Below are 115,343 nucleotides of genomic sequence, written 5' to 3' on the forward strand. Positions count from 1 at the left end.
TACTGAATCAATCTTAAATTGTTTGTCAAATTTTCTTCTTGATTTCATTGACTCCTCCGTTAAGCTTATTATCGTTTCTTTTGCTTAACTTCATGTCCTCTTTTTCGGGCAAGGCCATAATTCCCATCTTAATCTTGAACAAAAGGGATAATCATATTGCTATCTCCTTTATTAGTTATAGAATTCCCCAAGCTTGTTTCGGTGTTGGCTTTAATCGTTCGTGTAAATGAAAAATAGGATAAGCGATATATAGATTCATGCGAAATAAGATTGACACCTCAAGGGATATTTACACATTATAAAGAACCAAATACAACAGGTTTAGGTGAAATGATGTTTTTTGAGTTGAAGGATAGAAATCCGGTTGAATATGCTAAGGATATTATCAAACGAGATCCCATTATTCTTGATACAGAGACAACTGGTTTAAAGAGCGATGACGAAATTGTTGAAATAGCTGCAGTTGACATTGATGGAGATGTCCAAATAAATACCCTTATTAAACCAGTTGATGTGATTCCAGCTAGGGCTATTTTAATTCATGGTATAAATAATAGGATTGTGAATAACGCTCCAACATTCGATATTGTATGGAAGAATAAATTGAAAAGCCTGTTGAGCAATAGACCGATATGCCTATATAATTATGATTTTGATATAAGATTAATCCGACAATCCTTATCAAAATATGGAATTGAATTAGGGAAGATAGGGGAAGTAATATGTGTCATGAGGTTGTATGCTAAGTATAAGGGAACATGGGATGACCACTATGGGCATTTCAAATGGTATAAACTTAGAGATGCGGCTAGACAAAGCAGATTATCTTTACCTAAAGCCATTCATCGAGCATTAGCGGATGCTGAATTAACTCGAAAATTGCTAATGCATATTGCATCACAAGAATGATTCATGAAATATCATTAGAGAACCTACCAAGTATCTATTATTATTTTTTTTTAATGGATTTGTTATTTAAGTAGATGAGGACTACAATATGAGTTATTCATCGGGTCATTTCAAAGCATAAACTTTTGCCTAGTCATAACTGTAAGCTTAAGATGTTAGGATTTCTTAATTTGTTTATAGGGAGAGAGGATGGGTCTAAACTGTGGAATAATAGGCCTGCCGAATGCAGGTAAAACGACTATATTTAATGCCTTATCTGGAGGCAATGCACAGATTGCAAATTATCCCTTTTGTACAATAGAGCCGAATAGGGGAGTAGTCCCCGTGCCAGATGAGAGATTAACGAGGATTGGGGAATTGCTTAATAAGGAGAATTCTATCCCAAATAGAATCGAATTCGTGGATGTGGCAGGTTTAGTCAAGGGGGCGTCAAAGGGAGAGGGCTTAGGAAATAGGTTCCTGGGCCACGTTAGGGATGTAGATGCAATTATTCATGTCATCAGATGCTTTAAGAGTCAGGATGTTGTTCATGTAGGTGGACAGATCGATCCCATTAGGGATGTTGAACTTATCAATACTGAGCTTATCCTTTCCGATATTGAAATTTTGGAAAGAGCTAAAGAGAAGCTCCTTAAGACTGCTAGATCCGGAGACAAGAGGTCAAAGGCTGATGTCGAGACTCTGCAGGGATTTTTAGATCATCTCGATAATGGCAAACTGCTAAATACCCTACATATAAATAGTGATGAGATTGATTTGATCAATAATTACGGATTGATCACTTCAAAGCCTATCCTGTATCTGGCTAATGTGGATGAGGTTAGTACAGAGGATGATGAATTAAAAAAGGTGCGGGAATATGCGGAGAGGAATGGATCGGAATCCCTTTCAATAATGGGAAAACTTGAGGAAGAGATATCTCAACTGCCTGAATGTGAGAAAGAGGACTATCTCAAAGCTCTTGGATTAGAAGAGTCAGGCCTTGATAGGTTGATCAAGTCATCCTTAAGATTACTTCGTCTAATTACATTTTATACAGCAGAGACGGACCTTCAGGCATGGACAATTTTGGATGGAACGGATGCCATAAGGGCGGCGGGCAAAATCCATACCGACTTTATAAAGGGTTTTATCCGAGCTGAGGTTTTCAGCTTTAATGATCTCGTTAATGCCGGCACGTTGCAGAGAATAAAGGATATGGGTCTACTTCGTTCAGAAGGGAGGGATTATCCTGTGAAGGATGGTGATATAATCCGTTTTTTATTTAACCTTTAGAATATTTACTTTTTCATATAATCGAGTGTTTTTCCATTTAACACTCGATGGCTGCAATACTACTCTCATTGCGCTACACTCAGAATCATGCGCTATATATCATAAATAAATCCTATAAAGGTAATCTGGCCTTTTAGCTTAGTTAAAGGACGTGAAAAACTTTCTTGAAGATTATCACAATTTCCTATAGGATTCATTATTATATTCCAATCATTTGTCAATATTCATCATGGAAGAGCTTAATGCCAGGTACCATTTTCATCGCTTTATAGAAAATTTATAGGCTGGGCTTCTTGCTCAAATGAGAATATGACAGCTATTAGACGAGGTTTTATAGAAGTAGAACAATAGTAAAGGTGTTTATCTATGATTAATGAAGTGAAGACAATAACTGATAGAAAGATATTTGAAAAAATGCTTAATAGGTTTTATATTGATAATACGGTTTTTATTAAACTGGAAAATCGTAACATTGAAGTTAAGCTGATTAGTTGTTTAGGAGGATTGGTAGTAATCAAGCTTCCCATTGTAACAGATGTGCCGGATAACTCTTTCATCTTTACAAGGTGTGGTGATAATATCATATACTCTTATTTAAGGTTATGCGAGAGGAGATCAAGGGATATATTTGTGTTTAATCCTGTGATGTTTCAAATAGTGATCGCTGCTAGAAAAGAAGTGAGGAGTATGATGAATATCAGTGGGGAGAAAAAGTGGTTGATATTTGCCACTAACATCGTATCTGATTTTGTTTTAAAGAGATCCCTTATCCTTGAGAGCAAAAAGATAGACCGCATAAGAGAGATAATAGAGTATAATAAGGGCAAAGAGTATAAATATATGAAGATTCATTTTTGTAGTGAAGGGAAAAATAATGATGCTAGGATGAACTATTTTTATAATGAGAGGACTCCGATCTTCATTTCAGATTTGAATAATGAACAGATGATTTCACAGCATAACTTTTATATGAGAAATATATATGCTAAGGACAGTTGCTTAATGGGTAGAAGGGAGCTTATATCAGAGGTATCAGTTCCTATCCTCTATAATGCGAATATTCCTTATGGATACATCCAAGTGAATGACACAGCGCCATTTAATAGATCGAGTCTTCATTCAGTAAAGAGAATAGTGAATTTAATCGAAGAGTTAAGTGTGGAATTCAACATATTTCATGTATCTGAGGAGAGATTACTCGTATCTGATGTGTCGAAAGGGGGATTAGGGATAGTTTTTCGAGATAAGAAACTAATTCCCCAATATAAGGAAGATAGCTATGTCTCTTTAGATATGTTGTTGCCTAAGAGTAAAAAGGCTTCTATTTTGGCTGGCGTCAGACATATCGATATGCTGGCTAATAAGATCATTAAGATAGGTTTTGAGATCAAATCAATGGACGACATAAGCACAAGTAATTATGCTAAATTTTTAAGCCTTATTGATAAGAGCGCAACTCCTTCTTTAGAAAGGAGAGGGGAGAGGAGTGTCTGACCAACTATATAGTTGATGAAAAGTATTCTATATATTTTGATTTTTTATGCCGTGGTAATCAGGTTCCAGACAGGGAGGGAAAACCTCCACTTTGGACTATTATATTTCTATTAGCTCATAGTTGGTGTTTCCTAAATCATAGGCTTGCGCCAAGCTAATGTATTCAATATCAACAGGATCTTTATTTAACAATTTCTTTTCTCCCAGTTCCTTTAATAATTTAAATCCATATGAATCAAGGGCTACGGGATCTTTTCCCGCAAACATAATACCTAATTTTGCTATGTAACCCCCATGTCTGATCTCATTGGCATTTAAGAGCACCTCTATGCCGTCTACTATAAAGAGATCAGTTCTTACAGTGTAATTGATATTCGCAATGCATCTGTTGATAAGCCTGTGCTTTATATGATATTTTAATCTATGAAAATTAGATAAATAGCCGAATTGATTTTTCAAGGCACATGTAATGCCTATATTCTTTAATTTATGCGCTTTCAATATTGGTAGAGAAATAATATAATCACAGGTTAAGGGTATTGTTGATATCTTTAATTTTAATTGTCCATCTGAGTTGGTGTTAAAAACCTTTTTGGGATATTTATGAAGATTCAGCAGTTTAACATTATGCTTAGCGCAAATATCCTTTATGATATGATATTTTATTACACTTTGTGGCCTCGCATCTAAAGCTGGGCCGTCTCCTACAACCAATTCTCTATCAGATTTTGTTAAAAGGGATAAAACAGCATCCAGCGTTTCAATGTGTGTTGTGGTAGGATATTCCTCTCTGGAAACAATATTTGGCTTTACTAAAATTCGTTTCTTCCACCTTATCTCCTCTTCAAATATATGTAGTATTTCCTCTACAAAGGATTTTCTTTCTATTGTTTTTCTATAATATATTTTCATGATCTACATTATCGTAGTATATAAGGATAGTTGGTAATGACATGGATAAAAAAGGTAATTATTGAAAGAGTCAACAATAATTTAATTGTTAAAAACTGAAGCCCTAGGATATGTTGAAAGTATCTATAGACCTGGAGCTCTTGTCCCATTTCATTGAAGCGATACACTCTCAGTTATTATTAATACATTACATTTCGGGAGCAGGGATAGAAAATCGATAGAATTTTTTTCTATCCTCCTATTTATTAAACATTACACTCATATATTCATAAAGACGACATTTATTACATTCTGCTTCAATACAAATCGATTTCTTTAATCGCAAAGTGAAGGATTGTATGGAATACTGCTTTACGAATTTTCTTAATAATGATCTATATGTTGACAATTCATCAATATCAATAAACATATATTACTGACCAGGAAGCTAAGAAGAATTTGTGCTCATCCATCCTATCTTAAATATTTGATAATAGAGGAAGAGGTCAAATAATTAAACAATACTGCTTAGAATGTCAATGGAGTAATTGATGTGGGATAAAAGAAAAACAATCAGTGACATAAAAAAAATAAACAGAGGAATATATGCAACAGAGGGCACAGAGCAACTTCGCTATTATTCAATGAAATCGTGCATAAGTGTCTATTGGAAATCAACACAAAGAATCCGCAGAAAGAGTGGCAGATGGTTTATTATACTCTTGATAACTGGGACTGTTGTTATGAGTTGCAATTACTTTCGATATAAATATGAGTATACTGGCAATATCGATCTAACGAAATACCCTCAATTGCATGGAAAAAAAATTTTTTTAGATCCTGGGCACGGAGGGAAGGGGGAAACCGATCCTTTTAGAATAGGACCGGATGGCATTAGGGAGGAGGAGACAAATTTAAAGACAGCGTTGATATTAGAGAATATGCTGAAGAGGGCTGGGGCTGTTATCTCAATGAGTCGAAAAAGCGATAAGGATATTCCACTCAGAGAGAGGGTTGATATGGTAAAGGCTATAGGGCCTGATTTACTCATAAGTCTTCATCATAACGGTACTGTGAGGAGAATGGATGAGGTCAATTATCCATCAGTGTTAATATGGGGGAACAAGGAGGTTCGTCCTCTCAGTTATAGCTTCGCCAAATTGCTAATTGATGAGTTTCATAAAATCATGGATGAGAGAGGGAAGATAATTTCAGACTTTACGATATATACTGAGACTGGCACCATGATCCTGAGGGAAACTAGAAATGTCTGCCCTGGTGTAATTGGCGAACCCGGATTCTTCTCAGATGAAAAGCACTCAATGAGATTGAATGATATTCAATTTAATCAGCTTGAGGCGGAGGCCTACTTTTTTGCGATAGCAGAATTTTTTAATAGAGGTATCCCAAAAGCTGAGGTATATATCTCATGCCCCATAGAGGATAGGGATTACCTAAGGAATCTGATTGATGATAAAAAGCCTGTAATCGCAATAAAATTAGACAGCGGTATTGAAGGAGTGGGTATTGATTTTAAATCGTTAAAAGTAACCTATGATGGTATTACTGTAAAATGTAAGCGCCTTTCGGATGACCTTTATAGGGTTGACTATGGAAAAGAAATATATCCCGGGGGGCATAGTATTAGATTTTCATTTCTCAATATGAGGAGTCAGAGCAGCATGATTTACAGGGCTGGATTTATCCGAGGAGTAAGGAAAGGCGATTACGATATGCTGGTCACAAGCGGAACCAAATCAGTTAAGCGGTGGAGGTCAGCAAAAGAGGGGTTGAGGATGCTTCTCTCTGCTCTTTCATTAGGTGTTACGGATCCTGATGCGGACAGGATAATATGGAACATCGCTAGGGGCTTTAAGATGATCGGTGACAAAACAACCGCTGATTACTATTATGCAAAGCTATACCACTTCTATCCTCAGAGCAGATATTCAAAAAGATTAAGTATACGAGTAAAGGGATATCGATTTCCGGTTGAATATCTTGGGAAAATAATTAGAATAAAACATGATCCTTCGCTATCTGGTTCATGTGGCAAATGAAGTGCTGGTCACCATATCTCTATGATGCAATATTGAAATTGTTTAGTATTAAAACTCGAGGTGAATGATATAGAAACCCTATCTCATATAAATTATTTCAGCATCCCTCGGTATATCTATTATCATCATCGTATCTATATCAACTGGAATGTTGAATTTTAGGTCTTTAAATCTCAGCGTTACCCTACACCCCGATCCCAGATGGACAAACCCTATTCTTTTATAGAAGTGAGTGTTCTTCACGTTAATTCGGTCATAGAGATAAAACTCGATCTTTTCATTTGTTTTTCTGTCTACCCTGAGTATTTTATCTGGAACTTCGTTCTTAAAGGATATTGTCTCATAGTATTGTTCATTTTCTATTATTAAGAAATTGGTGTCCTCTTCACCCACATTTGTATTTTTTGTTAATATTACCCTTTTTATTGAATAGTTTTCGATGAGCGGTATCGCCCCCATGGCTAGCTGTGAGAGTAGTATTAAATCTATATTTGTATCAATCTTAAGATAATCTCTAAGATCGATTTTTTGTATATTGTCTATGTACAATTTTTTATCCAATGGGTAGTATATCCTTAGTATATCCTCCTCCTGTAAGATATTAGTTAAGGTGCTCTGAAAAATTGCGTCTAATAGGGTGATCATCATCCTTTTGGGATTTTTACTATATAGAATTCTTCCTGTGGATTTAAATTTTTTATCATTGATTGTGCCATTAATAATAAAATTGGCAGAAAGGGTGTCTGGTGAGTGATTATTTATCTCTGCGATTTTGTTAATGAAGAATCGAGCCTTTTCATCATTTGGGGTTTTATTATAATCACGATTATTTTCTATATTCCTTGAGCAGGTTGATATCACTGAAAAAAATGTAAAAATGAAGATTCCTAGCGATGATGTAATTAGTCTTCTTTGCATATATTGAATAGGCTGCTATTTGTCTATCCTATTGCCTATATCCTTTAATTTTTTCTTTAATCTTTGGATTATTTTCAATATCAAAAGATTTGTTCCAGTATTCAAAGGCCTTTTTCATGTCCCCAATCTTTTGATATGTATCCCCAATATGATCATAGACAACAGGATCAGGCGTTCCATTATTTATTAACTGTTGCTCCGCTTCTAATAGCTTCTCAAGTGCCAGCTGATAATCCCCCTTTCTATAATAGGCCCATCCAAGCGAGTCAAGATAGGCTCCATTCAGGGGTTCAATCTTTAGTGCTGTTTGAATAAGATCAATGGATTCATCTAAGTTTTTATTCTGATCAGCGTAGAGGTAACCAAGGTAATTGCATGCTCTTGCATTTTGTGGATTGTATTTTATTGCTGTTTTAAGAGAGTCAATTGATTCATCAAGCCTATGCAGTTTTTCAAGAACAGTCGCTAGGTAGAAATGATACATGTCATTCTCAGACTGTAATTCAATTGCCTTTTTAAAGAGTAACTCAGCCTGATTATAATTATTATTTCTGGAATATGCTAATCCCTTATAGAAATAGGTCTTTGAATTTTTTGGTTCAAGGTTTATGGCTACATCAAAATATCTGACAGATTCCTTGAAATTGTTCGTTAAATTGTATAGATAACCAATATGAATCATCATTTCAACGCTTTGTCTTAATTCATTTGCCCTTTTATAATAGATTATTGCAAGATTTAGTTTATCGATTTCTTCATATGTTTTGCCAATATAATAGTATATCTCAGGGATTTTGTCATTTATGGACAATATTTTTAGGAGAACATTTCTTGCTGAATATAATAATTTGACTTTATACATCAGTATCGCAGCAGTGAAGTATTCGCTTATGGCATTTTTTTGGTCTTTATTTCGCAGGCTGATTCTTGCCAATGCGATATGTGGGGAAATGATCAAGGGAGATTTATTAATTATGCTCTTCAGATATTCCTTGGCTTCTATATCTTTATGTAATTTCTCTAGGTAGAGGGATTTTGCGATAAATCCATGAATGGTCTTCATTGACATCCCTTTTCTGAGATACTCGATTGATTTGGGATTGTTTTCTAAATAATATATCCTACCCAATAGTGAGTTTAATCTAAGATTGTCTTTATCCATTTTGAGATAATAATATGCATATTTTTTCGCCTCTTCAAGAGAATAGGTATCCATCATAATATTTGCTAAGATGTAGGCAGTGGGATAATTATCAGGATTTATTTCCAAAACTAGCTTAAAGTGTTTAATCGCGTTTTTTTCGTCACCTCGATCGTGATATATGCATCCGATATAATAATTTGAATATTCCAGGAAATAGTCATCAACAGGCATATTAAGTTCTAATATTTTTTGAAAAAAGGCAAGTGCCTTATCATGATTTTGTATTCGTTCATAGTAGAGGATTGCAAGGGAGTAGTAGGTTTTTACATAATTCGGCTTTAACTCAATTAGTTTTTCATAGATAGAGGCAGCCTCTTGATAATCCTTAAGGCTTAAATAAATGCCATGTAAGAGTATATAGGGTTCTGTGTAATACATATCTGACTCAATTGACATCTTTGAATACTTTATAGCTGATTTATAATCGAATGTATAGTAATAACATTTAGCTAGATGATAATAGATCCTCTCCAAAGCAACTCCATGATTGGAAGCATCAATATAATATTTTATGGCTTTATTGTAATCCTTCATCGATTCGTAGAATAGACCTTTGCTATATAAAGCCCAATCGCTGTTAATTTCCCTATTATTGACCTTGTAGGTATCGCTCAACCTCTTTCCTGGTTTGTCAAAGGAGCTGCATTGACAAAAGATCGATACAAGCAGGTATAATAGAATAAACTGTAAATGCATATTTCGGTTGGGTGTTTTAGTAAACTGCATATAATTGTATCCTAAAGATTAGCGCCTGTGTTGCAGATGTGATGAAATCGAAGACGCATTGGTGTACTATATATGTAATTTTTCTAGGGATTATCCTTGTTAAAAGGGATATGCCTATTTAACTGTCATTTGTTCCAGAATAATTGAGATTGAAGTTATTGTCAAATGTAATTAACAATCTTTATATACTTCGTTAATGATGAATATACTAGTGTTAATAATCTTTTTCTAAAGCTAAACGGATAGAATCATATCAATAATCTACTTAAGTATTGGCATTGCATTATTAATAGCAAATATTATTATGTAACACTTTGTAAGGTTTTATCCCTAAATCATTGATTGAATAAATATGAATAGTGCTTGAAGAATTTTCATTAGTAATTTATATTGTAATTCAACTTATCATTAGTTATAAAGTTAATTATAAGATATCGATATATCCCTTTAATCAAAAGTCAGATAAGTAAACGCATAAAATATGCATAACATAAATTGTAAGAATTATTATCAGGAGGTATGAAGATGTTATTTGGAATTGATCCATTATACTGGATGATGATGCTGCCAGTATTAGTTTTATCTGTATTTGCTTCCATTAGGGTAAAAACTACCTTTAAAAAATATTCAAGAATCCCAACTCATACTGGATTAAGAGGTGTTGATATTGCAGAGAAAATTCTCAAAACAAACGGTCTATCTCATATCCCTGTTGTAGAAACCGGGGGGTTTTTATCGGATCACTATGATCCAATCCGAAAGGTTGTGAGATTGTCTTCCGATGTTTATCAGATTAATTCTCTGGCAGCAATTGGAGTAGCTGCCCACGAAACAGGACATGCTATTCAGCATGCAAAGTCCTATGCTCCACTAATGCTAAGGAATGCAATGGCTCCAACAGCCTCCATTGGATCTAACTTAGCCTGGATTATTATATTGGTTGGGTTTATAATCGGTACACTTGGATTAGTAAAGTTGGGCATATTATTATTCACCATTACCGTAATATTCCAGTTGATTACTCTGCCAGTTGAGTTCAATGCCACTTCAAGAGCTAAGGCGATATTGCTATCACAGGGATTTATAGGCTCAAATGAGATGGTCGGTGTAGAAAAGGTACTCTCAGCAGCAGCAATGACCTATGTCGCTGCAGCCGCGTCGTCTATTGTGACACTTTTATACTTTATCATAAGGACTGGCCTTTTGGGTGCGGAAGATTAGAGTCGAATTATTTGTATAAAGGGATTGACTGCTCTTTATATAGTGACATAATATTATTCCATGTGATAGCTATACAATTTTAACAATGTTAAATTTTTTATTGAGGCTATTCCTTATATTGAGAATGACATGATCAAGATGAGAGGATGAGAGTAAGGCATTTCAGGGAGAAGATCGTGGTCATCGAGGAGATCGATTCTGTCTGTAGAGAGATCAGAGAGAGTAATCTTACAATTGTCTCTTCCAATGGATGTTTCGATATATTACACCTTGGCCATATAGAGTATCTTCAATCCGCTTCAGGGTTTGGCGATATATTAATCATTGGCATCAATAGTGACGATTCTGTCAGAAGGCTTAAGGGGGTGGGAAGACCCATAAATAGTGAGAGGAATAGGGCTTCAGTTATTGCCTCACTCGGTTTTGTGGATTATTGTGTAATTTTCAGAGATGATAGTCCCACTAAATTATTGGGAAGAATAAGACCTGATATTCACGTTAAGGGTGGAGATTATCTCAAGCACAACCTACCAGAAAAAAAAGTGGTTGAAGAGAATGGCGGAATTGTCAAGATATTGCCTCAGGTAAAAGGTTTTTCTACTACAGATATAATAAAAAAATCATAACACAATAATGCATGAGATATTTGGAGAGGATGGGCATTTAAGAGGCCTATATAGTAATTTTGAGTTCAGGCAAGAACAGCTTGAAATGTCGGAGTTTATTCTTGAGACCCTCACCTCAGGCGAGAATGGATTGGTAGAAGCAGGTACAGGCGTAGGCAAGACACTGGCATATCTTGTACCAGCACTAGTGTATTCCCTTGAAAACAATAAAATCCTAGCAATAAGCACTGAAACAAAGACTCTTCAGAAGCAGTTAATAGATAAGGATGTACCGCTTGTTCAATTGATTATAAACAGATACCTTGAGAGAGATTTCTCCTATTCTCTCTGTCTTGGTAGTCAGAACTATCCTTGCAGGAAAAGATATGAACTCCTTCTATCAAATGGAAGGTTTCCCAAGGAGGAGATCAATGCCGTACAAGAGGTAAAAGGACGTTTTAGTGATAGTGAGATCTTTACACGTTTTGATATAGATTTGTCAAACATTCTATGGAATGAAATTTCGAGGGAGACTGAGGTATGCAATCCCTACAACTGCCCATTCTCTTCAATGTGTGTCTTCCAAAGGGCTAAAAGGAAATGGTCAAAAACAAATCTACTAATAATGAATCACTACCTTTTTTTCTCAAATATAGCCTTAGGAAAGTGTTATCTTCCAAATATTGATATAGTTATATTTGACGAGGCTCAGTCAATCGAGGAAATAGCATCCGATCAACTTGGCTTTAAGGTTAGTTACAACCAGATTGTTGATACTGTTAACCGATTATACAGGGAGAATAGGAAGAATAGCATTCTCTTAAGGATATCAGATGAGAGTAAGAGGAAAAAAGCCATTAAGTCGATGAGAGTGATAATATCAGAGTTGAGTTCATTTTTTGAGAATTTAAGAGAATTATTTAACACTAGTAATACTGTACGTATTAGAGAGGGACTCCCCTTTGGCGATACCCTTGCTAAAGCCTTAAGGGAGTTTATGCTTCTTATTACCGGGATAGAGGACGATCTAGAGGATGATTCATCGAGAATGGAGTTTGATATTATCAGAGGTCGGTTGTTCGTCTTTCAACAGAACCTGGAATCCCTTTTATATCAACTGAACTCCAATTTCGTTTATTGGATTGAAAGAAGAGGGGATGAGATGCTTGGGGATATACATATAAAGGGGGAGCCAGTTAGCGTTGCTGAGATTATCTATGATGAGGTTAATTCCTTTTATGATAGTAGTCTATTTGTTTCAGCCACCCTTGCTAATAGGGATGATTTTTCCTTTATTGCTGACAGGTTGGGGATTTATGAGTATAGGTCCCTCCTCTTAAGTTCCCCCTTTGATTATAAAAGACAGGTTGTATTATATTTAGGTGAGGAAACAGCGCCCCCTAATGATCCGTCATTCATTGATCAGGCGTCCATAATCTCCGCTGAAATAATAAATCATCTGGAGGGCAATTGTCTGATTCTATTCACCTCATATAGGATGCTTGGAGAGGTAAGGGAGAGACTTACTGAATTGGTAGATTTCCCTATTTATGCTCAAGGGGATTTCCCAGCCACAGAGGCGATAGTGCAATATATTGAAGATGATGGATCGATATTGATGGGAACTCATTCATTCTGGCAGGGAATAGATCTCCCTGGAGATCTATTAAGGGGTGTAATCCTTATGAGGTTGCCCTTTAACGTTCCGGACAGGCCAATGATTCAGGCAAGAATTGAGAAGATTGAGGAACAAGGTTTGAATTCTTTCTACAACTATCAGGTGCCTAACGCAATAATAAGATTCAAGCAGGGTTTTGGAAGGTTGATAAGGAGTAGAAATGATAAGGGTCTTATTGCGGTTCTCGATTCTAGAATTCTTACAAAGAGTTATGGTAACCTCTTCCTTTCCTCTTTGCCTGAATGTAACATAGTACAGACCATGAAAGATTTAAAATCATCGTTACAGGGAATTGGGGTTGTAATCAATGGAATTGCTAAATAAATTGAATGAGAATCAGAAAAAGTCTGTTTTACATACAGATGGTCCGCTCCTAATCCTTGCAGGGGCTGGTTCAGGAAAAACCCGGGTTATTACTTATAGAATTGCCTATCTGATACATGAGAAGAAGATTTCTCCATATAATATAATGGCAGTAACCTTTACCAATAAAGCTGCTGAGGAGATGAGGAAGAGGATTGTTGAGATAATCGGGATGGTCGGAGAGAGCGTGTTTATTAAGACATTCCATTCCTCTGCTGCATATATACTTAGAAGATATGGCGAACTGAATGGAATTCCTCGTTCGTTTTCCATTTATGATTCCAGAGATCAGGAAGTGCTGATCAAGGAAATCTTGCTTGAGATGAGACTTGATCCGAAAAAGATAAAACCATCTATGATTGCTTCAAAGATATCAGAAATAAAGGATAAGGCTCACTCCTTTGATGAGTCTCACCTTGTATCATCAATTCCAAATCATTCCCTATTCAACTTTCAGGAGGTATTTAAAAGATACCAGGAAAGACTTCAATATAATGGTGCGCTTGATTTTAATGATCTTCTTATAAAAACAGTTGAAATTTTACAGAATAATCAAGATGTACTGAGGGAATTGCAATCTCGATGGAAATACTACATGATTGATGAATATCAGGATACAAATCATGCCCAGTATCTAATTTGTAAGACTCTTTCATCTTCAAGTCGAAATATATGCGTTGTCGGTGATGATGATCAATCAATCTATTCATGGAGGGGGGCTGATATCGAGAATATTCTGAACTTTGAGAGAGATTATATCGATACTAAAGTAATAGTGTTGGAAGAGAACTATCGATCAACATCGCCTATATTGGAGGCCGCATCTCTAGTTATTCAGAATAATCAGAATAGAAAAGAAAAAACCCTTAGGGCCTGGAAGGGTGATGGAGAACCAGTTACATGGTGTCAGGCAAATAATGAGTATGGTGAAGCGGAATATGTAATCAATAATATAATATCTCTAAAAGGAATGGAGGGTTGGAAAAACAGTGATTTCGCAATATTTTATAGAACTAATGCTCAATCTAGGGTATTTGAAGAGTATTTGAGACGAGAAAATATTTCCTATAAGATAGTGGGAGGATTAAAATTTTACGATAGAAAGGAGATAAAGGATATCCTATCATATCTTAAGATCATCTCAAATCCCAATGATTCAATTTCCCTTCTTCGAATTATAAACACTCCATCAAGGGGGATCGGTAGTGTCACAATTGCTGGATTGAGGGATATTGCCAAATCCGATGGAATTTCTGAATGGGATGTAATCAAAAGGGGGTATATAAGCAAGGGACGAACTCATAAAGGGATAGATGAATTTTGTCAACTAGTCCAAAAGGGAATTCAATTTGTGAAGGAGATCCCTGAAAATTTAAGGCTTTCTGAATTTATTGATATGATTATTGATGAGTCGGGATACAGAAGGAGTCTGCAGGAGGATGATTCTATTGATGGGAGGGTTAGGTTAGAGAATGTCGATGAATTTATGAATAGTGTTAATGATTATGAGATGAGGAATGGTAATGCAAGTCTTGATGAGTTTCTGCAGGACATATCTCTACTTACCTCTGAAGAGAATCCCTTGGATGAATCCCAGGTAGAATCAGATTATGTCACCCTTATGACAGTTCACAACGCCAAGGGATTGGAGTTCTCAGTTGTTTTCCTCACAGGAATGGAGGAGGATATATTCCCTCATATAAATTCAATCAATTCCAGCAATAATTATGAGGGTATAGAGGAAGAGAGAAGACTCTGTTATGTGGGGATAACTAGAGCAATGAATAGGATATTTCTTACAAATGCACAGATAAGAAGGAGATTTAATGGAACGGTTTGTAACAATCCTTCAAGATTTATTTTTGAAATACCTGAAAGATTGATAAACAAAACTGAACACTACGATAGCAGTCATGTCTCACCAGGTTTTACAGGCAGATGGCATCATCATAAATCTGAATATGGGAATGATTTCAGCTTGCCTGACGAACTGGATTCCAGGCAGGGTTGTAGCTTTAACATTCGTGATATGGTTATGCATCCAAAGTATGGTGTAGGTCGAATAACCGAGATAAAGGGTAAGGGCGATAATGTGAAATTTACAATAAAGTTTGGAAGTGGTGATAGAAGGGTATTCCTTGAAAAATATACTCCACTTGAGAAGATAGTTTAATCATTAATATTTACTTAAACTTATTTATTACAATAGGAGGATATATGGCAGGTGTTTTAGAGGTAAATGATTTTAGTTTTGATAATGAGGTTTTAGGGCACAAGGGGAAGGTGTTGGTTGATTTTTGGGCGCCATGGTGTGGGCCATGCAGAATGCAAGCCCCAATATTAGAGAGGATAGCTCAATCAGGCGAAGTTGATGCTAAAATTACTAAGGTTAACACAGACGAGAGTCGGGATATTGCTGCAAGGTACAATATTCAATCGATCCCCACACTTATTATCTTTGATAATGGAAAGGAGATTGAGAGACTTGTGGGGACACGGCCTGAAGATGAATTAAAAGAAAAGTTGAAGTAATCTATCTATCATATATTTTAATATTGGTAGTGATTTTGCTTAATTGGATTCAGGGCTTCAATTGAAGTATTCTTTCGAATACAATTTTTAGCGGTAGATATGATAGCTGTAGTTCAAAGGGTTCTTAGTGCCTCGATTGAGGTAGATGGTCAGGTTGTTTCTTCAATTGGCGAAGGAATTCTTGCGCTGGTTGGATTTCATAAGGATGATGGCTTACAGGATATTGAATATATTGTTAATAAGATTATTCATTTACGAATATTTGATGATTATGATAAATCGATGAATCTTTCTCTGCTCGATATTAGTGGTGAGTTGTTGATTGCTTCCCAATTTACTCTATTAGGGGATGCGAGAAAGGGGAGAAGGCCATCCTATTCAAATGCAATGTCTCCAGAAAAGGCTGCGATATTATATAATGATTTTTTGGAGTTTTGTAAGTCGATCTATAATAAAGTAAAATCTGGTATTTTCCAGGCGAATATGAAGATCAGCTTAGTAAACACTGGACCAGTTACAATCCTTTTAGACAGCAACAAATTGATATAAATACATATTCATATATTGTATGGATAATAATTAGAATAGCTTAGAAAATTATTAGTAAATTTTGCATAGATATCTTCAATTGTATAAACTTATTTATTTTGAAAGTAGTATACTTATAGCTGCTTTTATTACTCCCTAATTTTCATTGATTGAGGATTCACCCTAACCTGCTGTACTGTCTCATCAATCATTCTTACAAATTACATGCTCTCTGAATATATCTTAACATCTTATTATATGGATAAAGAGGATAATGCTATTATAATAACAAAAGGAATATAATAGACTAATCATACTAAATTTATTTTTGTAACTGATTGTGAGAATCCATGTTTCTATATTAAACTATGAGATAATAAATATGCTGAATATTTTTTTGCATTTTATAAAATGGAGAAACAGAAATATTATAATCCGATATATAAAGAATGCATCTGGAATATTGTTAATATGTTATATAATTTTTTATATTGTATGGCATCTGCTCGATTATCAGAGTCAATTAGTTGAATGGTGTGCAATATCCATGCCTCAACAGATTATTATTGGTCAAGATATCGATTTAATAATTAATTACAACGGAGTAAATGAAAATACCTTTTTGTGTGTAGATATGCATTGGGCAAATAGAGATGGCGATCATGTCGGTTTGATGTCATCAGGTCGTCCTTATCCCAAAATAAAAGGGAGTGGGGAACATGCGTTCCGCATGAGAGTCAAGAATAAGAAGGGAATACACTTCATTGTAGTGATAATTTATTTGAGTAAATCTGGTCATTGGGAAGAGAGGGCTAGAGTAGCAATAACAGATCTGATACCAGTTCTTTCTGATAATAGCAGTATAAGAAAACCTGAATTAAAAGTTATAGTACCGCATGTGTTTAGCCCTGACATCTCTAATGAGTTATCAACAGATCGCTTTACTTATAATCTTGAATCGTCCAATAAGAAGGATAGTATTGAAACTGTTATTTATATAATGTATATATTAGCGGTGATCTTGTGTGGATGGTGTGCTCTTCATGCTGGACACATCAATTCATCACACTTATGTAATCGTTACTGTATATTGTGGCTCAGTTTGTCCCTAATTCTCCTCTTACTTGGAATTTCTGAGCAATTACGAATGAATTTTATGTTGACCGAAATATGCAGACAACTATTCAGATTACTGGGATGGTATTATGAGCGCGAGGCAGTACAGCGAATGATCGCAACTCTTGTTGCAACTGTTGGTTTTTGTCTGATAATCTTTTCAGTTTCGGCTGTTAAATGGATAGGCTGGCAGATTATCATTGCCTATGATAGTCTTATTGTTTTAATCAGCCTGTTTATTATCAATTCATTATCATTCCATTACTTTGATGATCTGGTCGGTTTGTATTTAGCTGAATTCGGTATGCTTTCGGTTCTGGAATTGGTTAGTGTTTTATGTATCTGCATAACTGCAGCTTATTATCTTATTAATGAACATAACTAACCACCTATAATGGACTTTATTTACAATTCCCATAATTGACTATATCTGTTTATCGCTAATATAATTGCTATTATGTATAGGTGTGTATGCTGATTACGAGTCAATGCAATCAATAGCGGCGTATTCTTTTTACACCTAATAGGGTAGTAGTTTAATTTAGTAAGTAATTTTCTAATCTATGTTCTTCCTACAAAGGCGGGAATCTCCCTTTATCCTAAAATAATGAAGATCTTTCTTTAAATATAGGGGTATTCCACTTCGTTTCAACCGGAATGACATGTACAAAATAGTGTAACCTACCCATTTAATTTACTACCCCTAATAGTAAGGAATAAAAATATATTTTGGTTTATGCTTCTTCTGCCTCTGTAACAAATTGAACAACTTTTTCTAAGGCATTGTGAAATTTAATTAGATGCTCTTCAAATACCATCACTCGATTACGCTCAAATGATCCCTCTTCATCTTTTCTAGATTCACTAATTAGCAGGTATTTCGATCCGTTTGCAGATTTTTTTACATCAAAAAAATAGGTTCTGCTACCGGCAGTTATTTTTTCAGAAAACAACTCTCTTCTGTCCCTATCCATTACATTACTCCATTCTGTTTACAAATCCGATCCTTAATACATGTATGGTTCGGAAATCTGTTAATATCTAATATTAAAATGCATTAAATAATATAATAAAGATAGCCCTTTTGTGGGTTATCTGTAATAAATATATAGGATTTATCATAAATAACTTCAATGTTATCTAAGGAGATTCAGATGTACTGAAAATCACACAGCTAAAAACCAGATTAGTGGTGATTCTCTCCATCAAGTGGTGTAATCTCCAGGATTTTTACAAAGTTGATGTTAACCATGCTAAATGGCAAGTACTTTTTAGACATTCTCATATGAGCATCCCTAATCTATTATTACAAACCTGGAAGAACGTTGAATTTTTAATAAAACACATATGAAAAGGGTTGATTATACAACCAAAAAACACTTTACAATACTATATAGAGGATTAGAATAAAAAACAAGATAATCAATATAATAAGTTAATACTCATATTGATTCATGATAAAGAATAAAAAGAATCAATGCTACATATAAATAATCATAAATAACTTAAGGGTGCTTGAAAATATGAAAGGCATAATATATTACTTTTTTTACAACCTATTACTAAACAACTATTGTAATGAGAATTAAACGAGGATTAAATTACTATTATGCAATTATAAATGTATGCAATAGCTGTTATAAGTATATAAAAATGTTAATGATTATTAACTTATATCATAGTATCTATTTTTATGTATAAGATTATTTTTTTTCTATTCCTTTGTATTACATCCTTTCTATTATCATTTAGTACAATTGTTTTTGGATTTGATATAATTCTTATGAGTCAAGTAGATGAGATCTATGATGATAATATAACCTATGCTGATAAAAATAAAATAAATGACTTCATCACAGAATTAATAATGGGATTAGGTGTAAAACATACTGATCAGACAATGTCTTTGAAATTGATTGGCCATATAAATCAACAAATCTACATTGATAACTGTGATTTCAATAACAACTTTCAAGATATTAACATAAATTTTAATAATGAATTAACAGCTCGTGATCAATTTACGCTTAAGAATTTATTTATTCGTGATAAGGTAGATCAGAGTAGCTTTGAAGATGAATTTGGAAATACAGATGGCAGATACACTTACAATCGAAATAGATTAAACCTAACCTATTCCAGATTTTTTTCTGAGCAACTTGCTCTTTCAGCACATTATTCTAATAAACTTGATCAAAGATCAAGAAGTGATTTAAGCGATTCATATTTTAACAGCCCAGGATTAGAATTTAAATACTCACTGATTTATGGAACAACCTTATCACTTTTATATGAATATGAGCATATTAGGTTCAAACCTGGAGATGACGCCTCTGCACAAAGAGCAACGGCTAAATTTACACAATACTTTACTGATCAAATTCATTTCCAATGCAAGACAGGATTGGATTTCATTGTATCCTATAATAATAAACACTACACTAAACCTTTTATTTCTGCTTCAATTGTAGATGATATTGATGATAAATCTAGTATACGAATTCTATTCATAAAACAATATTATTTTACTACTTATAGTCAGGATGTAACCAACAATTGGCGGTTTTCAGGTTCTATAAAAAGACAATTGCGTGAGAGGTTATCTTGTAACTGTTCATGCTTTTATGGTTTTGCAGAATTTGTTTTTTCAGAAAGGACATATAATCTAGTAGGAGTAGACATATCCTTTAACTATGATATTCGTGAAACAATTGAAAGTCTTATACAGTATACTTACTCACAGAGAAATTCTGACACTGGCGTCAGTGAATATGTTAAGAATAGGGTGCTCTTTGGTATAAAGATTGATTTATAATTATAGTTTTGTATATATCGAAATTCCAATAATTTATTATTGCTTAATAGTTATACTTTATCGTGTTAGAAGGAGGATAAAATAGTGAATTATCATATTAGTTTTTTATTGATTATATTATATCCCTTAACAATTTTTTCTATTATAGGTAGTGCTGAGACGAATAAGGGCGCAGTCCCATATACCGTTGGAATTGGAGATATTATTGAAATAAAAATATCAGAGCCTGAAGAGTCTACAGATAGAGTTATTGTCTCACCTGATGGTTTGATTACTGTTCCCTATATTGGAAGTGTTCGTGTTGAAGGTTGGACTATTAAACAGATTAAAGAGTATATATTGAAAAAATTATCCGATGGTTATTTGAATTATCCGATTATTTCAGTTTACCTAATTGAATCACGAAGCAGAAAATTCACAATTTCTGGTCAGATAAACAAACCAGGTACCTATACTCTAGGTGAAAAAACCACTGTTCTAAAGGCAATTTCTATTGCGGGAGGATTTACAAAATTTGGTTCATCAAGTCGTGTCAAAGTACTCAGACCCAGAAAGGGAAGGCCAGGGTATAATACAATTAAAATAGATCTCAAATCAGTGATGAATGGAAACTCAGATGCAGACATTATGGTGCAGCCCGGGGATATAATCGTAGTATCGTCGTCACTCTTTTAATAAATAGTAGCGTAATATTTATACAATATAGTATATAGAGGATTGACATCTCCTTAAATGAAGAGTTCGAAAGGGATATAGATTAGCATTAAATATCTTGATAATATCTATACTTATTCCATTAAAAGGATTAAGGTGCAATAATTGGTAATTTGTTTTAGAGACATTCACTTAATATATGAGGTTATGGTAATAATTTCATATTGGAAATAATTCTAAAAATAACCAAGTGGTGACATTTCGATCCAACTTAGACTGATTTATTGACATCCCTCCATACAGTATTACAATCATTAGGAAGGCAAAATAATATAGTACAACTCACGGCTTTACATGAGTAAACCCACGAATCAAGGAGCTATAAATGGGAAATAATACCAATGCAAACGAGTTTACGCTTAGAGATTTGCTGAGTATAATTTTCAGACAAAAGGTAATCATTTTTATCACAATCTTCGTAGTAATGTTAACGTCCATAATTGGATTACAATTACAAACACCAATGTATGAGTCATATGTTAAGATGCTAATTTCTGGCGAGAAGCAGGTTGTATCGCCATACTATAGGGATTTGACCGGGTCAAGTAGAAGTCTAATAGCGCGAACACAAAGTGAGATTGTCAAGTCCAGACCAGTGCTAGAACGGGCAGTTAGAGCGCTTAAGCTTCATGAACGTCCAGTTGATTATGAGAAAAGATTTTGTTCAGATCTAAAGAAGTATCTGATAGATTACAGGCTAAAGAAATTAAATGAAAAACTTGTAGAACTTAATCCTGTGGAGAGAAGAGAGGTTGCTTTCCGGAGAGCAGAACAGTATTTAAAGAGAAACATTGAAGTAGAATCAATAAGGGATACGAATTTATTTATTATTAAGGTTAAGGATTTTAGCGCCCAACGGGCTGCTGAGATAGCTAATGTCGTTAGTCGTTCCTATTGCATATTTGATTTAGAGCAACAGCTTGCAGAACTCAGAATAAAATTCGGGAAAAGGCACCCCAAAGTAATTCGTTTGCAGAACAATATCTACCACATGAACGAAACCCTTTCAGGCGCAAGGATTGATACCCTAAGTGCAATTGGCAAAGCAAGTGTTAAGACGGTTGAACAGGCAAATATTCCATTTTCACCTACAGGTCAGTCAAAACGAATTATAATTACTCTTGCTCTCATTATGAGTATATTTATAGGTATAATGCTTGCATTTGTATTTGATTATATCAATCATACCTTTAAATCGCCTCAGGATATTGAATCATTTCTTAACCTGCCATACTTTGGATCAATTTTAAACAAAAGACTAAATGAGGAGGTAATAATTAAGGATGCAAAGAAAGAAAGTGCTTATACTCAATCTTACAGAATCCTCTCAGACAAATTATATTCTACAATGAAACAAGATAAATTAAAGACAATTCTAATTATTTCTGCTCAGGCACATGAGGGGACTACTTCCATTGTTGTGAACCTTGGCTTCTGTTTATCTCAAAAATTAGGTCAAAAAGTACTTATAGTTGACGCCAATTTCAGATATCCTTCAATACACGATTTTTTTGGATTTAACAATGAATCCGGCTTTGTTAATATTTTTGATGAGGAAAAGAATGATATGATTCATAATGCTGATCCTAACCTATCTGTTTTATCCGCAGGCAAAACTACAAATGATCCTGTTGCAGCGTTAGGCGGAGGTGGGTTGAAAAAATCAATTCGTTCACTGAAAGAGAAATATGGCGTAGTAATCTTCGATTGCATTAATCTGAATAACTCAATTGATGCGATCTTGCTCTCAACACATGTAGATGGAGTTATTCTTGTAGTGCATGAAGGGAAAACCCGCCGTCAAGTTGTAAAGAACGCTATTGAACCGCTTGTACAGAATAAGGCAAATATTATTGGTGTAATATTAAACAGAAGGAAACATGTAATTCCAAAATTTATTTATAATCGATTATAAAAGTTTTCAAGCCAAACTGAATTACAGTTTTCACCATCAATAATTGCATCGAACAGAAGCGATCAACCACAGGCAAACCGTCCTTTGAGGGGAGTCTACTGTTATAGCTGAAGTTAGTAGCTTGTAACAGTAATGCATAGAGTGATACTGATTTTTTAGTTTTAGTGCCCTTGTGTATATTATACAAGCTATCAATATTGATATTAAATACATGGCACTAACATTTTTGTTAGTAAAGTAGTTTCTGATGTTGGACGAAGTAGTTTATTTGTTATTACATAAATTAGCTTTGCATTATATAGAACACGAATATTCAGACTTCTGAAATTCTTATTGAGGTTTCATGTTGCATAAAGGCTCTCACAATTTTAGCCTCGTCATAACTTACAGTATTGTTGAAATATTCAATAATAGGACGAAGTTCCCAACTCAGCTGTGATGAAAATAATTCCTCTACTGCCTTACGCTTGTCAGTATCAATAAGACGGTCAATTTCAATATCACGCCCAGCTCTAATCAGTTTTTCTAAATGTCCAATTATTGTAGGAATTACAAGATCGCGTTTTTTCGCAATTTCTTCAACATTTAGTCCTTGCTTGAAAAGTTGATATGTCTTTTCAATAGTTTCGCCTTTTACTCTTTCCTTTACAATATTAGTAGATAAAGGGGGTGGTCCCATATAATTGTTTTTTGGATTTTCATCAAGATATGTCTTCATCTCATTAACGAAATCTAGGCCATACCTCTTTAGCTTTATCTCTCCAATACCGCTTATCTTTCTCATGTCAATTATCGTTGTGGGGTAGTATCTGCACATATCGTGTAGGGTTTTATCTGAAAAAATTATATAAGGAGGGACATCATGCTTATCAGCAATTTTTTTTCGCAGAAGACGGAGACGTTCAAAAAGCACTTCGTCATAGGATCTGATACAAATATCTGCAGTGTTCTCCGATTCCTCAATTTTCTCTTCCTTTTTCAGCGCAGTAACTTCATCAAATCCATATAGAACATTGTATCCCTTTTTTGTTATCTTAAGCACTGGATACTCATTTCCGTCCTGATAAATAATCTCTTGAGCCAGAAGCTCATCCACTAAGAATCGCCAATATCGTTTATCCTTATCCTTATCCTTGCCTGCGCCATAGGTTTTTATCTTATCATGTCCAAATTCACGTATTCGCTTTGTATTCGCTCCAGTAACAATATCAATTAAATATGTAATACCGAAACGCAAACCAGTTCTCATCATTGCTGACATCAAAATTTGAGCATCAATAGTAATGTCAATCTTTTCAATTATACCAACGCATATATCACAGGCTTTACAATTTTGTGCGGGATAATCCTCTCCAAAATATTCAAGAAGTTTTTTTCTTCTGCATACATTATGCAATGCATATCTGATTGTATGATTCAATTTCTCTATTGCAATAGATCGCTCCTTGTCATCGGTTATCTGATCTATAAAATATCTAATCTTGGGTATGTCACCCCTACCATAATATAGAATGCAATTTGCCAGTTCGCCATCGCGTCCTGCACGCCCGGTCTCTTGGTAATAGCTTTCAATATTCTTAGGTAAATCAGCATGAATTACATATCGAACGTTTGACTTGTCTATGCCCATACCAAAGGCAATTGTTGCTACAATAACAGTCGCCTCATCATTGTTAAATGCATCCTGGTTATTTTTTCGATCGATCATAGTCATCCCAGCATGATAAGGGAGTGCCTTGATTCCATGACATACCAAGAAATCAGCTAACTTGATTACTGAATCACGTGTAGTGCGGTATATTATGCCTGGATCATTAGGATGTTCTAAGATGAATTTTATAATTTCTGCTTCAATATCTATCTTCTCTCTAACATGATAAAAGAGATTCTGACGATTAAAAGAGGCACGAACAATATAGGGAGAACGGAGATTAAGTTTATCGATAATATCATCCTGAACAATGGAAGTGGCCGTTGCTGTAAATGATGCTATCGGTACATGAGGGAAAAGTGATGTAATATTGGTAAGACTCATATAATCTGGACGGAAATCATGCCCCCATTCAGAGATACAATGAGCCTCATCTATAGCAAAAAGCGATAAGGGTATGGTTCTTAGTGTCTCAATAAAGTTCTGCATCGCATAGCGTTCAGGTGCAATGTAAAGCAGTTTTAAGATATTGCTTCTCAGCTTTCGGTATGTGTCACACATCTCCTCATGTGTTGATGAACTATTCAGATAAGCGGCTGATATTCCATTTTCAAGAGCTGCGTCAACTTGATCCTTCATCAATGAGATAAGTGGACTTATTACTATCGTGGTTCCATTCATCATCATTGTAGGTAATTGGTAGCAAAGTGATTTACCACCTCCAGTAGGCATCACCGCAAAGACATCCCTTTTGTTGATTATGTTTGATATTATTGTTTCTTGGTTAGGACGAAAGGCCTGAAAACCAAAAACATTTTTTAAAATATTCAACATGGCTAAATATTTTTCATTGTTCATCCTTTGTTAAATGTCAATATTCACTCCAATTATGAATTTTGGTAAATAAGGCTGGGAATTTGTAATATCCAGTCTTGAATGTTTCAACTTTATTTGAAAGCCGCTTCTGTTCATAAGATACTTATTAACAATATTAGCGCATACTCATTTACACAGTAGTGAAAAGGGAATTCCAGTCTTTGCCAGGAAAAACATCACGATTTATGGAGTACATATACTTATATAAATGCTTATTCAATCAGCGTCGAAGCACTTATATCTTGAACATTCATTCGTTGCAATTAAAATATTCTGGAAGCCTAAAAAAGTTTTCTCTTGCGCCATCCAAAAAAACAAGTGACTGAATAACCTTTAATTTGTATTTCTTAAATAGCGCGATAATGACCTTTCGTCATAAGCAATCGTTCTTTAAGAATTATTTTTGTCAGTTTTTCATATCGGATAATTGAAAAACATCGACGAAAAAATGATGCTTTTTCCGTTATTTGACATGTATGTTTAATTTATTCAAAACACAATGGATAGGACATAACGATATCTCTATTTTTTCTTTACATTTATTCTAAGCTGAGTTAACATTAAGCAATTGGAGAATTATACGATTTATAGGGAAGATGATGGGTAAGCCGAAAATACTCATAGTGGAAGATACACAGACTGCAGTAACTTTTATTAGACAAGCTATTGAGAAAAGGGGATGGGAAATTGTAGGCATTTTGGACCCAAGCGAGACGGCAGTCAAAATTGTTGAGAATGAAAGACCAGATATAATATTAGTTGACATCAAATTCAACGATAACATAGATGGAATTCCCCTCCCTGATATTATATATTCCAGCTTTGATATTCCAATCATTTTCATAACATCCAATGCTGATATAGAAATTCAAAATCGAGCAATAGAAACCGGTTCATATGAATATTTAACAAAACCTTTCAAGGAATGTGAGTTATATTCGGTTATTGAGGTTGCTCTTTATAAGCATGAACTTGAAATGAGACTAATAAATAGTGAAAATGAATATAGAAGATTGATAGAACAATTGCCCTATGGATTAGCGATATTTCAGGGCGCTTCACCATGCATCACTTTTGTTAATACAGCCTTTGCTAATGTTTTGGGATATGCTATTCATGAATTGCTATCTCCTGAACATTCAAGCGTTGAGGCTCTCATAAGCCCTGAGGATATCACGGCCTTTTTGCAACACTATCAGAATATTATATCTGAGCAAATGCAGTCTCAGAAGCACTTTGAGTCTCGTTTTATTATGAAGGATAAGACTGTGAGAATAGTAGGGATGAATGCTAACCGTATTGAGTACCATGGAGAGCCAGCTGTTAATGCTGTTTTTATCGACACTACTATTCACAATCAATCAGATAATATCTCACAGGAAATGGAAAATGCATATAGTACCTTTTTCAAAGCAAGCACGGATGGGATACTCATTGCAGACATTAAAACAAAGAAATTTCAATATGCTAATTCATCAATATGTAAGATGTTAGGTTATAGTGATGAAGAGATATTAGGAATGGTTGTAATTGATATTCATCCAGGAGAAAGTAGGGAATATGTCATTTCTGAATTTGAGGCTCAAGCAAGAGGAGATAAAACATTAGCAGAGAATATTCCTTTATTAACAAAGGATAATAAGGTAATTTATGCAGATATTAATGCAACTACAGATAATTTTTATGGAAGGGAATGCATTATTGGTTTTTTCAGAGAGGTAACCATTCGTAAAGGGGTGGAGGAATATTTAAGAAGGTATGCTATTGTGCTTGAAACGATGATCGATGGCATCACAATTACTGACATGCAAGGGAAGATTATCTACATCAATAGCGCTGCGGCAGAGCAAACGGGATACTCTAGAGAGGAAGTAATTGGAAAAACCCCTGCGGATATTTTTATTTCAGAACAGCACAAGGATAAGTTTTACAAAGAAATAAGTAATCTATTATCTGGGAAGCCAATAGAGACCAGCGAATACATATTAAAACATAAAGAAGGAAGGGAATTCCCAACAAGCATTAATATCACTGTTATTGGGGATATTAATGGAAATCCCAAGGAAATTGTAGCGGTTCATAGGGATATTACAAATAGTAAGAAGCTAGAGAACTCTTTACTAGCTGAGAAAAAATTTACAGAAAATGCACTAAATACTCTCACAGATATTTTTTATGTCTTCGATTTTAATGGAAAGCCTGTAAGGTGGAATAAGAGATTTAACGAGGCTACCGGCTTCAGTGATGAGGAGATTACCGTAAGAGTTCCAACTGATTTTTTCAAACAAGAGGATGCTCAACGTGTAGCTGAAGCTATAAAATTATTACAGATGGGTGAGTCTGTAGTAATAAGAGCAGATTTGGTAACTAAGGATATGCAGCGTATAGCATATGAATTATCTGGGGGGTATCATAAAAATTCTGATGGAGAAATAATAGGTATATGCGGGATTGGTAGAGATATAACTGAACGCAAAAAAGCAGAGGAGAAGATAGAGGAACTTTTGCATGATTATGGCGAACGCATAAAGGAATTAAATTGTCTCTATAGCCTTTCAAAACTTGAAGATCATCCAAATATTACAATAGAGGAAATATTATATAATATTGTAAATCTCTTGTCTCAATCTTGGCAATACTCAGGAATAACCTGTGCAAGAATTATATATAAAGATAAAGAGTATAAGACAGATAATTATAATAAAACTGAATGGATTCTATCGGCCGATATTATAATGCATCGAAAGATTATGGGAGTTGTAGAAGTATGTTACCTTGAAGAGAAACCTGACATTTATGAGGGACCATTCACAAAGGAGGAGAGAAACTTAATAGATGAAATTGCAGAACGGTTGAGCAGAATAATTGATCGTAAGTGGTCATCCAATGTTCTACAGGATAGCCTTGAAAGGTTCTATCAGTCCCAAATTGAGGTCAATGGCCTACTTCAAGCCTCTAAATATATCATGCATGGAGAGTCGTTTGAATATACAATAGAGTGTATATTCGATACCTGCAAAGGCCTAATCGGGGCTGCTGTCGGATATGTTGTCTTAAAAAATGAATCAATAGATGTGAATGAGATATTATTTATGGACTCAGGGGAAGGTCCTTATTCAATGGATGATGATCTGCAGATGCCATTGATAGGATTACAGGATATAGCATTTCACACTAAAAAGACTTTTATTGATAATAACCTATATAGCTGCAGATTGAGTACAGATATGCCAGAAGGGTACATGGAATTGAATAACATTCTTTTTGCTCCGATATCAGATCAAGAAAGGGTGCTGGGTCTAATTGCCTTGGCGAATAAGGCTGGGGGGTTTTCGGAAGGAGATATTCAAATGGCAACAGCCTTTGGAGAGCTTGCTTCAATATCATTGATTAATAGCAGATATCTAAAAAAACTTGAAGAGAGTGAACAGCGCTTTCGTACGGTTGCACAGACAGCAAGTGATGCTATTATAACTGCTGATAGCAATGGAATGATTGTTTTTCTGAATAATACCGCAATTACAATGTTCGGTTATTCTTTTGATGAAATAATTAGTAAATCAATTGCTATGTTATTGCCAGCATCTTTTAACGATGCAAATGGGAACGACATACATAGAATATTATCAATTTTGAAATCAAATTCAGATAAGACAATTGAGTTGAGTGGATTGAGAAAGGGGGGTATTGAGTTTCCTCTCGAGCTTTCGTTAGCCTCCTGGGAGACGGATGAGAAAAGCTTTGTCACTGCTATAATGCGTGATATCACTGAGAGAAAACAGGCAGAGGAAAAACTGAGAAAATATCAGGATAATTTAGAGGAGCTTGTTGATGAACGCACCGATGAGCTGATAAGGGCTAAGGAGATGGCGGAGTCTGCCAATCGAGCCAAGAGCGCGTTTTTGGCAAACATGAGTCACGAACTTAGAACGCCTCTAAATTCAATTCTCGGATTCTCAAAGCTTATGAGATTGGGGTATGAACCAGAGGACTATGATATACATCTAGATAACATTGTCGCATCCGGCGAATACCTTCTCTCATTAATAAACGACATCTTGAATTTGGCCAAGATTGAGAGTGGTAAAATAGAATTTAATATGAAGCCAAATTTAATACACGATATAATCAAATCATGCATTCAGTTGATACAACCTCAGGCTGAGAAGAAGGGAATAGAACTTCATTATAGCACTGAGTCAGAGGGGGCAAAGGTTTATGGAGATGAGAAATGGCTGAAGCAGATATTTCTTAACCTTTTTAACAATGCTGTGAAGTTTACAGATCAGGGTGGAAGCGTGAAGATCATAACGATTGAACGCATGGGCACCCTTATGGCGAAGATCATAGACACTGGAATAGGAATTAAGTTGAAGGATCAGAAACATATTTTTGAAAAATTCAGCCAGGTTAATTCTGAATCAATGCTTCGTGGATTGGAAGGGACTGGATTAGGTCTATCCATCACCAAAGAGTTGATAGAGGCGCATAGTGGTGAAATACTAGTAGATAGTGAATTTGGGAAGGGAAGCACCTTCACAGTATTACTCCCTTGTGTGAGATCTTTGTCTGTAGTTAAAGCATCTGCACCAGATGAATCAAAGGAGAAGAGAGCCCTGACACAAAAGAGGGAAGAATATATTCTAATTGTGGACGATCAAAAGGAAAACAGGGATCTTCTTAGCGCATACTTTAAAAGATGTGGACAGAAATGCCTGACTGCAGAGAGCGGTGAAGAAAGCGTTAAAATAATGAAGGAATATAAAGACATTGCCCTAATCCTAATGGATATTAAGATGAGGGGAATGAGCGGCACAGAGGCTATGAAGTCAATTAAGTCCAGTCATAACGTTCCTATCATGGCAATAACCGCACATGCGATGGAAGGCGATCAGGAGAAACTAATTGATGAGGGTTTTGATGAGTACATTGCGAAACCAGTCAACATCGACACACTCGGCTATAAAATTGATAAATTGTTAAACTGTTGCTGATTATAGAACAATATCTATTTAAGTGGAAAACTTGATGGGAATTTTAAATTTTTCAGAAATGAAAAATTTTTATTGACCTGAAACCATTAATTTTTATTATGGTATTCGTAAGGATTTTAATATTTCTTCGAAGAAATAATTTTCTAATATATTGAGAGAATCTTACAATTATTAAACACATGCGTAGGTTCTCCCTTTGGGAGATAATAGGGAAACCCGTTAAAAACGGGTGCGGACCCGCCGCTGTAACCGGGGACGAAAGCTGCAGCTAAGCCACTGTAGATACCTTAAGGAAAAGCAGATAATATCTATGGGAAGGCGTAGCGATTAGGTAGATCCGGGAGCCAGAAGACCTGCCAGCGCATATCTGCCATCTCTTCGTCGGTAGGGAGGGGCAGTGGTTTGGTTTGGATAAAAAGGGTAATCCCCAGACCATTATGGTCTGGGGATTTTTTATTAATGTCTATAGGTAATAGTATAACAATAAGGGGATTATGACATAAATGATCAATGAGAGATATTTAATAATGAGATACTATTATTATAGTGCCATTTGATAATAGAATTTGCAATCTGGGTTTTCAAAACAAGATTTACCCCAATTATAAATGGAATTAATATACAAATATTAAGAAACAGAGGAGGCAGTAATGAGTCTAATAAGAATCGGATTTAATTGTATTAGAAGAGAGTTCAGGTTAGGTCTCACTATTTTTAAAGTTTTTATGATCTTTTGTATCGTATTTTTTGCTCTTGGTTGCAATAAGCTTGAGGATGATGAAGGGAGCGATGCGCCGGCTTTTTATGCGTACAACAGTGGAGCTGTTGTCGTAACTCAAGCGAGTGATTGGTCTAGCGCTGCGCATTCAATCATAACCATGGATAAACCACGCCAGGCCACTAACGATCTATCGCCATCTGGCAACTCAGATGTTATTGTTGATGCTTATGGCGATTTTTTCTATCTCATAGAGAGAACAGATGCAAATAGTATAACCAGATATAGAATAGATAATCCTGACACAGTAATTACTCAGTTTGCAGTTGAGAATGTAGGAGATATAACACCCGCGAATGTACATGACATGGTTTTTATCAATGAGACAAAGGCCTATCTGATCTGCTATGATTACAGTAAGATATGGATAGTTAATCCATTAGCTGATAGTGCCGCAGATTTCAAGATTGGTGAAATAGATATCTCCGCTTATGGCGATTCAGACAACATCCCTGAGGCTGACAGGGGGATTATTATTAACGGCAAACTCTTCATTACAATGCAACGTCTTAACAGAGATAATTGGTTCTCTGCGGATAATCCCTCATATGTTGCTGTGTTTGATGTAGCTACTGATGAAGAGATTGATACAGGACAGGGAAGCGATGGACGTAAGGGGATAGAGTTGTCAGTCAGAAATCCCTATAGTAACCTTGAATACTCGAATGGATTTATCTATCTTGCCGCTGTGGGTGATTGGGCTGGTAATTATTCAGGGATTCAAAGGATAAATGCCTCTAATTATGAGGTCGATGCCAGTGTTATCCATGAAGACCATATAACAACCGATGTCGCTATTGTGTCTTCAACAATAGGGTATTTTATTGATTATGTTAACTGGGGGAATATGAGATTACGGTCGTTCAATCCTTCATCAAAAGAGATCGATACAGATAATGTTGGCAAAATCGGCGATAGCCTTGACTGGAATCTTGAAGATATTGCAGTTGACTCAAGTGGAAATCTCTGGGTTTCGGATAGATCAATAAATCATGCTGGCATTTATGTGATTGATCCCTCAACTAATGAAATAGAAGAGGGCCCAATCTCGACAAATCTTTATCCTGGGATGATCGTCTTCTGTACCTCAACAATCGTTTATTAGTTATATCAATAAACTACAGAATAAAATTGTGCGATTTATGCTTGAATTAGGGCAATTATTATCATCCCCTGCCATTGGCAGGGGATGCTTTTTTACCTCAAGGGGAATAATTTTCTAAGGGACATCCATGTTCGTAATGTTTAAAAAGAGGGTCACTTTAATGAGGAACATTAGGGATGATATGGTTCATTGGATAATGGATTATTTTAAGAGATGTTATTGTATGATTTTCGTATTTATGATTATACACTCAATGACAAGCCATCTAATTGCCATAGATGAGGAGAACCGGTTATTGCTTCGAAGGATAGTAGTATTTGCTGAATCTGAAGATGATACAGCGCAGACGGGAGATGTTTCAATAAAGGAGACCTCTGCCTTCCTCTCTGTGATAGACAGGGAGAGTTTTGAGGGGAAGATGGCGGACATCTCTGAGATTGTTGAGAAGGAGGCTGCTCTGAAGGTTCGTCAATCAGGGGGATTGGGCAGCTTCTCCACTGCTTCATTACGAGGTTCCTCCAGCGATCAGGTGCTGGTATATATGGATGGCATACTGCTCAATGAATCATCAGGGGGAGGTGTCGATTTAAGCCGTATTTCTCTGTCAGATGTCGAGTCAATCGAAATATATCGAGGCCTCACTCCTATAAATTTCGGCAGGGCTTCAATTGGTGGGGTTATTAATATTAAGACAAAACGCTCTTCAAAGGGGCTTAAGGGAAGCGCTAGTGCTGGATATGGTTCTTTTAATACACTCAAATTCGTCACAGTAATAAATCATAAGCCAGGTAATTTTGATTATTTAATCTGTGGTGATTATATTAGCAGCGATAACGATTTTAAAATATTGAATGACAACGGCACACAATACAATAAAACTGATGATAGGTGGGAAACGCGAAGGAATAATCAATTTGATCAGCAGAACCTTTTAGTAAAGCTTGGATATGACTTCACGAGCAATATCCGGATTGACCTTGCTAATCAGTATTTTACAAAAGATCAGAATCTGCCCTGCTGGAATAATCTTGATATATTCGATACATCCTTACTTACAGATAGAATAATCAGCACACTGAAAATGACAGTTGATGAACTTACCGAATATCATTTTAACACATACCTTCAGCTTAATTATTCCTATAAAGAGGAAGAGTATGACGATAGGTATGGGGCTGTTGGGCTTGGTAGACAGCATTCTCTATATATGACAACGGCATATGGTTCCAGTTTTTTCTTTGAATGGCCTACGAAATATATCATAACAACATTTGTGTTTAATGCTAATAGAGAAGAATATAAGACGGATAACTATTATAATATACATAATTATATATTTAATCCCAGTTCAAGGGATACTATTTCTGCTGGAATAGAGAACAGCCTTTTTTTATTTGAGCGAAGCCTAATCATAAGACCCGCTATTAGGTGGCATTACATCAGAGATAAATTGGAAAGCGGCACGGATTTCAGCGGCAAGCCTGAGCCAGGGCGACGAGAGACCAATTATTACTTCAGCCCCCAGATCGGATGTAAATATCTGCTATATACGTGGCTATGTTTTAAAAGCAACTTCGCTAAATATGTTCGTGAGCCATCATTTCTTGAATTGTTTGGGGATCGGGGTTTTTTTGAGGGTAATCATAAACTTGAAGCTGAGAAGGGTGTAAATTTTGACGTTGGATTTGAAATTAACTCGTCTATTGATAATAGCTTATTGAGCAGAATTTCATTTTCCGCAGCATATTTCAGAAGTGATGTAGAAGATATTATCGCTCATGCATTCAGCGCTAGGGGCACTGGCAAGGCAGAGAATATCTCAGAGGCAGAAATAAATGGAATTGAATGCGGCTTTGCCATTGATATAATGAAATATCTAGGCCTTTCTGGAAGCTACACATGGCAGGATACAGTAAACAAGGGAGAGATTGAAGCTTCAGATGGAATGAGATTGCCAGGGAGGTTTGAGGAATCCCTTTTTGGGAAGATTGAGATTAAATGCGGATGGATCAAGCTTTATTGTGAATATATGTATGATGCTGATATGTTTTACGATTCAGCAAATCTATTGCCCGCTAAAGATAGGGAGGAATACAATGCGGGTGTTTCCATCATGAGGTGGTCTTTTATCTTAAACCTTGAAGCTAAAAATCTTGGAGACAATCACTATGAAGATTTTCATGGTTATCCATTGCCTGGAATATCATATTATGCAAATCTTAAATATACATTTTAGCCCTTAATCTGGATTAAGGTTTGAGCAAGGATTATAATCGATCCGAGGTATTGCTATTGAGAAATCGAAATGAAATATAGAGGCATAAGCATTATAGCTTTTAATGAATAATTGCATCAAAATAAAGAAGACTTGACTATCCAGACAAAAAAGATATTATCGACTACAAAGGAATATTATTTTATTTTAACAAGAAGGCAGGAGTATGCTAAACATAGAGAGGCTCACGAGTATAAGCTGTAAGGCTACAGGCATAGGTAGTGTGCCCCATACAGATGTTGATGTAATATGCGACATGATTTTAGATAAGTGCGGGGATCTCCCTTATTGGCCTCAGTTGGCCAATATAGATTTACGGGAGGAGATGATGATTCAGTATAGTGAAAACCTCCCCTGCATAAGGTTTTCCTTAGGTGATAAGGATGTTCATCTCGACTCCTCATCAGATAGGGAAGAGGGGTTAGTTGAGTTTTATGAACATTATATTAATAGTGATTATGATTATTTTAAGATTAGTCGAGACTATGCCAGAGGATTTTATACTCTGCTTGAAAAATCAGAAAAGAGGGATAACCCCTTTATCAAGGGGCAGATTGTAGGTCCAGTTACATATCTTTATTCAATTCTGGGAGAAGATGGAAAACCCCTCATTCATGATGACTCGATGTCAGATGCCATTATTCGGGGTTTGGCCATGAAGGCAGTGTGGCAGGCTAAGGAGATCAGAAAGATCAACAAGGAACCAGTCATTTTTTTTGATGAGCCATCCTTAGCTGGTTTTGGCTCTGCATTCATGTCCCTTGAAAGGGATAAGGTTATGGCTATATTTGAAAAACTTATTGATACAATAAGGGAGCATGAGGAAATATTGATCGGCACTCACTGTTGTGGCAACTCGGATTGGGATATGATACTAGGGACAGGTATTGATATCATAAGTTTCGATTCCTATGCCTTTTCAAAGTACTTTGTGCTCTATCCAGATATTATCGGTAAATATTTGGAACGGGGTGGCATCGTTGCCTGGGGCGCAGTTCCTACAGTAGAATACAATGATGATGTTACTATAGATGACCTAATCAAGAGGTTAGATGATGCGCTCGATATATTAGTAAGCAAAGGGATTGAGAGGGAGTTGCTATTCCGCAATTCATTAATCACCCCTGCCTGTGGAATTGGATTATTAACTGAAAAGGCTGCAAATGAGGTTATTGGTTTGACCTCAGCTATTGCAGAACATATGCGCCAGCATTAATGCAGGATTCTCTTTTTAAATGCATTTGGGAATAATATAGAGAATACCCCTTATCTGCTTCTTTTAGAGATGGTAATAGAAAAAAGAATCTTTTTCATAATATCCCATAATCACTATTGTATATAGCCATATTCATCCCTATTACCATAAGGCAATCCCCGAGAAAAGGAGATTCTGAGAATTAAACTGAATTCAAGTATCATCCGGTCATTTTATCTTGACTTTTATGGTTTTATTTTTTACTTTGTTTCCAACTATGTAATATAGGTGTATCTGGCATTGGTACATTATTGTTTATCGAAATAAGTGTCAGTGAAATTATATTGTAACATTATTGTTGGTTTCAAGGATATAGTTAAGAGTAAAGGGTAGAAAGTAGTTGTTAATTAGCGCCCGTGATTCGTATATAGTAATTAGGGATAGGTATCATGACAATAAAGGACATGTTTAAGAAAAAGAAGGATGAATTTGACCCGATAAAGGATTTAATCCTATCCAAACTCTGCGTGGGGTATTTAGTTGATTATGATTTGAAGACCTGGAGGGTGACAGAATATAATCATTACGACTTTGGGGAGGGATATGAGGCTGACGAGTGGGAGTTGATTTCAGGACGTGAGAGATGGTATCTTGAGCGGTCTGAAGATGATAATGTGGAGTGGACATTCTCGCAAAAGATTCCTATTGGAGCTGTTGAGGGTAATATTAGACACTATATAATGCAAAATGATGATCCTCCAGAAAGAGTAATATGCCAGGAGAGACATTATACTATGGATGAATCAGGCACAGGCTTAATGTATGAGAATAACGAGCCCCCGCCAAAGGAGTTTATCTATTGGGATTATATTGATGAGAAGGATGAACACTTCTTGACTATTGAGCAGTGGGGAGAGACAGAATTTGAGGCTGCAATAGGTTATTATGTCGAAGAGTATCAATTTACCAATATCCTGCCCGGGGATCCTGAAGAAGAATAAATCAGTTTATTTTGGAGATTTTATCGTGAAAAAAATGGTAATATTTATTATCTTTATTCTAACTGCTCTCTCCTGTTCAACATCCTCCCCGATTGATCGCATGAAGCATGATTTGAATAGATACTCAGAATATACAATTATGTTGCAGGATATGAAGAAGGACGGCAATTTCTTCCCAAGTTATTACCATCGATACAAAATTGTATATGCTGATGATACTGGGACAGAAGAGGACCCTGTATACCAGAGTGAGATTACAGATTGGCATAAGGTCGATAAGAGGACCTTTTATGATTATTCCAATTTCTTAGGCATGGTTGTAGCCTCAAAAACCCGGGACGGGGGCATTTCAGATTCTCAACATCCGCCAGGTTATCAATATGTGGGGAATCCGAGGTATGGACAATGGAGAAACGATTCACGCGGTGGCTCATTCTGGGAATTTTACGGAAAGTATGCCATGTTGAGCACTGTCTTGGGGATGTTTCGTCGCCCAATATATCGGGGTGATTGGGATAATTACCGCAGATACAGTTCATCGGGGAGACCCTACTATGGCCAGAACAGAGAGTATGGCACCAACGGTTCATATACTAAACAGACCAATAGGTCATTTTTCCAACGTCGAAGAGAGAGAGACCTTGCAAGAAGAACCCGTTTTTCTGATCGGGTTGGGAGTCGAGTGCGGCGCAGCAATATGAGCGGGTTTAGAAGACGCAGCTTTGGATTCGGTAAGTAAAACCAGTAGTAGTTGATCAATCTTCAGTCCACAGATGTGCATATCAATTTGTATTAGCGTAGCTTATTATCTAGAATAAAATGTTTTAAGGAGCAATCATGCTATTTGATCAAATTATAACCGCGCTTATATATCTCGTTGCTGTTTTAGCAATATTATTTCTTGGCAAATGGGTGTATGATAAACTAAATCCAAGATTTAATCTTAAGGTAGAGCTTGTAAAAAATGACAATTTTGCTCTTGCCCTTGCCGTTGTTGGATATTTTCTGGGACTAGTCTTATCCATAGGTGGGATATTGGATGGACCATCATCAGGTTGGGCTGAGGATGTAATTGATATATTCTTTTATGGCATAATCTCAATAGTTCTTCTGAATATCTCCATTATTATAAATGATAAAATAATACTATATCAATTCGACAATATAAAGGAAATTATTCAAGATAAGAACGCAGGCACAGGTATTGTGGAAGCGGCCAATCATATTGCAATGGGGCTTGTTATGTATGGTGCTGTCTCTGGTGAGGGGGGAGACCTGATTACACTGACAGTCTTCTGGATTGCTGGGCAAATTGTTCTTATTTTAGCAGGGCTTATTTATAACTGGATCATCCCTTATGATATGCATGAACAGATAGAGAAGGACAACGCTGCTGTGGGGGTTGCCTTTGCCGGTTTAATTATAGCAATCGGGAATATTATTCGTATAGGTCTTAGCGGAGACTTTATCTCCTGGCAGGAGAACTTTTACACATTTGGGAGTTTCGTTATTTTTGGATTAATTTTGCTCCCCATCATCAGGTTTGTAGCAGATAAAATACTTCTTCCAGGGGAACATCTAACAGATGAACTTATTAATCAGGAGAATCCAAATATCGGTGCAGCCGCAATTGAGGCATTCTCATATATAGGAGCATCATTTCTGATCGGATGGGTTTTATAATTAGCGAAAAAGGTGAAGAGTGAGAGTCAACTCCTCTGTTAGGACTTCAAAATTGAATAATGAAGCAGACTCACAGGGTGAAAAAATTCGTGTTGGCCTCAGTTTCGTGTTAAAGGCTTGCATCTTCACAACAGGTTTGGCCGGTATTGTTGCCGAATATGTTATGGCAACCATGGCCAGTTATCTCTTGGGGAATGCTGTTTTACAATGGGCGCTTACTATTTCGTTAATGCTCTTTGCTATGGGTATTGGTAGTTGGCTTAGCAGATATATTCAACCTCCCCTTCTAGATTCCTTTATTGCAGTAGAGTTTATACTCTCCTTATTATGCTCAATTAGCGCTGTTTTTGTATATTTCTTCTCTGTTCATATCCAGAATATTGCTTCAATTATTTACTTGATAGCAATTGGGATCGGCATATTGATTGGTTTAGAAATCCCCCTCGTCACTCGCCTTAATAATTATTTTGAAGAATTACGCATTAACATCAGTTCAGTGATGGAGAAGGATTATTATGGCGCCTTATTTGGCGGGCTCTTGTTTATTTTTCTTGCCTTGCCTTATTTGGGTTTGACTTACACACCACTGGTGTTAGGATCAGCCAACTTCTTAGTCGCTTTTACATTATTTATTGTAAATCATAAAGCGCTACAATTCAAAAGAGGATTAACTGCCCTATCCATAGCCATACCATCAGTTATAATACTCCTCTTTTTCTTCGCAGAGCCGATTATCCTCTATGGCGAACAGAGCAAATATGTTGATCGCATTATATATGCTGAGCAGACTCGGTATCAGAGGATTGTTCTTACTCAGTGGAAGGATTATAATTGGTTGTATCTGGATGGGAATGAACAGTTCAGCAGTTATGATGAGGAGAGATATCATGAGCCACTTGTACACCCTGCTATGAATCTATGCGTTTCTCGCAGGAATGTTCTTATATTGGGCGGCGGTGATGGCTTGGCTGCACGAGAGGTTTTGAAATATCCGGATGTGAAGAAGCTGGTTCTAGTGGACATAGATCCTGCCATGACGAGGCTTGCCATGGAAAATCCGATATTACTGCGGCTAAACAGGAATTCCCTCAAAGATAAAAGGGTCAGTATATTAAACGAAGATGCCTACATCTTTTTAAAGAGAATTGATTCCCTTTTTGGAGTGATTATTATCGATTTTCCTGATCCTAAGAGCGTAACAACCGCGAGGCTTTATTCACGGCAATTCTATCACCTTGCATCTCGACATCTAATAAGGGGGGGAGTGATGGTGACGCAGGCCACAAGTCCGTTTTTTGCCAAACGTGTATTCCTTTCAATTTTAAAGACCATGCGATCGGCTGGTATTTCTGCAATAGCCTATCATAATCATATACCAACATTAGGCGAATGGGGTTGGGTGTTAGGATTTAATGTTACAGGAATATCTTCTAGCCAGTTAAAAAAGATGCTCGGAGGTATAGAATTCCCTGAAATCGATACAAATTTTTTGAATAGGGAAGCGATGTTGAGTATGCTGAATTTCGGAAAGGGTATGCTGGATGAGCTTGACGAAGTAGAAATCAATGACGAGATGGATCTCTCCATTTATCACTATTATCAAAAGGGTTCCTGGGATATATATTAGTATTCAATAGAAAATGAATTGGCTTCGACAAATATTACTATTCATGCGAAGGGAGAAGCTGCATAGGTTAGCTGTGTATATTATCCTAATTATTACAGCTAGTACCCTAATTTTACCCCTATTTGAATCTGATGTTTCCTTGACAAATGCGCTCTGGTGGAGCATCGTTACGTTGACTACTGTTGGTTACGGGGATATCGCGCCTGCGACACTGGGTGGAAGAATTATTGGAATATTTATTATGTTCTTCGGTATTGGCATACTTGGAATGTTTACTGCTACCGTTGCCAGTATTTTTATTGAGAGAAAACAGAAAGAAGAGAGGGGTATGAATTCGTATAAATTCGAAAATCATATTATTATTTGTGAATGGAATCATAGGGCGAGTGATATTTTATTAGAACTGCGTAAGGCCTACCGGATTGGGAATGCGCCTATAGTATTGATTGATGATATACAGATGAAACCCGTTGATGATGAGAACCTTTTCTTTATTCAGGGGGATGTGAGTGATAATAACTTAAGAAGAGCAAATCTTGAAAAAGCAAGCACAGTTATTATTTTGGGGGATGATAAGCTGGACGCAAGCGCAAGGGATGCCAGGGTAGTGCTTACGACCCTCACGGTTGAGAGTATAAATCCAAATGCATACACTATTGTTGAGCTTGTGGATATTATAAATGTGCCGCACTGTGAGCGCGCAAATGCCAATGAAATAATTGTAGGGAGCGATTTTAGCAGCAAGCTCATATCCCGAGCCGCTGTGGATCATGGAATTTCAAAGGTATTATCTGAGTTGTTAACTTCTCGAATGGGCAATGATCTCTTTAAAATACCTGTCCCAAAATCTCTGGAGGGACTTACTTTTATTGATGTCTTTACTGAGATGAAGCGCGTTAATAATAGCATTGTTTTAGGAATACAGAAGGGAAGCGATGGCATTGTTAAATCGAATCCGCCTGTGGACTTTCTAGTTGAAAGTGGGGATTCCTTGATATTGATCAAGGAGGGTAAACCCTCTTCTCAATTATAAAAATGAGGAAAATTATTGGCTTCCAGTGCCAGTTCCCACGTGGGTAGTTATCAATTTTACTCCCTTTGAAAAATCAATCTGAGATATTATGAAGAAGTTGACAAAAGAGATTAACTATGCTTACCTTCCTGAACAGAGACTATAAGATTAGGAAATAAGCATGAGGAGGAATAAATTATGTCCGAGAATCTTAATAAGGTTAAGAATTATCTTCTCGATTTGGAATTAAAAATAATCGATGAGAATGAACCTGAAGAATTGGTGGTAGTTGAGGATGAAGAGAATGGAATAAAAAATCTGGTTATTGACTGTGAATCACCAATTGTTATACTTGAGCAATTGATCATGGAGGTTCCAAAGAATACGGAGGAATTTTTCAAGCGGTTATTGCAGCTAAATCGAACCCTGGTTCATGGGGCCTTTGTCCTTGATCAAGAATGTAGATATGTATTCTTCAGGGATACGCTTCAACTGGAAAATCTGGATCTTAATGAGCTTGAGGGATCTATAGGGGCTTTAACTCTTGCATTGGCAGAGAATGGAGCTGAATTATTAGAATATTCAAAAAGGTAATATATTTAAGGAGGCAAGAATGGCAGGTATATTTCGAAGAATGTTTAAGGTGGGAGAAGCGGAAGCGCATGCTGTTATTGATAAATTGGAGGATCCGATAAAGATGACTGAGCAAGGAATTCGTGATCTTAAGAAGGATTTGCAGTCAGCAATGAAAAGCCTGGCTGAGGTTAAAGCTACTGCAATTCGACTGAAAAAGGATGGCGAGGATCAGAAGAAGCTGGCTTCAGATTATGAAAGGAAGGCAATGTTACTTCTTCAAAAAATGCAGAATGGAGAATTGGATCAGAATGAGGCTGAAAGATTGGCCACAGAAGCCCTTTCCAAGAAGGATGAGGCATTGACAAATTCCGAAAGACTTCTAACAGAACATAAGCAAATACAGCAGACAGCGGACCAATTACAGGTGAAGGTTGGAAAATTAAAGCAATCCATAACCGGATACGAGAATAATCTGGTTACTCTAAAGGCACGAGCGCGTACTGCGTCCTCAATGCGTAAGATAAATCAACAGATGTCTAAGGTGGATTCATCTGGCACGATTGTTATGTTGGAAAAGATGAAGAATAAAGTAGAGGAAGAGGAATCGCTAGCCGAGGCCTATAAGGATATTGCTGATGCAAGTCTTGGTATTGACGAGGAGATCAATAAGGCGATAGAAACATCTTCTTCTGCAAAGGCTACCCATTCTCTGTCAGAATTAAAAAAGAAAATGGGAATAGAAGGGTAGTTGATTTTTCTGTAGCACAATCACCCATCAGTATATCTGATGGGTGAAATTACATCTATCTTCTCGAATTTGTTTATCCCTACCCTTTCAAATTATACTTATAGATAAATTTTAATACAATTATTTCTTATGAATGATGTATTCCCCTATGCATTTTGCACGGAAGAATGCAAAACTATAAACTCTGAAGAATCATTCTCTCATTGATTTTTACTATTATAATATTCCTCCACCCATCCCCTTCTTGAGCAAGCCTCAAATGTATCGGTATATGACATGAGATATCAGAAGGTATGACTGAACATCTATGACTCTTCTATAGAATACTCATTTAATCCAATAAAATATAATAATCTTGTATATTATCCGCACGATCCAGATGGATCGAATTTATCTTAATATTGACTCTCTTCCTACCGAGAATGATAGTATAGAAAAAATATAGGTTCAGTTCTCTAACAACAGCTCAGGATTGTAATGGATAATAAAATAGTAGATTTGCTTACTTATAAGATAGAAAAATCTCTTAAAAAAAATGGTTATACAGTCAAGAAGGATAAGAAAAAAAATGTAAAACTTCTTATTAAAATAAGCAAGAAGTAAACATTTTAGTCTTCAGAAAATTGTAGAATTATATTCTACATTATTATACCCTATTATACCATTTCCAATTTACATAGAATTATTGATTTATTTACATAAATATCATTTTGATATCCATATTGCAGAATAATTGATAAAAATTATTATCATTTATGCTTATTCATCCCTGCCCTAGCCTACTATGCAGTTGTAAGATACAAAACTTGGATTTTTACTTAGCAATGAGTGGGATATCTTAATAGTAAATTAAGCTGCTAAAACCTGAATGGTACTATTTAAAAGTAAAAGAATATAAAAAATCGGTTGCCTTCTTTATTATAAATTATCTAATATCTATATGTAATAGAAATATCTGTATATTATTTTACATGCAGAAAGATGTTATTTGATTTAAGGATTCTATCAATTTATAAGATTATTGAGGTAGTATGGCAAAAATTAGTGAGTTCAAGGGATTAAGACCTAGAAAAGATTCAGCGCATTTAATAGCTGAGCTTCCATATGATGTTGTTGATTCAAAGGAGGCCAGAGCCATTGCTCAAAAGAATGAGTTCAGTTTCTATCATGTTTTGAAACCTGAGGTCGGTTTAAATGAAGATATTAATATTTATGACGACATTGTATATGAGACGGGCAGAAAGAGATTAAGGAGGTTTATTGATGAGGGTATATTTAGATCAGATGATACTCCAAGGCTATACCTCTATTCCATGATAGATGAAGGGAGGATTCAAACCGGTCTTGTAGCCTGTGTCCATATAAGTGATTATATAAATAATGTGATAAAGAAGCATGAATTAACAATAGAAGAGAAAGAAAGGGACAGGATGAGGCATATTGATAACCTAAATGCTAATACCGGGCTGGTTTTCCTTTTCTATAGGGAGGATGATAAACTAAAGGGATTATTTGAGAGAGCCATTCAGGCATCTCCTGAGTATGATTTCACAACGAATGATGGGATAAGACACATTTTTCGAATAATATCCGATGAAAAATTGATATCTGCCTTTAAAGAATGCTTTAAAGATAAAGCTCTATTTATAGCTGATGGCCATCATCGAGCGGCATCAGCTGTAGGTGTGGGATTGAAGAGGAAGGAAGAGAACCCTAATCATATAGGAGATGAAGGATATAATTGGTTCCTATCTGTCATTTTCCCTCATGACCAGTTAAAAATAATGGCATATAATAGGGTTGTGAGAGATTTAAATGGCTATTCAATAACAGCTTTTCTGAATATATTAAGGGAGAGATTTGATGTAACCAAATTAGATGAACATATTCTTGAGTGTAGGCATAGGTTTTGCATGTACCTCGATGGGGACTGGTATAAACTAATTTCTGATAATAAAGACTTTGAGAATAGTATCGAAAGTACTGATACAAAAATTTTACATGATACAATCCTTGACCCAATTTTAGGGATAAAAAAGCCAAGGGAAGATAAGAGATTAGATTTTGTTGGTGGTATAAAAGGAGTTAATGAACTTCAAAGACTTGTTGATTGTGGTGAATATCAAGTGGCCTTCTCTCTATATCCAATCTCGATAGAAGAGATAATAAGGATTTCTGAAATGGGCGGGGTATTGCCCCCTAAATCTACATGGTTTGAGCCAAAGCTTAGAAGCGGTTTGGTAATTCATCTATTATAGATGTAGAGATGATGTATGTTAATGATGTGGATAATTTAATATACATTAAGTTTATATCTTCTGTTATCCTCTTAAGAAGCATATTCATCACTAATATTAGATCTGTCAGGAAGATACTACCTCAATCAAATATGGTTCTTTGATACCTATGCTATTACTTGGAGACGAGGGGAGTCGAACCCCCGACCTCTTGAATGCCATTCAAGTGCTCTCCCAACTGAGCTACATCCCCACTTATCTTTGTAGATAATTCATAAATATTTAACTAAGTATGTCAATTCAATTTTTATATAGATGAAAAAAGCTCAATAAAGTAAGAAAATTATTTGCACTTACTTAGCACAAGGGATATATATATTATAAGTAACCTTAAATTGAATGAAGGATGAGTAATTTGTTTAAGAAAGTATAGATAAATGGATTCAAGTGCTTAGGAATTTTGAAAATTACATGGAGCGTGTTTTCGAGATTAACCTTAATCTATCGTTATAATCGTGTCTTATTGAAATGAGGGTAACCAAGGGATGGTTTTTATGAAATTTAAGAAGGGGTTAGATCGATGATTGATGAAATGAATGAAAAAATAAGAAAATTAGAAATGGAAAACAAGGCATTGAGAGAAGAATTGGAACACTATAGAAAGATGGTTAGTGGATATGAGAATGTACTTAAACTGAATGAGAGAGAACTCAAGAATGCAGAAGATATAATCAAGATGTTTGAAAATGTAATCGAATTTGCTGGAAAGGAACGGAAATCAACAATGGAAATATCCGAGGCTCGTGAGAATGTTTCACAACTTAGTAGGATGGAATTGATGAGTGCTCTTGAAAAGATCAAGGAGCTAGAGGTTAGGAGTAGAAATAATAACCAAGAATCCAATCATTGATTATTTAGTTGAAATAAATGTGAGCAAAAGGGGATATTGATGATAACTACATATGGGATAATATTTGTTTTTGCTGTTTTATTAATTATATTCGGACTATATATTTTAAATGTTTATGTTATCCCCCGTAAAATCGACGAGATTGCGCAAATGATTGAGTCAGGGCAAACAAAGCTTGCCATAAAAAAATTGAATGAGATGTTAGAAAAGGATGAAAGAAATTCTTATGCGCATTATCTATTGGCTGAGGCCTATATGAAGGATAAAAATATTCAATATGCAATCCCTGAATACAGGCAGGTTTTAAAGCTTGGCAAGTATGATGATAAGTTAAAGGAAGTTAATGTCAGATCCAAATTAGCAAAAATATATAAAGATCGAAATGCTTTTGATGAGGCAAAAAAAGAATTTTTAATTCTTACCAAGCTCGATCCCGATAATTATGAGAATTATTTTGAACTGGGATTGATTTTTCATAATGAAGGGAAGATCGATAAATCAATATCCTTCTTTAGGAAAAGCATTTCGCTGAATAAAGAACACGCTCAATCATATTTTTATTTAGGTCAGTGTCACTACAGAAAAGAGGGTTATCAAGATGCTAAGCAGATGTTTGTTCAGGCTATTAAGTTAGATCATGCTATTTATAAGGCTCATTATTTTTTGGGGCTCGTGCTGCGAGCCTTGGGTGATTATGAGTGGGCTATAAAAGAATTTGAAATTGCAGAAAAGGATAATGATATAAAAGTAAGGTGTTTTCTGGCAAAGGGGATGTGTTATCTGGATAGAGATCAATTCCCTAAAGCAATAATGGAGTTTGGAAGGGGATTAAAATATTCAAGAAGGGGTAGTGATACAGAATTGAATCTACTGTATTTTATGGGTAATGCTCATGAGAAGATGAGGGATCTTCATTCTGCAATCGCCTGCTGGGAAAGGATTGTGGAGGTGAAAAAGAACTTTAGAGATGTTCAGGATAAATTACAAAAATATGCAGAATTTAGACAGGATGATCGAATAAAGGATTTTATGATAGCTGGTTTATCACAATTTGAACACAGTTGCAGGAAGATCGTTGAGTCTATGGGATATATACCCCTGGATATCAATATCGAGGATTTAGAGATTGAGGTTCTTGCTACTGAGATGGATGGGAAGTGGAGGAATATACGAAAAACAAATAAGATAATCAAGATATTACGCAACACCGATATTGTAAGTGACAGATTCCTCAGAAAGCTATATGAGTCTATGAAGCCCAAGAATGCGACAAGGGTAATAGTAATCTCTGCGGGTGATTTTTCTCAAACGGCATTAGATTTTGCAAACACAAGGCCAATTGATCTTTTTGGGAAGAAGGAACTCGTCGATCTTCTTAAGAAGATTTATCAATAATGAATATTCTTCATCAAATCCTACAAGATTTTCCTCTTTTCCGTCATTGTAAAGATAGAGAAATTGAACATTTATGCAACATTGGAAAAATTGAAATCCTTAAGAAGGGTCAAAGGCTTGATTTAAAAGGAGTGAATTCCCTTTGCTTTGTTATTGATGGCTTGCTTGAAATTGAGAAATCTGCCAAAAGGGATGTGTTTTTTTTAATTCCTGGATCCTTTTTTGGTGATATCCCCTTTTCTACGAGTAAGTACAAGGGATATGTAAAAGCTCTCAATGATTCAACACTTGCCCTATTAAATACTGAGGAGATATATAAATTTTTCCTTGTGAATTATAGGGGATTTAGAGGCTACATTAAGGCTATTGAACGAATGGGATTTCAGATAACTGAAGCTGGAATGAGCAATATTGGATGCAACAACAGGATTGTAACCGTTTATAGTCCATTTCGTGATTGTGGCAAATCCATCATTTCGTCTTTTTTGGGTCTGTCTTTATCTAAATATGGAAAGACCATAATATTAGATAGCTCCTTCAGTGGAGTATCAATCTTTTCTATCTTTGAGAAAGCGGTTACCCTGCCATTTTCTCAAAAACTTACTCAACAGGCTTCCAGAGAACAATCTATTATTGATGAAATATTAGAAATAAGTGAGAATTTGGCCCTATTTAATATTTCCTTTGATTCAAAAGTTAAAGTGAATACAGATATCATTTCTCCAATATTATTATTACTCTCTAAGAAATATAAATATATTATTATCGATCTTTCTGATGATGATCATGACCTTCGAGACAGAATATTCGATATCACAGATATAATATTTGCCATTATAAAACGGATAAAGGACAGGGAGGAACTGTATGATTTGGTTGATTCAAAATTATTGGAGGGACAGAGAGTATATTATACCCTGAATAGATACTATGCCAAAGATGTTGGGAGTTTTGAAGGAGGCTATATATTTGAGGATATAGGGTGTAAGAAAGGAGATAATACAGTTTCTAATATAGGCAGATTAGTCTTGGACGATGTTCATCATGAGCTAATTCAACTTATTATCTCTAAGAGGAGAGGTCTGGTTCTTGAGACTAATCTGGTTGATTCTGTTTTGTTCACTGGCCTTTTCAGCGCTTTATATAAACATGAATCTAACATCGATCTTCTATATTCCTCATCGTGGGGATTTTTTGTTATCTCTCTATTCTTGCTTGGTTCAGATATCTCTCAGTTTAAGAAAAATGTTTTGAAATTTTTTTCCGAAGAGAGGATTAACAGTTTTTTGGATATATCTTTCCCTGATGAATATATATTTAAAAATAATAAGATAATCAGGTTCGTTAATGAAATTGCTGGGAATAATCGCCTTGAGGTTTTCAGGACTCTTCCAGTTGTAATGTTGACTGAAGAGGGAAATTATAACAAAAGGGTATTCAGCACAGGTCTGTTTAGGGAATTGTTATCAGCTTCATTTTTATTATATCCAATTTTTGAGCCCTTGAAAATTGCTGGCAGATATTACAATTCAGGATACCCTATTAAGTATGTTAAGGTTGAGGATTTATTCAGGATGGATGTTGATGAAATAATTTATGCCTCTGCCAACATATCAGATAGTCTTAAGTTTGGGGAAACCAGGATATTACCATTTTATAAGAAGTATATTGATCATATTTATAATAGAAGGAATTCATGTAAAATTAGCCATGTGGCTGATAAAAAAATCTGTCTTGAAATGGATGAGAAGGACTATAACCTAAAAGAGATAATCGCCAAATCTGAAGAGATCGCTTATGGATTGCTTGAGTAGGAGTTCATGCCTTTTGTCTCTAGTTATGATCAACTTATTAAATTGTATCCTTTTACATTTATTATAATATGCTTGAATCCTTTTTAAAGACAACATTTGTCAGTCAATGCAGAATATGAAACATCATTAGATGTTTCATATTGGCAGCGTTATATGATATAGCATTCCCCACTCATGCCTATTACAGATAGAATTTTTATGGACAAAGCTTTAAAGGTGTGTTATTATTCAATGTGTTGAAGTGATTTGATTTAAATTACTGAAACCTGGTATTCTTGTCTACTTATCAATCCTACAATATTTATTCAATTTTTTCAGAATTTTTAAGTAATCTTTTTTTAATATGAGATTATGATTATTATTTCAATAATAGTGTTGAATCATTGATCTTCAGGAAATCAGGAAAATATCTAATAATAGTAAATACAATAGGTACAAAACAGTTTATGGAAAATGAGATAAAAACCATACACCATTCTCCTGGAACAGTTATAATGGTAGAAAATTCTATAAACGAGGGATATTTCTATATTCTAAAGTCTGGAAGTGTTGATGTTCAATATGATATACCTTTTAATGATAAAATCCTAAATAAATTGAATACCGGGGATACTTTTGGATTGGTTTCAGGATTAACTAATAACCCAGTACATTATACACTAATAGCTGAAGCTGATTGTGAAGTTATCCGCATTCCAATCGAATTACTCGGGGATTATTTACAGAATAACAAGGAAATCTGTCTAAAAATAGTATCCTTATACTCGAATCAACTGAGAGCCCTAAATAATTATCTTATTACAAAGCATCCAAGTCATCAGGAAATAGAAAAACCTCATTTATTGCTAAATACTGCAGAGGGTTATAAAAAATTAAATCAATACGACATCGCTGCTCATTGTCTTCTTAAGTATATTCAATGGGCAAAGAGAAATCAACCTCAACTAAATAGCATTGCACATGCAGAAAAATTATTGGCGGAAATTGCGCCAGATTTCAAGATGCCTGAATACAAATCAAATACTTTATTATTGCAGAAAGGGGTTGTCGTTTTTGTTGAAAATGAACCGGCTGATTATTTTTATTTCATCCAAAAGGGCGCGATTAAGATTTCTAAATTAGTCAATAATCAGGAATTTATATTATCCATTCTTCGGGAGGGTGAGATTTTTGGGGAGATGGCAGTATTAAATAAAAAAGTCAGAAATGCTTCTGCTATAGTATTTGAGAATGTTAAAATTATGCGTCTCCCTGTGGAAACCTTCATGGATGAAGTCGGAGATAAGATACTAACGAAGATGTTTGAGACCTTTGCCAGAAGAATCTGGTATGCTCATCAGCGAGTAACCTTGCTAGAAATGAGTAATCCTAACGCTATGCTCTATGGATATATACAAATTTTAATTTCTGATATTAATGCCAAGAATAAGCATCATGCAAGAACACAGAATGAATATATCTTTAATTTTTCTTTAATGGATTTAAAGAGAATGATAGGGATGGAAGAGGCAAGAGATGATAGCATACATGAGTTTTTATCCGATGAGAACATTGACATCTCAAATCATTCTATTCGTATTTATGACAAAAGGAAAATAGATGATAAGGTAGCCATTTATAAAAGTAGAGAGAGGAAAAAGAAAATTATTGATATTCACATTTAATTGAATTATTATATCATTAACTCACCCTTCAAAAAAGATGAAAGGATTTATCAAAATTAATTGTATCTAACCATTATCGATGCAAGAGGTCTAGCAGATATTGCTTTACACCCAGTTTATCGATAAATTTGAAAAAATCGGCATCATTAAATAATATTATTGACTTTTGTTTGTGTATATATAGGATAACCTGATTTTCAATGGTATATATTTTTTTGATTGTTATAGTAATATAACTGTAAATAAATAACAAATTATTGAATATTTTTGTTATTCAACAAGGAGGATCGATTTATGTTTAAAAAAGTTCTATATCCAACGGATTTTTCGGCAAATTCTGAAAAGGTAATGCCCTATGTTAAGGAGTTGAAGAATTCTGGAACTGATGAGATAATTCTCTTACATATAATTGATACTAGAAATGAGGACTTTATTAAAAAGGGGAGTTGGGCAAGTCAGACAATCCAAAATGAACTTATGAAGGATTATCATAATAACATGATAAAGGAGGCTGAAAAGAAGATCGAACCTATTAAAAAGGAACTCGACGCTAGTTTTAAAGTAAAGACCATTATTACAAGCGGAATACCATTTCAGAAGATAATAGATACTGCAGAAGAAGAGAATGTATCAGTTATCGCCATGGGTTCACATGGAATCAGCAATATTGCAGAGATGGTATTGGGATCTGTGACTGAGTTAGTTTTTCGTAAAACCTGTAAACCTATACTTGTAATAAAGAGATAATTATTGCTGCAGCAAAGACAACAACAGAATGATGGAGGGGGGGCAATAAAAAAGAATTCTGAAGGATAATTTACAATAAGGCTACATAATCAATTGATAGAAAGGGATTTTATGAATGTTATGTTATCTATTTTTGTTTTTTATAGTATAGTGCTTACTACGTGGGATTCTTTCTATTTTCAGGTCTGAAAGCATATGCTTTAACTTCTCAGGTGATACATGAGCGTTCCCCCTTCCCCATTTAACATGAATCCATTGAAATGGCGTATTGAGAAGTCTTTTATCACCCATATACCAACCTTTTAATAGATCACTTTCCCTTATTGAATTTTTCGACCAATTATTAGTGGGAATTTCACTTTCTGATTTTTTTTGAGGGAAATAACCGTCCCTCCCCCAGAGATTGGTTCGCTGATAAAATTTGTAAACTCTATCCCCACAGATGACATAAGTGAAAACATCAGGTAGTTCCCAACCATTGATAATCAAATGGCCATGCCTTGTTTCTGATCTTGAACCCTTGCGCGTATATGTAATAGTATGTTCTATAGCGACATTAGGTCCCTGCTCTTTGCAGCAGGCATCCCTATTCTGCGATGATGTGCATGAAAGAAATGATAACGCTAAGATGATAGCTATTATTCTCATATGTAATTCTCTGTTTATTAAATTATGTAGAGGTTGTGTATATTTTATTCCTTAAATATATTTAATGTATAATGATGGCTTAATTGAAGGATTTATGGAGTATACCCATTCAATCCTCCACCCCCACCCTCATCAAACCAGTCATCAAGCATCTCAAACCAATTATCTATTGTGCTGTCACTGGAGGTTGCTCCATCTATACACCATGACAATTTTCCATATAAGCTGTCATCATCACTAAATGCAGCATCAGTATCTATAGAATTATACCACCACTGGTATGCCCAGCTTCGTTCTCCAAGATAATTGATGCTATCTCCATCTGAGAAAAAGATATGCAGGCCATGTTTACCATTGGTAAATCTTGATGGATAATCATTCCCAGCATAGGAGTAGACAACCATTTCATCAACGGCAGTCATTACATCTGATGCCTTTGTCTGTATTGCTGAGCTAAAATCAGAACTTGTGCTTGTCCGTTCACATAGATCATAAAGATCAAAAAAAGGATAGCGTACCCATTCTACAACTTCAGCTGCATCGAAATAGTGTATTGTTCCTTCTGACAAAGATAATGGATAACCACCCCTTATATTTTCGAAGTAGAATTGCTCATTCTCAACATCAACACTCAGATTAACCGCCAGGGCATCAACAGCATCCTTTACCTCCGCCACCTTTGCAAGGTTATAGCAACTTAAGGACTGGCTTGGCCCATATGTGGAATTAGCGCTGGTAGAATCATACTGTTCCTCAACAATAATTCCTCCAAATTCAGCTGCTGTCATAGTAGATGGGTCATAATAGAGTTCACTCCCCCCTATTATTGTATCCACTTCTCCATTATTACCGCCTCCACCTCTGATCCTCTCAAATATTTTATCATATTGCCATCCAGCCCCCCATAATGATGGAGATGAAGCAACCATGTAATCAGCGCTAAATTTGTCATCTCCTGTTCGATATTGGTATGCTGTTTCAACTGAACCCAACAGGCAGACATCGAAACCAATTAAGTCTACGGATTCACTTGCGGTCAATACATCAGTTACCTCTGCTACATAAAGCATATCACCATCATTCGTATCATCTTCACAAAATGCTCTAGGAAAGTCTCTATTCAGATTATCACTCAACCCCCTGCCTCTTGTACCCCCTCCATGATTCGAAAGAATTAGAGCATAGTTATCAGCCTCATATTCAGCCTTACAAAACTGAATGAATTTCTTCATTGTATTTGCATCACCCATGTTGGCCTCATAACTTGAGATGGTAGTAATTTCAGGAAATTGTGTACCACCTCCGATTCGAGTTGCAGCTCCTTGCGTAATTCTATAGATCCTTGTATCTGAAAAATCCTCCCCAAATACAGTAGCGTCATTTGTATAATACCCATAAGATTCAGGATGCCGATCAATAAGAAGAATTAGATTAAGACCCTGATCATTTACATAACCGCTTTTCATCTCCTGTACATCCGATAGAAGCGCGGTTTCAAGATCGCAATCTGCATCGCAATAATACATAACCGTCCAATTCGTCCCCTTGGTATAATTATCCACCAAGGGTTGGGGATTATCATTATCATCATTACAGGCAACTGAAATAATAAGCACAAAACATAGGACAAAATTGAAATATTTAAAATACCTAAGAATATACTCAATCCTTCTAATAAACATATATTTCCAATCCTTAATGCTATGCATCGATATTCCTCCGTGAATCTTATCCTCTTTAATAAATATTAAAATGTTATATTCAATTCATCATTCCTTTGTTATTTGAGTATATTTCAAATATTATTGAATGTAAAGGAAAAATCGTTATACATCAGTAATAGGATTACGAATTATATAAACAAAATGAATATAATCCATGAATATACTGTATTATCTCAATTATAAAACACTAAAATTAATAAAGAAAAATATATTATACAATAAATTCCTTGATATTTTTTATTATATCCTTCATTCTTGATTTAAAGGAATGTAAAATAAATATACAGGGAGTGTGCATGATGTCACTATCAAGAGTAGAAGTACTTAATATTGTAATCGATCAAGAAAATAATATACCGGTTGTTATATTACAGGATATTGAAACAAAGGATACATTACCAATCCTCATAGCGCCTCTTGAAGCTAGTATGATAGCTATAGAATTAGAAGGCAAAAAACCGATAAGACCCTTAACGCACGATCTTCTGATAAATATAGTAAAAGCTACTTCTTATGAAGTAGAGTCAATTGAAATAAATGATCTGAAAGACAACATTTATTATGCTAAAATCAAGCTGGTTTCTGGCAATAAGACCTTAGAGATTGATAGTCGACCAAGTGATGCAATAGCTATAGCGCTAAGAACAAAAGCACCAATTTATGTAAAGAAGAAGGTTTTTATACTCTCAATGGGCATTCAAAAAGCGACTAAACATGTGGACAAGGAGACATTGAAAGAAGTTTTAGAGGATATTGAGATTGAGGATGTTGGTGGAAAAATAATGTAGCCTCTACCTAAGCATTTTGTGATTCAATATCTTTAAATGAATATTTAATTTATTCTTGCCTATAGACATTCTTTGTTTCAAATATCATTGCTGATTATAGCATATTTTAGACAAAATAAGCATTTATGAACGATAGATGTGTATATAGAGCTTTATTAGTGGAGACATCTTTCCCACACAAGGATTCATTACCCTACTCCGATGATCTTCACATCCAAAAACAAACCTGCCAGAGATTCCTATCTTTTGTAAAATAATCCTATCGATAAGGAGAAAATTGATATGTCTAATAATATTACTAATATTGAGATACATGATTTTATCAAGGAGCTTACGGATATTGAGATAGAACTCGAATCCGATATTGAGACGACGTTATGGATTAGTGATCCTCATGGCGCTGGTGAGAGATTTGTCGCAATATTGAAGGGTAGATTTGGAATTGTATGGAGAACCTGCTATGAGGCACTTCCAAAATCATTTTCACATAATAAGATTGAATATTTAGCAAGAATAATAAGAAAGGAAAAATACATAAATGGTGAGGATAATTCAATAGAGAGACAGGATGTGATCTCAGCTCTGGTTAAGGTTATTAGATATAGGATGCAAAACGTAAAGGATTTTGATCAAATACGTCCTAGTATTAATAAGGATCTCAAGCAGGTTTTGGAGAATCTGATACTCAATTTCCCAGTACCAAATCTTATATATGAGAATGATCTGATTGCAGACAAGGTTATTAGCGCTCTCTGTAAGATTATAAAACAAGTAATTATTGGCCAGTTGGTTGTGCTGGGGGATGTCTTTGATAGAGGTGATGAACCGGATAAAATATTGAGGATTCTCAATAAGAGTGATATTAAACCCTATGTAAAGTATATTTGGGGAAATCATGATATTCTCTGGATGGGAGCAGCAGCAGGCAACAGATCTCTCATTGCTGAAGCCCTTAGGATTAGCACACGATATGATAACCTAAAATTTTTAAAAAGACTTGGAATTGATATCAGCAAATTACAGGAATTTGCAAATAAATTGTATCCTGGTGAGATTGCAGGGAAATTTAAGGCGAAACTGAATATTTCAAAGAAAATGGAAAAAACCCTCTCAATAATTCAATTTAAACTGGAGGAAAAAACTATAAGAGATAATCCTAATTTCAGGATGGAATCACGATTGATGCTTGAGAATCTTGCACAAATGCTTAAAAGTAATAATGTTGATGGTTTGACGGATACGGATTTCCCAACATTAGACTTAGATAATCCTACAGAATTATCTGAAGAAGAGAAGTATGTAATAGATGATTTGACATATCAGTTTACGAACAGCGATAGGGTAAAATCTCTCATGAGGTTTCTATTTGAACATGGAAAGATGTATCATATCAATAACTACATCCTGAATATTCATGCGCTTATACCCAGTACAGCGGAAGAGGAATTTGATGATCTTTTCGGACGAAAAGGCAAAGCCCTATTCGATCATCTTGAGGCAATAGTAAAAAATGTGGGAAAAAAATATCTGGCAGGGGAAGAGCAGGGTCCTGAGGAATTAGCACTTATGTTTTATCTTTGGTGTGGCCCTAAATCGCCATTCTTTGGGAAAAATGCGATGAAGACCTTTGAGAGGTATTACTTCAAAGATAAGGATACTCATAAGGAGATACTCCTCTATTGGGAGGAGAACCTAAAAAAGGATTCATTTATGGATATGATTTTAAATGATTTTGGGGCTAAAAGAATTGTTTATGGGCATACACCTATAGACATCTTAAAGGGTGGAAAGATAGCCTCTTCTGATGGCAGGGCAATCAATATCGACGGCGGTTTCTCTAAGGCATATCTCAATAGAGGTCATTCCCTTGTGCATACACCGTACTCATTATACGCCATAATATTACCTACTCCAGATGAAATTAGCGAGGCTAGAAAGATGAAAGAACCAGCTAAGATTCAGATAGAAAACATTGACAGCTTTGAAAATCCTGTAAAGGTGAAAAATACATATAGAGGGAAGATATTAAAGGAGAGAAGAGATCAGTTATTTGCAATGTTAAATGAACTTGAATACCATAATGTAGAGACTCTCTCTGAGAGTGATTTCACCATATAAATTATGGTTGACATTTGCTTCATTTACAATTACATATATGTATTGAGAATCGAGCTATAAATAGCTTGTGACAATCCTTTATAATTGTATTCGCAAAGGACATGTGATTGATATTAGCAGATAGTAGTAACTCATGCAATTAAATATTATGTATATGTTTAATATAATATTTTCAAATTTATGGGAGGTTGAATGAAGCAGATGAGAAATGCAATAGCAGCTATTTTAACTATATCTTTTATGTTGTTTGTGCCAATTTCAGGGTCTGCCTTCATAGATATTGGACTATATATGGGGCGTTCTGTTAATGGTAATATGGAATTAGGGGAGCTTAAAACTGAACTGGGCAAGGACTCTACTGACGTAGATGGGTGGGAATACGGCATATCGGCACATCTCAATACAGGGGTGCCACTACTCTTCACCGCTGGCATCGGTTTATTCTATCAAATAACATCATTAACCTATGATTATAGATATGATGGCATCAATAGTAAAGAATTAGATACAACTAAGAACACCTATGGTTTTGATGGTTATTTCCAGATTGACTTGCCCTTTCTGCCAATATATCCCTATGTAAGGGCTGGCACAGCTATTAAAGATGAGACAAAGATTGATACAGTGGAATATATCGGCACAACCCAGGAAACCATAAATGAAAAGATAAAGGAAAAGTATTTTCAGTCCTATTATTATGGCTTTGGTCTTTCATATACTCTATATGACGCTGTGGTTATGGATCTTCAACTCTTTGCTGAATATCTCATCACAAAATCAAAACAGGAGAGCGATATTGAGATAGAAGGGCAATCTGTTCGTGCTGGAGTCAAACTCGCTTTATGACTTGATTATCATTATACACCCCTATCTATCCCAGTAAAGTAATATCTGTCAATTAAGCAATTAAGGTTGAACATTGAAAGGGGATTGTTATCCCTTTTCTAAGTGGCAGTAGCAGCATACTTTTCCTTTAACAATCTCTTTACCAACTTTCCGTCAGGATTTCTTGGCAGATCATCAACGAATTCAATAGACTTGGGCCTTTTGTACCCAGCTAAATGCTCACTACAGTAGTCGATTATTTCCTTCTCAGTCAGGTTCATGCCTTTCCTGGTGACGATAAAAGCTTTGATAGCCTCTCCCCATTCCTTATCCGGTATTCCAATAACTGCCACATCCATTACGCTTGGGTGCAGGTGAATTACTTCCTCTATCTCAGCAGGATAAATATTGACCCCTCCGCTTATAATCATATCCTTTTTCCGATCAACGATGTAACAGAAATTTTCTTCATCAAGATAAGCGACTTCACCCTCAATGAAGTACTGTTCGCCATCAATCTCCATAAAAGAGCTTTTAGTCTTATCTGGATCCTTGTAATATTCAAGATACTTTACCATAGGATTTGACACATAAAGATCACCAGTTGCTCTTGTTGGGGCGACATTCCCATTTTCATCTACTATTTTTAACTTATTACCGCCTGCGACTATACCAACGCTGGCATATTTTTCTGGATTCTTAAGATAGTGTTTTGGTTTTAGTATTGTATTTATACCTGCATCAGTTGATCCATAAAATTCGTAAAATACCGGGCCAAAAAAATCAACAACCTCCTTCTTAAGCTCTGCAGGACAGGGCGCAGCAGCGCATACTATTGACTTCATTGAATTCACATCATACTTATCCTTGTTTGATATAGATAGCAAGCGCTTCAATAAAATTGGAACAATGAATGTTGTTGATAATTTTTCTTTTTCAATGAATTTCAATGCTTCCTCTGCATCGAATTTTCTCATTATTGCTACAGTACCGCCATGGGCAAATGTCATACCGGCAAATCCCAAAGGCGCGGCATGATAGAGGGGGCCAACTACTAGATGCCTGTTCGTTGTCTTATGATAATCAAAACCATTTAACATGTTGTCCAACATCACAACGAATGAAGCAATATCATCTGGTTCTAAAATAGAGGGGTCCTTAAGCGCTCGGCTGTGTGTACCCTTTGGGCGTCCAGTTGTGCCGGAAGTATATAACATAAAGCCACCGCCAGTAACAGTAGACTCAAGATCAGCGCTGGATGACTCACTGAGGAATTTTTCATAATCTATCATATCATCTGGAATATTTTCGCCAACCATGATGAAATGCTTCACACCCTTTAATTTTGATTTAATTGGCTTCAGCTTATCAATAAATTGCTCTTCTATAAAAAAGGCCTTGGCGTCTGAATTGTTGACTATATACTCTATCTCCTCACCCTTTAAATGCCAGTTTATTGGTGTTGATATGATGCCAGCAAGGGAAGGACCATAAACCACTTCTAAGAATGAATTTGAATTGCCGAGGAAAGCTGCAATATGATCTCCCTCTTTTATGCCTAGAGATAGTAATCCATTATTCAACCTGTTCATTCTTTCTCTGAATTCTCTATAGGTGAATTTTTTATCGCCGTAAATGATAGCCTCTTTCTCCGGATTGTCATCCAAGGCTGATAAAAATATGTTGCCACTTCTCATTTTCGTCATTAACTTTCGCGTTCTGCTTCTCATCAACAATCCAATTATCCTTCTATTCAGTAACATTTTCAGCATATTCCTTTTATCATCTGCCATTTTAATAGCCTCCATTTTAGTATTATTTACTTACTTGATATTACACCATCCTAATTAATAGTGAAATAAAAATAGCAACAATATAGGTTATGGGTGTTATCCTCATTATCGTCTATTTACAATCCCTGTCCTCTCAATTGAAATCATCTAAACTATGCTAATCAAAAGGACACACCAATAATTCTGTACTGATCAATCATTGCATAATATTAAGCTTGAGTAAATGTAAATATTAGTAATTTGGATATAATTTCTAAGTTCATAGACATTTACATGGTTTCATAAAAACAACCAATAACATCAATTCATTATCTAATTGCAGAAATCGCCAAGGTAAGATAGGTACTATAATAGTTGACTTTATTGAGATATATTTCCCAAATTGTGGGAGGATAAATGAGAGCCTCACTATCCTCCCATGTCGTATACATCTTTATACAAGCTTACAAAGCTATTCTATATAAAGCAAGTTACTAACTTATTATTAACTGAAGAAGCTCTGCATGCTATCATTGACATCCTTTTTTGCTGATGCCCCTTCCATGTTTGTGATTTCATTCAATTTATCACGAACATCTTCGACTGTAATACCCTTTTTAGCGTCAAGGGTTACACCTTTAGATTCTACTATTTGAGCCCTTGCATAATGACCTGCAGCTGCTACCATAATGTTGCCGCTCTCTGTGTACTCCTCAGAACAGAGAAGAGCTACCATTGGCGAGACTAATTCTGGTTTCATTAAATCGAGCACTTCCTTTGGCATAAGCGATTCGGTCATTCTTGAGGCAGCCCCTGGAGCTATCGTATTGATTAAGATATTATATTTTGCTCCCTCAAGTTTTAACGTGTTCATCAAGCCGACAACACCTAATTTAGCAGCGCCATAGTTGCCCTGTCCAAAATTACCAAAGAGCCCTGTGCCAGATGTGGTAAAGACAATGCGTCCATATTTGTTTTCTCTCATTATTGGCCAAACTGCCTTAGTTGGATAATACGTGCCATATAGATGAACCTTTAGTACGCTATCCCATTGTTCATCTCCCATCTTTTGAAAGGTGATATCTCTAAGTATGCCTGCATTATTCACAAGAATATCAACCTTTCCAAAGGCCTTTGTCGCAGTCTCAATGATTCCCTTACCGCCTTCAGATGTATGAACGCCATTATAATCAGCAACCGCTTCCCCGCCAGCGGCTTTTATTTCGTCAACTACCAGATCAGCAGGCGATTTTTCTTGACCTGTACCGTCAACCGAACCTCCCATGTCATTAACCACTACCTTCGCTCCTCTGGAGCCTAAAAGAAGTGCATGGCACCTTCCTAAACCTCTTCCAGCACCAGTGACTACGGCCACTCTTCCATCATAACGTACTTCTGCCATTATTACCCCCTATGCTATTAAATTATAAATACTCAATGAAAATTATTCGCATTATTAAATATTTATTAATAATTAATGTTGCATGGATACCTGAGATATATTAATGTATCATTTAATATTCCTCTTTGTCATATCGACAAAGTGTTTAAGAATTTATTATAATTAGGTTGATATCGAAAGATAACATCCTAAGTATTCGGCAGTTATATTCTGATGTGATGATATTGTAGGATTAAACATTTATAATTTTAATATAATTATCTATGTAATGATATGCTTTTGTAGTCTACTTAGAAATGAACAATCTTCATAATCAAATCATACATGTATGTTTATGAGTTCACTCTAATAGATTTTTTTATTCAGCTAAAATCGAAAATTGAAGAGTTTTTTTTCCTGAAAATTGATCCACACAAACCTCTTGTATAGTGACAAGATAAAATGTAAATATTTCTTGTCAAGAAAAAACTAAATCTGCACCCTTGGAGTATATGATTACAGCGACAAGATAGTGTAAGGGGGTCCGTCATGCCAGGTGTTGTTTAGATCAATTATGTGAATTTGTAGCGTACTTCAGGTCGCTGTTAGCATCATCATAATAACTTATGTGAGCATGATTATCTGAATCTACTACTATTGAAGTAAACTCGCCTACATCACCAATGCTGTCCCATGCCTCTATTGTCCAGAAACCTGTGACCTTAAAAGCATATTTTAAACAGGTGTTCGTATTATCGCGGTAACTGATGTGAATTTGATCCTCAGAATCAACTGCAATTGAAGTATGAAAACCTACTGATCCACTGCTATCCAGTGTTATGACTTCCCAAAGGCCAGTGGCGTTAGTGATGTATTTCAAGTCGCTTTCTGTGTTATCACGATAGCAAATATGCACATAATTCGCAGAATCAATGGCAATTGATGTATAGCTGCCAACAGATCCATCGCTGTCCAAGGTCTCTGCCTCCCAGGCGCCTGTAGCGTTTGTTATGTATCGAAGGTTATTATTATCTTTATCCCGATAGCTTATGTGAACATGATCCCCTGAGTCTATAGCAATTGAGGAATAATCTCCAGCAGACACAGCGGTATCCAATGATGTCATATCCCATATTGCTGATGTATTGGTCGTATATTTCAGGTTATCATTAGTATAATCATAATAGCTTATATGAACCTGATCCCCAGAGTCAATTGCTATTGATGAATAAGCCCCAACTGTCCCCTCGCTATCCAGAGTCTCTGTGCTCCATTGACCGGATGCATTAGTAACGTATTTTAAAGCGCTGTTCGAATTATCCCGATAACTTATGTGGATCTTATCCCCTGAGTCGATAGCTAATGATGTATATCTTCCCACATCTCCACTACTATCTAGTGTCTCTGAAATCCATAAGCCTGATAAATTTGTTATGTATCTCAGGTCTCCATTAGTATCATCATAATAGCTTATGTGCAGATTCCCCCCAGAGTCAATAGCTATTGACGTAGATTCACCTACATCTCCATTACTATCTAAGGTCTTGGAGATATAGTTTGTCTCATCCACAACCCTAAATGTTAATCCATTTGAGCTTATAATATCGTCATTCCTAACAATAAGATCAAGCCTGTATCGACCCTTTCCCAGCAAACTTCCTACTGTTATAGTATCGCTGTCTTCTCCTGATATGGGATCTCCCATAATATACCATTGATAACCCTCAACTGGTTCTGAGGTCACTGCTGTAACTGTCATATCTGAATTCTCTAAAACCGGTTCTTGTTGTCCGTTGAAAGTAATGCTTATCGGATTCTGCATATCCACATCAATTGATATATCTAAACCACCATAAACTAAATCATCATAGGTTATAGAATAGCCGCCATCGGTAGTTTCATCAGCAACTATTCGAACTGCATCTACTCGTCCCCATACAACATGGTCTCCGTCCATAAGTTTAATATTCAGTATATAATACCCTGATTCAATATCAGAGTTTGAGTAGGATGCTGAAAGCGAATCAGAGGCCATGACAAAATTAAGTGTCATAATAGAATCATCATTATCAGTCAATGTTGAATCAATTATGGGATTCTCAATAGTATTTTCAGGCCATGATAGGGAGAGCAGTAAAATTCCTCTCCCCTTTGATGGTGTAACTATTATGCTTGTATTTGTAATCTCGCCTGCATTAATTACTACAGTTGTGTCACCGCTAGCAACAATCATTCCCTCGGAATTCTTAGCTACCACGCTAATTGACCATGATCCAGGAATAAGGTTATATATGCCTACAATATCTGTTGTAACCCCCTCCATGAAGAAAGATTCATCCTCGGGACCAATGCCTGAAATATCATAGGAAGCAATAGAGACATTTATGTCTGGTGCAATTGTCTCTGATTTTTCGATTTCATCAGTTGAAGATAAGCGTAGAATTATTGAACCCGTGGGTTTGTTCACAGGATATTGTAGAGAATCTTTTTCACTTCCACAACCCATGTAAACCAACAATACTAAAAATACAAAATAAATCCTCATCTTCTTCTCCATGAAAACCTCCCAAAATATTTATGTTTTCTTAATGTAACTCTTGCCCCTTCTCACTTAGGTTAAAGAAGAGCATTCAAACTCAGTTACATTGAGTCATTCATGTTAAGAATATGGTTATGGATTTTACAATAGGTTTTGATAAATTTGTATTTATTTCCTCTAAGGTTTGATGGTAAGATATCCTTCTAATTAATGATTAGAATTGATCAACTATAATCTCATATCAGAAAATGTTGATTAAACATTTCTAAATGAAAAATCAAAACTGTCAATTATAATATATAAATATTTAGTTTTCTCTTGTAGTACTTTGATGAAATAGAATTTTTCCCTTTAAGTTAAACAAATCTACTTTAATATTATGAATCAACCTTTTTAGGATTTCCCTTAAGGTTGTTTATATTTTTCTTCAAATTCATCATTGTGAAAGGTTATAAGTTTTTCGATATAATATTTCTTTTTACCAACTGGCAATGTTACATCAACTTCTTCGCCAACGGTGCGACCTTGGAGAGCTGCTCCAATTGGAGAGGATAATGATATTTTGCCCTGAGATGGATTTATATCATTTGATGAAACGAGTTCAAACTCTATCCTATTGTTTGTTTCCTGGTCTATAATCCTTACCTTTGATCCATATGCAATTTTATCTTTTGAGATATCTGAGACATTCAAACTGTTTAAATTGCTAAGCTGTTTTGAAAGTTGAGCTATTCTACCTTGAACGAAAGATTGCCTCTCTCTAGCAGCATGATATTCCGCATTCTCTTTTAAATCCCCATAAGCTCTTGCCTCAGCAATTTTTTTAGGCAACTCTATCTTAAATTCATGCTTAAGTTTTGTAATTTCATCTTTTATCTCTCTTTTCTGTAAATCAAGATCCTTACTCATTTCTATTTTCCTCTATAAATATAACACTATCTTGTTATTGATAGTTTGTTAGCGTACTAATTATGACAAATTGTGTCAAGCATGATATAAGTGGTTATGAGAGATATGATGATGTAGCAAATTAAGTTTTAGAGTCATGCCGTTAAAGCATGAGTCTTGCCAAGCTCCCTAAGATAGTCATTTGAATTCATAGAATTCCAGAGATTATGCTAACGGTCTTCGAAATGTTTACATTGCAGCCATGCTATTGCGTTCGTATGCTGTAGAGTCCAGCGCATACCCATCAGTTTTAACCGGCTTGTAACGATATATTTATTAGCACTCTCTATAGCGCCGTTGCCTATATAATAACCTTTCTCGCGGTATACAGCATAGCGCGTTGAATTTTTATTTCTATAAAAATAAGTTCTAAGCTACATTATCGGGATTTGATTTATTTTTCTATTCTGCGCCTCTTTTACCAAAAGCTTTATAATATCATCGACTTTCCCATCCCATAATTTTTCCTTGTAGGGATTCACCCACACCTCACAACGCAATTTATTTTGATCCCCGAAAAGAAGATAAGCCGTCTTCCATAAATTATCAACTTCATGATACCAATCTAAAATGTGAATTGGCTTTTGGCAATAGCTCCTCCTTTTTCTTGCTGATCCATACAACCTCATCCCTTTATAAAACAGCAGTCTTAGCTCTTTGATACCCCTTGCTAAGAGCACTAGCGTAAAACATCTTCTTGAAATTTTCCACACCCTCGCCTATAGGGCATGTGAAACGTTTATTATTTATTTCTATTCTCTCTTTACCTTTTTCGATGTTTTCTGAACAATATCGTCTCCCGTGTGCACTAACCCAGGCTTCATCTCCTTAAATTCGCGCTTATATCCAATGATATCATATCCAATAGAAAATCTCTGACGTGTTCAAACAGCATAAATACCGTTAACTATGTAATTACCTTCGTCATCCTTTTGCTTACAAGGCTCTGGCTTAATCCCAATTCTTTATCTACAGGAATCCAGACTTCCTTACACCTTATATAGAAATAATATGTACATCTAATTCTTATCCGACCTGAAAATTTTGAACGAATCTTTCACATATGTTCCTGTTTATCAATTTTGCTCTGCAACGAGAGCAGTTTTTATTGCTCAACTTCTTTCCGTTGTTCTTCAAGTGACTTCTCAATTATTCGCCTTTGAAATTCCTTTGCCAATTCATCAAATACTTCATCCATTTTTTTTGATATGTTGCCTTCATCCTCTTTTGAATGTCAACAAATTAGCATGAGAAGTTATAATATCATGAATTCATTTTAGCTTGATGCGATGGGATACAGAAATAAAGAGAAGAAGAATATTGTTTCTACAAGATGGTATAAAAATTTTAGATTTATAACAATTCGGTTTCGTGTAATATATTAAGCTGGTATAGTTAATAGACCGAATGGAAATATACTTTAATCCTATCAAATAACAAGGCAATAGAAAAATAATAACAAATTCTAAGAATGAGTTAGGTAAGGAGTCTAATTTAGAGGGGAATTTCAATGGATGGGCTTTCTATATTGTAATAACACTATTCAACCGTAACACTCTTTGCAAGATTTCTGGGTTGATCTACATTCTCTCCTCTCATTACAGCAATATGATATGCTAAAAGCTGAAGTGGGATTACAGTTAGAAGGGGAGAAACCATTTTATTAACTTCAGGCACATATATGACATGATCTGAACATTTTAAAATTTCAGTATCCCCTTTAGTAGCTATCGCTATGGTCCTGCCATTCCTGGCCTTAACTTCCTCCATATTTCCCAAGACCTTTCGATAGACCTCATCCCTTAGTGCAATGAAAACAACTGGCATAAATCTATCAATTAAGGCAATCGGTCCATGCTTCATCTCAGCAGCTGGATATCCCTCAGCATGTATATATGATATCTCCTTTAATTTTAGCGCTCCTTCAAGAGCAATTGGGAATTGAATGCCTCTGCCTAGGTAAAGGAAATTTTTAATATCCTTATATATTCTTGATATTTCTATTATCTCATCATTATTATCTAAAATACGACTGACATATTCCGGAATTTTACAGAGACACTCGAGGTGCATCCTTCCCTCTTCAGCAGTCATGCCCCTCTGTCTTGCCAAATATATTGTTAACAGTATTATAATAGTAATTTGTGAGGTAAAGGCTTTTGTTGAGGCAACGCCAATCTCAGGCCCAGCATGAATATAGATACCTCCATCACACTCTCTGGCAATTGTGCTCCCCACAACATTAGTAATTCCCAGAACCTTTGCTCCTCTCGCCTTGGCTTCCCTTAAGGCAGCCAGGGTATCAGCTGTCTCTCCTGACTGACTTATGACAATAACCAAATCTCCATCCCTTAATATTGGTCTCCTGTATCTAAACTCAGAGGCATATTCAACTTCTACTGGAATTTGTGCATATTCCTCTATTAGATATTCTCCAATAAGCCCTGCATGCCAGGACGTGCCGCAGGCTATAAATATAATCCTCTCAATCCCACTCAATTCTTTTTTTGAAAGCCGGAGCCCATCCAGTCTAACATCCCCTGAATCGTGAAGAATTCGTCCCCTATATGCATTCATTATTGTTTCTTTTTGTTCAAAGATTTCCTTTAACATAAAATGTTCAAAACCTTGTTTCTCTATTGCTTGTATATCCCAATCTATAGCATTAATCTTTTTGCTAACTCTGTTATTGTTGATGTCATAGGTTTTAAAACCATCTTTCTTGATCTCAATCAATTCGCCATCATCAATGTATATTACCTTTCTGGTATGCTCTATAATAGCGCTTGCATCAGAGGCAACCAGCATTTCATCGTTCCCCACACCTAAAATTAAGGGACTTCCCTTCCTTGCGGCAATAACCTTGTCAGGCTCTTTTTTAGAGACAACAGCTATTCCATATGTCCCCTCCAGCTTAGAAAGGGCTCTTTTAACAGAATCAATAAGTGATTTCTCCTTATAATAATAATATTCTATTAAATGCGCTATTATTTCTGTATCAGTATCACTAACGATTTTATGACCATATTTGATAAGCATCTCCTTTAATATCGAATAGTTTTCAATAATACCATTATGAACAATCGCAATTTCTGAATTACAGTCAGTATGTGGATGAGAATTTATATCGGATGGGGCTCCATGTGTAGCCCACCTGGTATGCCCAATGCCAGTATGGAATTGTTCAAGCTCTTTATGGTTGAGAACAGCCTCTAGATCAGATATCTTACCCTCTTTCCTGCCAATAAAAATCACTCCATTGACAAGCGCAATACCTGCTGAGTCATAACCCCTATACTCCAATCTCTTCAATCCATTTAATATAATATCAATTCCGCTTCTCTCCCCAATATATCCGATTATTCCACACACAGCGACCTCCCATAATAATATAGCTTTATTCTCATTTTACTATTATATTGTTATTGATATAATGCTTTCCAAATCGTTAGTTGAGGGAAATAAGGTAAAATATGTTCATTTTTATATTTATATAGAGGTTTGTCACATGTAGTACTACTTTTCTCAATTTATTGTTTCTGTATCCTAATTGGTATAGATCCTCTTAAACCTGCTTCAGGTAATCCAATTGGCGGATACAGGATACAGTATGTTATGCAGAAATAGAATATTAATTATTTTATCAAGATTATGATAAGAATTTTAAAAATTTTATATATATTTTAGCAGTTAGTTATTGTAAAATTTTTAAACCGTGTTGGTTGAATATACATATAATGAATTATTATATTTAAAATTTAAACAAAAATTATATATTTCTATAATTGTATCTATATAATTGATGTGTAATTATATAATGAAAAATATTATTTTTAGGTTAGATTATCTAATATAGAAAAAAAATAATCAATCTTTTTTTTGTCTTTTTTCCCAGGACTCACTTCTATACTACTGGATAAATCTATTGCATAGGGCTTCACCTTTTTTATAGCTTCAATAACATTTAGGCTATTTATCCCTCCAGAGAGGAATAACCTATCCTTATATTGAAAGGCTTCTAATAGATCCCAATCAAATGTATGACCCGTTCCTCCAAGGGATTCCTTTGAATAGGAATCAAGCAGAAAATAATCAATGTTTTTATATTCATAACAGTATGAAATATCTGATTTATCCTTAATCCTGAATGCCTTTATCACCTTCTTTGAAAATTTCTGAATGAAAGATGGGGATTCATTTCCATGAAATTGTAAATATTCAATTCCTGTGACCTCAATAATCCTATTTACTAAGTCCTTCTCAGGGTTAACAAAAACTCCAACAGTACAAAAAACGTAATCTCTCTTAAGACCTTCCACTATATTCTTTACTATCTGGGGAAGAACATAACGGGGGCTCTTTGGATAAAAGATAAAACCGAGTATATCAGCGCCTGCATTTAAACAGGAAATGGCATCATCAATATTTGTAATACCGCAAATTTTAACTAATGGTCTTCTCATATTTATTCATCCAAGAGGCAAGTAATGGCCGCCTCAATATTATCACTCTTCATAAATCTTTCACCTATCAAGAAACCATCCACTCCACTCTGCCATAATTGTTTAATATCATCTCTTGCATCTATTCCACTCTCTGATATGATCATTTTTCCTTCTGGCTTACCCACTTTTTCCAATATATTAATTGTATTATTTATATCTGTTGAAAAATTCTTTAAATCACGGTTATTTATTCCTATTATATCAATTTCGTAATCTAGTGCTCCTCTATACTCATCAGCAGTATGGGTCTCAAAAAGGATATTCATATTTAATTCTTTTGCTACCCTTACGAATTCCTGTATTTGATCATCTTCAATTATTGAAGAAATAAGCAGAATGGCTGAGGCACCCAATAAATATCCTCTATAAATCTGATATGTATCAAGGATAAAATCCTTCATTAAAATTGGTTTATTAGTTATATCGCTTACAATTTCAACATATTCATAACTTCCCCAAAAAAAATCGGGTTCTGTTAAGATAGATATAGCATCTACAAAAGGAGATTTATCATAAATTTTAGCTATATGATCAATATTAAAATTCCTTCTAATTATTCCCTTTGAAGGCGAAGCGCGTTTAATCTCAGCAATCAAGAAGGGCTTTTTATCATTCGCTCCGGATAAAAAGGGTAATGGAGAATTACCAGCTTCAAGGAGATAATCTACTTGAGTTCTCAATTCATTATAGGGAATTCTTTTTTTCTCAATATCTAATAATTTTCGCCTATTGCCCACTATTTTTTCTAATGTTGTCATCTTTTAATCTTATGTTATCTAAGTATAGGGTTATTGTATAGCCACGACTATCCCTGTCCAATCTGAAATCTCTAATTGTCCCATTTACAGCAATTAGTTTTCGTGTCCTCCACCATTTTTTTAATATATCAGTATCATGTTCGGCAATTTTACTTATATTATCTGCGTCAATATCACCAATAATCTTCAACCAGCGTCCATGGAATAACCTGCATTGAAGTTCCTTTTCCAGAACACCCTCAGGAGATGAAATAATGTAGTTATAATCAGTTAATATTTCTTCCCCAACAATATTAATCAGGTAATCAATAAGCAATCTTCTATAATACTTCCTGCTTCCGAAAAGGCCTTCACTCCAATGTATATACAGCTTTTCAAGTTCTAAATAATTTGTTGCTGCTTTATTTGTATTTAGAGCATACAGGTTATTATCGAATTTCAGGAATGCAAGAGGAGATAATTGATGTGAATTGAATAGTTTTTCATCTATGCTCTGGGAATTGATCTCAGATATGAGGACATTCATTACAAATATGCACAACAATCCGATGAATTTCCTATTCAATTGTAGCATTATCATAGGTTATTCCATTTGTTTATAATAGGGCAACCTTAGTGTTTAGGGAGGTTAATCCTATTACATATATTCTCCTGCTCTTATTGCAGGTTTCTTCTAATTTTTTCAGGCACATTTGATACTTTTATTTCACCAAAATTATCCTCATATTTCCTTATGTTATCAGTAATTGCGAGTAATATTCTCTTAGCATGACCTGGTGTAAGTATTAGTCTTGAGACAAGTTTCCCAAAACCTGGTGGGGTGGGATTTACAAAGAGAAAATCTATTACAAATTCATCAGGGGAATGAGAAATATTGGCAAAATTTGAAAATATACCTGTTGCAACTGATTCATCTACTTTAATATCTATCTTAACATCCTTTTTATCCTTCTCCATTATATCCTCCTATTATTTCTATGCTTTACATGTTTCGATTATTCAATTTATTTAAGATTATGATGGGAGAGCACACTATTATGTATAGTATGAATCTTTCGAACCATTGAGGATTGTTATGCCTCTATCCTCAACCTCTATGTAGAAGAATGCTATTACATAGTTCATCTCTCATTATTTGATTCTCTAATGTATATAATATCGGAATAAGGCTTAATGAAGATGAAAAAAATGTCAAATCATTGATTTGGATTATGAATATATTCATCTATCCCTAACTACTTGAGCGAATTACTTGAAATGTTTATAGCTATTCTATTAATAAAAAAGGGGGCTACCATCAAGGCCGCCCCTCAAAATTTCATAAAATGATCTCAGATCAGTATCTGTTTTCATCTACATTCTTATAATCACCTCACACGTTACCAGATAATTACTCCCTCCATAGGAATAATCGGGATTAAATAGGTTCCAGTAATTACTCGGTCCTGAAGATTCTGAAAGGGCAATGGAGTTATCAAGCCTTAACTTATGTACATCTCTATCAATAAGCTGCTGATATTGAAAACCGATATTAAATTGAATCGGAACCACCATCCCAGCCATTTTTGGTATTATAAACTCACTCCCTATAGAAAAAACTCGCTTGTCATTATCGAGAAAATTGAATATTCCATTATTGGCATCATCTTCAACAAAAGCAGGTTGATAATAATAACCACCAAGAAGGGTCAGCCATTGGTTGAATTCATAAGAAACACCAAGTTTTGGAACAAAGATATCTTGAAAGTCAGGTAATTCATAATTTACATAATTCTCTGGAGTAGTACGTTCTTCCTCCCAATATCTATGCCTGGTAGAAGAGAGTTTGTAATCAGAATATTTCTGAAATTCATAATCTGCTGAAACCGTAAGCTTTGAGATAAAGGGTGGCGTATAAGCAATACCAAAGGAGTAGATATCTGGTGTATAGTAATCACATACACCAAGCGTTAACTCAAGCTCAATATCAAGCAATTGTGTTTGTGCGACAGCATCGAGGGGATCAATTTCTACATATACTTCCCCTTTATAAGCTAGACCAAACTCGAGTCCCTCCAATATGGATGTCAACTCTCCTACATTCATATAGAGACCCAAAACAGGAGCTATTTCAGGCCCAACATCTATCTTGACTTGATAGGCTAAGGGCACATCCTCGTTACCAATAGTGACGGAATCCATTTTTATTGCTCCTTCTCCGCCGACCAAAACATTAGCACCAAAACCAATAGCAAATAGATCATCCATAAATCCAAGTCCAAGTCCAGCTATAATTGCGGGAGCAGACAACTCACGTCCATAACGAAGAAAGGTATGCGTTTTAATATCTATATCATTTATTTTTGCTATGTTTTTATCTGCCATAAGGCCCAATGCAAGCCCAAACCTTGAGGAAGATATGAAATCTGGCATTTTATAGATATTATTAAGATCAAAAGCAATACCAATACATACAATTCCTGCCTCAAGATCCTCATCCATCCTCGTCTCTCTAGGGATATCTATCTCAAAGTCAGGATTTGTGTAAAAATAGGAGATTGCAAGCTGATCGTGCAATCCTGTTAAATCGTATTTCTTATCTCCTTCAGAAGCGCTATCTCCTGTATCCTTTGACTCTACTGAATTCCTTTTAGTCTTGCCAAGACCAGCAATGTTGTAATAGGTAGCTGACCAATCGCTAGCTATTGCAGTCATTGCATTTCCCCTAGCAATCCCAGATGCTGACATGCCATGAGTATCAGCAAAGTTTGCAAATCCCTCAATTGAGAAAAAAATGGAAAAGACTAAAACACCCAATAAAACAATAAACTTTCTCATAAATGCCTCCAAATTCTTTTTATAAAAATTATTTCTATATATCAATGATTGATTAGAGTTTATTCTCTCTATCATTCATCAATTATCATTTACATTGAAGCAAGGATGTGTAACTCATTCAGTTCAGAAAAATAATGAATAAATCTCAGTATTGAACCAATCCTATGTATTGGGATAGCCTATTGGATTATTACAAAATAGAAACTATAATATGCTAAATCAACCTGCATAGACTCCCCTCCTTTCATCGGGACAGGATATTGGGGTTTTTAGTATAAATGCGAATAATATGCCACTATTTATCTAAATTTTTGATGTACTCAATTCCCTTATATATATTTTCACTATCAATAATTATAGTGGTAATTAAGATAAAATTTTATTTTTTTATTGATATTATTAATCTTAACACTGCCTGAATAAATATTCAGGCTTACAATATATATATTCAAATTAAGTATTATATACAAACATAATTAAACCGTCCAGACTTTCCTTGTCTAAAAGGTAAGAATAAAGCTTTGAGTAGTCAAAGAAAAAAAATAATTTAAGTGCATTTTTTCATTTTTCTGATAATGACGAATTCTGAAGGGAAATCATAGAGAAAACTTGACATACTCTGCTAATCTTATAAAGATATATTAATAAGAAATTATTTTAGGTTGCGATTAAGATAGATATTGATTGCTTTATTATATATAAAATTCTCCAATAAGAGGGAGTTGAAATGACATATAAACTCGTTTATTATGGCAATAGAACACTGAGACAGGTGGCTGAGGAGGTTGTTAATATTGATCAGAAAATATCTGATCTGATCGACTCAATGTATAATATAATGTATGCTGGAAGCGGCATCGGTCTTGCTGCGCCACAGGTAGATGTTTCAAAAAAGATAATAACTCTAAATCTTCAAATGTATAATGGCCCATCCTTGGCATTGATTAATCCAATAATAATTGGGAATTCTGAAGAGATTGAGCCTTATGAAGAAGGGTGTCTCTCAATTCCTGGAATACGGAAAGAGATTTATAGGCCTTCAAAGATTTCGGTAAAGGGACTTACTTTAGATGAGAAGGAGGTTCAGATTGATGCTGATGGTCTACTTGCACGAGTGCTTCAACATGAGATAGATCATCTTAATGGAATCTTCTTTACTGATCATCTTGAGGATTATTTGAGAAAAGAGCTAACATCTCAATTGAAAAAAATAAAGAAACTAAATCATGCATCATGAGAATTGGTTTTTTTGGCACTCCGGATATTGCTGCTTATTGCCTTAGTAAGCTTATTGACTTTAGCGAAATCGCCTTTGTGGTAACAGCAGAGGATAAGCCATCAGGGAGAAAACGAAGAATAGTAAATAATCCTGTCAAAGGGATTGCTCTCGATAAGGGCATACCCATATTCCAACCCATAAATCTTATTGAAGGAAGCTTTGTTGATAAAATCAAGAGGCATGAAGCTGATGTATATGTGGTTGTTGCATATGGCAGGTTGTTACCAAAAGAAATTTATACTATCCCACATTTAAATACAATAAATCTTCATCCCTCCCTGCTTCCAAAATATAGAGGTGCTGCACCTATTCAATGGGCTATATTAAATGGCGATACTGAAACCGGAATTACTATTCAATTAATGAATGAGCGATTGGATGCCGGGGATATTCTTATCCAGAAAAAGATTCCAATAGATAAGGATATGACAGCTGGGGATCTATTCAACCAGTCTCTTCCTATAGGTGTGGAACTTATCAGGGAAGTTATTGGGTTACTGGCATCTGGTATATCAACTCCTATCAGACAGAAAGAGGATGAAGCCACCTATTGTATGAAGATAGATAGAGAAATAGCTCAAATAAACTGGGGGAGAACCTCAATGGAGATTCACAATCTAGTAAGGGGGCTAAATCCAAAACCAATTGCATGGACAAACTTTAGAGGAAAGAGTATTAAGATCTGGAAGACAAGGCTAATTGATGAGGGGATTGATTGCAATATAGGGCTTGGATTTTTGAAGATTTATAAGAAGAGGCTTTTTACAAGAACCGGAGATGGCTATGTGGAGATCTTACAATTACAGCCTGAGGCAAAAAGGGTTATGGATGGCTCCTCCTTTATCAATGGGTACAGGGTTATAGAGGGTGATCGATTTGATATAATCAATGTTTAATAGTAATATACTAAGTAAAGGCGTAAAAATAGATGAGAGATCGCTTGATACTTCCGTTGTGAATAAATTCTGAAGTTTATTAATCATGGTTTTTAGATAGATAGTTGACTAAACACTCCGATCGATACTTGCAGTGTACATTTGGATCTGGGCATATGCAGGCTGTTCCCTTATCACTTTTATCACAGCATTTCCGACAATAACCATGCCCGAACTTCTGACATACTGCAACAGCATCCTCTTCTGGATGATACCTGCATTTCATATAAGACTATACTATACCCTTACAACTGTTCATTCCCCTATTCTTGAAAATACAACCAATAGTGGATTTCAAATTGGAAAGTACATTCCAACTTAACCTATAGTCTTTAAAAAGACTAATGAGAATTAGGTTAATTCTATATTAGTTAGCATCAAAATATTAAAGTTTACAAATAAATGTTGATATATTATCGTGACCAGCGTTTTTGTGTAAAGGATTTTAATAAACTTTCGATTATATGCATTTACGATGCATAAGCAAAGTCGATATAACTATCAATAAATTAGGAAGATTAGCTGTTAATTGATTTTTTTTGGGGAGTAAATGAATTATGATATCTGCGCTAGAACAGTATGATCCGCAAATTTATGAACTCATTAGGCAGGAGGAATCACGCCAAAGCGGTTCTCTAAGACTTATACCTTCTGAAAACTATGTCTCAAAGGCGGTTATGATTGCAACTGGAAGCTGCCTAACAAATAAATATTCTGAGGGCTACCCTAGCAGACGATATTATGAGGGTCAACAGGTGACAGACCTTATTGAGATGCTGGCGATAGAGAGGGGAAAGAAGATATTCAAGGCAGAACATGCTAATGTACAATCATATTCCGGTTCAGTAGCAAACCTCGCTGCGTATCATGCACTAATCGAACCGGGAGATACAATCATGGGGCTGGCTCTCCCCTATGGCGGTCATCTTACCCATGGATGGAAGGTGAGTATAACAAGTAGGGTATATAATTCTGTATCATATAAAGTTAGAGACGACAATGGCAGATTAGATTATAATATGATTGAGGATGAGGCAAAAAAGCATAAACCAAAGCTTATAATTTCCGGCGCAACAGCATATCCACGTGAGATAGACTTTGATATATTTGATCAGATTGCAAAGAGCGTTGGAGCCTATCATATCAGCGATATTGCGCATATATCTGGTCTTGTGGTAGCAGGCATCCATAAGACACCTGTGCCCTACTCTGATGTAGTATCAACCACAACTCACAAGACCCTAAGAGGTCCTCGAGGTGGCATGTTGCTCTGTAAATCTGAGTATGCTGATATCATTGATAAAGCCGTTTTCCCTGGGTTGCAGGGCGGTCCACATATGCACACACTTACAGCTATAGCAGTTGCCCTTGCTGAAGCTGATACACCAGAGTTTATTGAATATGCGAAACAGGTTGTAAAAAATGCCAAAACAATTGCTGAGAAATTGACTGAATACGGCTTTAATCTTGTCACAGGTGGGACAGATACGCATTTAATCCTAATTGATTTACGGAACAAGGGGATACCGGGCAGGAAACTTGCAAAGGCATTGGATAGAGCCAGAATCGTTACGAATTACAATACAATACCAGGGGATCCTGCTCCGCCATTCAATCCCAGCGGATTGCGTATCGGAACACCAGCAGTTACAACTCGAGGAATGAAGGAAGCGGAGATGGAACTTATTGCAAAATTTATCAATACAGTAGCCGAGAATATAGATAATGAATCAGTAATAGAAAGGGTTGGGAAGGAGGTCTTACTCTTGTGCTCACAATTTCCTGTGCCTGACCATTTTATTATAAAATAATATCATCCTAAAGGATACCAGCAGGAATTATTGAAATAACTGTACCATTATCTCCAATTATAATAGGAATAGCAAACCAAAGATAAATGTAATTGGGATAAAGCAGTTTGAACAAACTGATGCGATGTTTATAAATGTTGATAATTGTGGCCATTTTTATACTCACCTTTATATTCCCAATAATTGTTGATGAATACAAAAGATATCATCAATATATCTAAGTTGCACAATCTTCATCCAAATAAGAGATTAGGGCAGCACTTCATATGCAACAAGGATATAATAGACAGAATAATTACTGTTAGCGATATTGATAATTGTGATAATGTATTAGAAATTGGTGCTGGTTTAGGGGCCTTAACGGAAGAGCTCATAATAAGGGTCGATTCTATAACAATAATAGAGGTCGATTCAGGAATAGTAAGATTTCTTAGGGAGAGATTCAAGGAGAGAGTAGGATTAACAATCATACACGCTGATTTCTTAAAGCTCTCTTTGGATGAGCCTTTTAGCAAGACCATCTCCAATCTCCCCTATTACTGCGCTTCTGAGATCCTGTTAAAGATAGCACAGGAGTATAGGATAAGGGATGTATATATAATGCTGCAAAGAGAGATGGCAGAAAGGCTTGTTTCACAACCTGGATCAAAGGACTATGGCGCATTCACGGTTGCGATAGGTCTTTATTATAAGGCTAAGTTACTCTTTCATATTGACAAAAGCTCTTTTTTCCCAAAGCCGGATGTCGCATCATCATTTGTTCATTTAGCCCTTAAGGATGATTGTGACCTCACCCAGGATGAGATAGATATATTTCATAAAGTAGTAAGGGCAGCATTTTGGGGAAGAAGAAAGACAATCGTAAATGCTCTTGCTGAATCACCACATCTTAAGATATCAATTCATTTGATAAAAGATGTGCTAGAAGAGTTGAATATTGATCATAGAATAAGGGGCGAAAATCTGAATATTCATGATTATATACAATTGACCCAAAAGCTATGCCAATACATAGTTGCTTAGGTTGTGAGGTATCATAGGTTGACGATTTTCCTGCAATAAAGGTGATATTAAAGGGATTAACTTATATTTAATCGTATAGATTCCATAACAGGTGGTACAAAGCCTTTTTTTACGCCGGTAATTACAGACAAGGAATTTTGAGTATAGTAATTGATCGTTATAATTAGAATCTGCTATTTCATTTTTTATTAATTAACGGTACCATACAAGTATGGGAAGAATAAACATTTCAACCATCAACAAGCTGGTATTTGATCTTCAGAAACCTGCAAGATATGTTGGTGGTGAATTTAATCAAATCGTAAAACAAGATACTTTTATTCATATGGCTATCAGTTATCCAGACCTATATGAGATTGGGATGTCCAATAATGGTATAAGAGTGCTTTATGACATTGCCAACAGCCTGGAGGATGTTTCTTGCGAGCGAGTCTTTGCTGTGCCCGATGACTTTGAGAAAAAGATCAGAGAAATAGGTATCCCATTATATACACTGGAGAGCTTCACTCCACTCTCTGAACTCGATCTTATAGCATTCAATATTTCTCATGAGTTGCTCTATACAAACATCCTGCTGATTCTTGACCTTGGAGATATCCCTATACTTGCCAAGGATAGGGATGATTGTCATCCTATTATTATCGCTGGGGGTGAGGCAACCTCGAATCCCGCCCCAATGAATGAATTCATTGATGCCTTTTTTATTGGCGATGGAGAGGAGGGAATAATCGAGATAATAGAAGCAATAAGGATTTCAAAGCGCGAGTCCTTGAATAGAACTCAGATTATCGATCTCTTGGATCAGATAGGGGGTGTATATATACCCTCTAAATATCGATTTGTTTATAATGGAGGATTATCCAGAATTGAAGGGAAGATTGTCAATAAGAGGATTTATCGAGGTGAACTCAAGGATCCTATTAGGCCTATCTTGCCGAATATTAGGATTACTCAGGAACGAAGTGTAATTGAGGCTACCAGGGGATGTAAAAATCTATGCAAGTTCTGCCATGCCGGGTATTATGACCTCCCCTATAGAAATATTAAACCAGAGATATTGCGCGATCGTATCTTTCAAATAATTGAAAATACAGGTTACAGCGATTTGACACTGTCGTCTCTATCAATTAGCGATTACAGATTTTTTGAAATACTACTCAATTATATTTTGCCCCCTTTGACTGAAAGGGGGATATCAGTTTCGCTTCCATCGATGCGGGTTGATAAAAGGACCCTCCCAATAATTGAACAGATGTCGAATATAAGAAAAACCTCTCTCACCTTTGCTGTTGAATCTGCATCAGATGAGATAAGGAGGATGTCAAACAAGAGGTTAGAAATTGAGGATCTCCTATCAATTGTAAGGCATGTTTTTGATCGAGGTTGGAGGGTTTTAAAGTTATATTTTATGATTGGTCTTCCGGGTTGCAATGAGCATGATGAAGCATGCTCAATAATTGAACTTTTAAAGAGAATATACAAGATAGCTGGAAGAAACAAGAGGATCAATGTGACGATATCGCCATTCGTGCCAAAACCACACACACCCTTTCAATGGGAAGGCCAAATGGATGTTGATTATAATGAGGGTATAATCAGAAAGATTAAGCGATCCCTGCCTAAAGCAATTGAGATCAAGAATCATGATGTTAGGGCATCTATCCTGGAAGGTGTATTATCTAGGGGGGATATATTTTTAGGCAGGGTAATTAGCGCATCTTATAAGGATGGCTGCCGGTTTGATTCATGGAGGGAGCATTTTCATTTCGATGTATGGGAAAAAAATCTTAATGATCTTATTCCAGATTGGGATAAACACCTCTCACCCAGGGATGAGGGTGAAATGCTCCCCTGGTGTTTCATAAAGACTGGTTATGAAAAACTAATAAAATTTAATAAGGAAAAGATCTCATGTCGGCCAAAGGATAATATAATAGATAGGTTATATGATACCGAGTTTAATCCCAATGTGTTCAGGAAGTCTTTGGATGTGTTTAAACTAAAATATGATGTAAAGCAGAGAATCAGAATAAAATTATCAAAAAGGGGTTTAGCCAAGTATATCCCACATATTGACTTTATTGAGATAATAAAGAGGGCCTTAAGAATGATTGATGCCCCTGTTGCCTTTACTCAAGGCCATAATAAAAGGGAAAGGATCTCCATGGGATATCCCTTGCCAGTAGGGATTGAGAGTATATGCGAGTTATGCGATGTTGATCTATACGGCGGCTTCAGGATAACTGAAGCGATTATAGCACTTAATTATAGATTGCCAAAGGGGATAGGTGTTGTTGACATGAGATTTCTCAATAAGAAAGAATCAATAATGGCTGTGACCTCAGCCATGGGGTTTTCTATTGATATAGTAAAGGATGAATTCTTTGAAAAATGCAAAGAAAATATCAATTCAAAGATTGATTTTATAAAGGATGGCGCAAAGGGCTCAAGAAGAATAAAATTTCATGATGCAATCATAGATTATACAACAGAAATTAATCAATCCAATCATTATACAGGATCAGAGGAAGATCCCAATTTCCTCAGATCAACGCTAGAAGGCGAGGACTCAGCCAACAATCCTAGAGTGATGGATGTGAGGATTAAAGTGGGAACAGAGAACTCCATGAGGATTGATAAGATTATCCTTGCATTATCGGAAACAGATTATAGCCAGTTTTATATGTTCAATATTCTAAAGACATCTCAATATAGAGTGGAAAATAATAATATTGTGGAGATTGATTAATAACCTTAATGGCCGATCCTCGAGTTGAAATCCTTTGCTTTTCCTGTTGATATAGTAAACTGTCAATCAATCGTATGATTCAGAACCCAGATAAGTAACTGGCGGGATATTCATCAACCAACGAAGAGTATTTTTAAGTTTCATCAATTGAACAAAGAGATCATGTATGGGTTGTTGGCCGGTCTCATAGATTGGGCTCTTCCAATAAAAGGATAACCAATCCTGAATGCCATACATTGATGCCCTCTGTGCAAGATCAAGGAATAGGGCTAGGTCAAGGACAATTGGGGCAGCAAGAATTGAGTCTCTGCAAAGAAAATCAATTTTAATCTGCATCTGATAGCCAAGCCATCCAAAGATATCGATGTTGTCCCAGCCCTCTTTATTATCGCCGCGCGGGGGGTAATAGTTTATTCTTACAAGATGATAATAATCATCGTATAGATCAGGATATAGTTCAGGTTGAAATATTTGATCTAATACAGAGAGTTTGCTGACCTCCTTTGTCTTGAAGGATTCAGGATCATCAAGCACTTCGCCATCCCGATTCCCAAGTATGTTAGTGGAATACCAGCCATTGAGGCCGATCATTCTAGCCTTTAATCCAGGCGCAATGATGGTTTTTATTAGGGTTTGGCCTGTTTTAAAGTCCTTTCCGCTTATGGGAACCCTGTTCCTGTCTGCCAGTTCCCTGAGGGCAGGTATGTCAATACATAGATTTGGCGCGCCATTAGCAAAGGGTATTCCTAAATCAAGGGCAGCATAGGCGTAGATCATGCTTGGGGCAATATTCTCATCGCTTTCCTTTAACCCCTTCTCAAAGTTCTCCAATGTATCATGCACACCAGGCACAATTCCTTGAAATATTTCAGTGCTTCCGCACCATATCATTACAGCCCGGCTTATATTTTTTTCTTCTTTAAACTCTATTATGTCATTTTTTACCATCTGGGCGAGATCCCAATAAGAAGGAGCATCCTTAATCCAATCACCATCCAACTTTTTTACATAGTTTTTATTAAATACAGCCTTCCAGGGCTTTATGCAGGATAACTCTTCCTTTACAAGATCAATTTGTGATTGTTGGAGCACCTTCGCCTTTGATGCAACCTGATAACAATTATCCTCAAAGATATCCCATCCGCCAAACTCAAGATCGCTTAAATCAGCAAGGGGTACAAATTCGTTTATGTTTACATATTTTGCATTTTCGCCTTTGCTTACTCTAATTTTTCCCATTTGGGATAATGAACCTATGGGAGTATTAAAACCCTTCAATATCAGTGTTACTCCCGCGATAAAGGTTGAGCTAACAGCGCCAAGTCCTGGAATTAGAATACCCATTTTCCCATTTGGTTTAATTATTTCTGAATTTGTTTCCATTATTCCTCTATAGGCAATTATTGATATCTTAAGAGTATTGGATTAGTTATATGTCTTCAGCACAGGATTTTTTAGTGTATAGGGTGTATTGCTTAGGTATTCTAATACCTCTTCACCTTGTATCCACATCTGAATCCTCAAATTTTTCCTTGTTAAGCGATAAGGCTTGACATTTAGAACAAAAGGAATGGAATTCCGATGCAGTTAAAGAATTCACCTGAATCGAAGAATTGTTTTTCAATAATATATAACTGGCTTCTTTACAAGATACAATTATTGCAATAGTTAATATTATATAGTATTATGATAAAATAATCTATCTTTGATCTTATCAAAGATATTGACCTAATAGTAATAGTCAAGGAAAAATGTCAATAATTTTAAGAGATCGCAATAGTTTTGCTTGAAATTTAAAATATCTAAAAGTATAAAATGATCAATGTTTTTAATAAGAATCATAATAAAGATGCAAATGATTATTTATAGCAGGATCTTTATATGACAATAACCAGAGCTGAAAAAGCTGCATATAATGACTATATCAAAGAGTTTAAATCAGAAATTGATGAGTCAAACAGGAAGATTAAAGATTTGGGCAACAGGAAGAGAAAGATGTCATCAATTTCTTCTTATTACAATCTTGAAATTGTGTTAGAGACAATAAAAATAATTATGCTCTATATAAATATAAGTGATGTTTCTATTGAAATGCTTCATATTAAGAATGAAGGCTTCCTGAATAATGCAAGAAAGGAGATCTATAAGGTTCTTCAACTTATGGAAGAGATAGTAGGAAGCTCAATAGACCATCCACTAAAGGAGAACGAAGAATATATAAAAAAAATTGATAGGGTTAATCCTAAACAAGTACTTAATATTATACAGAGTATTCATAATTATGTAAATACGCTGATTGAAAGATTTGGGGAAAGTTCAAAGTGGAAATGGTCCTTTGTAGATATACAGGGAAGGGTTGCAGTAATCACCAAGAATATTGTAAATTTTTCAGATTTACAAAAATATAGAGACCCAAGAACAGAGTATTATAGAGAGAGACAGGATTTGTTAAAGCTTTGTAAGCATAGTCTAAATGAAGCCGCTAAGCATTATAGAAATCGATATGAGTTATCATCACAAGTTCCGGGTGATATAATTAAGTCAATTGATCTTCTTGTCTTTTTGCGGAGGATTAATGTACTATTTGGCGAATCAGATGAGGCTGCAAAATTAAAGAATACTATTGATGCCTTAAAGGCAAGAATGGAGGCTGAAGAGAAGAAAAAGGAAAAAAAGAAAAAAAAGTGATTTTTATATTATAAAAGTTGACAATAACTTTTTTTTGACTTGACTATATCTTTTTTTTTCAGTAAGCTATTAGCACTCACCGTAGCCGAGTGCTAATCTGAGCGAGGGTATATGATGGAAAAATCTTCAATACCAGAGAACATCTTAAACGAGAGAGAATCTGCCATTCTGAGGACAATTATCTATGAGTATATATCAACAGGCACACCGGTTGGCTCGAGGTCTTTTGTTCAGAAGTATTCATTCTCAATTTCACCTGCTACCATGAGAAATATAATGTATGACCTTGAGGCAATGGGATTTTTGATTAGACCTCACACATCAGCTGGTAGGGTTCCAACGGATAAGGGTTATAGATATTATGTAGATCAATTGTTAGATTCCTATGTTCAAATAGAAGACAACAAGACACAAGTAAAAGAAATATTTAGAGAAGAACTAATAAGAAGAGAATTACATTTAGATAAGCTTTTTTTGGCTGTTACAAAAATGCTTTCACTGGCGTCAAAGTATGCTGGAGTTGTGCTTACTCCCAATCTAGATTATACAATCGTGAAGCATATTGAACTTATATCACTTGATAATAATGAAGTATTATTTGTGTTAGTAACGAGAACCGGAATGGTATATAATAAAAGGGTCACTATTTCGGCTAAGGTTACGCAAGATGAGCTCTATAATAACTCTAAATACTTGACAGGGGAGTTGTGTGGTTACTCCATGTTCGAAATTAAAGAAGAAATTTTTCAAAAACTAAGAAGCAATAGTATGATCACTACAAATGAGGAGGTTGCCTTGGATATTGCTGAATTAGCATTATCCAAGAGTGATGCACCAGAACTCCTTATAGATGGGATCGAAAATTTATTACACATCCCTGAAATGGTTGAAAATGAACGACTGAAAAGTCTTCTTCATCTCATTGAAGAGAAAAAGATTTTAAGAGAGATTATGGAGAGAAGTCTCTATATGGATGGTGTAACCACACTCATTGGTGATGAGATTGCTGGGGATGATATATCAGGATGTAGCATAGTAACTTCTGCATATAAGATTGGAAATAAGAATGCAGGTGTAGTTGGGGTAATTGGACCAACAAGAATGGATTATGAGAAGGTAGTCCCTTTAGTGGGTTATGCCGAGAACAGGGTGTCCGCCTTTTTAACCAATATATCTAGATAATCTTCGGTTGTAGGGTCTATAATATGCTCAAGAGGTGATTGAAAAGAATCGGTTCAACCAAAGAGAAATGAGATGTATTTACGCTATTAAACTATGGCTAAAGTGAGTTTTACACCGCTATTCATTCCATACTTGATAAGATTTTGTAGTTTTAACAATTGATTAAAATACAATTCCTCTCTCAATCCAAGATGAGTTGGGGTAATATCTATTATTTTAATATGAATAAAATTCAATTAGCAGAGGGAAGCAAAATATATGGAAGTAAGTCAATTCCTAAAAACTTGTAGTGCTGAAGGAGAAGTTATGGTAAAAGATAAGCCAAGAGAATACGATTATAATGAAGAATCTAAAAATAAAAATGAATCAAAGGGGGATATCTTAAATGATGAGATAGAAGATCCTTGCTCAGGGGAGACTAAGAGTCAAGGGGATATAATCAATGAGGACAAGGACATACCAATCACAGAAAAACAAATTGAGATTGAGGGAACAGAGACCATAAACAATGATTTACAAAAGAAGGATGAAGAAATACAATCATTGATGGATCTATTAAAAAGAAGACAGGCAGACTTTGAGAATTACAAAAAGAGAAGGATTAAAGAGCAGGAGGAATATAAGCAGGTAGTAATTAAGGACATCGCTCTCGACATTTTAAATATCAATGATGATCTTCTACGAGCCATTGACGCAGCATCAAATTTTTCTGATCAGGACTCACTTGAGCAGGTTCATAGATCCTTTGTTGAGGGAGTGCTTATGATATCAAATAGAATTGAAGATTCATTAAAAAAATATGGAATTATCGAAATTGATTCTATTAATCAAGAGTTTGATCCAAGTCTCAACGAAGCAGTAGAGATTGATATGAGTGAAGATGTCAAAAAGGACACAATAACAAAGGTATATCAAAAGGGATTCCGTCTTAATGATCAGGTTTTAAGATGTTCAAAAGTAAAGGTAACAAAATCAAAGAAAATGGAATAGATGTAATTAAATGACTTAGATAATAATTATTAAGATGAGTTAGTAACTTAATAGCTAATATGTATATGTTTTTTATCATACTATTTTAGAGAACTATTTATAATAAATGTATAAGAAGGAGAGAAGAGATGAGTAAAATAATTGGAATCGATCTTGGCACAACCAACTCATGTGTTTCGGTTATGATGGGGGGAGATTATATTGTTATTCAGAACTCTGAAGGGCAGAGAACCACTCCATCCATTATAGCTTTTACAGAAAAGGGAGAGAGATTAGTTGGGCAGGTTGCCAAAAATCAGATAATTACAAATCCAGAAAATACTATACGGTCTATTAAAAGATTTATGGGAAGAAGCTATTCAGAAGTCATGGAAGAGATGAAGATGGTCTCATATAAGATAATAGATGATGGGAAGGGTGGTATAAAGGTTAAAACAGGGGAGGGTGAGCTTACACCGCAGGAAATATCCGCGAGAATACTACAAAAGATGAAGCAGACTGCCGAGGACTACCTTGGCGAAAAGGTTGAAAAGGCTGTTATTACTGTACCCGCATATTTTAATGATGCTCAAAGACAGGCAACAAAGGATGCAGGTAAGATTGCGGGGCTTCAGGTTGAACGAATTATAAATGAACCTACAGCGGCATCCTTAGCCTATGGATTGGACAAAAAGGGTAAAAACGAAAAGATAGCTGTTTATGATCTTGGAGGGGGAACCTTTGATATTTCAATTCTTGAATTAGGGGATGGTGTTTTTGAGGTAAAATCAACTAACGGTAATACCCATCTTGGTGGTGATGATTTTGATCAGCGGATAATGCTTTGGTTGATTGATGAGTTTAAAAAACAATCAGGAATTGATATTTCAAATGATAAAATGGCATTGCAGAGATTGAAAGAGGCCGCTGAAAAGGCAAAGATTGAATTATCTGGCAAGCTGCAGACGGAGATCAATATACCCTTCCTAACAGCAGATCAGAGCGGACCAAAGCATATGGTGATAACATTGACAAGGGCAAAATTTGAGCAACTAGTTGAAGATCAGATATCATCTACAAGGGAGCCATGCATCAGAGCGTTGGAGGATGCAGGGTTGACCCCTACTGAAATAGATGAGATTATACTCGTAGGAGGATCAACTAGGATTCCTGCTGTACAGGAGCTTGTGAAGAATATATTTGGAAAGGATCCAAATAGGGGTGTGAATCCCGATGAGGTGGTAGCTATTGGCGCTGCTATTCAGGGTGGGGTGCTTGCAGGAGATGTACATGATGTGCTCCTTCTTGATGTAACTCCTCTCTCTTTGGGAATAGAGACCTTAGGGGGTGTTATGACAAAATTGATTGACAGGAATACAACGATTCCGACTAGGAAGAGTCAAATATTTTCCACAGCAGCTGATAATCAGCCGGCAGTTTCAGTGCACGTGCTGCAGGGGGAGAGAGAGATGGCCACCCAGAATAGAACGCTTGGTAGATTTGACCTTGTCGGAATTCCTCCCGCACCAAGGGGAGTCCCTCAGATTGAGGTCGCTTTTGATATTGATGCAAATGGTATTGTGCACGTTTCAGCTAAGGATCTTGGAACAGGGAAGGAACAGAAGATAAAGATTGAGTCTTCCAGTGGATTATCGGAAGAGGAGATCAATAATATGGTAAAAGACGCGGAGATGCATTCGGAAGAGGATAAGAAGATCAAGGAACTCGTAATAGCAAGAAATGAAGCTGATGCCTTTATATATTCACTAGAGAAGATGATAAAGGAGAATGAGGATAAGGTTGATCCAAGCGAGAAGCAGCAAATTGAATCTCAAATAGCTCATCTTAAAAAGGCGATGGAATCTGATGATATTAATGCTATTAAGGATGCTAAAAATAATCTTGAGCAGGCTTCACATAAATTTGCTGAGAGAATGTATAAGGAAACGGCTTCGCAACAACCTCCACAAGAGGAGAATAGAGACTCAAATAGCGATGTCCAAAGTGAACCAGAAATGGAGGGTGAAAGTGGTGATGAAAAGGTATATGATGCTGACTATGAAGTCGTTGATGATGACGAGAAAGATCGTTAGGCCCATTACTCCATAGCTGTGTATGTGACAATTGATATTAATTATAAAAAATGATTGTAGGGATGTTACTATCATCCATTCATATAGGGAAATGATGATATATTTCTATATCTTTTTCATACGGGTTAAGATGTTACCATTTGAAATTGATTATAGTAAAGAGAGGTGGAATTGGCTTCAAAAAGAGATTATTATGATGTCTTAGGTATAAAGAAGAATGCCGCTGATGATGAGATCAAACAGGCATATAGAAAGCTTGCATTAAAGTATCATCCGGATAAGAATAAGGGAAATCCTGAGGCTGAAGACAAGTTTAAGGAAGCGACTGAGGCTTATGAAATTCTGAGGGATCCCAAAAAAAGGGCAGCGTATGATAGATACGGACATGATGGGGTAAGCGGATTTGAGGGTTTTGGCAGAGGTGCCTATACCGATTTTTCAGATATCTTTGGCGATCTAGATCTAGGCGATATTTTTGAAAGCTTTTTTGGATCCGGTATGGGAGCCAAGACCAAATCCAGGAGGGTAAGAAGGGGAGCGGATATTCAATATGATCTTGTAATTACGCTTGAAGATGCGGCATTTGGTAAAGAGGTCAAGATAGAGGTGCCTAGGGATGAGACTTGTCCTTCATGTGATGGGACAGGATCTGCCTCAGGCACTAAACCTTCAGTTTGTCCAGTATGTAATGGTACGGGTAATATTAGACAAACTCAGGGCTTCTTTTCAATTAGCCAAACCTGTTATAAATGTAGAGGCGATGGTAAAATAATCACTAGCCCTTGTAAGACCTGTAGTGGTAGAGGACTGGTGCCAAAGCGAAGAAATATATCAGTTAAAATACCCCCAGGGGTGGAATCCGGTTCCAGATTAAAAATTAGTGGCGAGGGGGAACAGGGGCCTCATGGTGGTCCAAGCGGGGATTTGTATGTATTTATGCATATACAAAAGCATAACGTCTTTGAACGACATGGGAATGACATTGTCAACATTGCAGATATATCCTTTCCTATGGCTTGCCTTGGTGGTGAAATCCAGGTCCCAACCATTTCCGGAAAGAAGGCGAAGATGAAGATTCCACCTGGAACAGAAAATGGCCAAATCTTCAGACTAAAGGGTAATGGCATCCCCTATCTTGGATCATATGGCAAGGGAGATCAATTAATAAAAGTTAATCTGATTGTGCCCAAGAAATTAACGCCAAGACAGAAGGAATTGTTACAAGAATTCGCAAAACTGGATGGAGAAAGAGTAGGATCATCTTCAAGGCAATTCTATGAGTAAGCCATTATTGAAGAAAAGGTTATTTTAATCAGTTTTAATAATGAAAATAGTAATTGTTGGCGCCGGCGAGGTAGGTTTTCAAATAGCTGAGCAACTAATAGCTGAGAACAAGGATGTTGTCATCATTGAGCAGGACTCTGAAAGAGTCAAGTATGCCTCAAATCATCTAGATTGTATTGTCTTACAGGCGGAAGGGAACAACATAGAGATTTTAAAGGAGGCTGGGATAAGCAAAGCGGATTACTTTATCAGCGTCACTAATTCAGATGAAGTCAATATGATTGCCTGTGGTTTAGTCTCCTCCGAATTTGAGCGTCCCTATAAGATCGCGAGAGTTCGAAATCTGGATTATTCCAGGGCAAAAATATTTGAGAAATCCTTTCTTGGGATTGACTGCATTGTTAATCCTGAGGTTGAAGCGGCAAAGGTGATTGCCAATACAGTGGAATATGGCGCGTCAAGCGACATCATGCTCTTTGAAAAAACTGACATTCAGATGAGAAATATTTTTATTGATGAGCATTCTCAACTGAAGAATAGGGCACTCAAGGATATTAAAAAGAGCTTAAAGGAGGATTTTTTAATTGGTTGCATCTCACGACAAGAGAATATCATTATCCCCTCTGGAAAAACCATTATAAGAGAAAACGATAATGTCTATCTCTTCGCGACAAAAAAAAAATTGGAGGAAGTGTTCGCCAAGGTTGGCAGATCTAAGACTGAGATAAAGAATGTGATCATTGTGGGGGGAGGGAGAATCGGCAAATATGTGGCCGCATATTTAATCAAACAGAAGAGAAATGTTAAGATCATTGATTCAAATACCCGGAACTGTATTGAGCTTGCAGAGGACTTTCCGGAAGCCTTAGTCATTAATGGCGACATTTCCGATGAGGATATCTTTGAAGATGAACAGCTACACTCATATGATCTGATCATTACTACAACAAACAATCAGGAACTTAATATTCTGGCTGCAATATATGCTAAAACATTGGGGATCAAGAGAGCCATACCGATTGTCACCAAAACAAACTACCTTACAATAGCCTCTAATCTTGGAATTGATGCCACTATTAGCCCTAAGAACAGTTCAGTAGATACAATTTTAAAGGTAATCAGAAAAGGCAACATTAAGACTATACATAGCATCTTTGGCGGCAAAGCGGAGGTTATTGAGTTTTCACTTGAGAACTCAAGCTTTGAAAATGGGAAAGCCATTAAGGAATTAAAAATACCAGAAAACACGCTAATTGTATCAGTTTCAAGGGGAAGGGATAACTATATTCCTGGTGGAGACTTTGTCATTCAGAATGGGGATGATATCATAATTATTACACCTCAAGAGTCAATCTCTAAGGTTGAGGATATTTTTACAAGTCATCAATGAATTTAAAATCAATATTAAGAGTAATAGCATTACTGCTAATTATCATCTCCCTTTTTATGCTAATCCCTACTTTCATAGCATTATACTATAATGAAATACATGAAGCTAAGTGCTTTTTATCTACAATGGGAGTAATTTTCATAATCTCATTAGTCGCCCTGGCATTGTCCAGGAATGAGAGGAGGGAGATGCTCTCGATAAAGGATGGCTTTCTTCTTGTGGCATTAAGCTGGATATGCGCATCACTCTTTGGCGCTATCCCATTCTATATCTCAGGCAATATCCCTAACTTTGCTGATGCAGCCTTTGAGACCATCTCAGGATTTACAACTACTGGGGCATCAATATTAACAAATATCGAGAGTTTGCCAAAATCTATACTCCTATGGCGTTCATTAACACACTGGTTAGGGGGTATGGGAATCGTTGTATTAGCTGTAGCCATTTTGCCCCTATTGGGAATAGGTGGGTTGCAGCTTATAAAAGCAGAGGCGCCTGGCCCAACCATTGATAAAATTACCCCGCGAATAGCTGAAACAGCCAAGATACTCTGGTACATCTATTTAGGATTTACAATCGCTGAAATCATTCTCTTAATGATAGGGGGGCTCGATCTTTTTGATGCTATGACACATACCTTCGGAACCCTAGCTACCGGAGGCTTTTCACCAAAGAATAGCAGCGTAGGTCATTACAATTCAACCTATATCGATGCCATTATTACTTTTTTTATGATTATGGCTGGCATCAATTTTATCCTTCACTATCATATGATAACAGGAAGAATTGGATTTCTTTTAAAAAATACAGAATTCAAGGCCTATATACTCATATTTGTGTGTTCGAGTATCTTTATTACCTACGATTTATATGGAAATTTCTGCAACTCTATTGGTCAAAGTCTAAGATATGCCAGCTTTCAAGTTGCTAGCATCCTAACTACCACCGGTTATGCTACAGCGGATTATGAGAAGTGGCCATTTATGACACAAGCGATCCTATTTATTCTAATGTTTATAGGAGGTTGCTCAGGCTCAACAGGGGGTGGGATAAAGGTTATCAGAATTATCACACTCTTTAAGCAGGGATTATTAGAAATGAAATACCTCCTCCATCCCAGAGGAATCTTTATACTCAAGATAAGTGGGAATACAATAAAAAAGGATATTGTACACGCAATATCCAGCTTCTTCTTCCTCTACATATTTTTGCTGCTCCTCGTAGCATTAGTAGTTGCTTCATCCAAGCAGGATGTTCTAACCTCACTTGCCACCGCTCTTGCTACTGTTGGTAATATTGGGCCAGGCTTTGGGAAAATAGGGCCAACGGAAAATTATGCCTTTTTCCCAGATTATGTAAAGGGTGTCCTATGCTTCGCCATGTTAGTAGGAAGGCTGGAGGTCTATACCATTCTAATTATTTTTACTCCCGCCTTTTGGAGAAAGTAGCCTTTGATATTTTATAAAGCTTATCCCTTACTAATGAAATCTCCTTTACTCCAGCAACAATACAGATTAGGAGATATGTTGTTCCACCAACAATTACTATTAAGAGCAAGAATAGTAATCTCTTAGCAAAAGGATCGTTAAACCAGTCAACAAAACCTGAAATGTTCCAGATTATATATGCCATCACTAATCCCGAGGCAATATACTTGATTACAGGAAGTATTAACGATTCAATAGAAAGAATGCCTATCCTTCTCTGCAGCCATCCTACAAGAATTATTGTTTGAACTGTAACAGAAATGGAGTTGGCAAGGGAGAGTCCAGCATGCTTGAGGCTTGTTTGCATAAGCAGATATCCTAGGACAATATTCAGAATAAATGCGATTGCAGATGTAATTACAGGCGTTTTTGTGTCCTTTAGTGAGTAAAATGCTGGAGTAGTTATCCTTAAGATGGATATTGATGTGACGCCTATGCTGGCGTAAAGGAGGGCTTTATATGTCAAACTCACATGGAGTGGCGTAAACTCACCCCTCATAAAAAGTGTGGATATGATTGGGGTGCCAACTGTCATCATCGCGATGCTGGCTGGTATTGCAAGAAAAAGGGAGGCCTTCACAGCGATTATGTATAGACTCTTAAGCCTCTCAAGGTCATTGTTAGCAGAAAAGTTTGACATCTCCGGCAAAATAACATTGCTAATTGAAAAGATAAAGACGCCTAAAACGATCTCCGTCAATCTGTCAGAGTAATAGAGATAGGATATGCTTCCAGGCGCGAGCATTGAAGCTAGTATTGTACTCATCAGGATATTTATCTGATATACCGCAATCCCAAAGAGCGCTGGTGTGATCATTCTGAATATCCTTCTTATGCCAGGATGTTTCAAATCTACTGAAAATTTTATCCTAAACCCTGTATTTATCAAATAAGGAATCTGTAAAAGCACCTGCAGCAACCCTCCAAAGAGCACCCCTATGGCTAGTCCATAAAGGGGTTCGTTGAAGAATCTGCTAAAGTAGATAGCACCAATTATAAATCCAACGTTTAGAAGCACAGGCGCAAACGCTGGCGAGAAGAAGCGTCCGTGAGAATTTAATACACCCATTGAAAATGCCACAAGTCCAACGAGGAAGATATATGGGAATAATATCCTGTTTAAAAACACTGTTAAACCAATCCTAGCTGAGTCAGTGAAGCCATAAGCGAAGAGCTTTACAATAGCCGGAGAGAATATCTCCCCTATAACAGTAAATACTATCAATATCAGTATAAGTATACTTAAGGTCTTCTGAGCCAGTTCCAGGGCCTCTTTATGGTCCCTCTTTGTTAAATACTCAGTATAAATTGGTATGAAGGATATTGTAAGCGCTCCCTCTGCCACAAGCCTTCTTAATAGATTGGGTATTCTAAAGGCTATGAAGAAGCCATCCAGCTTGCCGGATGCGCCAAAACAATCAGCGATTATCATATCTCTGATAAAACCTGTAATTCGACTAAATAGTGTCGAGAGGGCAACGATGCTAGTGGATTTTACTAGTGAGTTCTTCAAATTTTCAATTTTTCCTTAAAAGTAGTGGCAAATTTTCGTCCAACTGGCAGGGTCGTTTCGTTTTCATCCTTAAGATACACCATATACTGTCCCCCTATAACATACTGAATATGAGAAACAAATTGTAGGTTTACAATATATTGTTTATGAATACGAACAAACAAATTCTCTGGAAGCTTTTTCCCAATCTCCTTTAATAGCTGTGCAGTTTCAAAAGATCTCTCCTCAGTATTAACAATCGTATGAGACGCATGGGAGGAGAGGTATATAATTTCATCAAATGGCAATATATAATGATTCTCATTCTCTTTAAAATATAAACCCAACTTATGAGGGAGGTTGAAGGTTTTTTTGTCTTTAATAATAGATATTGCTTTGTCAACAGCCTGATTAAATCTCTTCTTATCAAAGGGTTTAAGTAAATAGTCAATGGCTCCAATATCAAAGGCCTTGATAGCATATTTATCATATGCCGTTGTAAAGATCACATAGGGGGAATAATCGAGTCTCTCTATAACCTCAATACCGGATAAAATTGGTAGATTTATGTCCAGAAATAATAAATCATACCACTTTGAAGAGAGTAGTTCCAAAGCCTCTTCACCATTACGGGCTATATCCTCTAAAGTGAGTTCCGGCCTATCAAGAATATATTTGATTAACAATTCTCTAGCAGGCTGCTCATCTTCAGCAAGCACAACAGAAATGTTATTAACCTCTTTCATCCTCTGATGCCTGTACAAGGTCGGAAATAGATTGACGCAATTACTCCACCATCCTGATTGTTCCGCAACCTTAAATCCGATTCCTCAAAATGATATTTCAAACGAGCCTTGATATTGCCTAAGCTTCGGGAGTAGATGTCATCAGTCTTTAATCCTGTGCCATTATCCAATATCTCAACGCTTACAATATCATTATATCTCGTAGCGTATACCTTCACAAAACCAGGTCCTATCTTCTGTCGTAATCCATGTTTGATTGAATTCCCTACTATAGGCTGAAGAATAAGTGGAGGGATGAAAACATCACTAAAATTTCCGGCTTTAGATGTTTCAAATGAGAGGGTATCTGAAAAACGAAGCTTCTCAAACTCCAGATAATGTATAACAAACTGCCATTCCTCTTCAAAAGTAATAAGTGAGTTAAAGGATTTATCCATTAAAAAATGATATATCTCTGCCAGCACAATCATCGCCCTATCCGCCACTTCCACATCCTTATGAATTAGGGCATGGATAGTGTGAATGGCATTAAAGAGAAAATGGGGATTCATCCTCTCCTGTAAAATTCTATATTTTGATTCCTCATATTGTCTTATTAACTTGTCCTTCAGCTTGTCGAGCCTATGCAGTTTTTCAAGAGCTATCTCCTGTTCTCTGTAAAGCTGCGCATTCTCAATGGATATTGCAGCCTGTGTTAGCAGGAGTTTGAGGACATCGATTCTCTCGGTTGTGAAGATGTCAGTTGCTAAATCATTTTCGAGATAGACAATTGTTATGATTCTGCCGTAGTGTTTTATAGGTGTACAGAGGATTGATTTTGCGCTATTTTTTATAATATATGGATCATCAATAAATATACCTTCATTGCTTGCGTTATTTAGAGCCACATCATATCCGGTTCGTGCAACATAATTTACAATTGATGATGAAAGCTCTTCGCTAGATTCAATTGGAATAGAATTCGAAATGCTTGTATATATATCATGATGCATCCCTTTGCTAATAATTCTACCTTCCGCTAAAATGAATAATGCGTTATCCCTCTCCTTTATGAGAAAGACCTTACGCGCCCCTGAATTCTGAAGAGCTGCCTTCATTATTATCTTGAGGAGTTTGTCAAGATGTATCTCTCTTGATATAGCTTGAATAACATCAAGCATTGTGTTAAAATCCAGTATTGTTGAATCATTGATGTCAGTCGATTCTCCTCTATCCTCCCATGTCGGGATTATACCGCCATGCTTATATAGAAGCGATGAATATACCTCTTCAAGCTGTTCTGTCTTTGCGGTAGCTCCCCATTTTTTGTATAGATTATAAGCTTCCTGCATATATGTTCTCGCTATTTTCTCTCTTCCGATTGATAAATAAAATTTTGCGGCCACCTCACATGCAATGGCTTCATTTTGAGTGTATCCATTATCATGTGCTGATGCAATAGCCTCATCATATAAGCTCATTGCCTCTTCGTTCCTTTTACTTATACGAGAAATCTCTCCAGATAGTAAAAGATATTTGTGAAGAAAATTCTCCGGACAGATGTTGGCCCATCTTTTCATCTTCCTTTGATTCTTCTTTAATATTCTCCAATATTTATTCTTTTCAGTGTAACTAGCGTCAAGGAGGAGAGGTGAAATGGTTAAGGAATAATAGAAGATATGCTCTGCAACAAATAGTGTCCCAACCTCTGGAATTTTATCCAATTCCTTACTTAGTTTATAGCATTCCAGATATTTTTCAAAGAGGAATAGGGTTATTATCCGATTAATGAGTTGCTGAACAATTTCAACAACATTATTGCCTTCTCTTATGATGTTTAGCTGTTGATTCTTGTTATAATCGCCATGGATAAAACTGTTTTTATCGGCCGCTAAACCCTTCAAATTTAAATATATATGAACGTTGTCAATATATCTAAAAATAATAAATGGATCTTTTGTGTTTCTTAAGAAATCTTCATATTTGGTGTATTCATGAAAAATATCATCCAGATTATCTCCCATAATAAAGCGATATAGTGTCATAATATTTATACTGTGTCCCGCATAAATAAGATCCCCCGACTCTATGCCAAGCTCATAAGCGCTAACAAAATATTTGATACCCTCTCTTGCATGCCCGATCCAGTGTTGAATAAAATATGCAAAACAAAAATCCGTTTTACATTTGATTTTTTTGTTATTGTACTTTTCGCTTAAATCCAATGCAAGCCTACCGAATTTATTACCCAATTCATATTCACCAAGATATGATCCTATAAGAGCGCTTAGATAAATATACGCAAAGGAGGAGAAGGCTGTATTTCCATATTTCAAATAAATATCATTTATGCTCTTCAGTCCCAGATAGGCTGACATTTTTGGATTAGAATAATGTGCTGGGGTGCCGATATTACCTATTAGATTAACAATTGATAATTGCTCAGGATCATGCAAGTCCTTGAGATTGATTAAGTCTTCAATCTCTCTTCCCCTTAACCTTAACTTTAGCTTCAGTAATTCTTTATAGATTGCAAAATTTGTTGGTTGAATCTGAATCTTCACACCGAACATTTTAAGTCCCTCTATACCCAATTTGATTGCTTCCTGAATCTCGCCTTTGTTAGTACATAATACTATCATCATATTATAAACATTTGCTTTATCAACATCTGTTCTGGCATTGTGAATTATTATATTAAATATGTTTTCAGCCTCATCAAAATTTCCTGAAAGATACTCACATTCCGCTCTCTCCTTTAGAATAGAATATGCCAGATAATAATTGCTATCCCAGCAATCCTCTGGCAGAAGCTCCATCCCGGTCCTTAAATAATGTACTGCTGCACTATAGGCTGTAGATTCCTTTGCCTTTTCACCAGCCATGAGATTTAACTTTGCCAAATCATTCATCTCATCTTGATTCACTATCTGGGTAATTCCATGATTAAGCTTGTTTACAATATAATAAATATTCTCCTCTACCTTTTCTCCGGTTGCCTTCTCTAACAGGAACTTACCTATCATAAAATGCAGACGAATCCTCTCCTCATCAGGGATAATAGAATAGACAGCTTCTTGAATCCGATCATGGTTAAATCTATATACATTTCCTGCGAGACCAATTAGTCCTTCATCAACCGATTCTGAAAGCGCTGAAAGTGTCTTTTCAACAGTCAAGGTAATTACTGTTGACAGAAGGCCTATTTCAAAACTGCTGCCAATGCAGGCGCATATCTTCAATATGCGCTGTGTGTTTCCCGATAATTTTGTAATCTTATTTGTCAAAAATTCTACAACATTATCTGTAACCTGGATCTGATTGATCTTTTCTATATCCCATGACCATCCTGAAGCATGATTGAACATTAACATCTTTTCATTATAGAGAGTTTTTATGAATTGAATAACAAAAAAGGGATTTCCATTTGTCTTCTCATGGGCAGAAGCTGATAGGAGTAACGCCCTCTCCCTCTCACAATTAAACATATGTGCAATCATGTGATTAACATCTATGACATCCAATGGCATCAGTTGGATGTCAGTAATGTGTATTCCTTCCTTTTCTATCTCTTCCAGCATAGAGGATAAGGGATGAGATTTGCATACTTCACCCTCTCTGTAAGCACCGATTATTAATAGATATTGTATTTCCCTATCAGTTACAAGCACCCTTATCAGGTTAAGGCTGGCTGGGTCTGCCCATTGAAGGTCATCTATGAATAGGACTAGGGGATGCTCTTTAATAGCAAATATTCCAACAAATTTTCGAAAATATATATTAAACCTGTTTTGGGCCTCCCTTGGCCCAACGTCAGCAACCGCTTGTTGCTTGCCGATAATTAGTTCTAATTCTGGTATTACATCTATTAAAATTTGAGCATTTGGGTTTAGGTTTTCCAAAATCTTTTCGCGTAACGACTGCATCTCCTCGCTGCTTTCAGACAAAACTTGCTTTATTAACAATCTAAAAGCCTGAATAATAGCGCTGTAAGGGATATCTCTTGTGAATTGCTCATGTTTACTGGAGATGAAATATCCACTCTTCGACACTACAGGTTTATGCATCTTGTTTATTAACGCAGTCTTGCCGATACCTGCTTGTCCTGTAACTAACGACAAACCAGCGCCCTTCCGCTCTACATTATTATGAAGGAATAATTGGGGATTGCATACCCTATCAAAAGCCTGCATTAGGAGTTCGATTTCTTTATCCCTACCAAAGATTTTATCAGAAATCAGTAGTCTTTTGCTGACATCCTTCAAACCCAGAGTAAATGGTTTAATCACCCCTGCTTTTTCAAATTGGCTTTGGCATTTTTTTAAATCCATCCTCAAGCCCTTGGCGCTCTGATACCTCTCTTCAGGTTTTTTCGACAGCAATTTTATAGTAATATCAGAGATCACCTCAGGGATATTCTTGTTAATCGTTTTTGGCTCAATAGGCTTTTGTGCGATTTGGCAGTGAATGAGTTGAAGGGTGTCATCGGAATTAAAGGGAACATCATTCATGAGCATTTCATAGAGGGTAATGCCAAGAGAGTACAAATCAGACCTATAATCAATTACCCTGTTGATGCGTCCGGTCTGTTCTGGAGATATATATTCTAAAAAAGTGTCATAGAGGCTAGGGGAGGTAGTAATCTGTTGATCTTCTTGTAAGCTGTGATACGCATTCCCAAAGCCGGTAATTTTAACCTGAAGATCTTCTATTTCATTTATTTCAGAGATTGGGGAGATGAGGATATTATCTGGGTTTATTCCGCAGTGGATTATATTATTATTATGAATCTCCGATAGGATTTCTGTTAGCTTAATGGCAATTTGAAGAAAAAGATCAATGTTTATTCTATTGCTATAGATCAAGCATCTAAGTGGAATGCCAATAAAATCATCAAATATTATTGCATGAATATTGTTATAATTCTCAAGAGCAATGGCCCGAACTACACCTTCAATGTTAAGGTTTTCAGTTATTATAAACTCATTTATTAGTCTATTGATATCCTTGATGCTTGGATATTCGCTTGTAGGTGTTTTTATAAGAACTGATTTTTTATCATAATTCCTGAAACCTCGATAAAGTGCTGTTTTAGTATTCTTAACAATTTCCTCTGAGGATTTATAACCTTGAAGATTTATCATTTTTATTTTTCTGAAATCTATATTATACTTTTTTATTTAAAATTCATATAATCCTAGATTCAAACTGAATGACTTCCTCTTCTACCAATAGAGTATTTGATCACAATTTATAATCATGCATTTTATAATTTAGCAACAGTTGTCTATTATGATAATAAGCACATCCCTTAATCAAGGGTAATAATCTTACTAGCTATAAGGCATAAAAGGATGAACTCAAGGTTAACTTATAAGTCAATCACTCTATTACAAAAACAGTCAAGCACTATTTCCTCTTATATGAAGTTCATTTAGATTTAGGTAGCGATTATTAGGTAAAAAGTAGCGTTTATAACATATCGATTGACCAACAAAAAAAGATGTTGTATGTTTAAAATACTTAAAAATAGAAAAATCTGATTAAACAACAAGTCATATCCACATTGCTGATCCTATAGTTATAAAATGATTAATTGATATTCTATAGAGTTCAGGAGAAAAAAAAGAGAGTACATTTTTTTAATTACCCAACAAAACATATTTTTTAGTAAAAAATACAAAGTAATTATTTCCAAACTATGAGAACAATGCATCAAATTATAGATATGCATGTTCAATTAACAATTATAAAAGCAGGAGGCTAAAAATGCAAAAAAGACAAGAGGGAGGATTACTAATGGAACAACCGAAAGAGGTAATTGAAAGATGCCTTGAATATGAATCTAATAATAACATTACTCATCGCTTCATTCCCCATATCGCTCAGTCTATTGTTGAAGAGCTTGATAAAGAAAATTATGAGATTACTGCCAGGGGGAAATCCTTTTATGATTATTATAAATTATGGGCCATGTTTGAGGATCTTTTTTATGCAAAGGGGGATGATCCCTATAAAATTGCTTCTACAATCGGGAGTATTATTAATCAGATTATCATGACAAAGGAATTGTCTAATGACTTCAAAACTGCATTAATAAAACAACTATATAAAACAATATAGAGATAGCCTTTAATCCTACTTTGTCATAAAAAATCATGAAATTACCAATAAGACTATTAACTATCATAAGGCAAGATCAGAATAAGGAAAAATACGATGAATTTCAACAATATCTTGAATTTTTATGCAAGGGATTAGGGCATGCAGATCGGGCAACAGGATTGATCGATTATTGTAAAGGTTTAATGTTACCAATTGAACAAAAAAGTATAGAACCGCTAGCAGCATATAGCGATCCCTATAATGTACAAGCAAAACATCAATCATTACATCACTTTATAGCTAAGTCAGATTGGTCAGATCAATCGGTACTATCATTAGTGTTTCAGGGAGTAATGCCCTGGTTGTCAACTGGGAATAGTTTTATTGGGTTATTGATGATAGCTATATTCCTAAAAAAGGAATCCATTCAGTTGGTGTAAGTCGACAATACTGTCGTCAATTAGGCAAACAAGTGAATTGTCAGGTAGCAGTAAGTCTTTCATTAGCTACTGAAAAAGGCAGCATACTAATTGATTATAGATTATATATACTAAAAGAATGGGCAGATGATTCACAACGGTGTAAAAAAGCAGGTATTCCCGAGGATATTTATTTTCAGACAAAACCTAACATTGCATTAGAGCAGATCAGAAGAGCAAAGCGATCAAATATTCCAATCAGTAAAGTATCAGCAGATGCAGGTTATCTTGATATTACTGATTTTCGAGATGCTATTAGATCAGAAGGATTGACTTATGCAGTTGGAATTAAACCAAATACATGAGTCTGGACAATAGATAATAAACCGTTACTTCCAGATGAATGGCAAGGCAAAGGACGTAAACCAATACTTTTAAGGCGGGGGATAGGTGATCAACCCAAACTTGTAAAGATAATAGCAATGGAATTATCTATAAAATCATATCGTAAGATTACTTGGCTGGAAGGGACTAATAGTAAATTGTCTTCTCGATTTGCGCGGCTTAGAGTCTTCTCAGCCAATAATGATTATTTAAGAGATACTATGCGAGATGAGGAATGGCTGGTTATTGAATGACCGGAAAACGAAAAGAAGCCAACAAAGTATTGGTTATAGACTTTGCCTGTTAGAATGTCTTTTATTAACGGGGTCTGAACTCTTAACGCAGCTTCTAATAAAAGCAGTAGAAAGAATATAGTTTCTTCTGATAAATATTTGGGTATCACCAGCATGAAAAATCCATATATTACCGGTATCATTTTTTAGTTAATTAGTTTACAAAAATTTACTATAAAGGAGGTGAATAATAAATAATTATAATCCTACTTAATATTTTCATTTTGGATTATGCGGGTTATGTAAAAAATTGTTTAATTTTAATTAAGGAGAAAAAAATGAAAAAAGTACTGCCAATTTTGTTTATATTAACAATGCTTACTGCCTGCAACGAGTATATTCCAGACGAAGATTATGCAAAGGCGGATGAAGGCGCGCAGACGGACGTAAGCGCAATGGTTCAGATCGACAGGGTCGAACAAAAAGTAGTAAAAACATCAGCGAAAAGTTTAATTGTAGATTCAAGTAAAGTTAGTATGAATAACATAACAAGTATAAACCTAGAATTGGAAAATGGCGCAAAAGTTGCTCTATCGATTGTTAACGAAAGAAACGAAGCGTTTGTGAGTTATATGGATAGCGGAGAGATATTTATATCGGAAAAAGTAGATTTGCAATCTGTTGAAAATGGAGAAATAAAAGATTGCGAATTATACGCAAAAAGCGGAGAATCGGTTTTAATAACGCTTGAATATGAAATAAGCGGCATTCTGGAAGCTACAAAATTTGATGTTGATGAAATTTTCTCAAATATGTCAGAACAAGAGAGTATTTATAATAGAACTAGTACTAGCGGTTGTAATATACATGGTGTATGCTGCGATCCGTACAATTATTACTGTTGTAATTTTAATGATTGTGGGTGTGCAATGGATGCTTATAATGCAATGGAGCACCAGTGGCTGTTTTGTGCGGCTCTTGGCGGAGGCGTTTGGTGTAATTATTTCTTAAATGCCCGTAATTACTGGTGGGATAAGGTGACTCATTGGTGTAACTAATTTATTTTATATTAACTACATTTCCATGTTTAAAACCTGCTCATTCAATATTATTTAATGAGCAGGTTTTAATACACTTGTTGCAAAACTAAATTTATAATTTAATTTCTGACTTTGTTTGATATAGAACATATGAACCTAGAAAAAGTATTATCGGATGAAAGGACAAGTCAAGCGGTAACTGGTGTGTGCTATCCAGCATCTTTTCTATAGCAATCTTCTTCGAATATAGAAATATTTTTATTGGCTTATTCCCGTAACAATACTTGCCTGTATGTGGCCTTTCATCAATATATTCTTTTATCCAATCGTCAAGATATTCTTGTAACTTTTATAAATCACTGTAAACCTTTTTTCTAAATGCAACCCTATGAAATTAGCAAACCTTAATTTATGAAAATTTGGCCTTCTTTTGTGAGGGTTGGCGGGAACTGGGGCTAATTATTAATTGATAGGAATAACGGAGGTCTTTTAAAAATCATAAATATCAAGCTAATTTTAAACTAATTTGAGAAATTATACAGGAATTCTATAGGATTATTCACGGAAAGACTTAAATAATACAGAAGCGGGTATACTGATGACAAAATTTGGGAATAGTTACATCGGATTATTATATATATAGTTTAAACTCAAACTAAATTAAGATTGAGAACCGTTGAAAAAGGCGCAAATGTACGTGAACACGAGTCCAAATGTTGTTATGAAGGGGTTTTAAACTATAATAAGGAGCAAGAGCATGAGCAATTTGGATTATTATAATGAAAAACTCGCGGCAATTCAGGCAATACCGGACAGTGAGATCAGGAGGCCTGGTATTCCTGTTGATGTATACCTGCAGGAGGCTGAAAACCTTTTTCACTGGAGTCAGGAGGACAAAAAAGAATTAACGGACAGGGGGCTTGACTGGGGACTGGTTGAAGATATGCAGAAGCGGTGCGGCGCTCTCAGGGAGGCCCAATCCAGATGGATAACAACAAGGTTCAGCCACGAGGAGGCAGAAAGGCTGTGGACAGAGAAGTCCCCTCTGGCCTATGATTTAAGAGATGAGCTTCTGCATACCTTCCGCTTTGCCTACAGAAAGCAGCCTGACATACTGGGAAGGGTGGACGAGATAGCGCAGGACACCGGGCACGCTGACATGATTCAGGACTTAAATGATTTGAGTGTTCTTGGCAGAGAGCATCCGGAAGCATTAGAGGCTATTAAATTTGATATGGCTCTTCTGGAGAAGGCTGCTGTATTGGCTGATGGGATGTCTGATCTTCTGGGCGCCGCAAGCGCTGAGCGCGCTGACAGCAGCGGGGCTAAAAAGATCAGGGATCAGGCCTATACGCATTTAAAAGAGGCGGTTGACGAGGTGCGTGAATTTGGGCGGTTTGTCTTTTGGAGAGATGAAACCAGAATCAAGGGGTATGCGAGTCAGTATTTACGCAGATCAAGGCGCAAGAGTGAGGCAAAAGGGGAATCTGAAAGCGATACACTATCATAGCTGATTGCATTTGTATTTATTTTACATTCCGATGCGGTTTTGCGGGCGTAAGATCGGGGATTTACACCCTAAGATTGGGGATTTATACCGTAAGATCGGGGATTTACACCGTAAGATTGGGGATTTACACCGTAAGATTGGGATTTCGCACCATAAGATCGGGGATTTGTGCCGTAAGATCGGGGATTTGCACCGTAAGATTGGGGGGATTCAACTGATAACACATCAGCGTGGCTAAAATCTATGGGAAATGTGAAATAGAGTACCCTCTATGTCATTCCTGCGAATGCAGGAATCTCAAATAATAACGCAGGTGGATTCCTGCATTCGCGAGAATGACAGCATCTAATTGTTGAATTTTCCCACAATTTTTAGCCGCACTCATAACTCATCGCTCACCTGCCTGAAAAAGCCGCAGACGTTTGAGGTACGCGAGCAGAGATTTGATTAATATGTTTTTTTACATGATCCCAATTGTGCTGCTGAACAGGCTGTTCGAATGCCGACGCCGCACAGGACGTGCGGAAGAGCGTCGGCCATTTGCCTCTGCTCTTTGAAGAATAAATCTCGAAATACCTGATAAGCCTGATACGCCTTATAGGAATGTACTGTGCCGCAAGACCGATAAACTCAACTGGATCATAAACCTTCAGGTACTCCTTGAAATACGCATTATACTTCGTCTTAAAAATCACCTTTCCCTTAAAGGATTCATAAATGATTTTTTAGAGAGATCGGGCATATTGCGATATACTGCGCGAGTGATTCCCTTGCCCTATTGTCATGCCCCATAATCCTGATCGAGTTATCTATATTAAATCCGCTATGCTTCCAGGACAAGAAGGTTTGCGCCATCTTTTCCGAGAGCAGTCCTGTATTCTTTAAATAATTGTTAACCAGACGCCTGAAGCGCTCTTTCATCTCATTAAGATCTAAAATAAAAAAAGAAGAAATGAAAACAACATTTGATTTATTGAATGATTCAAGAATCCTAAATATGTTGAACAGGAAAATTGGTGAAATACAATTTATTTTTTCTAATCCAACCTTACTTTTGATGAGTACTCCCTTGTCTTCCGCCCAAAGATCAATTGCAAGACCACCTTTTTAGGGCAAAAAATCCTTCTCCTTAATTGTATTATTCATTGTATATATATTCAGAAAGACGATTTTTCTTGCTGATAAGCCTTTGAGAGAAAAGATGAACTGTTAATCACAATCAAGGGAGTCTCTCCCCATTTATCCCTTCCTTCATTTCCTGTTACTTATGCTAATCTGGATAGCCTAGGCAATTAATTTATTAACACACACTTTCAGATTTCAAGGCCTTGACCTCATATGTTTTATTACATATATTATTAGTATAATATATTGAATATATACCAATCTTCTTTAGGAAATAATAATTATGGGAGGTGATCGTTAAATTTTATAAGAGAGTATCTGTTAAACCTCATTACTACAGATTAAAGAAGTTTCGGTTATGGCGCGAACCGATAAACAATAAAACATGAAGGGTTATAGGAGATTACAGAGGCGCTTTGATAAGTAATTGACAACTTATCACTGAATCAAAATAATGTTAATGAGTAACGGCTTTGGAACATAGCTACCTAAAATAAAGTAATTATAAAATGGAAGAGATAAATTATGATCAAATTATTAAGAATGAGTTTATAATTACTCATTGTACAGGTGATTATTGGATTTGGAGCGTGTAAAGACGATGACAAAAGCTCTGGATTTATGAATTATCCACTTCCGGAGGATAGCACAATAAATGCAGCAAAAGGGGTGCTGGATTCGCTACCATCTCTAAATCCAGTAGAGGATATTGACACAAACATTGCTACAATGGCCCAGGCATTGGTTGATGCAGAGGTTCAAGGGGTTATTGTTACTGTAAGCGATGCCAGTGGAAATGATAACATAGAGGATAATGGTGATATTATATATACCGCTTCAGAGGTTACTGGCAATGTAGTGTTTGCCTTGAATAAGGGGACTGCTGCAGAAGCAACATCTACAGTGTCAGCAGTTGTTCCGGCAAACGCTAAGCCCACCGCAGCCTTTAAAAATGAGATCGTCGTCAGTGGGGCCGCAATAGGCGAATGCAATGGAAGTTATTTTGAGGATACTGAAAATGGGCCTATAAATGGAAGACCCCTGTATAAACATGGAACTGAGGGCTATTACATTTATTTAGGTGTGTGCACGTGGGATGAGGCTCGAACTCCATATCCAAATCCAACATGGTGGATAGATGAAGGCTATACTGGTCCCGACAGGATGTATAGAGTTGACGATGTTCAAGATACCTTCACTCCTCCCTCTGGTGATTGGACAACTAGTTGTTGGGACGATTCAGATTTGTCTACTCCAACTGTGCTAAATTTGGGCAGGATAAGCGGATTGCTCTGGGCAGGCCAGACCCTGACAGCTCCTGAATACACATATCAGGATGCTGATGGAGATCCCGAGGGAGCTACCCTTAAAGAGTGGTATAGATATGATGATAAGGTATGCACTAAGGGTGAAACATTATTGGGGTGTTCAACCACCTATACACTAGAGTCAAATGACATTGGAAAATATATAAGATATAGTGTTACACCTGTTGCAGGGTATGGCAATTTAACAGGTACCTCTATTTCAAGCCCTGTTTCAGGTCCTGTTATTGCTGCTCCACCAAACAGCTATGTGGCAACCAGTGACGGGACATCCGGCGTGGATGGTGTATTCAATTTAGTTGGCGCATATGCCGGCAGCCCCAAATATAAGCATGAAAGCGAGGAATATTACATCATGCGATGTGGTTGTGATTCTGATTGGAGAATCAGACTGAATTATAGCTCTTATCATTATCGTAATATATATGCCAACTCTTCCACTGATGATATTCCCCCATCAGATGGGTGGGATGATTACCCCTGTGGGGCAATGGGCACACCTCCTACATTAACGCCGCAATAAGTCTAAATTAGTCTTCTGTGAAGATGTTTTGAACGCCTATAAATGAAAAAGCCGGCAGCAAAACCTTGCCGGTTTTTTCTTAAAAAAACTTATGAGGTGAATAATTCTTGAAATTCAGTACACTTGACAATTACAATTAAGTTAAACAGGATGAACGGAACAGCTCTTGTGCTTCACTTGTAAAATCCCCTTCTGAAAGCTTGGGATAATTTTAGGATTGAATAATGAATTGCCGGTGTTTGCTAAATATGAATTGTCATGAGTACTGAAATTTTTGAATTCAATGGATATACTGGAAAGCGAAGTGACTCTGAATTATAAGAGAAATGCAATTAAAATTATATTGGTGTTTTCTTTTCTGTTCGTAGTAGTAGACTATATATATAAAACAGTGAAAGATATTACCTACCTTGACAGGTCGAAATGTTTAGTTTATCAACTGCTCCCTAAAACAGGTTTTTTATTCTTTGAGTATTTTATTGAATTAACCATTGTTGTCTTTATTGGCATATATATTGCTGCATTGCTTGAAAAGTATTTTATGAGATATAGGAGATTCTTCCCTTCCAATCCTGTAACAGCATTCTTCTACGCCTCTGTATTGCCTGTATGCGCCTGTTCTGCAATACCTCTAGTAAAGACAATGGAAGGTAAAATGAATTTAAAAACTCTGATCCCCTTCTCGGTTGCGGCCCCACTTTTGAATCCCTATATAATAATACTATCCTTTAACGTTCTCGGCATGGAGTATGCTCTTTTAAGAATTGGCTCTTCATTTATTCTTGCCCTATCAGCAGGATATGTGTTGGAGCTTTTAAAGAAAAAAGACACCGTGGCTGCAAGGAGCCTGAACATATGCAACGCAAAAGCCTGCATGGTGATGGAGGAAGATATATACATAAAAACCTATTCAATATTCAAAACAATAATACCCTATCTTGTTATTGGAGGAAGTGTCGGTATAGTATTAGATCTTGCTTCCTCAAAGACGATGCACTTAACATCTTTAATAAGTAATTCATTTTTGGGGAATGTATCAATAATCATTTTCGGAATCCCATTCTATTTATGTAACGGAACAGATGTTTTATTATTAAAACCTCTACTCTGTTCGGGGATAAATATTGGAACCGGCATAGCATTCTCTTTAACATCTACATCTATATGCATTACTTCAATATTTATGTTGCTCAAATTCATAGGAAAGAGGTTAACATTCCTGTTGATTGGGAATATCATAGTTGTAACTTTAGTTTTGAGCCAAATAATAAATCTATATTTTGGTTAATGTTAAAATTATGTATAAGAAATATGTTTACACTCGCCTGAGTCTATTTGGATTTTTCTTTATTTTATTATTTTTGGCCTGCAGTAAATCCGATTCAATTATTATCAATGGATATTGCGCTAATGATCTTTAACATGATCCTAACTTATATATCTATCAATCAGGAAATCTGCCCCAATACACACCCAGCCCCAATGTGCCATTACTCAAATATAGTCGAATTTTTCCTTGACATGTAGAATAATAAAATTAGAATTATATGTCTCATTAAATTACCGGGTATTAATTATTGATTAGCGCTTATTCACAATTATTAAGCTTTTATATTGAAATAGTACAAGCTACATAATTGAATGAGACTATAAGACTATAGCTAATATTCGTACATATTTCAATAAAATAGAGCTTCCAGTTTATTAAAGCCGAATATAGGCCATAATCTTTAATTGTGAAAAGCAGCTATTAAACAAATAATAAGAGAGGGGATATGAGGTACATAAAAAATCTAGTTATTTTTTTACTTATCAGTGTATTCTTCATTTCATGTAAGGCTAAAAAAGAGATGACTCTCCATGATTTTTTAGCAGTACAGGAAGAGATACTCTCAAGTGATCTCACTCCTGAATTGGAGAAGTCAATATTACAAAGACATGGTTATACTATAGAACAGTATAGATCTTTCGAAGAGAATATTGAGAACGATCCGGAACTCAAGGCAAAGGCAGGCGAGATGAGACTTCAAATGTATCGTAAATCTAAATAGGGTTAGTGCTGGATTGAGCTAATAGATTATCTGTACAACAATCTTTCTATTTCGTTGTCTTGTATCACAATCGATTAGAATCACTTGTTGCCAGGTGCCGAGAGTAAGGGTTCCATTGACAAAGGGCACTGTAATGGATGGTCCTATGAGTGCTGCCTGCAGGTGCGCGGCGCCATTATCATCATGCCAAGTGTTATGATGATGATAGTGATCTCCATAGGGAAGGATTCTTTCGAGGAAGATGCTTATATCCTTGGTTAATCCAGGTTCATATTCAATGGTAGTTAATGCAGCTGTTGAACCAGAGACAAAAACCACAACAATGCCATCGTTTACACTATTCTTGGAAATAATGTTTTGAATCTTTTGTGTGATATCAATAACATCTCTCCTGCCTTTAGTCGAAACTGTAATATAATCAGTGATAACCGCCATCTGGTAATTAGTCCAAAATAATAGAATTAGTGTTTGAAAGCCCTTTGATCGGTAAATACCATAGTAACCTTGGGATTTGCTTCGTTGCAAGCCATTATCGCTTCGAAATCTCGGTCTGATCCTCCGGGCTGTACTATTGAGGTAATCCCCTCCTTTATCCCAACATCAACTCCGTCTCTGAAGGGGAAAAAGGCATCAGAAACCATAGATGACCCAACTAATCCACCCTTTGCATCCCTGGTCTCATTATCAATATTGAGAATAACAGATCTTTCCCTAATGCCATTATCAACTTCTCTCTCAAGCTCCTTATAGGGTATCCCAAATTTATCGAAGCATAGTTGGTCTGCATATTTTGTGTATGCCTTATATATGGCAATTTCAACAACACCAACCCGATCCTGCTCTCCTGTACCAATGCCAACCGTTACTAAATCATTTACAAATAGAACTGAGTTTGATGTCACTCCCTGTTCAACATTCCATCCAAATAAGAGGTCATCATACTCTCCATCAGTTGGGAGTCTATCGATATTATAGGATTTGCCCTTATATTCGGCAACTGCAGGCTTTAGGTCTTCTTTGGTGATAATCCTGTTTAGTGGTGATTGCTGAACAATTATTCCACCATCTATGAGAGATTTGAAATCAACAAAACGCAGGGCCTTGTATTTTTCAAGGCTATCTATCCTTTCAATCTTAACAATTCGCAAATTTTTTCTTTTTTTTAAAATATCAAAGGCGCCTTCAATATAATCAGGTGCAACGATCACCTCAATATAGTGTTTGGATATGAGTTCAGCTGCCTCTTTATCTACTGGTCGATTTAAGGTAACACATCCTCCAAAAGCAGCGATTCTATCAGCTTTATATGCCCTATCGTAGGCTTCAACGATTGTGGAACCATAGGCCACGCCGCATGGGTTATTGTGCTTTACGATTACTGCAGCCGGTTTGGACATAAGAAATTTTAAAACATTGAGTGAATTATCAATGTCCGTAAGGTTTATCTTTCCAGGATGTTTCCCAGATTGCAACATCATGCTTTCATCAATACAACTAATAATAGAATTGCCAGGTTCAATAAACCTGCATTCACCCAAAACTAGATTCCCATTTACCAACTGGTACATTGCCGCTTCCTGACCAGGATTCTCGCCATATCGCAATCCTTTCTCAACCATACTCCCTTTATCTTCAATCTTCCATGTCCTCTTTTTATACAACAGCCTCTGGTCACCAAACTCAATTGTAAGGGAATCTGGGAAATGGTCATCCATTATAGTTTTATATGATTTTTTATAGTCACTCATAAATATAGGCTAATTAAATAATGATCTGTTTGTGTTAGAAGATTTTTTATATTCTGTAATATCCGATTGTAAATTTATTATACTCTCTCTGAGGTCATTCATCAAAGTCTTGATCTCAGACCCCTTTGTGTTGCCAGTAGTCTTTATCTCCTTCCCAATATTAACATAAACTTTACTAGGATGTACCCTAAAAGTATCCGGCAATAATGCCTCGTAAGTGCCATCAATATAGATGGGAACAATCGGAACACCTGTTCTTGCACATAGATGAAAAACACCCTTTTTAAATGGTTGTAATTCCCCTTCCCGGCTTCGTGTTCCCTCAGGAAATATTGCCACTCTTGATCCATTCTTAATCTTCTCAGCAGATTTATAGAAACTCTGTAGTGCCTTTTTTGTGTTTTCCCTATCAACTGCTATATAGTTATTGGCTTTCATATGCCATCCAATAATAGGTAATTTAAATAATTCCTTCTTCGCAATCCACCCGAATTTTACAGGGATTATTGAAGATAGAAGCAATATATCTAAATGACTTAGATGATTTGATGCAAAGATCTGGGTTATTTCCTTATTTATGTTTTCCAGTCCCCAAACGGTTACCTTTATTCTGCAAAACCAGAGTATAATTTTTGCCCATCCTTTCATCGTATAAAAGGAAATGTCTCCTCCTGGATTGAATATTAGAGATAAAAGGGATATAATCCCACCTATAATTGTTAGGATGGTAAAGAATACAAAGCAAATCCAGGAATATAGCAAATTAATCACTGATTTCATTATTTATCCTCTTGATTATAAGTAAGAATTGAATATAGGTTTTGTATGCTCAAGAATTACGAAGACTATAATCTATTTTTAAATGAAAATTTGTCAATAATTATTCATACATGTCTTATAGTAGAGGATAATAGCTCAAACACTATATAATAGGGATAATTATAAATGTGCCTTGGAGTCCGTTATCCACTATAATCATCTAATGCGTTCATAAAATTTTCAATATCCCTCTCATTATTATAGAAATGGGGTGAAATCCTTATTATATTATTCCTAAGGGCAACTAGGATATTTTTCGTGGTTAAATAACTGTAAAGAGGGTTGGGATCAGAATGAGGTAGAAAGCTTAGAATTCCAGAACGATCATCTCTATCCATTGATGTGACTATTTGAAAATTTCTTTTTTGCAATCCTTCCAAAAAGAGATTATTTATGGCAAACACCCTTTCCCTTATGTTATTTATTCCAACCTCATCAATCAGCTCAATAGCCGCTCCTAATGCGCATATGCCAGCAATATTCATGTTGCCAGGCTCGAAACCAAGGGCATTGGGCTTTACATCAAACTCGATTCCAAAGAAATCTTCATCCTTGAGCATACTCTTCCATCCAACAAAGACCGGGTGAATGATCTCTTTTGCTTCACTGGAGATATAGAGACCTCCAATGCCCATGGCGCTCATAAGCCATTTATAACCCCCGGTTGCGAGAAAATGAATACCACATTTTTTAACATCTAATGGAATAATTCCCAAGCCTTGAATAGCATCCACGCATAGCAATATTCCCTTTCTGCGACAGAGATCGCCTATAGCTTCTAAATCACATCGGAAACCAAACATAAAATCAACATAACTAACAGATATGAGTCTCACCTTCGGGGAGATGGCCTTCTCTATATCATTCACACGGAAGCGTCCATTACAACGCCTGATAAATGTAGTCTTTACACCCTTTCTCTCAAGATTAAGCCAAGGATAGACATTTGAAGGAAATTCAGGAACTGGTATCAGCACTTCATCCCCCTCCATCCATCTTATCCCTTCCGCAACATAACCAAGCCCCTCTGAAGTGTTGCCAACAAAGGCAATCTCAGCCGGATGGGCATTGATAAGGCCTGCAAAGAGCCCGCGTACCTCCTCGACCCTCTTCATCCATCCATCATAGCCCTTTATACCATAATAACTGAATTGATTGCTTATATTACTGAATGCTTCGGCTGCCCTAAGCGAAGGTGCAGAAATGGCGGCATGATTAAGATAAACATATTTTTTGATAACTGGAAATTGGGAACGGTAGTCTTCAAAGTCAGGTGACATTTTTATAATTTGAGTGTCATGAAAAAGTGTATATCAGGGTGTGGGGTAATTTTAGTCATAGCCGCACCACGTTGTGATGTTATCCACAGGCTCCCTAGCGCTCTCTACCCTGTTTGCAGGAAAATCCATATCAGGATATCCAATGGCTATGCCGATAATTATTCGCTTTGAGTCTGGTATACCCGCGGCTTTTCTTAATACCTGAGGGTACATTACACTCTGATCCTCTATGCATGTGCCTAGGTTAAAGCCCATTGCTGCAAGGCAGATGTTCTGCATCACTGCTCCAAGATCTAATAGCGGGGTAGATTCAACCAGTGATCGATCTGTTAATATAACAATTGAGACAGGGGCATCAAAGTGTCGAAATCCGCGTTCCAACCACCATGCCCTTTTCACTTTGTCTTCTCTGGGTATATCCATGAGTCGGAAGAGCTGCTTGGCCAGTCCTACCTGTCTCAACCGGTATACACTTTCATTGGTCCAACCCACAACCAGATGCTCTGGACTGGGAGGGGTTCCTGAGTTGAGCAGTTTGACATTCTCCTTCCCAATCTCTTCAAGTATATTACCAGTTAGCACTAAAAATTCCCATGGCTGTATATTCATCGCTGATGGAGCACGGCAGGCTATTCCCAGGATTTCCTTAATAACCTTTTGGGGGACAGGATCAGGTTTAAAAGCCCTGATACTCTTTCTTGTCTGTAATGCCTCTATTAAGTCCATGGCCCTTATCCTTTTTATATTTTATTAATGTATCCTTGATGCCTAGGAATTCTAAAATAAATTTATAATGAAACATTGCAAGTACTTTTCTCTATATTTCACTAAGACAAATAGGTTGATCAATGGTATAGCAAAGGAAAAATATTTGTATTAGGCTTGTTGTGTGGGTTGGCTCTGTTTTCAGGCTCTTTATTAAATATGTTGAGAATAAAAATGATTCAAAAAATATTTGATAAATGAGAATAAATGTACAATAATTATCTATATCTATTATGGTAAATCCCCAAAAAAATGCTGATCTTAATAAATTACCGGGATTATATAATACTATAAAGCCTTATAGGAAGATTACAGGAAATGAAGGAAAATGATGAAAAACAATGATAACACTGATCTTATGATATTGAGTGAGATTCGTTTTGGTTTTCTGCATACTTACAGAGTAGCAGGAATGGGAGAGCCCTGGTCTATGAAGATTGATAAAACTCTGCAATTATTGAGGGAACAGGGGATTGGCGCAATATTAACCCTAACTGAGGATGATCTTTATGGGAAGAGGTATCAGGACGCTGGATTTATGCATTTTCATGAACCGATTGATGATGCCAGAGCGCCTACAATGGAAGGGATGGACCGTTCTATTGAATTTATCAATTCCAGTCTCCAGAAGGAGCTAGGTGTTGTAGTTCACTGCGTTGAGGGACGAGGTAGAACTGGTATTGTGCTTTGCGCATGGTTGGGTTTGACTGAAGGTTTGGGTCCCAAAGGCGCTATTTTACGAGTGTTTGAGTTACGGAGCCATACGGTTCTCTCGCCAGTTCAGCGTTCATTTATTTATCAATATTTGGATAATAGGCACATATAAGAATAAAATATTTGAAAAAAATTCTCATCAGGTATATAAGTCAATACAGAGCCATAAAGATATTAATATCATGAATAATGAAAAAGATCGTCTTAATGAGATTATTCGTTTAGGCACTGAACTCAACAGCATTCAGGATATGGATATGTTGCTTGAACGGATACTTCTTGAAGCGAGAACCGTAACAAATGCGGATGCTGGATCAATCTACATCCGTAATGGTAAATACCTCATATTTAAATACTCACAAAACGAAACGAAACAGAAACAACTTCCCTTTGGGAAGAAACTTCCCTATACTAATTTTAAGATTTTAATTAATGCTGAATCAATAGCGGGTTATGTTGCGACTACGGGAAATATATTGAACATCCCTGATGTTAATGCTATCTCCGATAATGAGCCCTATAGCTTTGATTGTACATATGATGAAAAATCAGATTATAATACACAATCAATGCTTACTGTCCCTATGATGACTAATCGCGGCGATATTATTGGCGTGCTTCAGATCATAAATGCAAAGGACAGCGAAGATAACGTAGTTTCATTTTCTAGGGATGATGAACCCTTTGTGCTTCACTTTGCGAATACTGCTAGTATTGTTCTCCAAAGAACACAGATGACGAGGGCGCTTTTGCATCGAATGATCAGAATGGCTGAGTTGCGTGATCCAAAAGAAACAGGGCCTCATATTAACCGTGTAGCCACCTATGCTGTGGAGCTGTATGAACGTTGGGCGATGTATAAGTGTGTTCCCAAATGTGAGATTGATAAGAACAGGGATATTTTGCGAATGGCTGCAATGCTGCATGATGTGGGAAAGGTAGCGATATCTGATCTGATCCTAAAAAAGCCGACAAGATTAACAACCGAGGAGTATGAAGTCATGAAGACTCATACCTATATGGGCGCTCGTCTATTAGGGGATAAACAGTCTGATTTTGACGAGATCGCGGCAGTAGTGTCATTAACTCATCATGAGAACTGGGATGGCACGGGATATCCTGGTTATATTGATGTGAATACTGGAGAGGTTTTGGAAAGGGATGGTAAAGGACGGCCATTGCCCCTTAAGGGGGAGGAGATACCCATTTATGGAAGAGTAGTCGCCCTTGCAGATGTTTATGACGCTCTCTCATCCAAACGAGTTTATAAGGATGCTTGGGAGGAGGAGGATGTTATCAAGGAGATAAAGTCTCTTTCTGGGAAAAAATTTGATCCTGATCTGGTAAGTGTATTCTTAGACTGTCTGTATCTGTTGAAATCTATTAGACAACGATATCCGGACAATGATTAATTTATGTAATAGTTCAAATGATATGTGACACTCGCGAGATAAATCCCTCACACCCTTGAATGTCGTATGCTTCTTCGGCAGGTTCCTGTATTTACTGAATGACCTGCTCAGCCTTAAGTTTGGATATCTCATCATCTGTCATCCCCAACAACTCCCCAAAGACGTAATCATTATGCTCACCAAGAGAGGGGGTATGTACATTGTCTTTCTGTAATGTATTGCTCATCTTCCATGGTAAACGAGCGATTCTAACCGTTCCCATGTCAGCCTGGTCAACATCTATGAAGAATCCCCTTTTGTTCAGGTTTTGATCCTCAATCACCCCGTTAATCTTGAGAGAGGCGCCTGCCATTACTCCAGCTTTTAGCAATAACCCCATTACATCATTTTGTGTATGATCTTTTGTCCATTCAGATATCAATTGATCGAGTTCCTTTTGGTTCTTCCATCGATTCAGATTATTGTTGAATCTCTTATCCACTTCCCATTCAGGATGACCTGTAGCGATGCAGAAGGCTCTCCATTCATCTTCATTGGAGACAGCTATGGCGATCCACTCGTCGTCACTCTTACATGGATAACATCCATGAGGCGCAATAAGGTTATCACGATTCCCTTGCCTTTCTTGTACTCTTTTATTTATTGCATAATCCATTGCAGGATATGGAAGGGTAGCGCATGCCATCTCAGTCATTGAAAGGTCAATAT

The 115,343-nt window shown here is 36.1% G+C and carries 87 protein-coding genes, 1 tRNA gene and 1 riboswitch (1 of these 89 running past the window's edge); of the genes, 57 read left to right on the forward strand and 31 right to left on the reverse strand.

The window, feature by feature from the left end; genetic code table 11:
- Positions 1-270 precede the first annotated feature (270 nt).
- From SVZ03_13285 to SVZ03_13295, 3 genes are all read left to right on the forward strand, one after another.
- Positions 271-909 carry a 3'-5' exonuclease gene (locus SVZ03_13285; protein ID MDY6935181.1) on the forward strand — a complete coding sequence of 213 codons (639 nt, stop codon included), beginning with the start codon at positions 271-273 and terminating at the stop codon, positions 907-909.
- A 189-nt stretch (positions 910-1,098) separates the two neighbouring features.
- Positions 1,099-2,184, forward strand: coding sequence for a redox-regulated ATPase YchF (gene ychF, locus SVZ03_13290; protein MDY6935182.1), 1,086 nt, complete (start codon positions 1,099-1,101; stop codon positions 2,182-2,184).
- 366 nt (positions 2,185-2,550) lie between these two features.
- A complete protein-coding gene (locus SVZ03_13295; GenBank protein ID MDY6935183.1) occupies positions 2,551-3,678 on the forward strand; it encodes a hypothetical protein in 1,128 nt (375 codons plus the stop codon).
- Positions 3,679-3,777: 99 nt separating this feature from the next.
- Here SVZ03_13295 and SVZ03_13300 read toward each other — a convergent pair whose 3' ends face one another.
- Positions 3,778-4,590: a DUF362 domain-containing protein gene (locus SVZ03_13300; protein MDY6935184.1), complete on the reverse strand. Its 813-nt coding sequence runs from the start codon at positions 4,588-4,590 to the stop codon at positions 3,778-3,780.
- Positions 4,591-5,120: 530 nt separating this feature from the next.
- On the opposite strand from SVZ03_13300, the gene SVZ03_13305 reads away from it, so the two are divergent.
- Positions 5,121-6,629 (forward strand): N-acetylmuramoyl-L-alanine amidase, encoded by a 1,509-nt coding sequence (locus tag SVZ03_13305; protein ID MDY6935185.1) that lies wholly within the window; start codon positions 5,121-5,123, stop codon positions 6,627-6,629.
- 78 nt (positions 6,630-6,707) lie between these two features.
- Here SVZ03_13305 and SVZ03_13310 read toward each other — a convergent pair whose 3' ends face one another.
- Both SVZ03_13310 and SVZ03_13315 read right to left on the reverse strand, forming a co-directional pair.
- On the reverse strand, positions 6,708-7,547 hold the full coding sequence (locus SVZ03_13310; protein MDY6935186.1) for a hypothetical protein: 840 nt from the start codon (positions 7,545-7,547) through the stop codon (positions 6,708-6,710).
- A 28-nt stretch (positions 7,548-7,575) separates the two neighbouring features.
- Complete coding sequence (locus tag SVZ03_13315) at positions 7,576-9,477, reverse strand: tetratricopeptide repeat protein (protein ID MDY6935187.1); 1,902 nt, start codon at positions 9,475-9,477, stop codon at positions 7,576-7,578.
- A 525-nt stretch (positions 9,478-10,002) separates the two neighbouring features.
- Between SVZ03_13315 and SVZ03_13320 the strand changes: the two genes are divergently transcribed.
- The 7 genes from SVZ03_13320 (at position 10,003) to SVZ03_13350 (ending at position 17,905) form a co-directional block, all read left to right on the forward strand.
- Positions 10,003-10,698 (forward strand): zinc metallopeptidase, encoded by a 696-nt coding sequence (locus SVZ03_13320; GenBank protein ID MDY6935188.1) that lies wholly within the window; start codon positions 10,003-10,005, stop codon positions 10,696-10,698.
- A gap of 146 nt (positions 10,699-10,844) precedes the next feature.
- A complete protein-coding gene (rfaE2, locus tag SVZ03_13325; GenBank protein MDY6935189.1) occupies positions 10,845-11,324 on the forward strand; it encodes a D-glycero-beta-D-manno-heptose 1-phosphate adenylyltransferase in 480 nt (159 codons plus the stop codon).
- Positions 11,325-11,331: 7 nt separating this feature from the next.
- Entirely contained in the window at positions 11,332-13,305 is a 1,974-nt protein-coding gene (locus SVZ03_13330; GenBank protein ID MDY6935190.1) for an ATP-dependent DNA helicase, read from the forward strand.
- On the forward strand, positions 13,289-15,517 hold the full coding sequence (locus SVZ03_13335) for a UvrD-helicase domain-containing protein (GenBank protein MDY6935191.1): 2,229 nt from the start codon (positions 13,289-13,291) through the stop codon (positions 15,515-15,517). The genes SVZ03_13330 and SVZ03_13335 overlap by 17 nt, the downstream gene beginning before the upstream one ends.
- 44 nt (positions 15,518-15,561) lie before the next feature.
- Entirely contained in the window at positions 15,562-15,876 is a 315-nt protein-coding gene (gene trxA / locus SVZ03_13340; GenBank protein MDY6935192.1) for a thioredoxin, read from the forward strand.
- A gap of 99 nt (positions 15,877-15,975) precedes the next feature.
- Entirely contained in the window at positions 15,976-16,425 is a 450-nt protein-coding gene (gene dtd, locus SVZ03_13345; protein MDY6935193.1) for a D-aminoacyl-tRNA deacylase, read from the forward strand.
- Positions 16,426-16,786: 361 nt separating this feature from the next.
- Positions 16,787-17,905 (forward strand): hypothetical protein, encoded by a 1,119-nt coding sequence (locus SVZ03_13350; GenBank protein MDY6935194.1) that lies wholly within the window; start codon positions 16,787-16,789, stop codon positions 17,903-17,905.
- Between the two features lie 349 nt (positions 17,906-18,254).
- Here SVZ03_13350 and SVZ03_13355 read toward each other — a convergent pair whose 3' ends face one another.
- A complete protein-coding gene (locus SVZ03_13355) occupies positions 18,255-18,494 on the reverse strand; it encodes a DUF3276 family protein (protein MDY6935195.1) in 240 nt (79 codons plus the stop codon).
- An 809-nt stretch (positions 18,495-19,303) separates the two neighbouring features.
- On the opposite strand from SVZ03_13355, the gene SVZ03_13360 reads away from it, so the two are divergent.
- The 3 genes from SVZ03_13360 to SVZ03_13370 all read left to right on the forward strand — a co-directional run bounded on the left by SVZ03_13360 (position 19,304) and on the right by SVZ03_13370 (position 22,964).
- Positions 19,304-20,335: a hypothetical protein gene (locus SVZ03_13360; GenBank protein ID MDY6935196.1), complete on the forward strand. Its 1,032-nt coding sequence runs from the start codon at positions 19,304-19,306 to the stop codon at positions 20,333-20,335.
- A gap of 84 nt (positions 20,336-20,419) precedes the next feature.
- On the forward strand, positions 20,420-21,010 hold the full coding sequence (locus tag SVZ03_13365; protein MDY6935197.1) for a polysaccharide biosynthesis/export family protein: 591 nt from the start codon (positions 20,420-20,422) through the stop codon (positions 21,008-21,010).
- Between the two features lie 364 nt (positions 21,011-21,374).
- Positions 21,375-22,964 (forward strand): Wzz/FepE/Etk N-terminal domain-containing protein, encoded by a 1,590-nt coding sequence (locus SVZ03_13370; protein ID MDY6935198.1) that lies wholly within the window; start codon positions 21,375-21,377, stop codon positions 22,962-22,964.
- A 313-nt stretch (positions 22,965-23,277) separates the two neighbouring features.
- On the opposite strand, the gene recQ is transcribed toward SVZ03_13370, so the two are convergent.
- Positions 23,278-25,473, reverse strand: a complete 2,196-nt coding sequence (gene recQ / locus SVZ03_13375; protein MDY6935199.1) for a DNA helicase RecQ — start codon at positions 25,471-25,473, stop codon at positions 23,278-23,280.
- 614 nt (positions 25,474-26,087) lie between these two features.
- Here recQ and SVZ03_13380 point away from each other — a divergent pair.
- The 12 genes from SVZ03_13380 to SVZ03_13435 all read left to right on the forward strand — a co-directional run bounded on the left by SVZ03_13380 (position 26,088) and on the right by SVZ03_13435 (position 44,743).
- Positions 26,088-30,485, forward strand: coding sequence for a PAS domain S-box protein (locus SVZ03_13380; GenBank protein MDY6935200.1), 4,398 nt, complete (start codon positions 26,088-26,090; stop codon positions 30,483-30,485).
- 168 nt (positions 30,486-30,653) lie between these two features.
- Positions 30,654-30,861, forward strand: a riboswitch (cobalamin riboswitch).
- 274 nt (positions 30,862-31,135) lie between these two features.
- The gene (locus SVZ03_13385; protein ID MDY6935201.1) at positions 31,136-32,368 is read left to right on the forward strand and encodes a hypothetical protein; all 1,233 of its coding nucleotides are present in this window, start codon (positions 31,136-31,138) and stop codon (positions 32,366-32,368) included.
- A 160-nt stretch (positions 32,369-32,528) separates the two neighbouring features.
- Complete coding sequence (locus SVZ03_13390) at positions 32,529-34,604, forward strand: TonB-dependent receptor plug domain-containing protein (protein ID MDY6935202.1); 2,076 nt, start codon at positions 32,529-32,531, stop codon at positions 34,602-34,604.
- 205 nt (positions 34,605-34,809) lie between these two features.
- Positions 34,810-35,859, forward strand: coding sequence for a hypothetical protein (locus tag SVZ03_13395; GenBank protein ID MDY6935203.1), 1,050 nt, complete (start codon positions 34,810-34,812; stop codon positions 35,857-35,859).
- A gap of 428 nt (positions 35,860-36,287) precedes the next feature.
- On the forward strand, positions 36,288-36,839 hold the full coding sequence (locus tag SVZ03_13400) for a DUF4178 domain-containing protein (GenBank protein ID MDY6935204.1): 552 nt from the start codon (positions 36,288-36,290) through the stop codon (positions 36,837-36,839).
- Positions 36,840-36,864: 25 nt separating this feature from the next.
- Complete coding sequence (locus SVZ03_13405) at positions 36,865-37,578, forward strand: hypothetical protein (protein ID MDY6935205.1); 714 nt, start codon at positions 36,865-36,867, stop codon at positions 37,576-37,578.
- Between the two features lie 98 nt (positions 37,579-37,676).
- Positions 37,677-38,522, forward strand: a complete 846-nt coding sequence (locus SVZ03_13410) for a DUF350 domain-containing protein (GenBank protein ID MDY6935206.1) — start codon at positions 37,677-37,679, stop codon at positions 38,520-38,522.
- 52 nt (positions 38,523-38,574) lie between these two features.
- A complete protein-coding gene (locus SVZ03_13415; protein ID MDY6935207.1) occupies positions 38,575-40,149 on the forward strand; it encodes a polyamine aminopropyltransferase in 1,575 nt (524 codons plus the stop codon).
- Between the two features lie 13 nt (positions 40,150-40,162).
- Positions 40,163-41,182, forward strand: a complete 1,020-nt coding sequence (locus tag SVZ03_13420; protein MDY6935208.1) for an ion channel — start codon at positions 40,163-40,165, stop codon at positions 41,180-41,182.
- A gap of 177 nt (positions 41,183-41,359) precedes the next feature.
- Entirely contained in the window at positions 41,360-41,755 is a 396-nt protein-coding gene (locus tag SVZ03_13425; protein ID MDY6935209.1) for a molecular chaperone Tir, read from the forward strand.
- A 19-nt stretch (positions 41,756-41,774) separates the two neighbouring features.
- Positions 41,775-42,485, forward strand: coding sequence for a PspA/IM30 family protein (locus tag SVZ03_13430; GenBank protein ID MDY6935210.1), 711 nt, complete (start codon positions 41,775-41,777; stop codon positions 42,483-42,485).
- Between the two features lie 1,031 nt (positions 42,486-43,516).
- Positions 43,517-44,743, forward strand: coding sequence for a DUF1015 family protein (locus tag SVZ03_13435; protein ID MDY6935211.1), 1,227 nt, complete (start codon positions 43,517-43,519; stop codon positions 44,741-44,743).
- 159 nt (positions 44,744-44,902) lie between these two features.
- Here the strand turns inward: SVZ03_13435 and SVZ03_13440 are convergent.
- Positions 44,903-44,975 (reverse strand) — tRNA-Ala (locus SVZ03_13440).
- A gap of 327 nt (positions 44,976-45,302) precedes the next feature.
- Here SVZ03_13440 and SVZ03_13445 point away from each other — a divergent pair.
- From SVZ03_13445 to SVZ03_13465, 5 genes are all read left to right on the forward strand, one after another.
- On the forward strand, positions 45,303-45,632 hold the full coding sequence (locus SVZ03_13445) for a hypothetical protein (GenBank protein ID MDY6935212.1): 330 nt from the start codon (positions 45,303-45,305) through the stop codon (positions 45,630-45,632).
- 39 nt (positions 45,633-45,671) lie between these two features.
- Positions 45,672-47,027: a tetratricopeptide repeat protein gene (locus SVZ03_13450; GenBank protein MDY6935213.1), complete on the forward strand. Its 1,356-nt coding sequence runs from the start codon at positions 45,672-45,674 to the stop codon at positions 47,025-47,027.
- Positions 47,027-48,841: a cyclic nucleotide-binding and patatin-like phospholipase domain-containing protein gene (locus SVZ03_13455; protein ID MDY6935214.1), complete on the forward strand. Its 1,815-nt coding sequence runs from the start codon at positions 47,027-47,029 to the stop codon at positions 48,839-48,841. The genes SVZ03_13450 and SVZ03_13455 overlap by 1 nt, the downstream gene beginning before the upstream one ends.
- 446 nt (positions 48,842-49,287) lie before the next feature.
- Positions 49,288-50,505, forward strand: a complete 1,218-nt coding sequence (locus SVZ03_13460) for a cyclic nucleotide-binding domain-containing protein (GenBank protein ID MDY6935215.1) — start codon at positions 49,288-49,290, stop codon at positions 50,503-50,505.
- A gap of 294 nt (positions 50,506-50,799) precedes the next feature.
- Positions 50,800-51,252, forward strand: coding sequence for a universal stress protein (locus SVZ03_13465; GenBank protein ID MDY6935216.1), 453 nt, complete (start codon positions 50,800-50,802; stop codon positions 51,250-51,252).
- A 123-nt stretch (positions 51,253-51,375) separates the two neighbouring features.
- On the opposite strand, the gene SVZ03_13470 is transcribed toward SVZ03_13465, so the two are convergent.
- On the reverse strand, positions 51,376-51,900 hold the full coding sequence (locus SVZ03_13470) for a hypothetical protein (protein MDY6935217.1): 525 nt from the start codon (positions 51,898-51,900) through the stop codon (positions 51,376-51,378).
- Positions 51,901-51,992: 92 nt separating this feature from the next.
- Positions 51,993-53,609 carry a clostripain gene (gene cloSI / locus SVZ03_13475; protein ID MDY6935218.1) on the reverse strand — a complete coding sequence of 539 codons (1,617 nt, stop codon included), beginning with the start codon at positions 53,607-53,609 and terminating at the stop codon, positions 51,993-51,995.
- A 311-nt stretch (positions 53,610-53,920) separates the two neighbouring features.
- Between cloSI and SVZ03_13480 the strand changes: the two genes are divergently transcribed.
- The 3 genes from SVZ03_13480 (at position 53,921) to SVZ03_13490 (ending at position 57,376) form a co-directional block, all read left to right on the forward strand.
- Positions 53,921-54,412 (forward strand): bifunctional nuclease family protein, encoded by a 492-nt coding sequence (locus SVZ03_13480; protein ID MDY6935219.1) that lies wholly within the window; start codon positions 53,921-53,923, stop codon positions 54,410-54,412.
- Between the two features lie 282 nt (positions 54,413-54,694).
- Positions 54,695-56,530, forward strand: a complete 1,836-nt coding sequence (locus tag SVZ03_13485) for a fructose-bisphosphatase class III (GenBank protein MDY6935220.1) — start codon at positions 54,695-54,697, stop codon at positions 56,528-56,530.
- Positions 56,531-56,722: 192 nt separating this feature from the next.
- Positions 56,723-57,376 carry an outer membrane beta-barrel protein gene (locus SVZ03_13490; protein ID MDY6935221.1) on the forward strand — a complete coding sequence of 218 codons (654 nt, stop codon included), beginning with the start codon at positions 56,723-56,725 and terminating at the stop codon, positions 57,374-57,376.
- A 98-nt stretch (positions 57,377-57,474) separates the two neighbouring features.
- On the opposite strand, the gene SVZ03_13495 is transcribed toward SVZ03_13490, so the two are convergent.
- The 11 genes from SVZ03_13495 to SVZ03_13545 form a co-directional block, all read right to left on the reverse strand.
- Positions 57,475-59,148 carry an AMP-binding protein gene (locus SVZ03_13495; GenBank protein MDY6935222.1) on the reverse strand — a complete coding sequence of 558 codons (1,674 nt, stop codon included), beginning with the start codon at positions 59,146-59,148 and terminating at the stop codon, positions 57,475-57,477.
- 484 nt (positions 59,149-59,632) lie between these two features.
- A complete protein-coding gene (locus SVZ03_13500; GenBank protein MDY6935223.1) occupies positions 59,633-60,529 on the reverse strand; it encodes an SDR family oxidoreductase in 897 nt (298 codons plus the stop codon).
- 547 nt (positions 60,530-61,076) lie between these two features.
- Complete coding sequence (locus SVZ03_13505; GenBank protein ID MDY6935224.1) at positions 61,077-63,065, reverse strand: hypothetical protein; 1,989 nt, start codon at positions 63,063-63,065, stop codon at positions 61,077-61,079.
- Between the two features lie 387 nt (positions 63,066-63,452).
- A complete protein-coding gene (greA, locus tag SVZ03_13510) occupies positions 63,453-63,956 on the reverse strand; it encodes a transcription elongation factor GreA (protein ID MDY6935225.1) in 504 nt (167 codons plus the stop codon).
- Positions 63,957-64,369: 413 nt separating this feature from the next.
- A complete protein-coding gene (locus SVZ03_13515) occupies positions 64,370-64,708 on the reverse strand; it encodes a hypothetical protein (protein MDY6935226.1) in 339 nt (112 codons plus the stop codon).
- Between the two features lie 826 nt (positions 64,709-65,534).
- A complete protein-coding gene (glmS, locus tag SVZ03_13520) occupies positions 65,535-67,367 on the reverse strand; it encodes a glutamine--fructose-6-phosphate transaminase (isomerizing) (GenBank protein ID MDY6935227.1) in 1,833 nt (610 codons plus the stop codon).
- A gap of 461 nt (positions 67,368-67,828) precedes the next feature.
- The gene (locus tag SVZ03_13525) at positions 67,829-68,458 is read right to left on the reverse strand and encodes a phosphoribosylanthranilate isomerase (GenBank protein MDY6935228.1); all 630 of its coding nucleotides are present in this window, start codon (positions 68,456-68,458) and stop codon (positions 67,829-67,831) included.
- A gap of 2 nt (positions 68,459-68,460) precedes the next feature.
- Entirely contained in the window at positions 68,461-69,258 is a 798-nt protein-coding gene (gene trpC, locus SVZ03_13530; protein MDY6935229.1) for an indole-3-glycerol phosphate synthase TrpC, read from the reverse strand.
- Positions 69,227-69,838 carry a hypothetical protein gene (locus SVZ03_13535; GenBank protein ID MDY6935230.1) on the reverse strand — a complete coding sequence of 204 codons (612 nt, stop codon included), beginning with the start codon at positions 69,836-69,838 and terminating at the stop codon, positions 69,227-69,229. Before SVZ03_13535 ends, trpC begins: the two co-directional genes overlap by 32 nt.
- Before the next feature lie 77 nt (positions 69,839-69,915).
- Complete coding sequence (locus tag SVZ03_13540) at positions 69,916-70,215, reverse strand: DUF3467 domain-containing protein (GenBank protein ID MDY6935231.1); 300 nt, start codon at positions 70,213-70,215, stop codon at positions 69,916-69,918.
- Between the two features lie 396 nt (positions 70,216-70,611).
- On the reverse strand, positions 70,612-72,075 hold the full coding sequence (locus tag SVZ03_13545) for a hypothetical protein (protein ID MDY6935232.1): 1,464 nt from the start codon (positions 72,073-72,075) through the stop codon (positions 70,612-70,614).
- A 727-nt stretch (positions 72,076-72,802) separates the two neighbouring features.
- On the opposite strand from SVZ03_13545, the gene def reads away from it, so the two are divergent.
- Together def and fmt are read left to right on the forward strand one after the other, a co-directional pair.
- Entirely contained in the window at positions 72,803-73,312 is a 510-nt protein-coding gene (gene def, locus SVZ03_13550) for a peptide deformylase (GenBank protein MDY6935233.1), read from the forward strand.
- Positions 73,309-74,250, forward strand: a complete 942-nt coding sequence (gene fmt / locus SVZ03_13555) for a methionyl-tRNA formyltransferase (protein MDY6935234.1) — start codon at positions 73,309-73,311, stop codon at positions 74,248-74,250. Before def ends, fmt begins: the two co-directional genes overlap by 4 nt.
- A gap of 79 nt (positions 74,251-74,329) precedes the next feature.
- Here the strand turns inward: fmt and SVZ03_13560 are convergent, their stop codons facing one another.
- Positions 74,330-74,515, reverse strand: a complete 186-nt coding sequence (locus SVZ03_13560; protein ID MDY6935235.1) for a hypothetical protein — start codon at positions 74,513-74,515, stop codon at positions 74,330-74,332.
- Between the two features lie 331 nt (positions 74,516-74,846).
- Here SVZ03_13560 and glyA point away from each other — a divergent pair, with 331 nt between their 5' ends.
- From glyA to SVZ03_13575, 3 genes are all read left to right on the forward strand, one after another.
- A complete protein-coding gene (gene glyA, locus SVZ03_13565) occupies positions 74,847-76,100 on the forward strand; it encodes a serine hydroxymethyltransferase (GenBank protein ID MDY6935236.1) in 1,254 nt (417 codons plus the stop codon).
- A gap of 189 nt (positions 76,101-76,289) precedes the next feature.
- Positions 76,290-77,123, forward strand: a complete 834-nt coding sequence (gene rsmA, locus SVZ03_13570; GenBank protein ID MDY6935237.1) for a 16S rRNA (adenine(1518)-N(6)/adenine(1519)-N(6))-dimethyltransferase RsmA — start codon at positions 76,290-76,292, stop codon at positions 77,121-77,123.
- Positions 77,124-77,334: 211 nt separating this feature from the next.
- Positions 77,335-79,872 (forward strand): TIGR03960 family B12-binding radical SAM protein, encoded by a 2,538-nt coding sequence (locus tag SVZ03_13575; protein ID MDY6935238.1) that lies wholly within the window; start codon positions 77,335-77,337, stop codon positions 79,870-79,872.
- 66 nt (positions 79,873-79,938) lie between these two features.
- Here the strand turns inward: SVZ03_13575 and SVZ03_13580 are convergent, their stop codons facing one another.
- On the reverse strand, positions 79,939-81,255 hold the full coding sequence (locus SVZ03_13580; GenBank protein MDY6935239.1) for an inositol-3-phosphate synthase: 1,317 nt from the start codon (positions 81,253-81,255) through the stop codon (positions 79,939-79,941).
- A 498-nt stretch (positions 81,256-81,753) separates the two neighbouring features.
- Here SVZ03_13580 and SVZ03_13585 point away from each other — a divergent pair, with 498 nt between their 5' ends.
- The 7 genes from SVZ03_13585 (at position 81,754) to SVZ03_13615 (ending at position 90,926) form a co-directional block, all read left to right on the forward strand.
- A complete protein-coding gene (locus tag SVZ03_13585) occupies positions 81,754-82,560 on the forward strand; it encodes a hypothetical protein (GenBank protein MDY6935240.1) in 807 nt (268 codons plus the stop codon).
- 111 nt (positions 82,561-82,671) lie between these two features.
- On the forward strand, positions 82,672-83,742 hold the full coding sequence (hrcA, locus tag SVZ03_13590; protein ID MDY6935241.1) for a heat-inducible transcriptional repressor HrcA: 1,071 nt from the start codon (positions 82,672-82,674) through the stop codon (positions 83,740-83,742).
- Positions 83,743-84,048: 306 nt separating this feature from the next.
- Positions 84,049-84,732 carry a nucleotide exchange factor GrpE gene (locus tag SVZ03_13595; GenBank protein ID MDY6935242.1) on the forward strand — a complete coding sequence of 228 codons (684 nt, stop codon included), beginning with the start codon at positions 84,049-84,051 and terminating at the stop codon, positions 84,730-84,732.
- 128 nt (positions 84,733-84,860) lie between these two features.
- The gene (gene dnaK / locus SVZ03_13600) at positions 84,861-86,804 is read left to right on the forward strand and encodes a molecular chaperone DnaK (protein ID MDY6935243.1); all 1,944 of its coding nucleotides are present in this window, start codon (positions 84,861-84,863) and stop codon (positions 86,802-86,804) included.
- Positions 86,805-86,975: 171 nt separating this feature from the next.
- Positions 86,976-88,088 carry a molecular chaperone DnaJ gene (dnaJ, locus tag SVZ03_13605; protein MDY6935244.1) on the forward strand — a complete coding sequence of 371 codons (1,113 nt, stop codon included), beginning with the start codon at positions 86,976-86,978 and terminating at the stop codon, positions 88,086-88,088.
- Between the two features lie 40 nt (positions 88,089-88,128).
- A complete protein-coding gene (trkA, locus tag SVZ03_13610) occupies positions 88,129-89,478 on the forward strand; it encodes a Trk system potassium transporter TrkA (GenBank protein ID MDY6935245.1) in 1,350 nt (449 codons plus the stop codon).
- On the forward strand, positions 89,475-90,926 hold the full coding sequence (locus tag SVZ03_13615) for a TrkH family potassium uptake protein (GenBank protein ID MDY6935246.1): 1,452 nt from the start codon (positions 89,475-89,477) through the stop codon (positions 90,924-90,926). The genes trkA and SVZ03_13615 overlap by 4 nt, the downstream gene beginning before the upstream one ends.
- On the opposite strand, the gene murJ is transcribed toward SVZ03_13615, so the two are convergent.
- From murJ to SVZ03_13630, 3 genes are read right to left on the reverse strand one after another with little or no spacing between them, the layout of a single operon-like run.
- A complete protein-coding gene (murJ, locus tag SVZ03_13620; protein ID MDY6935247.1) occupies positions 90,901-92,478 on the reverse strand; it encodes a murein biosynthesis integral membrane protein MurJ in 1,578 nt (525 codons plus the stop codon). The genes SVZ03_13615 and murJ overlap by 26 nt on opposite strands.
- On the reverse strand, positions 92,475-93,203 hold the full coding sequence (locus SVZ03_13625; GenBank protein MDY6935248.1) for a LytTR family DNA-binding domain-containing protein: 729 nt from the start codon (positions 93,201-93,203) through the stop codon (positions 92,475-92,477). Before SVZ03_13625 ends, murJ begins: the two co-directional genes overlap by 4 nt.
- Positions 93,200-98,326, reverse strand: a complete 5,127-nt coding sequence (locus tag SVZ03_13630; protein ID MDY6935249.1) for an AAA family ATPase — start codon at positions 98,324-98,326, stop codon at positions 93,200-93,202. The genes SVZ03_13625 and SVZ03_13630 overlap by 4 nt, the downstream gene beginning before the upstream one ends.
- Positions 98,327-98,951: 625 nt before the next feature.
- Here SVZ03_13630 and SVZ03_13635 point away from each other — a divergent pair.
- From SVZ03_13635 to SVZ03_13660, 6 genes are all read left to right on the forward strand, one after another.
- A complete protein-coding gene (locus tag SVZ03_13635; GenBank protein ID MDY6935250.1) occupies positions 98,952-99,305 on the forward strand; it encodes a hypothetical protein in 354 nt (117 codons plus the stop codon).
- Between the two features lie 35 nt (positions 99,306-99,340).
- On the forward strand, positions 99,341-99,727 hold the full coding sequence (locus tag SVZ03_13640) for a transposase (protein ID MDY6935251.1): 387 nt from the start codon (positions 99,341-99,343) through the stop codon (positions 99,725-99,727).
- Entirely contained in the window at positions 99,709-100,071 is a 363-nt protein-coding gene (locus SVZ03_13645; GenBank protein ID MDY6935252.1) for a transposase, read from the forward strand. The genes SVZ03_13640 and SVZ03_13645 overlap by 19 nt, the downstream gene beginning before the upstream one ends.
- 590 nt (positions 100,072-100,661) lie before the next feature.
- A complete protein-coding gene (locus tag SVZ03_13650; protein ID MDY6935253.1) occupies positions 100,662-101,381 on the forward strand; it encodes a hypothetical protein in 720 nt (239 codons plus the stop codon).
- A 739-nt stretch (positions 101,382-102,120) separates the two neighbouring features.
- A complete protein-coding gene (locus tag SVZ03_13655; GenBank protein MDY6935254.1) occupies positions 102,121-102,873 on the forward strand; it encodes a hypothetical protein in 753 nt (250 codons plus the stop codon).
- Between the two features lie 10 nt (positions 102,874-102,883).
- Positions 102,884-103,111, forward strand: a complete 228-nt coding sequence (locus SVZ03_13660) for a hypothetical protein (protein ID MDY6935255.1) — start codon at positions 102,884-102,886, stop codon at positions 103,109-103,111.
- A 473-nt stretch (positions 103,112-103,584) separates the two neighbouring features.
- Here the strand turns inward: SVZ03_13660 and SVZ03_13665 are convergent, their stop codons facing one another.
- Positions 103,585-103,794, reverse strand: a complete 210-nt coding sequence (locus tag SVZ03_13665; protein ID MDY6935256.1) for a hypothetical protein — start codon at positions 103,792-103,794, stop codon at positions 103,585-103,587.
- Positions 103,795-104,619: 825 nt separating this feature from the next.
- On the opposite strand from SVZ03_13665, the gene SVZ03_13670 reads away from it, so the two are divergent.
- The 3 genes from SVZ03_13670 (at position 104,620) to SVZ03_13680 (ending at position 107,897) form a co-directional block, all read left to right on the forward strand.
- Positions 104,620-105,846 carry a hypothetical protein gene (locus tag SVZ03_13670; protein ID MDY6935257.1) on the forward strand — a complete coding sequence of 409 codons (1,227 nt, stop codon included), beginning with the start codon at positions 104,620-104,622 and terminating at the stop codon, positions 105,844-105,846.
- Between the two features lie 283 nt (positions 105,847-106,129).
- Complete coding sequence (locus tag SVZ03_13675) at positions 106,130-107,134, forward strand: permease (GenBank protein ID MDY6935258.1); 1,005 nt, start codon at positions 106,130-106,132, stop codon at positions 107,132-107,134.
- Between the two features lie 487 nt (positions 107,135-107,621).
- Positions 107,622-107,897, forward strand: a complete 276-nt coding sequence (locus tag SVZ03_13680) for a hypothetical protein (protein ID MDY6935259.1) — start codon at positions 107,622-107,624, stop codon at positions 107,895-107,897.
- Between the two features lie 18 nt (positions 107,898-107,915).
- Here SVZ03_13680 and SVZ03_13685 read toward each other — a convergent pair whose 3' ends face one another.
- From SVZ03_13685 to SVZ03_13705, 5 genes are all read right to left on the reverse strand, one after another.
- Entirely contained in the window at positions 107,916-108,332 is a 417-nt protein-coding gene (locus SVZ03_13685; protein MDY6935260.1) for a secondary thiamine-phosphate synthase enzyme YjbQ, read from the reverse strand.
- Positions 108,333-108,358: 26 nt separating this feature from the next.
- Positions 108,359-109,645, reverse strand: a complete 1,287-nt coding sequence (locus SVZ03_13690; protein ID MDY6935261.1) for an IMP cyclohydrolase — start codon at positions 109,643-109,645, stop codon at positions 108,359-108,361.
- A gap of 9 nt (positions 109,646-109,654) precedes the next feature.
- Positions 109,655-110,425, reverse strand: coding sequence for a lysophospholipid acyltransferase family protein (locus SVZ03_13695; GenBank protein MDY6935262.1), 771 nt, complete (start codon positions 110,423-110,425; stop codon positions 109,655-109,657).
- 182 nt (positions 110,426-110,607) lie between these two features.
- Positions 110,608-111,744 (reverse strand): aminotransferase class V-fold PLP-dependent enzyme, encoded by a 1,137-nt coding sequence (locus SVZ03_13700; GenBank protein MDY6935263.1) that lies wholly within the window; start codon positions 111,742-111,744, stop codon positions 110,608-110,610.
- A gap of 51 nt (positions 111,745-111,795) precedes the next feature.
- Positions 111,796-112,470, reverse strand: coding sequence for a nitroreductase (locus SVZ03_13705; protein MDY6935264.1), 675 nt, complete (start codon positions 112,468-112,470; stop codon positions 111,796-111,798).
- Between the two features lie 367 nt (positions 112,471-112,837).
- Between SVZ03_13705 and SVZ03_13710 the strand changes: the two genes are divergently transcribed.
- On the forward strand, positions 112,838-113,335 hold the full coding sequence (locus SVZ03_13710; GenBank protein ID MDY6935265.1) for a dual specificity protein phosphatase family protein: 498 nt from the start codon (positions 112,838-112,840) through the stop codon (positions 113,333-113,335).
- A gap of 70 nt (positions 113,336-113,405) precedes the next feature.
- Complete coding sequence (locus SVZ03_13715) at positions 113,406-114,635, forward strand: HD domain-containing protein (GenBank protein MDY6935266.1); 1,230 nt, start codon at positions 113,406-113,408, stop codon at positions 114,633-114,635.
- Between the two features lie 91 nt (positions 114,636-114,726).
- Here the strand turns inward: SVZ03_13715 and SVZ03_13720 are convergent, their stop codons facing one another.
- A protein-coding gene (locus tag SVZ03_13720; protein ID MDY6935267.1) for a CoA transferase crosses the window boundary here: on the reverse strand, positions 114,727-115,343 show its 3' portion. It continues 604 nt past the right edge of the window; the window shows 617 of its 1,221 coding nt (coding positions 605-1,221); its start codon lies beyond the right edge, outside the window; it ends in the stop codon at positions 114,727-114,729.

It is taken from the genome of Spirochaetota bacterium, assembly GCA_034190085.1.
In the GTDB taxonomy this organism is placed as follows: domain Bacteria; phylum Spirochaetota; class UBA4802; order UBA4802; family JAFGDQ01; genus JAXHTS01.

Coding starts and splice junctions, on each gene's coding strand:
- SVZ03_13505 (MDY6935224.1), bottom strand. CDS start 63,065: ATGGAGAAGAAGATGAGGATTTATTTTGTATTTTTAGTATTGTTGGTT.
- rsmA (MDY6935237.1), top strand. CDS start 76,290: ATGAATACAAAAGATATCATCAATATATCTAAGTTGCACAATCTTCAT.
- ychF (MDY6935182.1), top strand. CDS start 1,099: ATGGGTCTAAACTGTGGAATAATAGGCCTGCCGAATGCAGGTAAAACG.
- SVZ03_13445 (MDY6935212.1), top strand. CDS start 45,303: ATGATTGATGAAATGAATGAAAAAATAAGAAAATTAGAAATGGAAAAC.
- SVZ03_13430 (MDY6935210.1), top strand. CDS start 41,775: ATGGCAGGTATATTTCGAAGAATGTTTAAGGTGGGAGAAGCGGAAGCG.
- trpC (MDY6935229.1), bottom strand. CDS start 69,258: ATGACAACATTAGAAAAAATAGTGGGCAATAGGCGAAAATTATTAGAT.
- dnaK (MDY6935243.1), top strand. CDS start 84,861: ATGAGTAAAATAATTGGAATCGATCTTGGCACAACCAACTCATGTGTT.
- recQ (MDY6935199.1), bottom strand. CDS start 25,473: ATGAACAATGAAAAATATTTAGCCATGTTGAATATTTTAAAAAATGTT.
- SVZ03_13700 (MDY6935263.1), bottom strand. CDS start 111,744: ATGTCACCTGACTTTGAAGACTACCGTTCCCAATTTCCAGTTATCAAA.
- SVZ03_13715 (MDY6935266.1), top strand. CDS start 113,406: ATGAATAATGAAAAAGATCGTCTTAATGAGATTATTCGTTTAGGCACT.
- SVZ03_13450 (MDY6935213.1), top strand. CDS start 45,672: ATGATAACTACATATGGGATAATATTTGTTTTTGCTGTTTTATTAATT.
- SVZ03_13355 (MDY6935195.1), bottom strand. CDS start 18,494: ATGGATAGGGACAGAAGAGAGTTGTTTTCTGAAAAAATAACTGCCGGT.
- SVZ03_13675 (MDY6935258.1), top strand. CDS start 106,130: ATGGATATACTGGAAAGCGAAGTGACTCTGAATTATAAGAGAAATGCA.
- SVZ03_13490 (MDY6935221.1), top strand. CDS start 56,723: ATGAAGCAGATGAGAAATGCAATAGCAGCTATTTTAACTATATCTTTT.
- SVZ03_13665 (MDY6935256.1), bottom strand. CDS start 103,794: ATGAAAGAGCGCTTCAGGCGTCTGGTTAACAATTATTTAAAGAATACA.
- SVZ03_13310 (MDY6935186.1), bottom strand. CDS start 7,547: ATGCAAAGAAGACTAATTACATCATCGCTAGGAATCTTCATTTTTACA.
- SVZ03_13465 (MDY6935216.1), top strand. CDS start 50,800: ATGTTTAAAAAAGTTCTATATCCAACGGATTTTTCGGCAAATTCTGAA.
- dtd (MDY6935193.1), top strand. CDS start 15,976: ATGATAGCTGTAGTTCAAAGGGTTCTTAGTGCCTCGATTGAGGTAGAT.
- SVZ03_13625 (MDY6935248.1), bottom strand. CDS start 93,203: ATGAAAGAGGTTAATAACATTTCTGTTGTGCTTGCTGAAGATGAGCAG.
- SVZ03_13615 (MDY6935246.1), top strand. CDS start 89,475: ATGAATTTAAAATCAATATTAAGAGTAATAGCATTACTGCTAATTATC.
- SVZ03_13485 (MDY6935220.1), top strand. CDS start 54,695: ATGTCTAATAATATTACTAATATTGAGATACATGATTTTATCAAGGAG.
- SVZ03_13655 (MDY6935254.1), top strand. CDS start 102,121: ATGAGCAATTTGGATTATTATAATGAAAAACTCGCGGCAATTCAGGCA.
- SVZ03_13300 (MDY6935184.1), bottom strand. CDS start 4,590: ATGAAAATATATTATAGAAAAACAATAGAAAGAAAATCCTTTGTAGAG.
- SVZ03_13540 (MDY6935231.1), bottom strand. CDS start 70,215: ATGGAGAAGGATAAAAAGGATGTTAAGATAGATATTAAAGTAGATGAA.
- SVZ03_13595 (MDY6935242.1), top strand. CDS start 84,049: ATGGTAAAAGATAAGCCAAGAGAATACGATTATAATGAAGAATCTAAA.
- SVZ03_13640 (MDY6935251.1), top strand. CDS start 99,341: ATGAAATTACCAATAAGACTATTAACTATCATAAGGCAAGATCAGAAT.
- SVZ03_13385 (MDY6935201.1), top strand. CDS start 31,136: ATGAGTCTAATAAGAATCGGATTTAATTGTATTAGAAGAGAGTTCAGG.
- SVZ03_13335 (MDY6935191.1), top strand. CDS start 13,289: ATGGAATTGCTAAATAAATTGAATGAGAATCAGAAAAAGTCTGTTTTA.
- rfaE2 (MDY6935189.1), top strand. CDS start 10,845: ATGAGAGTAAGGCATTTCAGGGAGAAGATCGTGGTCATCGAGGAGATC.
- SVZ03_13695 (MDY6935262.1), bottom strand. CDS start 110,425: ATGAAATCAGTGATTAATTTGCTATATTCCTGGATTTGCTTTGTATTC.
- SVZ03_13635 (MDY6935250.1), top strand. CDS start 98,952: ATGCAAAAAAGACAAGAGGGAGGATTACTAATGGAACAACCGAAAGAG.
- SVZ03_13360 (MDY6935196.1), top strand. CDS start 19,304: ATGAGTCAAGTAGATGAGATCTATGATGATAATATAACCTATGCTGAT.
- SVZ03_13320 (MDY6935188.1), top strand. CDS start 10,003: ATGTTATTTGGAATTGATCCATTATACTGGATGATGATGCTGCCAGTA.
- SVZ03_13525 (MDY6935228.1), bottom strand. CDS start 68,458: ATGAGAAGACCATTAGTTAAAATTTGCGGTATTACAAATATTGATGAT.
- SVZ03_13705 (MDY6935264.1), bottom strand. CDS start 112,470: ATGGACTTAATAGAGGCATTACAGACAAGAAAGAGTATCAGGGCTTTT.
- SVZ03_13685 (MDY6935260.1), bottom strand. CDS start 108,332: ATGGCGGTTATCACTGATTATATTACAGTTTCGACTAAAGGCAGGAGA.
- SVZ03_13390 (MDY6935202.1), top strand. CDS start 32,529: ATGAGGAACATTAGGGATGATATGGTTCATTGGATAATGGATTATTTT.
- SVZ03_13580 (MDY6935239.1), bottom strand. CDS start 81,255: ATGGAAACAAATTCAGAAATAATTAAACCAAATGGGAAAATGGGTATT.
- glyA (MDY6935236.1), top strand. CDS start 74,847: ATGATATCTGCGCTAGAACAGTATGATCCGCAAATTTATGAACTCATT.
- greA (MDY6935225.1), bottom strand. CDS start 63,956: ATGAGTAAGGATCTTGATTTACAGAAAAGAGAGATAAAAGATGAAATT.
- SVZ03_13500 (MDY6935223.1), bottom strand. CDS start 60,529: ATGGCAGAAGTACGTTATGATGGAAGAGTGGCCGTAGTCACTGGTGCT.
- SVZ03_13400 (MDY6935204.1), top strand. CDS start 36,288: ATGACAATAAAGGACATGTTTAAGAAAAAGAAGGATGAATTTGACCCG.
- SVZ03_13470 (MDY6935217.1), bottom strand. CDS start 51,900: ATGAGAATAATAGCTATCATCTTAGCGTTATCATTTCTTTCATGCACA.
- SVZ03_13480 (MDY6935219.1), top strand. CDS start 53,921: ATGATGTCACTATCAAGAGTAGAAGTACTTAATATTGTAATCGATCAA.
- trxA (MDY6935192.1), top strand. CDS start 15,562: ATGGCAGGTGTTTTAGAGGTAAATGATTTTAGTTTTGATAATGAGGTT.
- SVZ03_13670 (MDY6935257.1), top strand. CDS start 104,620: ATGAATTATCCACTTCCGGAGGATAGCACAATAAATGCAGCAAAAGGG.
- def (MDY6935233.1), top strand. CDS start 72,803: ATGACATATAAACTCGTTTATTATGGCAATAGAACACTGAGACAGGTG.
- SVZ03_13690 (MDY6935261.1), bottom strand. CDS start 109,645: ATGAGTGACTATAAAAAATCATATAAAACTATAATGGATGACCATTTC.
- hrcA (MDY6935241.1), top strand. CDS start 82,672: ATGATGGAAAAATCTTCAATACCAGAGAACATCTTAAACGAGAGAGAA.
- SVZ03_13460 (MDY6935215.1), top strand. CDS start 49,288: ATGGAAAATGAGATAAAAACCATACACCATTCTCCTGGAACAGTTATA.
- SVZ03_13330 (MDY6935190.1), top strand. CDS start 11,332: ATGCATGAGATATTTGGAGAGGATGGGCATTTAAGAGGCCTATATAGT.
- SVZ03_13350 (MDY6935194.1), top strand. CDS start 16,787: ATGCTGAATATTTTTTTGCATTTTATAAAATGGAGAAACAGAAATATT.
- SVZ03_13535 (MDY6935230.1), bottom strand. CDS start 69,838: ATGATAATGCTACAATTGAATAGGAAATTCATCGGATTGTTGTGCATA.
- trkA (MDY6935245.1), top strand. CDS start 88,129: ATGAAAATAGTAATTGTTGGCGCCGGCGAGGTAGGTTTTCAAATAGCT.
- SVZ03_13435 (MDY6935211.1), top strand. CDS start 43,517: ATGGCAAAAATTAGTGAGTTCAAGGGATTAAGACCTAGAAAAGATTCA.
- fmt (MDY6935234.1), top strand. CDS start 73,309: ATGAGAATTGGTTTTTTTGGCACTCCGGATATTGCTGCTTATTGCCTT.
- SVZ03_13455 (MDY6935214.1), top strand. CDS start 47,027: ATGAATATTCTTCATCAAATCCTACAAGATTTTCCTCTTTTCCGTCAT.
- SVZ03_13410 (MDY6935206.1), top strand. CDS start 37,677: ATGCTATTTGATCAAATTATAACCGCGCTTATATATCTCGTTGCTGTT.
- SVZ03_13425 (MDY6935209.1), top strand. CDS start 41,360: ATGTCCGAGAATCTTAATAAGGTTAAGAATTATCTTCTCGATTTGGAA.
- SVZ03_13710 (MDY6935265.1), top strand. CDS start 112,838: ATGATGAAAAACAATGATAACACTGATCTTATGATATTGAGTGAGATT.
- SVZ03_13545 (MDY6935232.1), bottom strand. CDS start 72,075: ATGAGAAAGTTTATTGTTTTATTGGGTGTTTTAGTCTTTTCCATTTTT.
- SVZ03_13680 (MDY6935259.1), top strand. CDS start 107,622: ATGAGGTACATAAAAAATCTAGTTATTTTTTTACTTATCAGTGTATTC.
- SVZ03_13650 (MDY6935253.1), top strand. CDS start 100,662: ATGAAAAAAGTACTGCCAATTTTGTTTATATTAACAATGCTTACTGCC.
- SVZ03_13295 (MDY6935183.1), top strand. CDS start 2,551: ATGATTAATGAAGTGAAGACAATAACTGATAGAAAGATATTTGAAAAA.
- SVZ03_13495 (MDY6935222.1), bottom strand. CDS start 59,148: ATGGCAGATGATAAAAGGAATATGCTGAAAATGTTACTGAATAGAAGG.
- SVZ03_13305 (MDY6935185.1), top strand. CDS start 5,121: ATGTGGGATAAAAGAAAAACAATCAGTGACATAAAAAAAATAAACAGA.
- SVZ03_13395 (MDY6935203.1), top strand. CDS start 34,810: ATGCTAAACATAGAGAGGCTCACGAGTATAAGCTGTAAGGCTACAGGC.
- cloSI (MDY6935218.1), bottom strand. CDS start 53,609: ATGCATAGCATTAAGGATTGGAAATATATGTTTATTAGAAGGATTGAG.
- SVZ03_13630 (MDY6935249.1), bottom strand. CDS start 98,326: ATGATAAATCTTCAAGGTTATAAATCCTCAGAGGAAATTGTTAAGAAT.
- SVZ03_13380 (MDY6935200.1), top strand. CDS start 26,088: ATGATGGGTAAGCCGAAAATACTCATAGTGGAAGATACACAGACTGCA.
- SVZ03_13585 (MDY6935240.1), top strand. CDS start 81,754: ATGACAATAACCAGAGCTGAAAAAGCTGCATATAATGACTATATCAAA.
- SVZ03_13560 (MDY6935235.1), bottom strand. CDS start 74,515: ATGAAATGCAGGTATCATCCAGAAGAGGATGCTGTTGCAGTATGTCAG.
- SVZ03_13370 (MDY6935198.1), top strand. CDS start 21,375: ATGGGAAATAATACCAATGCAAACGAGTTTACGCTTAGAGATTTGCTG.
- SVZ03_13420 (MDY6935208.1), top strand. CDS start 40,163: ATGAATTGGCTTCGACAAATATTACTATTCATGCGAAGGGAGAAGCTG.
- SVZ03_13315 (MDY6935187.1), bottom strand. CDS start 9,477: ATGCAGTTTACTAAAACACCCAACCGAAATATGCATTTACAGTTTATT.
- SVZ03_13575 (MDY6935238.1), top strand. CDS start 77,335: ATGGGAAGAATAAACATTTCAACCATCAACAAGCTGGTATTTGATCTT.